The sequence below is a fragment of the Christiangramia aestuarii genome, assembly GCF_009735585.1.
GTDB lineage: Bacteria > Bacteroidota > Bacteroidia > Flavobacteriales > Flavobacteriaceae > Christiangramia > Christiangramia aestuarii.
Map to the genome: position 1 here is coordinate 345,847 of NZ_VJVW01000002.1, position 115,343 is coordinate 461,189.

Sequence of the window (115,343 nt, forward strand, 5' to 3'; positions counted from 1 at the left end):
TTCGCAGATCTCACGGTAAGCAGGATCTACTTTCAGAGCTATGTCTGAAGTCATCATCATCAGGTCGTTCATCTTTCCTTCTTCGTGAGCATCTGGAGTTTTTGGAGCATCAGGATCAACAGGAGTCCATTGAACTGCCCCGGCGGGACTTTCGGTCTTCTTCCATTCAAATTTGAAAAGATTGGTGAGGTAACTATTATCCCAGTTGGTAGGATCTGGAGTCCAGGAACCTTCGATCCCGTTGGTCATGGTATATTTTCCGAAGCCGGAACCTTCAGGGTTCTTCCAGCCCATGCCCATTGCCTGGAGGGGAGCAGCTTCTGGCGCAGGTCCAATTTTATCGGCACTTACTTTCCCGTGACTTTTTCCGAAGGCATGACCACCCGCGATCAGTGCCACGGTTTCTTCATCGTTCATCGCCATACGTTTAAAAGATTCACGTATGGCCATAGCTGAATCCTTAGGCTCTCCGTTGCCACCTGGTCCCTCGGGATTAACATAGATAAGCGCCTGGTGAGTGGCCGCAAGCGGATTTTCGAGATCGCGATCTGGATCTGAAGGTTCTCCTTTCCAACGCAGCTTCTGGGTAACCATTTCATCGGGATGCCCGTCATAATATTCCCCGACATTAGATTCCTTGAAAGGCTTACCATTCCAGAACTCAGGTCCCCAATAGGTACTGCGATCTGGTTCCCAGGCATCGCGACGCCCACCGGCAAAACCAAAAGTTGGAAAATTCATGATCTCTAGCGCACAGTTCCCGGTAAGCACAATAAGGTCTGCCCAGGAAAGGGAAGCTCCGTACTTTTGTTTTATAGGCCAGATAAGTCTGCGAGATTTATCGATATTCCCGTTATCCCACCAAGAGTTGACAGGGCCAAAGCGCTGCATCCCCTGCCCGGCACCACCACGACCATCGGCGATACGGTAGGTTCCGGCGGAATGCCAGGCCATACGAATCATTTGCGGACCGTAATTATTATAATCGGCGGGCCACCATTCCTTGGAATCGACCAGTAATTCCTTTATTTCCTTTTTTAATTGCTGGAGGTCGATCTTGTTGAAAGCCTCCTTATAATTTTCATCGCTTAGGGGATTGGCAACAGGTTGTTCCTGATGAAGCAATTCTACCTGCAAGCGATTAGGCCACCAGTCATCTAGTTGCGGAGATTTTCCTATGGCCCCACCTACCCTGGTCCCTCGAAAAGGACATTGAGCCAGGTTATCTGGATTAGGCATGTCTTTCATAATTCTAAGATATTGTTGGATTAAAAAATAAGTTTAGCGGCTGGTATTTTTCCCGGTCAAGAATTTTTTGATAAAAAGCTTCCTGACCTGCCTATTGATCCAATATCGGAGAGATAAATTTATCCTGGTTTGGATATTGAAAAAGGAAGAAAAATATAGTCTTTATTAACGTTTAATTTTGAAGAACAGAATTTAGGAAGATGCTGAATAAAAATTCAGGAACAGGCGTTAAACTTTATTTAAAGTATCATGGGTTTCATGCGGAGCTATATAAGCTTCATCCATTGGGGATGCATAAATTTTCCTCCAGAAAACTATAATGACTCCGGTCATTTAAACCTGTCCGTAAACCGGTTTGATAAAATCGCCGTTCAAAAATTTTTCGGTTTCGATCTCAGATTGCAGGATCACGCCCTTTGGCCCGGTTTCCAGCAATAGCATGGCAGACTGCAGCAAGGGAGCGGTGGTAGTGGTTTGAATAGCGCGAAGCTTGTACTTACCTATCTTTTGCGGCAGGATCCGCTTAGAAACTTCGAGTTTACGCCTGATGCCTGTATCGTCACTTCCTTCGGCAGAAGCATATAAAATGACCTGGTCCTCTTCGATATGCGGGATCGCCGCCTCCATCTTTTCCTGTAAGGCGTTGATATTATCGGGAACATCTCCAATTACTTTTAACTGGCCATCCACCCAGGCATAGTGTCCCGGAAACCTCAGCGTTTTATAATCCAGCGAACTTACTTTTCCCTTCAAACTTTGAGGCAGATCTGCTGCCCCACCAGAGGTGAGATCCTCTTCGTAGGTCTTTCCGTTAATGATAATACTGGCTCTTTCTGACAGGGAGGCCAGGGAAGTCTCCTTAAAATTCCGGATCACCACGGCATCTTTCAGGTATTCTGTCGCAACTCCCACCGGGCTCCAGGTGAACCCGTAATAATGTGGAGCGACGGCATGTTTGGTAAGCGCTCCTACTTTAAGCGCAATAGCATCTACTTTATCAACGTTGAATTTTTCACAGAATTTCTGGAATAAATGATTTCCCAGCACATCGATATAGCCCGGAGCCAACCCGGTTTGTAGCAAAAAACCTGTCTCGGCATCTGCCGCAAGTTTCTTTATGGTTTCGGTTTCTGATACATATTCGGTGAGATTGGCATAATGCATTTGAAAGTCCTTCGCCAATTGAGCCATTTCTGGCGCCAGGCTTCCCGGAAGACAATCCAGTAGAATATCTCCCTTTTTCAGGGCTTTCTTTAAGTCGGTTTCGATTTTGTTCTCCGGTAACTCAAAACACTCGATCTGAATACTTCGGGAAGATCCTTTTTTTATCCATTCTGCCATCTCCCGGGCATTGGCCAGGTTTCGGTTTAGAATAAAGATCCTGGGAATAACCTCGCTGAACTCAGCAAGCATGAGCCCAGCGGCCCGGGCGATCCCACCGGCGCCAGCAATGAATATATGATACTGCCTGTCCATACTTAAAGTTAAGTATTTTTCGGGCTGGATTGACTGGGAAAAACCAAATAAAAAGGCAATGTATTTTGTCGCCGCCACTTTGTTTATTTGGTATGAACTTCTAAATTCACAGGATGAACCTATTATTTCTCCACAGACTCAAAAGCAAACTAAAATAATTCCCTTCCGTTGCAATATTTGATAAGATCCTGATCCCGCTTTTTTTCATAAGCTCTCAAGCATAAAAGTCAAAGCAATTATCCCGATGAAGTTTTTATCCTAAATTTGGCGCTACTAAATACAGTATGAAAAGAACTTTAGTAAGATATAGAAATACTGCTTTTGGAAGGTTCGTTTTTCGCCATCAAAAGTACGCTCCCATCCTTTTTTTTATGGGGGGTTTTATATTTGATACCCTGACCTTAGGGCGAATAGATCGTGTTTATGATACGGTGGTACTTTGCTCGCATATGACCTTATTGTCCATAACGCTTTATTTATTTAATACCGTAGATGAAGGCAAGTGGGAAGGTACTTTTATCGAACGTTATTCCGAATATTTACCGCTAGCCATACAGTTCTTCTTTGGCGCACTTTCAAGTGCTTTTGTCATCTATTTCTTCAGAAGTGTGTCCATGTCAAAAACCATGTTTTTTTTCATACTGCTGGTACTGCTCTTATTCGCAAACGAGTTTCTTAAAAAGAAGATCTCCAACAAATACCTTCAGTTCAGTGTTTATTTTTTTATCAGTTTTACCTTTTTCGCCTTTATTATTCCCACGCTGATCAAGGAAATGAATACCTTTATTTTTATCATTTCGGGGCTTATAAGTTTGGGGTGTACGCTTGCACTCATCACCTTTATTTACAGCTCAAGCCCAGGCACAAGAGCTGAGATAAGTCTGAAAAAACTGATCGGTCTTATCCTTTCCATCTATTTAGCAATTAATATTTTTTACTATTTCAATCTTATTCCGCCAGTGCCGCTAGCTATGGATACCGGGTTGGTGGCTTATGAGGTGCAAAAAATAAATAACGAATACATAGTTACTTACGAGAAAAATCCATGGTATATATTCTGGCGTAAACATGACGTCACTTTACATCATCAGGCAGGTGAAAGGGTTTATGTGTTCACTTCTGTTTTTGCACCTACAGATCTAAAAAAGTCCATTTTTCACAGGTGGAAATGGTACAATCGTGAAACCAGGAAATGGGAAGTTACCGATGACATTGATTTTGAAGTTGCCGGGGGGCGCGATCGTGGTTTCCGTGGATATACCTATAAAAATAACCTTAAGGAAGGCCAATGGAAAGTTGAAGTAATTACAGAAGAGGAACTAATCCTTGGGATTGTCGATTTTGAGATTAAAAACACTGCTGAAGCTCATAAAGCAGGAATGGTAAAGAAATCATTTTAAAAACTGTCATCTCATTCCTATTTTTTATTACCCACCGTGAGTACCGGAATTATGCTTTGCAATAATTCCAACTGACACCATAAAATGAATTTCGGGGAGAAAAAAATGTAGAAAGGTCAGGACAACGACATTTTTTGTCGCCCTCCCTTGTTTTATTTGTTCTGAACTTCTAAATTCACAGAATGAACATTTTATATCTGCACGGACTCAAAAGCAAATTAAGTCCTGAAAAAAGACAGATCCTTGAACAATACGGAAAAGTCTACGCGCCAGACATCGATTATGAATCCGCACATATTCAGCCTTTGGAGATCCTTCAAAAATTTCCAGAGACCCATTTTAATGTAGTGATCGGCAGCAGTATGGGAGCTTTGAATGCCTATATTATTTCTGAAAATATTGGCAGGCCCGCACTTTTATTTAATCCTCCGCTAGTTAAATATCAACCCATAGAATTTAAAGCTAAATATGTAAAAGGCCTGGCGCCGAAACAGATCCTTCTGGGTGGCCGGGACGAGGTAGTAGACCCAAAGGAAACTTTGGAATTTCTTAAGCAGTATTTAAAACGGCTGGAGCTAAACATTAAGGTGGATTCTAAGCTGGGTCATCGAATCCCAATGGATATATTCGAAACCGAAGTAGCCGAATTCTTTTCTAACATTTGCTATTAAAAACTCAACTTAACATGTCTGTACGCCAAACCATAAAACGATATACCAAGATCATTTCATTGCTAAGACTACGCCCTATGAGCTTTAAAGAAATCCAGGCAGAAATGGAAAAGGATCCCGATGCCGTTGAGGAAAATCTTACTACCTCCATCAGGACAATGCAACGAGATATAAAGGCGATCGCCTCGATCTACGATATCGAGATCAAAAATGATCCTAAAACCAGTAAATATTATATCGTTGAAGACGTAGAAGACCTACCAAGTAAACGACTGCGGGAAAATTTCGAGATCCTGAACGCAATAAGGATGTCAAGAGGTTTTGGGGACAGCCTTGTTTTTGAAGAAAGAAGGTCCCTGGGAACCGAACATATGGCCGGATTGCTACATGCCATTCAGAATAAATTATTTGTAAGTTTCTCTTATGAAAAGTTCTGGGATGACTCCATCCGTGATAGGAAAGTAGCCCCGGTAGCCCTGAAGGAATCCAGGAACCGTTGGTATTTAATTGGCAGGGATGAGAATGACCAGAGAGCCAAGAATTTTGCCCTGGATAGAATAGGTAACCTATTCATAGAAAAATCAGGTTTTGAACCTATCCCGTATGATGTGGAAAAAGAATTCAAAGACTGTTTTGGAATTATCAATGGCACCAATGAAGAGGCTACTGAGATCATACTGTCTTTTACTCCTGAACAGGGAAGATATGTGGAGTCTCTGCCCCTGCATCCTAGTCAGTCTTTGATCAGTAAATCGGAAGAAGAATTTCAGTTCAGGTATTATATTCGGCCCACCTATGATTTTAAGATGGAGATTCTTTCTTATGGTAATAAAGTAAAGGTGATCGAACCAAAAGAATTCAAGGAAGAAATCGTGAAAAATCTCAGGGCTACTTTATCTCAGTATTAAATTCAATTCTTCTCCAGGCTACTTATAAAATTTCTCAGAAGCCTGTTAATATTTGCCTTTCCCACGGGATTGGCGCTTTGCGAACTCCAAACCGGTGGAGAAACCTTATTATCCAGACAGTAATTCACCAGCCACTTAGCACAATCATGTCCAGTGGGAGTATCTTCACCCAGATCATGATCAAAACAAATCCCATCCGGCAATCCATTTTGCATGATCCAATTTCTGAATTTATGATAATCTTTCAACCAGACAACTTCAACCTTTCTTCCAATTGGACTATAAGCCAGCCAGTCCATTCTAGAATCAGAGGGATCGCGCATATCATCTAACCAAATTAAAACCTTCATTTTACTTTTTTTGGAATCCAACAATGGTTTTCTTTTCGGCTCCAGGTCTATTTCCAGTATTTCCAAACTTCTCTTGAGCACAGAATTCCAGAATTTCTTCGAAAACAATTTGTTCAGAATTGATGATTTCATGCATAAAGATCTTACAGGTGATATTTTCAATTTCTCCTCCTGAAAAGTGAAATCTTAGAGCCAGTTCCTTGTATTGTTCCGAAGTCAAAAAGTCAATTTTATTTTTCCATATCTCTTTTCTAGCTTCCTTCCCTGGTAAATTTATCTGAACTTTGAACAGGAAACGCCTTGCAAACGCCGGATCTAGGTTATCGATAAGATTCGTTGTGGCGATAAATATCCCCTCAAAATTCTCCAGCTCCTCCAGCAGAATATTCTGAATAGTATTAAGGGTTTGAGCAATGGAAGAGTCTGAAACATCGAGTCTTTTTGAAAGAATAGCATCTGCTTCATTAAACAAAAGAATAGGAGTATTCCCGGAAGAGTCGGCCAGGCTTTCGTATTTGGTAAAAATCTTTTTAATTAACTTCTCACTATCGCCAAACCACTTCGACTTGGTTTCGCTAATATCAACTTTCATCACATCCCTGCCTGTGTTTTTAGCGATTTGCAATACACCTTCAGTCTTTCCTGTCCCCGGAGGACCATAGAAGATGCAATTAAAGCCGGGTGGCAAGGATTTTTCTTCTAATTGCTTCTGAATATTTCTAAATCGGTCATTTTCTAATGCATTCAAAAGCAACTTTAGATTCTTTTTTTCCTCCGAATTGTAAAAGAGTTGCTTTGCTCGAATTTCCTGATGAACTATAAGTTCTCGCTTGTCAATTTCAGATATCTTAATCCCTTCATCCTCCAAAAGCTTCAACCCTTTCTTACCTAACTTTAATCTTGAGTCATTGAAGAAATTAGCCTTATCCAATTCTACCAAATTAGAATTGATCAGGATATTCCTCCCAGAAATGAATTCCTGGGACTTCCGTATTTTCAAAACTGATCTATGCTCAAAAATGTTTAACAAGCGAGACATGCTAATAGTTTCCTCTCCAGAAATACTTATCCATAGCATATAAACCAGAATCGCCTGTTCCGTACTTGCCAGTTTCAAGTTTAGAATCTCCTTGATTAACTTAAAGTTCGAATATGATTCTAAAAAATACTTGGTACGGCCAACACATTCATACTCGTTAATTTCTTTATCCTCGGACTGATCTGCCAGATCAAAACATTTTTCAAGTACTTCAATAGCCGATTCTACGGTATTATTAGGTTTAGGTATGGGGAATTTCTCTTCGAGAACATACTCTTTAACAGTATCGGGAATTATATAATTCTCCCTTCGTTTACTGAATCTTCCGGTCTGCATTTTCGCCTCGATTAAAAACTGATCTTTTAGTTTCCGAATTATCTCTGAATGAGCCAGTATATCAATTACATTTTAAGTGTTTACTAATGGAGGTATAATCTACCTGCTCGTCCTCTATATACTGAGTAAATATTATCGAAAAAAGATAGGCTTCCTCTGGAGATATCCTAAGATTACCTGATAATAGAGTTAATTCTGATTCAACTTTATGGAAAATGGGCTTTTCAAACTTTTTTCCTTTAGAGGAGTTATAAATTTTAGAAATTGCATTTAAAGTATTGTTGATTATTTCTGTTTTCATCCACTACTTCTTTTCTACAAGATTAATTACAGTGAATGTCATTACGTGACGTAGGAAATCAAAAATTAATTTCGCTAAGTTGATTTGAATTTTATTCGAGAACGTTAATCAGCCAGATCCATACGTTCCCTCAACAGCTCCTTTTTCCGTTAACAAATAATATAGATTTATAACTGGTAAAACTCAATCTAAACAAAATTGGTTTTACAATTAAATTTCAGAATTTTTAAACTCTTACAAATGCCAATACTTAAAACCAAAAAACTAGAAATCACAAAAGATTTCGACTTTATGAAAGTCGTCAATTTTGTATCACCTTCTTTTGAATCTGTTCAAAAAGATGTCACTGAATTAAAAAAAGGTAAACCCAATAAAACTAATAAACAATTATCCCGAATTTATGCAAACCGCATTAGAAATAAGTATACTTCAGTCGGTGTAGTGAGCGCATTGCCCAGCACTATACCAGGAGTAGGGACTGGTGTTCAGATCGCAATTGAAGCTGGTACTATTTCAGGTGACTTAATACTAATGTTACGATGGATGGCTTCAACCTGTTATGGAATTGCATTAATTAATGGAAAGGATATAAGCTCAGACTTCAATCAGGAATTTGTACGGATTCTTGGTTTATGGTGCGGGGCCATAGAAGCCTCGAAAAAAGCCACCGGAAAGATTGCAACTAAAGTTGCCGTTACCACTTTTAACAAAAAAGTAAGCGGGAAAACATTAGCAAAAATTAACCAACGCGTGGGAACTACAATCTTCACGAAATATGGCACTAAAAGAGGAGGAATCGCCTTAGGAAAATTAATACCAATGGGAGTTGGAGTTGCTGTAGGCGGAACATTCAACTATGTTACCATGACCAGATTTAAAAATTCGGCCATAAAGTATTTTGAATCTGACGAAAGTGTAGAGTATGTAATAAAAAACTAGAGTTAACCTATGTCTAATGATTTAAATCGGTCTTACTGCCGCACTGAAATAAACTTTTTATTCACCAAGGTAAAAGCAAAAATGCATCAGCAAGCAATTGCATTTGATGGTGATGGCCGAGCACTTTATACCGATTGCTACACCGGTAATACTTTACGGGGTGGTGATCGGTATGATTATGAACATATCAGATCTTCTGAAGAAATTTTTATGATTTACCGCGATCGATTAACAAACCATGAAATCGCTGAAGTGGTAAATTGTCCGGAAAATGTTGCCGTTACTTTACGAACTATTAATCAGTCAAAAGGAAAATTGAAATTAGAGGAATGGCTGAAAATTAATGGTAATGTAAGTAAACATGGAATAAACAAAACTATGGCGATTGATGCAGCTAAACTTGCCGATAGAGGAATAAAGAATAAAGTAATTGAAATCCTTTCTAGGAAGTAGTTAATTCTCTCAAATGCTCGTAAATCATTACCATAGCCAGTGTATCCAGCTCACAGTATTTCAATAGAGAGTTTTTGATTTCCAGGCGTTCCTCCTCTGGCATATCAGTATACTGAAGTTTACCATAAGCGGTTAGGGCTGCTCCCCCGTCGGCAATGCTTCCCATTTCAGAAACGGTGGCATCCAGCTGCTCTTCATCCCAGTCTTCGAATAATGGCGGCAGGCTTTTATACGGACTCTGGATTTCACCATTCTTAATCTGAAGCCAACTATGATCTTCCTGGAAATTATTGGAACTCATGCCGATTTCAGAAATGGGTTTGGAATATTTTTCCTGCAACAATTTAGAAGTTTTTAAGGCTGCCGGTAAAACAGTCTTGATGGAGTTGGATCCACCCATATGAAGGTTATAGTAATAGTCCTTAATGACCTCGCACAGATCGATCATGTTCCGCTCCCCTATCCAGTTTTCAGCTATACTTCCTGAAGCTTTTGTAATACTTCTGATAAAAGTTTTTAATTCCTCCTTATCGGTTTCATTAGAATCACAGAGTTGTTGATAGATCTGGTTGAGTACCGAATTTTCATGATTAGAGTATCTGAAGATGCTACCCGAATTCTGAGACAGAGCTTTTTTAAGCTCTCTTACGAATTCAAAATTCGGAAACTTCCCCGGCTCAAAATTGATGTATTCCGAAGCATGTTCAATCGTGCCATCCGCACTAACGGTGTGATGTGAAAACTGGAAAGCAATCTGCTCATAAGGACGCTTGCCTTTGTTAAAAGGTAAAGCACTCATGGAAGTTTCAAAATCAATAAAATTCAGAGGAAACTTCCAGGTATCCATTTCTCTTTTTAGTTCTTCTTTGAATATTATTGCTGAATAATCTCTATTACGACTTTTTTCAATTTGCGTCCATTGCCGGTGAGAACCTGAAAATTTTTTAGGATTTTCCTTGAGACCGATATCCTCCTCATCCAGTAGGTCCATGTGAATTTTGCCTTCTTCAAATAACCTACTTCCTCTTCTGAAATTCCATATTTCAAAGGAAGTCGGTTTTTTAAAATCATCCGGTTTCCAACCTAGTTGTTTCTGAAAACATTCCTTAAATCCCGACTTCAATCCTTCCGCTTCCTGCTCTGGAGTTGTCTTAAACTCACAGCTTTTACAGGCCCAGGACACCGGCCATCCGAGATATTGATCTCGTTGATAATAATCAGAAAACAGCTTAATAGATTCTTCAAAGCACAGATCTTCATAAATACGATATTTACCGGCTTCGATTCCATTGACGATCTCGTCAATTTTAATATCTCCTAGCACCGTGCCACCGGTTTCCTCCAGGCTATCTACCTTTCTAATAATTCCTGTTCGGTTATTGGCCTGTTTGGTAATTCGGAACAGCTGGTTGAGGCCGTCTATTTTTGCAACTTTAGATTTATCTGCAAGCTTTAAATAGGATTTGATGTTCCATTCCGGATGGCATTTATGGATCACATATCGCTGGAAGGCCACATCGAACAGATAAGGTTTCCATCCGCTTACCAGACCTCCCCTTTTCCCAATCAACAAATACTCATCATCAGGATCAAAGGATTTAGCCTTGACCTCTATGAGCTTTATATTATTTCCTGTTTTTACAAGGATATCAGTTCTTATAAAAAGATTTTGATATCTAAAGGCGGCTTCAAATATCACCACATTATCCCGCTCCAGCAATACTTCGGTTTGTTCTACAAGAAGGTTGTAATCCCAGTCGTTATTTTCTATTAATTCACCCTCGGGATATTCCAGCCTGGCCAGTTCTTCCACCTGAAAACCTCCATGTGCTAAAGCCTCCAGAAATGGGTCCTCCAGTTGCTGGTTTGCATACTCACTCTTTCGAGTATAATAAAGCTTATTAGGACATTCTAATGCCAGTTTAAAGCGGGATTTGGTGAGGAGACGTTGAGACATTATACTCTCAGATATGTAATTTCACAAGCCTTACACCTTCTTTTAGTCTGATCCCTATGGGCAAGGGAAATTTTCGAATTGACTTTATGGAAAATATCCAATCCCCTACCTAAAATGATTTTCCATCCTGTATCTGTTTGGATAAATCGATCATGCTTATCTTCAAATTTATAGGTGAAATTAATGCCAGATTCATTTAGGCTATCTTTTAAACTTTTCAAGTATTCTCTACTGTTATCTTTGAATTCTTCCGAATTCCATGTTACCAGCTCGAAATGCAAATCTGCATTATCTTGTTTTACATCCTCCAAAATTTGACAGAACTCTACGAGATTTTCAAACTGGTGATGATATCTTATATATGGATCCTGGATCGTAATTCTAGTCGCGCCTTCCAGGTACTTTTCAAATAAGGATTTATATGAGATATTTGATTGATTGTGAAGCAATATTTTCTGGCCTATCTTTGGTAAATTTACGGAGGCTCTTCTTCTTATTGGCTTATTACTCTCTGTAGATTCTTCCTGTATATATTCCGCTGGAATTGCTATTCTCTCTTTTACGAACGACTTAAAATCGATTAAAAATCCACCTGAAGCTATATCCTTCATATATCGATCATTTCTGTCGGCTGAAATATGAATGTCAACTGCATTTTTAGCTTCCCATATCTTGAAATTTGATTCAATATCAGTAAAGGTATTCGCTGGTATCTGTAGCCAAAATATTTCTTCTTTGTCCACAAGAATTATATTAATAGTTTCTCTAAACCGATCAAGCTTTATATTCATCCACCACCTCAGTTTCCCACCAATCAAATTCGAAAAACTGGTATTTCGGTGATTTAATTCTGCCGATGAAAACTCGGAATTTACTAAATGAAGAGCTGTGGATTTTTTCAATTGAGTAGATTTAATATTTCCTTACCTAGATTGATATTCAAACCATTAGGACTTTGAACTTTTATAAATCCTAATTTACACAAATTTTGTTTGTCCCTGCCCTTATGAAATTTTCCGTAGTCTAAAGTGGTTGGTTTAGAAGAAGGGTATAACAGCATGCTTTTTTCTGCTTCCCAATACATGTTATAAGCATACATCTGTTTCAGGTCGTCATCTGAGGGCTCATTATTTTCAATAATTTTCCATTTGGTATCAATAATAAATTTTTCCTTCTTTTCTCCAATCACTCGTTCTACAACTAAATCGGGTTTTATTGCTTTTTCTTCCCAGAATTTATCACGATTTTGAAAACTTACTTTCAATCCAGTTTCATCCACTTTTCGAAGCATTCTATAAACATATTCTTCCCAAAGTTTATTCATATCAAATAAAAGAGCTAGCATATTATCATTCCCACCCTTAATATCTGGGGAATAATTAAGAATAATCATTTTCGCAATCTTAATTGCCTCAACATACTTCTCCGTCTTACGATTCAACGTAATTCTTTCAAAGTGATGTTTCTCAATTGGTATTTCTTTTATATCAGGAAATATTGCGATAGTTCTTTCGATTGAATCTTTTAAAGAAGAATTATTCGAAATTAGTTTTAATACATATAATCCTTTCAGAAGAATTTGATTGATCAAGTGTTCATAATCATATATCTCATGCCTAGTGTAAAATCGTTGTTTTTGAATTAAATTTTGCTGGATATTTTTATTAAAATCTATTTGCCCCTTGAGAGCTAAAACATTTCCAGATTTTTTCGAATACTTTTTAATCAAACCTTGTTTTAATAAGGTTTGAACCTCTTTTACATATAATTCAAAATATAATTCAAGTAAGGAGTGATACCTTTTATTTAAAGAAGCTTCAGTTACTGCATCAACTTTTATTCCCCTACAGTATTTAAGCATACTTAATAAAATCCTATGCCAATCCCCTCTATCTTGATCCGTACCCTGAGATTTATCCGCTTTCGGAAGAATTTCTATTATTACCGACCCAATTTGAATTACCCCTACATAACTTTTAAATTTCACTCCATTTCGAATCGCTTCAAAATAAATATTCCTGTTTTTATCATTATACTCCCAAAGTCTATCAATCACCTTTTTACCCAGAGGTTTATTCTCACTACACGTAGAAAAGGTAGTAAGTTTTTCATGCTCAAAAACTCTGATTAATCGACTCATTAAAACTAAATTTTAGTAAAATCCCAATTTGAGGATGGTGTGATTTTGTATACTGACTTCTCCTTTAGATCCTCAACCATATCCTGAGAATAATCGGAAAAATCACAAAATTGGAATCCATCATTTTCCTTTTTAATGAAACTAGATCCTATAACCAATCCTATTTTACCATAATCGCCATAAAAATATTCTTCAAGCAAGGGAATTATTTCATCCTTAAATGAGTGCTTTAATTTATCTTCGGAATTGACCTTCATAAAATAGGAATGTCCAATTTTATGATCCTTATCGATTAATTTTTCAATTCTCCTATTGATATTTTCTAAAATTTTATCAAGTGAAACTTTTCCATTTTTTGTATTGATCACTCCCCCAATTTTTCCCGAGTCACTTTCCTTCCTGATTAAATCATAGTTTGGTGGAAATTCCTCAAAAGAAAATCGTCTTCTTAAAGCTGTATCAAGTGCCTCAATACTCCTATCGGCCGTATTCATCGTACCTAGTAAATGAACGTTATCAGGTACTTTAAAATTTTCCTTTGAATAAGGTAGAGTTAAAGAAAGTTCTTCGTTTCCACCTGCTCTTTTGTCCTTTTCAATAAGGGTGATTAACTCCCCAAAAATTGAAGATATGTTACCTCTATTTATTTCGTCAATTATAAGAATGTAGGGCTTAATGGTAGGTTCTTCTGCATATATTTCAGTCCCCTCATAAACAAAAAAATCATCTTTTAATCTATCTTCATCAATTTTATAAATGACCCTATGATCAAGCGGAACTTCATATAACTCTTCCGCAGGAATATTTTCATCTTTAAAAATCCATTCCACCTTTCGGAAATGATTGTACCGAATTTGATATTCGTCATGATATTCATAGTCACCAACTACCCGACCCAGGGCTCTCACATATTGATTCCCCTTACTTATCAGAACATAACTTCCTTTTCTTAAACCATGTATGAAAGTACTGAGCTGACTACCTGCAGAAGCATTTTCATCATGATCTTTGCAATATTCTCTGATTTCAGATTCACTCATGTCGGTAAAATCTTTATCACCCCCGAATCCAATAGCTATGTAATCGTTTTTAATACAAAACTCATAAATAGCTCTATCCTCTACATTCTTAGCTTCTCCTAATGATAATTTAAAAAATTCAGCTCTTCTTTTTTCAAAATCATTCGTAGACCAAGCAACTTTACCCTCCTTCTTAACTTTGGTACTACTTTTACTACTATTAGCTAAATCACAAATTCTCTTGAATACGCCAGGCTCTATCTCATAATACACATTTTTATCTTTATTAACCTGGGGTTTTATACCTTCGACGAAATCTTCATAGCTATAAGATTGGTGGAATGTGCAAAATGCAATTTGACCTTTTGGCTCTTCCCAATCTGTGATCAATAATTCCTTAAACCGCTTATTTAATTTTTTACGATCAAATTTATTGGTTTCATAGAATTCCGGATCACATATCTCAATCGCCCTGTTTATAGAATTATAAGTTTTTCCCGTTCCAGGAGGACCAAAGAAAATTTGATTTAGGTTTAATTGCATTTTTGATTCGGTTAAATTTTTGGAGGTTTTTGGTAAAGTTTTTTTCAGTTTAATTCCGAACATCTTCTTTTGATATTTCTCATCAAAGACCAATTTTCTAAATGCGATATTATCTACTGCCTTTGGAGCATTTGGCATTTCCCTAAGAATTTCGGCACCTACAGCTTCAAAAATATCCGCACTATGTTTTACAATCATTTCTGTGTCGGCACCATAATAGATAACAGCATTTTTAGGATTAGAAAATTCTTCTTTTCTGAGATTTTCGATTTGAATATTCGTTGGTACGATGAAATCGAATTTTCCATTTTTTAAATTCAGACAATATCGATTTCCTACTTGAAAACTCAACTGTTTATTTTTTACACTGAACACTAATTTTTCCTCATCATTTATAGGTAAACTTTCCAGCATTCCTATCAATTGTCCAATATACACAGCTGCTTCATCGATTGGTTCCTTTTTTATCCTGTTTAAAAACTCTCTTTCATCCTTTTGAAAATTGAAATTGAGTGAATTATTCAAACTTTCCCACTGTGATTTTAGGTCGAACACATCCTTTTGAAAATCCTCCCACGATGAATATTTTTTCTCGGTATCTTCAATCTCATCTCCAGCTATTTTATGACCCTTATGAATTCCTCCGTTTATACCATCGGCTGATATTTTGAAAAACAATTGATACGCTCGTTGCACGGTGGGTGCATCTTCCGGAATAACAGCTCCCCAAACAAAATCCTGGCCATAATTATTAGGACCATAAAAATCTACTGGATGTACTTTGGCGTTCTCCAGATTTAATTCTTCAATCAAATCTCTTCCTAAATCTGTAACCTCCTGTTTGAAATGTTGTTTGTCTTCTAAATCATAGAAAAAAGCAAAAAGAATAATAAAAGGATCCTTCCACTGATGGAACATACCTAAATCACTTTTTTTATAATTCTGAAGTTCTTTAGTATATTCTTCCGGTAGATCTACATACTGAGAAACATCGCGATTTTCGATTGCCTCCTTAAAACTATTAATATCCTCTTCAGAAACTTTCTTTCCTTCCAGAAGTGAATTAACTATCAAATATCGGAGTAAAATTACCGGCTGAACCCCTTGATTTGGTTGAAATGTTTCCTTCAAGGTTTCAAGCTTTTCTTGCGTTAATAGATTAATAGACTCGAAAAGATAGTCTCTATCAGTTTTTAATCGATTTAATTCCTGGGCCTTTTCAATAACTGTGTATACACTCATGAAGCTTAATAGTTACGGTTAAGATTTATCTTTAGATTGTTTCTCTATTTTTATGCGTATTGCATCCTGGAGCTGGGAATAAAATTGTTCAAAAAATCCGATAAGCCGAATAAAGAATTGATTCCCGAATTCAACCTCATTATAATCTTTGGAAATACTAATTTCAGGATCCTCATGGATTAGCTTCTTTAAATACTTATTATCACAATTTTCCATTCTCCCAAAGTTGTGTACAATTTCATTCCTTAAAAGATTCAAGGTTCGGAGCTTCGACCAATTAGCTGCTAAATTCTCGTTTAAAGGAATCTGGACCTCATCATGAATATAATTTTTCATCCTTACTAGTTTACTTCCAGGACCCTTTAAGTAAATATCGACCTTATCCGCCTGAAATTCTGAATACAACCATTTACATAATTCATATAAATTCTTTTCCAGCATACTGAAAACTGTAACGAAAGTTGATCGGCGATTTAAAGCAGGAAAAATACTAGTATATACCTCGTCCAGATCAAAAGTTGTACTTTCCAAATTTCGGAAAGAAGTCCAGATATGAGCATGGAAATCATCAATAGGCTCAATATGCTCTACCCTATACAAATTTAACTCTCTATAAGCATTAATAATTGCAATTTCGCATTCTTCAGTATAAGCTTGCATAAGCTCAATCTCCTGTTTCCTGTAATGATCAAACCAGTTATTTAATCCGCCTAATTTAAAAGCCACTTTCAATAATTATTCAAAAGGTTAGAAATTTCGTTTTGAGTTACATCGGGAAAAAGTGTATCGAAAATTTTGCGATTTTGGCTGAGTCCATAATTAGATTCGAATCGATCCAAATTCTCAATCAAAAAGTCAATTGTCCACTCAAAATTTTCATTAAAGGCTAAATGAAACCAATCATCCTTCTGGATATTTTCGTCTAGGAATTCTCTATCTATTCGACCATGCCTAAAAACACAGCGATGATATTCCGAGAATGAATCCCAATTTTCTTTAATATAAGAAAGAGGAAATTGCTGCATAACCCTGTAGCCTATTATAGTTCTACAATGATCAAAATTCCAGTAATCAACCAACTCTTCTTCGGTTAGTAATTCTGGACTGATTTTTATTAGATCTCCATAAGGAATAAATGGCGCTAACTTAGAATTTCGAATTACATCTAAATTAGGATTTATAGATCTGGAATAAGATTGGACTATTTTAGTTTTTGCCCAATTTTCTTTAATCTCGTCCTGGAATCTAAAATGATTAAATTCCTTTTTAATTCTTACAACCAGAAAATCAATTAGTTTATCACTAAAAACAAGGGCAGGATTCCTAACAAATGATGACCAGTCCCAGGCGTATTCATTTGAATAAGTAAGAATAAAGGGAAGCATTGATGGATTTTCACTCAAGGCTCTCCAGTCAATATAGGCCCTGTACTTCTCTATACCATCTTTAGAAATTTTGAAGGCTGGATTTGCACATAGTTCATTCCAATTCCATCGATCAAGAAATTGCTCCAGTAAATCATCATCTAACTTTAAGTTTTTATTTCTTGAAATGCGTCTCCAATCACAACGCTCTGCATATTTCCTTATATTTCTGGCAGACCCCAGAATTGGTTTCATACTGAGTTTATCGAAATCCCACTTATCTTCAAATTCGTCCAGCAACTGATTAGACCAATCAACACTTCTATTCAGGTAAATCGATGAGAAATCAATTTGATCATGATACTTTCGAAAAAAATCTAAATCCAATTCCAGAGAATGAAGATTCCATAAATCCTTCCAGTTGTAGAAATCTTTAATATTCTCAAATAAATCAATATTCCATTTAATCCTATTATTCTTAGATAGGCGTTCGAAATTTAATACCTGTTTAAATTTACTAATTTGCCTGTCCTCCAATGGATAAAATTGACAGAGAGAAGCTACGCATATTTCTTTAAATCTTATATTTGATTGGAATGCACCTATTACTTCCTTTTCAATCATAGAAGCTTCGATTTAAAGTAAAACCTTCTTATCCCAATTCAAATCTGGATTTGAATTTATAAACTCTCTAAATTTTAGAAAACTGTTGGCAAACCATTCTTTTATTTTCTGATCGGAATCCTCGCTTTCTATAAACTGATATAACTTACAATCCATAAATATTCCAATACCATATTCATCTTCCCAAAATTGAAATCCAGATGATTTTGCTCGGACCAAAAGTTGGTTTGCCTGAGGATGATTAATATTTATCCAAATTTGTGTTTGTAATTTGACAGTTTCAAAATGAATACAAAAAAGCAATTCACAATCTTGATCCTTAATTTTCAATATTTTGTTAGCAAACCTGTCAACTCTATCTGAATTTTCAATCATCTTAAATTCAGATTGTCTACTTTTCTTCGGATTTGCGTTCGGAAAAATTTTTCTGAATTCACTTTCTGCATTGCTTACATGAAAAACCATCGCTTCATAGGTTTGTAAAAGTTTTTTCATCGACACAACGGTGTCGGTTGTAATAGAGGTATCTTTTGCCATTTGATGCTTTTCTAAAAATTGAAGGTAATCTTTTACTATACCGACATGGGAAAATTGACTGCTTAACCAGTTTGCAATTTCATACCATCGGAACTGTTGGAAATTATGATATTGATAGGATTTAATATCAACTCGTTTTGTACAATATTTTAAGTACTTATTTGGCTTATCAATAAGATCGAGAACCTTAGCATAACGTTCTATTTGACGCCAACCCTCCTTTGAATCAACCTTATTTTCAATAAAACAGATAGTAATCTCACTTTCCAAAACTAGGTCCACTATACAGTTCAAATCATTCTCTAAAGGGTATTTTACCTGTGTATATATTCGATAATTTGTCTCTGGTAGCTTTAACCAGGATATAAATGAATTTAAAATTTCAATATTCTGCTTTATGATTCCAGCAAAACCTTCGGTAGTAAAGTCTTCCAAAGGGGTTCTGCCTTGTGCAGTGCTGTTATATAAACTGAAGAGTTTTACAAACATTAATTAACGTATTCCGAGAATATTTGTTTATAATCATACTCTGTAATTTTATTTTCTATATCCTGATCAACAATCAAAACATCTTGAAAATCAAGATCATATAATTTATAAACCAGCAAATCAATTTTAAATTGAAGCTGAGTTTCGTCAAATGAAGGTTTTTTAGTTTTTTCTTCAATGATAGTTCTAACCAATGAAACTATTTTGTTTGAAATTCTATTTTCTAAATACAAAATCGGAGTTTCCTTTAAAGGTTTTGCATAAATTTCTAAAGTATCTCCTTTTCTTTTTCCTCTATGATAATACCAATTGTAATATAAATTAGAGTTAAGAAGTCCTAGTATAAATAATAGTTTTACATCCGGTTTTTTCTTTACTATGTAATATACATCCCGAGAGGCATACCATTCTTCATTAGAATAGGCGAATCGTAATTCTTTGGTTCTGTAAGGAGTCACAATCTTTTCTCCTTCAAAATCCATATCCAACCGAGGTGTATTTAAAACCCACCAATTTCCACGCTTATAGGCTCCTTTCAGATTAGCTCCTTTTCTGCCTTTTATAAGAGATTCATGTTTTTTCAAATAATTCCAAATCCCCTCGAATTGTTGTATTTTTTTTATTTTCTCATGAAGGTAAAAAATGCGCCTATTTGAATTTTTATTTACAGTGTATTTATTAATATCTGAATTTTTAAATAATGGTTTTAATAACTGCTCCTCGTTTGAATTAAAAATTATCGAGTTTACTTCAGTTTTATCTATAACAAAAACCTTATCCAGACTACTTTCTAACCCAATTAATGGCGTACATATATCCTTTAGGAGAAAGTTACTTGATGTTTTTATCCTGTTGAGTATTTTATTAATCGGAGTTGAATTGCTTGTTTCATTATAAACTCCATTAAATCGAAGATAATTTTCATCTCCCTCCCATAAGGATAATTGCTGAACAAAATTTGTTGTGCATAAGAAATCGGATTTACTCCACAATACCTTCGACAATAATTTTGAAGGTAGAAATTTCTTATAATCAATAGTTTTACTAATGCAGGCAATTTTATGGTGCCCCTTTTTAAGTTGCATTATTACATTATGTTGACCATAGGCCGAATCAAAAATTTTAGCTTCGTTAAAATTTACAATTTGTAAAATCGAAGTTCGATTTTTAATATCAAGCCTCAATTTTTTAGCCCCCATGGCTGTTGGGAAATAGTTGGTGGTAATAAATATTAGGGAACCATTTTTTTTCAATAAATCAAGGCCTAAATGATAAAAGAAATAAAAATAGTCCATTCGGCCTAAATAGTATTTCTTAAGAAATCCCTTTTGAACATCAATGAATACTTTTTTATTCTTCCGTTCTCCCATATATGGTGGATTACCAATGACTATATCAAAACCGACCTTTGAGACAACTTCTTGATTTAATATTTCTGGAAAACTAAGTCTCCAGTCAAAAAAATCAAGCATCATTTTTGGGTTACCTTTTAATATTTCGAGATCTGAAATGAGATTATCAAAAGTTTCAATTTTCTTTTTTATTCTTGCGTTGTTCGATTTTTCTGTAGCAGTCAAACCAAATCCCAAATCAAGCTTAATCGTATTACTATTAGAATACGCTTCCTTATTATATTTTAATTGGAATATTAGGATATCAATCTTTAAATGATCAATTTCTTCTTTGAGATTACTCTCGAAATCAGATTCAAAAAAAGTATTTTCCTTTACGATTAATAACCTCAAAGCATTCTGAAGCTTTTCCTTATATATACTATTAGCTCCAGAGCTCGAATTCATTCCCCAGTCAATTTCAATAACTGAATCACCCAATTTACTAACTAAGGAGTTTCCTGTAATAATTTTAAAATCCAAATGAGGAAGTGGTTTTGGTTCATCTTCATCAATAATTAGACTTAACCAAAATCGCAGTCTAGCAATATTTACTGCTCCAGGCTCAATATCAACGCCATATATCGAATTTTGAATAATATTTAATTTAACCCTATGAGCCTGCCACTCCTTACCTGGCATCCCCCAGATCGCCCCAACGCTGTCGGGACTTTCATCATGAAGATTTTTAACCAATCTGAAAATTTCGTTCAGCAACCCCATTGGAAAAGCTCCGGAACCAATGGCAGGATCGCAAATTTTCACGTCTCTCAAGGCAGTAGCTAAAGGTTTATCCCATTTAAGAATACTAGAGACCTCCTTCTTTTCTACAAAATTATTCAGCAAGCTTTGAGACTCTTCAACTCCTTCCTTGTCATCAGGCCATAAATTTTGCTTTTTCAGAAAAGTCTTTAGGTACTCCTTTAAACTCTCCTGGCACATATACCTTACAATCTCCTTTGGGGTATAGAAGGCACCCTTGTCCTTATTATCTTCAAGAAGGTTTTCAAAAATATGCCCCAGCATTTCCGGATCGACACCTACTTCCTTATCATGAACATCATTTTCATCTATGGTAAAATTATACCTATCAAAAAATTCAAACAGTTCTTCCAGATACCCCTTTGGAAAATCGATTTCTAAGGTATGAGGATCTTCATTTTCGAAAAGGCCTCCGCTAAGGTGTGGAATTTTGGTACCAGTCAACTCAAATACATCATTCTCTCGTTCTCCTGTATTTAAAGCATCAAAAAACAATGGATTTAGAAATTCATTAAGAAATTTATCCTTATTCTCATATTTATTAAATTGGTTTCTTAGAAATTTATAATCTCCATTTTTCCAACCTGTCTCTTTAGCCGGAACGCCCATCCAGCCTTTTTTCTCCACAAATTTTATAAATACCAGTCGTCCTAAAAATATCTTCACAAAATTTCTGGCAGCACTTTCTTCCTCATCAAATACCCCTTCATAGTATTCTGGTTTGGATTTGATATATTTAACAAGCTTATCAAACTGTTCAGTATATTCATTAAAGAAGAGTTTGCTGAGCTTTTCAACAGAAAAAGCTTTTTCTACGGCATTCATATCTGCCGTTTCTTTTTTGGAGCTTAATTCGTCAAATCGTTGAGCTGCCGTTCTACAGCTCTCATTTTTACCAAGAATATATGTAAATCGCTTAGTATCGGTTTCCTTTTCAACAAATTCACCTTCCTCTTCGTCGAACTCAGTAGCATGGGCAGTAAAAGTGAAGCGATAATCTTCATTTCCCTGCTCAAAAATTGAAAGCACCCCATGAGTAGTATCTTGATCTATATATTTTGAGACAATATCATTCAGACCAACGCGATTGCGTATAAGGTTTACGTTATCATGTAAGGTTAACTCGAAAAGTGCTAGAAATTTGCCGTCGTTAAGCTGAACTGTTCCATACTGCTTCAAGGACTTGACTCGTTTATCATCTATTGGAATTTCCCTGGGAGTTTCAACTAACTGTACATTTTTGAAAACATGGCTGATAAGCTGTTTCCAGTTTTCTGTTGTATAAGGCTGCTGTAGCAGCTGCTGTAGTTCTTTTTGGTTCATATTCTATTTGGTAAATTCAAATGATTCAGAAATGATAATTTCTGGTTTTAGTTGCTCAAATGATCGTATACTTATTGACGGGCGATCTTCATTAACCATAGAAGCAATAGGATATTGATCAATAATGCGGATTAGCGTATCAACAAGATCCACCGCTTTAACCTTGGTTTTTTTAGTATCACGCTTAAGCTTATTAACCTCTCGTTGGAGTTTCTGGAACTTCCCTAATTTGATAGCTGTCTTCGCCGCTTTTATCTTATCCTTTTCCACATCGGTTACAAAAGGAATACTTAAAAATCCATCAAGATATTTAAGAGCCTTTTTCTCATTAGGTCCCTGGGTCGTATCCACAACCTGGGCAGCGGTGAGATCTTCTTTTATTTTTTCATCAAAATCTGAATGTGCAATCTGTACCTGTTTATGATGAAAGTCTGGAAGGTCAATTGCCTTTTCGGTAGTTACGGTATGAAACTCCTTCGCTGTTTCCACAAAACTTAATTCTTCGATAGAGTTATCTGGCTTAACCCAATAAAAGGCATCCCGCTTAGAGTTTCTCATGAAGCATATAGTAGACTTATTCTTCAGCCTGTCCTTCCTTCCTACCCTGGCCCTTAAAGGCATATTTTTAATACGCCGGAATTCCTGTGGATTTTCTGTTTTGAACTTCCGAAGTTCCATAAGATAAGCTAAGCGTTCATCCCGTTGGTCATCCACATCTTTTTCAAAAAGCCCAAAAGATTGAGTTTCCTCGTCCGGAGAATAAATTTCACTATCCTCCCCAAGAGCAGAGTGAAAAGCCTGGAGCTTCATGATAGCTTTCTTCTCTAATTCAATATCACTATTAACCTTAGCTGTAGGGTAAAAATTGTAAATATAAATGCGGGGAGCCACCGACCCAATACGGTTAACCCTACCAATACGTTGCATTAAGCGAGTGGAGTTCCATGGAGTATCGTAGTTAACTATAACGTTGGATCTATGAAGGTTAATCCCTTCGGCCAGAACCTCTGTGGCTATAATTATATTGTAGTTATTTCGGTAATCTGTTCTTTTTATATTAGCATCGAAATTCTCCTGGATAATTTCTCTCGCTTGTCCTCTATTATCAGAACTTACTTCCAAAACATCCGTATGCCCCGCTTCCTTAAGTTTATCTTCCAGATAATATGTCGTTTCCTTTGATTCAGAGAATATTACGAGTTTTCTCTGTGGATTAATGCCTTTATCCATCAAACCATTATTTAACTGATGGAGAAATTCATCAAGCTTAGGGTCTTCCGTTACAGTTTGCCAGTGATCATTTAATGGCTCGAGTAATTCAAAATCACGTTTAAGTCCTTTTAGAAATGCTTCCTGGAAATCATCAGGTGTATAAATGTTAATAGTAGGATCCTTTTCTCGAAGATTATTTAATTTCTCCATCAGCTCCTCTTCCCGTTCCTCCATCAAATACTCATTTACATTCACATTTGGAGCTATATAAATCACCCCTTTATCAAACATTTTGAGCATCATCCTCGTAGCATCGGTAAATCTTTGGAGAGACTTTTTAAAAGCGTGGAAGCTACTATCAATTCTTTTTACCAAAAGCGTACGCATCAATTTCGCCAAAGCAAAGGATGCAACTTCTGCAGATTTGTATTTACTTCTTTCAGGTTCCTTTAAAAACTTAATAGCCTGGTACCTGAAATATTTTATTCCTTTTTCCTCATCACTTAAAAGTTGCATCGTTCGATCGTAGAGCGCTTCGAGTTCTGGATCAAGCTTATAAAATATCTTTCTGGGCTTTTCAATGTCCGGGAACTCAATCCCCTGCTCCTTTAAATCCTCTGAGTATAATTCATGAATTTTCAGATCAGTCCTTGTTCTTCTTATGGTGAGAGGCTTAATAACCTTCTCTCGAATATCTTCGTAGATATCCTGAACTCCAGCTTGTACCTCGGCTATATCCCTGGATTTTTTGAGCTTATTGTAAAGATCAATTCGCTCTCTAAAAAAATGTTGAAGATTCGATATCTCCAGAGATGAATCTTTAGAATCCTGAAATAAATAAATCTGGTTCGCAATATCAGCAGGTCTATTATTTAACGGAGTTGCTGAAATAAGCATGACTTTTTTCTTAGCAAAACCACCATTTTTTAACCTACGTTTGGTCTCAGTCTTACAAATCTTTTGAAGGTCGTTATAGGCTTCAGCAGTATCGTTTCTAAATTTATGAGCTTCATCTACTATTACAAGATCATACTTTTTTGGATCTCGAATCTTATGTAAACTACCGTTAGTAATTATTTTATAATTCTGAAGCTGAAATTTATCTAGTGTGTCAACCCAATTATGCTTTAGGGCTGGCGGAACAATTATTAGTATGTTAGATATATGACTCGGAAAATCATTTGAATAGAAAAATTTCTTGGCTATTAAAGTTCCAACCACAGTCTTTCCTAATCCCACAACGTCTGATAAGAAAAAACCATTATGTTCATTTAATAAATCATAACCTTGGTTTACTGCATCAACCTGGTATGATAAACGCTTAAAACCTTCAGGTAAATCTGTGATCGAATTCGGGTCGAATTCAACACTTTTCCCGAAATACTCGATAAGAAATTTGATATAGATCTCGAAAGGAGTGAAATCATCATTCAGATAGGTGTCCTTTTTAATTTTTTCAATTTCAGCTGGGAGAATCGAAATTCCTTCCAGCCATAATTGTTCAAACTCTTCAGAAGCAAACTTCACATCATCATAGTCACGAAGCTTAACATTGAATTCGTAATTAAATTGATCCTTATTGCTTCCCAGACCAGAATCAGTGAGGTTGGAAGATCCAGTTATAACACTTCCCGGTCTATGCTCATTCCAGTTTTCAGGTTTGAAAATATAAATCTTAGCATGAAGCTTTTTACTTGGATGAGCCTTGATCTCAATTTTCTTGGTACAGATATCTTCTACAAACTGAAGAATACCCTCCTCAACTTCCTTAGAGTATTTCGCAGTTTGTATATCTTTTTTAGTTTCCGCTAAAAATTCCTTTAAAGTCTGTGTTGCATCACCTTGAAATAACAAGCCCTTAGACTGATATCGCGCTAAGATCTGATCAACATTGATTCCAACAAGAATCCGAATGTTTGGCACGTTTTCAAGGAGAGGACGAATTTTAAAATATCCAGAGGCTCTGAAGTAACCAACCAGTGCATCAAAAAATTCTATATCTGTATTATTTTCAAAAACACCCTTGAATTTATTGAATAGGGTATTTTCGTTTTTATTCGTAAAAAATTTGGTCGACATTAAAGCAACTTAAGTATTGGTTAGTTCAGCTTTTAAAGTAGGGGTGAGAAAAGCTGTTTAATCTTCACGAGTAAATCTAAAGATTTTCTTAAAGACGAAGAAAAAGAATATTCGAAAACTTAAATTCTCTACAAAGTTATTTTTTCAACCAACCTATCTAGATATTTATAGGAAACCTGACCATTGCCCAAGAATGGAATTAAATAAATCTGGATATTCTCATTCAAATATCCCTTTTGAGTCGGTTTATCCAAATTTAGCTCCTTCCAATCTATATCGAATTCATTGAAAAACTTTTTAAACTCATCCCATTTTGATTTTCCATAACAAATTATTGTATCAGCTTGAAAATCCTCAGAATTAAATAAATCACTGAACAGCTTTTGCCTTTTAGGCAAAACTGTTTCTTGATATTCCTTCTTACTTTTATATTGTGGAATTATTCTTTCCTCTTTTGGTGTATTTTTATCATCAATCCAAGAATTCATGTTCCTGCAAGGAATTGGGTAGATTTCAGTTAAAAGAGTATCTCCTTCCTTATTTAATGTACCCAGATAATTGTTTTGATATTCTCTTAAAGCCTGGCTTTTATTCTTGAAGAGTTCATTGGGCATTTTACCATCTATTCGTAGTTTCAAATAAGACATATATCTCCACACCGGCTGGAATTTAACCTTATTCGAAGGATCGTAACTATGTAAATTATAATCTCCATTTAATCCTAAATGTTTTAAATGAAAATCACGACAATCTAACAATTCGTAATTTTTGATTCCAAGTCTTATATGGAGATTTTCAATCCCTCCTCCTGCTTCTTCTAGTCCAAAAAATATTGTCTTAGCATCTTTTCGACCATACCCTATAAAATTTTCGAGTTTTTGTAGTTGAGAATCTGTAATTTTTTTCAAGTGTTTAGATTTTAGTTGGCTTATTAAAATAGGATTATTTTTTACACCTAAAGGTTAAACCATAAATTAATATTCAGAAATTTTCCATTCAACTTCTCCCAGGTCAATGGTATTGATCATTTTCATCTCCAGGGTAGCCGGAATAACATCTGGGCTGGCTATATGTAAACACAATTCGTAACCTCCAAAGGTTTCTTCCTCCAGGTTGGTCCTGTTGCCGTAACTGCGTTCGGCTATGATGTGTTGATATTGTTCTTCGGTAAGAATAATTTCGAGTTTTCTCATAATGAATTAGATTCAATACAAGATTAAAAATTTGCAGCGACAATTTATGTCGTTTACAAGCAAATTGAGGAACGAAAATTAAAATGTCGGGAAAATGTGGGGAAATCAACCATCTAAAAACTAAAAAGCCTTGAAAATCAACAGATTAACAAGGCTTTCAGTACTCAGAGCGGGACTTGAACCCTACAATTTTTAGGGCTGGGCAGAACTCAATAAGTCAAGGCTAACCTCCAGTATTTCCAATAGATACCACTACTTTTATGTTCCAAAGGTAATTGAATAGAATTGAATTAAATAGATCTAGATAGATTTTCTGCGTACAATTTGCGTACATTTTTTACATGCTATATGTTTGTCATTCTTAAAACTTATAGTATGGCTACCATTTACTTCCTTTATCGCTCCTCCCGTGAACAAGCACCTTTAACGGTACGCTTACAAGATCACGACAGTAACAACAAAAAATTTCAGTTTCAGGCCAAAACAGAACTAGAGGTATCCAAACAATACTGGAACACAACCAGACATAAGAAGCGCAACGTAGATGCAGTGGACAAAAGTAAAATTGCTGAGGTTAATACTGAACTTTCGAAATTAGAGAACTACCTCCTAACCAATTATAAGATTCAAAAACCTGAACCTCATCAAAAAGATTGGCTTAAAATAACCTTGGAAGAGTATTACAATCCAAAGACTGAAGAAGCCGTTACAAGCGATCTGATAACAGATTGGATTCAAAACATTATAGACAATGCTAACACTCGAGAGAACGCAACAGGAAGCCTTGGAATATCTAAAAGCAGAATCAAATCATACCAGACGCTCTTGAACCTTTTTAAACAATACCAAGGGCGTAAAAAGTATAAGGTAAAAAGTTTGGACATCAAGTTTGGTAAGAATTTCCTGGACTGGATGATTAACTCTCAAAACTATTCAGAGAGCTATGCTAAAAAGAGAATTGACGACCTTAAAACAGTCTGCTCTGAAGCTGAAATTAATGGAGTTGAAGTTAGCCCTCAACTAAGAAAAGTAAAAGGAGGCAAGACTAAGAATGATTATATCATCTACCTTACTCCTGAAGAGTTGAAAAAGATTGAAAAGACTGAAGTTAAAACTGACTCCCTAGAGAATGTTAAGAAATGGCTTCTATTAGGTTGTTCAATTGGACAGAGAGGAGGCGATCTCTTAAAGCTGACAGAAAAGAACTTCATTACTCGAGATGGTTTAGAAGTAATTGAATTGAAGCAGCAGAAAACTGGCAAAAATGTTACTATCCCAGTGCTACCTAAAACCAAAGAAATTTTAAAGGAGGGACTACCATATAAAATAGCTATTCAGAACTTCAATAATGACCTTAAAACCCTTTGCGAAATTGCGGGTATAGATTCACCGACTCAAGGATCCAAAATAGCTATGTTAAACGCCAAGGGGGAAATAATCGAGAAGGACAAAAAAGGTAGATATAAAGAGAAAGGCGCTAAAAGGAAAATCATTGGCACCTTTCCTAAACATGAATTAATAACTTCTCATGTGTGTCGCAGAACCTTCGCAACAAATCAATACGGAATTATACCAACACCTATCTTGATGCAAATAACAGCCCATAGTACAGAGAAAATGTTTCTTAACTACATAGGAAAATCAGCCATGGATTATGCTCAACAATTTGCAGATCTATACAAGAAATTAGACCTTACCTCTTAAAACTGCACTAAATGAATCCTATTATTATACACCTTGCAAACCTTAGGTTTTATGCAAACTTCAAGCGAAGCAAAGCAAATAATTTCGACCAATACATCAAATGGATTGATCAAGGTGAACCTGAGAATTTTAATTGGTTTGATTCGGAAGATAATCAAGCAATTGAAAACTTTAGCTACGTAGACCCGTTAGAAGAGGCGGAAATATTGGGAGATGCAGAAGACTTTTTAGAGGAAGAAAAAGACGAAAGTTCCAGTTCCCCTAGAGAAGGCTCTGAAGAATGGTATAGGTTTATCACAACTCATATTGAATATTTATTGAGTAAAGCTGGCACCAAAATCATCCTTAAAGCAAATCTATATGACTCTCTGAAATTGTTGTTAATCGATCCAGATGAGCAATTAGCAGAGCGCTTCAATAAGCTCAGAGACTTTATAAACATTCCTGCTAAAGACTTTCTTGATTACGCTAGTTCAATGCAGCTGAAAGAACCTCATGAGTTTTTTAGAGTCTTTTCAAAGTCCCATGACAAAAAAGTTAGAAATAATCCCCTTATCGATTGCTACCCTAGGATTTTCAAGCTGTGTGAAGATTACGAATTTTATCTAAGACTCACTGAACAGTTAATTAACCCCCAAGCTGACCTCAACTATATATTCTATGAGATGAGGAAGGACAAGCTTATTTATTACTATTGTAAGCCAGAGTTTCAGGAGTTGATAAATAAAACCATTAGTGAAGATTATACGATTTACTCTGAATCAAAAGTAACGTCCAACTTCGAAAAAGTGTACAGGAATACCTTCAATAGCTTCTACTAAAATAGTATTCCAAAATTGAGGAATTACAATTCCTTTATAACAGAAACCACCATATCCACTTTTGTCGTGTTCAAAATAAAAACACAAGACAAATGGATACTATCCTATTCAATGGGGTCGACCCACAAGATTTTAAGAAAGAAATTTTAGAAGGCGTTCAAGAATATCTTCAAGACCTTCTCGCTCAACAAAAACAAAAAGAAGTTTCAGATTACTTAACTCGCCAGCAGGCCGCTAAAATGCTAAGTATTGACCTCAGCACCCTCCACCATTGGACGAAAGGAGGGAAATTAACCTCTTACGGTATTGGCAAGCGTGTCTACTACAAGAAAAGCGGAATTGAGGAAGCCATGGTTAAACTTGATTAACTGTGTTCATGATAGATAAGTACAATACCAAAGTTAGCATGTTTCAATGCTGCAAGTCTCCAGTAGTTTTAAAAGAAGTTCCAGTTATCAAGATCCTTAATGAGATAAAAACTGGCGGTGATAATCTTGATTTACTCCAGAAAGCTCGACAACAGGGAAAAGGCAGCTGCATTTATGATAAAATTAAAACTCAAAAACTGAACACCTTTTCACCGAATGCCTCTTTTAGCCGCAAAAGAAAAGCGTCTAGGATTAAAAACTTAACTGGCCTAGTGTATTTGGATATTGACGGCTGCACTGAGATAGATTACCAAAACCCCTACATTTTTGCGACTTGGCTATCATTAAGCGCCACTGGAAGAGGAGTTTTAATAAAGATAAAAGGTGTTACTGAAGATAATTTTTCTTCAGCTTATACTTCAATAGCTCGGGAGATTGGATTAGACGTAGATCCCAATTGTAAAGATATCACTCGGCAGGTAGTTATATCTTATGATCCAGAAATTTATATCAACCATGGTAGTAAAGCGTATCATTATAAAGAAGTAGAACCACAGGATGAACTAAATATCCCCCTTACGGTATCCAAGAAAAGAAAAAAAGAGAAATGCGACCTAAAGGGGGATAAATTATTCGATAACATTAGATGGGATAATATAGAAGACTACGATTTAAAAGGAGAGGACTTTGTAATATTCGACGAGAACCAGTATTTCTCCAAGGCTTACATCCCTGAAACAATTGAGGAAGGAAAAAGAAATTCAACGATAAACTCGACTATACATCAGTTAAAAGCTTTGAATCCAGAGCTCTCACCTACCGACCTATATAGGCTAATCAATATACTCAATTCTAGGTGCTCCCCTCCTCTTCCATATTCAGAAATAGAGGAAGTAAAGAGAAAATTATCCGAAAAGCTCGAAGAAAATGATCAGTTTGAACCACTGCCTAATTACCGACGCCGAGTTATATTTGCAAAGGGTATTAATAAGAGGGATAGGCAGAAGATAGGAGCACAGGTCTCAGGAGAAATCAAAGTCAACACAACCTTAAATAAGATACAGGAATGCTTAGATGATTGGGATCTTTATAAAGGAAGAGTAACCAATAACAAAATTGCTAAAGCCATAGGTAGATCTAAAAAAACGGTGGATAAATACTCGGCTAGGTTCAAACTCCAAAAAAAGATAATTAACGAGAATCTAAGATCCTAAACTTTTGTTTCGGCTCTCGACCCGCCATCAGATAGCCTTATTGAGATGTATCTATTCATATATCAATACCCTAATTTTAAATGAAGTTTTTGAATTAAGAATGACTTATAAAAGCCTTTTAGAGTTGGCAGGAGAGTAAAATCTTAATCTGTCAACTCTAACAAGCTTTACACTCTGAACAAATGCTTTAAAAAAGGCTTAATATACTTGAGCATATTCGCTCTGGAATAACACTTTAGCACTTGTAGCCTTATTCACTTCCTCTCTAACTCGCTGGTCGGTCATATCAAGATACATAAGTTTATCATCGATTTTTGTTATTGCCTCAATTCTTCGGAATAAAGACCCATTTTTCTCTGCATAAGCCGCTAAACCAATTAATTTAGCTAAGGCATCACTTAAATGATGACTATGCGGATCTATAATATCAGCTGTGATTGAACCATTTTCTTTTTTCGAGAAAAATAGAAAGTCTGGCCTCAGAATACTGTATTTTTTATCATGAAAATAACTAATTCCAAGTGAATCATGGGTAGCATATCCAGGGTTTCTATACCATCCTATATTATCATCCATAGCCAACTCTTTATTTACGACTTCGGTCTCCCAACTATTTAGGTCACTAGGAAACATTTTATCTTCCGAACACATTAAATGCTTTTTAAAGGAAGGCAATTGGGTCTCCTTGTCATTCTCTAGGGCAGTAGTTGCAACAACCCAAGAAGATGGCTTAGAAAGCTCCTTATCCATTGGTTCACGACTCCAGCTTTTTAAAACTCTATATTCTTCTTGCCTTTTATCTGAGAGGTTTTTAATTTGACTTCTATATGTGCTCAACCACTTTTTCGAGATCCTATCAGCTTCAGATTCTAAATACTCTTGAACTTCCTCAATTAACCCCAAAGAAGCTATTACAATATGAGCGGCAAATAAAGCCTCTTCCTCTGATTCATTTTCTTGATCCTTCTCTGCCAAATATTCTGCATACGTCCTGGCTAAATCGGGACTTATAATCCTACCTGCTCTTCTATATGCATCTTCAATAACAACATAATCAGCATTTTCAACAAAATCATCGAACGATTTTGTCTCTTCGGCCATATCAGTTATCAGGGTTTTACCTTTAACAACCAAGACCTGTTTACGCGCCTCTGCAATTTCCTCTGAAAACCTCACAAGGGTTGCATCCAAGGCTTTATGAAGCTCGGTATGAGCCTTTTTACCCGCATCTTCTAATATTTTATCAGTTGCTAATTCTTGCGCTAAGGCTGTCAATCGTTTTACTGGTTTAGCATTTATTGAAGGTATACCTTGTGATGGCAACTTTTCGAAATAACTCCATAATTCATTTCCAAAATCACTATTTGGCTTCACGTCGATTGGCTTTATCAATACTCGCCTACCTGGAATACCACCTGAACCATCATCTGAACCTCCCTTCATTAATGCATCAGCAACTGTCTCAACTGTCTTTTTATCAAACGAGGGGAGTAAACATTCGACAGCATTTAACCTATGATTACCAGGAATCCTTCTAGCAAGAGGCGTTCTAACCATTCTCCCAAGGAGCTGAGTAATATGTGTTTTGTCCTTTGCTGGACGAAAGGAAACCATGACTTCAGCTCTTGGACAATCCCATCCAGTACTTATTGCATCCTTTGCTATTAGTACTTTTATACGTTTTGTTTCCTGAACACGCTCTGGCGAAATATACTCTATTTCATGACCTCCAAATTTTTGTTTTGTATGCTCTCCAAAAACATGAGCTACAGAACTAGAATCGATTTCATCCCATTCTTTAAAAATTGCATCTAATGCTCTGCCTATATCACCTTTATCCGGTGTATTTGGTACCTGAAGAACCATTAGTGGAACAACCAGATTCTCTTCGCCCTGTTCTTTAGCGTAATTCTGCCACTCAACTGTTATTTCTTTGAGCTTTTGAGCACCTCTTCTAACTAGCACTGTATCAACCTGTCCAGTTTGATCGGGTACATCGAGTATTATAGTATCTTTTAGTAATCCAGAATCCTGGACTTTTGAAGAGTCTACAATTACATTAGGCAATGTTGCTCGGTTCTTTGCATCTTCAACCGCATTATTGAAACGTTCAACAGTTGCAGATATACCCCAAACAATTGGTATAGGAGGGACAGTACCCGTCCCGTTTATCAGCCGCTTTACTATCGTTGATTTTTCCTTTTTGATCGAATCCGATCTTTTTCCCATACCCCTATGGGCTTCATCCAATAATAGATAAAGAGTCAAGTCCTCATCTTCGATTGTATTCTGTATTGTATCCCAAATAGTAAAAGCTCTTAAATCTGGTTTAGAGTCTGGGAATAGGTTTTGTTGTTTATCATCAATATCTTCCTTGTACACATGCCCCCTAGTTAACAGACTGGTTTTACTAAGCTTTTGAGTATTCAAAAAGTATATTTTACCTGGCTCAAACTTTTCTTGATTGAAGGTATTTTCAACAACTACTAAATCGGAGAAATCAAGTTTATCAGAGGCTTCTAATAATCGATATCTTGACTGCTCATTTAGCGATGGATCATCACTAAACCAAATTACAGCTGCAGAAGGATCAGCTTCAAAATTAAAGCTATCATCTCCATAAAATAAAGCTTCGAAAACGGCAGCCGCCATTACAGTTTTACCTGCACCCGTTGTTGCAGTAAGGGAAAAGGCATGGATATCACCATCCTCTCGCCATCTTTTAGAAGCTTTTTCAAGTCTATTCAAACTTTCATTTACAGCTTCTTCCTGATAGTCTTTTAAAGTAAATTTCATGTAATTCTATTCAATTGTAAATTGAAAATTTTTCAGATATGATTCATATAATCTTACGGGTTCAACTGACTCTGGCAATTGCCTAACAATAGCTTGGAAACGCCTATCGTCATTAGTTACAATAAAAACCATGGTGATTGATTTACTAGCTTTCACTGGCTTGATAAACTCAGAACTTTTATCTAGATCAACTAATAGAGCATAAGAATCGGCTACTTCCCAGCCTCTTTCTGGAAGTTCTTGAATCCGCTTCCCTCGACTGCCTGCCTTCATCCATAATAGCGGTGCGATTTGCTTAAATGCCAGATTATGGTTTACTGCTAAAGGGGTATGATAAGACAAGGTAAAAAATTCAGCATTTTCATTAAAACCATCAGAAATAGGAAACTCATCATTGAATTTATACTCTCCTTCAATAGGTTTCCCCTGCGGTGTGACGCCTGTTATTGCAGCCTCAATTCTTGGCTTAGTAATGTAATCGCAAATCCCCCATTTCTCCCACTCTGGGTCACCAGCTCTGAATCCTTTTTTAATAAGAGCTTTTTGCTCATCAGCGGAGACCTCATTATTAGTAATCGATATACATTGTCTTTCTCCATTGTCTTGGCGATTTAGACGCATTACCGCATGAGCGGTAGTACCCGATCCAGAAAAAAAATCAAGAACCTTTGCTTCTTTATTTTCACCTACTACTATTCTTAATGCATCTTCAACAGCATAAAGGCTTTTAGGAAATGGAAACTTCCTTTTTCCTATCAGAGCTTTAAGTAACGAAGTGCCATAAGCTCCAGCTTCATGACTTTTTTCATTCCAATTGGTTGTTGGTCTTGATGATTTTCCAGATGGGTCAACAACGATCCAGGAACCATCTTCTCGTTGACCTTTCTTATACAGAATACCGTTGTCAATTTTCTTAATGTTAGGTGCCGTTAGATATGAAAATACGTAAGGTTGAATTTGCGAGTCCTCTTTTCGCGAAACTCTCACAAAACCTTTACTTAATGCTTTTTCCAAACTTGGTTTGGTAAGCCCCCAGTTCATATGATGCTCGTCTTTTTCCCTAATAGGAAATACAGCTACACAACCATTAATATTTTTGATTTTGGAAATATCATCTTCTGGCTTTAGTGGCTCTCCTATAACCTCAATTTTATGTGTGTTCTTATTAACATATATAGGATAAAATTGGGCAGGACCACCTTTCTTAGTGCCTCGCGCAGATTCATCATCAGTCCTTCTCAAGTATCTCCAACGTACCTCTTTCTCTTCTCCCTTACCTACCTTATCAGGGACTTTTGCAGACCCAATAAATACGTAATAAATATATTCATCAGTTCTAGAGAACAGTGCCCTCCCCGTACCCTTTGGGTTAATAACTGATGAGATCATTTGGATCTGTGCTTCTGGAAAAGATTGCTCCAATAAAAGCCCAAGTCTATTTATTTCTTTTTCATCAATAGTAACGATTAGAACACTACAGGAAGGATTAAGCAATTTTTTTGCAAATACAAGCCTTCTTTCCATGAATGCAAGCCATTTACTGTGGCGATAATGATCATCCGACTCAACATAGTCATTATTATACTTCCAATCTTTAGCTCCAGTGTTGTAAGGAGGATCAATATAAATAGCGTCAATTTTCCCCTTATGCGTAAAAGTCAATGCTTTTAGTGCATGATAATTCTCACCATTGATAACGGTATTATAAGGTTTATCTTTGCCTTTCTCTACCTTTCCTGTAGAAATAAGACCTGGATAAATGGAATCCTGAAATTCAGCAACTACAATTAGGTCTTCTACTTTTACTACCTGTGTTTCTGCTACATCGTGACCCAATAATTCAATTGTGGCCAAATGATCATTCTTTTTCTTAAAAGTATCTTTAACCTGCCAAAGCCGCTTGTCTGAATTTTTAGTGCTTCCCCGCTGAGGTAGCACTCTGATTTTATCTCCTCTTCTAACTTCTCGGTTCGCCAATTCAACATTCTCTGGTTTATGACGTTCAAAATTTAACCCAAATTGTCTTCTGGCAGAGAGGACTTTAATTTCCTTAGCTAATTCATTGCCTATTTTCGGGTCTTTTGCTTTAATCCTCGATAGTAGTTCCGTTAGTCTCGACATTTATATTTTTGGTAAGTAGGGAATTATTATTCTTATTTTTAGAATGGAGAACAAAAGAAAAACTGTAGGGCGTTTTTCGCGTATCAATTATAGTAAGATTTATCAGAAATTCCTAAAGAACTATATGTAGTTTATATCGCTTTTATAATAAGCAACACACTAATCAAATTAGAATTAGAGATTAACTTTTTACAACTCACACAGTATTATAATTTTACACTCTTTATGAGTGATAAGGGTATGTACTTCCCAGCCCCCCCTTCTAATTCAAAGAAAAACCAACCTATTTCGAGGGGGAGGGGTGTGAATTAAAAGTCAAAATTGCGATAAAAGAAGCTGAAAAAAATAGAGATGTTTTCTAACGCTTTCAACTAAGATAGATTTCGATAAATGTATAAGGCTAAAAAAATGATTAGAATAGTCCTTAAGTATAGCCCTGCGTACATTTAAGCGTACAAAACAGACCACTTAAAAATAAAAAACCCTCAAAATCAATAGATTAAGAGAGTCTTTGGTACTCGGAGCGGGACTTGAACCCGCACGACCGTTGCTGGTCATTGGATTTTAAGTCCAACGTGTCTACCAATTCCACCATCCGAGCGTAATATTATATAAACTGAGCGAAAAACGGGATTCGAACCCGCGACCTCCACCTTGGCAAGGTGGCGCTCTACCAACTGAGCTATTTTCGCGTTTTTAAGAACATTTGCAATAATGGCGACGCCTTTATTGCGGAGGCAAATTTAAGACAAATCTTATAATGGCAAAGAATTTTTTAGAGAAAAATACAGGCTTTTAGCTACAAGCATTAAGCCTTAAGCTTTTAAACCTCTTAAATATTTGAAATGCATTGCCTTGCTTTCATGAGTTAGCTGTTCCGGTATTATCACTCAACCTGAACTAAAGGATAACGAGCCACAAAATTGATACTTGAAACCATAAATAATAAACTTCGAACTTAAATGTGATTTCTCCCCCCGAAGTTTCGGGGTCGAAATGACAAATCAAAATAAAGTCTAACGTCCACAAAAGATCAATTGAAAAGATTGTTAACCGCCACTGATCACTGAAAGCTGTTTATTGCTTATTGTTTATTGCCAGCATGCGTTTGATCTCGTTCAGCTTCATCAAAGCTTCTACCGGGGTTAAGGTATCTATATCTATTCCCAGTAATTCTTGTTTCAGGTCTTCCAGCAATGGATCGTCCAGGTTAAAGAAACTTAACTGCATCTCATCTTCAACAGATTTTTTCAGGATTTCACCTGAGTCTTCCATAGAATGAGAAGCTTCCAGCTTTGCCAAGATCTTATTAGCTCTGTGCAATACCATCTGAGGCATCCCGGCCATCTTTGCCACGTGTATCCCGAAGCTGTGCTCACTGCCACCCGGAACGAGTTTACGAAGGAAGAGTACATTATCTTTTAATTCCTTTACCGAAACATTGAAATTCTTGATCCGACCAAATGTTTCGCACATTTCGTTCAGCTCGTGGTAATGCGTGGCGAACAGGGTCTTAGGTTTGGCCGGGTGTTCGTGCAGGTATTCACTAATGGCCCAGGCGATCGATATCCCATCATAAGTACTGGTTCCACGCCCAATTTCATCCAGCAACACCAGGCTACGGTCTGAAATATTATTCAGGATACTTGCGGTTTCGTTCATCTCTACCATAAAAGTAGATTCACCCATAGAAATATTATCACTGGCCCCTACCCTGGTAAAGATCTTATCTACCAGGCCGATCTCGGCTGCCCTGGCGGGAACAAAACTTCCCATCTGGGCCATAAGAACGATCAGGGCGGTCTGCCTTAAGATCGCAGACTTACCACTCATGTTGGGCCCGGTGATCATGATGATCTGTTGTTCTTCCCGGTCTAAACGAACATCATTGGTTACGTAAACCTCCCCAGTGGGAAGTTGCTTTTCGATCACGGGATGACGACCTTCTTCTATATTAAGGCTATAGGCATCAGTGATCTCCGGTTTGCTGTAATTCTCGGCCTGCGCCTGCTGGGCAAAGGAACATAAACAATCCAGTCTGGCGATAAGCCGGGCATTCTGTTGTACCGGGTCTATATATTCAGCCATCCAGGCCACCAGTTTTCCGAACAACTGCTGCTCTAGCTGCAGGATCTTTTCTTCGGCACCCAGGATCTTGGATTCATATTCCTTCAGCTCCTCGGTGATATAACGTTCGGCGTTTACCAGCGTTTGTTTACGTATCCAGTCTGCCGGCACCTTATCCTTATGCGTATTCCTTACCTCGATATAATACCCGTACACGTTATTATTACCGATCTTCAGCGAAGAAATTCCGGTAGCTTCGGTCTCCCTTTTGATCATATTATCGAGATAGTCCTTTCCGGAAAAGGCTATATTCCTCAGTTCATCCAGCTCTTCGGAAAATCCTTTAGCGATCACGTTCCCTTTCTGCAGGTTCACCGGTGCATCTTCACTGATGCTTTCTGAAATTTTCTCCCTCAGCAGGTCACAGGAATGCAGGTTGTCGCCAATGATCTTCAGGGCTTCATTTTCACATTCCAGGGCCAGTTTCTTCACCGGCAGGATCGCGTTAAGCGAATGCAGCAGCTGGTTCACCTCTCGCGGACTGATCCTTTGGGTTGCCACCTTGGAAATAAGCCGTTCCAGGTCACTGATCTCGCGGATCTGGTCCTGGATATCCCCTTGCTTTTCGGGGTGTTTGATCAGGTAATCTACCACCTGCAGCCTTTTTTCGATCATTTCCGCATTTTTAAGCGGAAGGGCAAGCCATCTCTTCAAAAGCCGGCCACCCATTGGCGAAATGGTTTTATCTATGATATCCAACAGTGTCACCGCATTGGCCGCCGTGGAATGATATAATTCCAGGTTCCTGATGGTGAAACGGTCCATCCAGACATATTCCTCCTCGGCAATACGATTTATGGAAGTGATATGCTGAAGCCGGTGGTGCCTGGTCTCTGCCAGGTAATATAATACAGCACCGGAAGCGATCACGCCCTCCTCCAGGTGGTCCACCCCAAAACCTTTCAGGGATTTGGTCTGGAAGTGAGAGTTCAGGGTCTCCTCGGCATAATCTATTTTAAAGATCCAGTCGTCCAGGTAAAAACAGTGCAGGTCTTTGCCAAAGCTCTCGCTGAATTCTTTTTTATATTTCTTCTGAACCAGGATCTCACTGGGAGAAAAGTTCTGAAGTAACTTGTCTATATACTCCTTATTCCCTTGTGCACAAAGGAATTCGCCCGTGGAAACATCCAGGAAAGACACCCCGAGATTCTTTTTTCCGAAGTGAACCGCACACAGGAAGTTATTCGATTTGCTTTGCAGGATATCGTCGTTCATGGCCACCCCTGGCGTAACCAGTTCGGTCACCCCACGTTTCACAATGGTCTTGGTCATTTTGGGATCCTCAAGCTGGTCGCAGATAGCCACCCTCTGCCCGGCCTTCACCAGCTTTGGCAAATAGGTATTAAGGGAATGATGAGGGAATCCGGCCAGTTCGGTACGTTCACTTCCATTGTTCCTGTTAGTAAGAACGATATTCAGGATCCTGGCGGCCTTTACTGCATCCTCGCCAAAGGTTTCATAAAAATCCCCTACACGGAATAGTAACATGGCATCAGGATATTTTTGCTTGATGCTGTTATACTGCTTCATTAAAGGGGTCACCTTTGGGGATTTTTTTGCTGCCAATTTTCCGGGATTTTAGGATTGCTAAAGTAAAGATTAGGCGGTTTGCTTAAAAATTATAACCCGAAATTTTAAGGCCTAGACTTCCTAAAAATAAAACAGACCATAAAAAGGTGCGCCACCAGTTCTTTTGAACCAGGCTGTTGGTGATCTCCTCGCAGGATTTATTGGGATCTATGGAATTATGCAATGGAACGAAGACCAGAAAGGTCAATATCCAGATCATTAAAATTACCAGTAAACTTCCCCAGGTATAGTAATTCTGAACTTCCCAGATTTGAAGAATGGACACAACAAGTTGAGCGATCATCAACGGACCAACGATCAAGCCAATCCGGCCGGTATAGATCTTATGCCAATTCCCCAGGTCTTCATTTTTATAATAGCATAGTCCCGGATATATCACTAATTGAACTACCCAGATTAGCACCATCAAACCAAAATCGAGTAAAAGTCTTATAATTTGAAGATCCACTTCCTATTTTTATGGCAAAGTATAAAAATCCTGATTATTGATAACCGGCAGCCTGCAGATTAAAAAGTTCGGTGTATAGCTTATCGTTGGCCATTAGCTCCTGATGGGTTCCTATTTCCAGTACCGCTCCATCCTTCAGCACCATGATCCTGTCTGCAATTCTCACCGTGCTAAAACGGTGAGAGATGATCACTGCGGTCTTTCCCTGGGTAAGCTGAATGAATCTTTGGAAGGCTTCGGTTTCCGCTCTGGCATCCAAAGCAGAGGTTGGCTCATCCAGGATCAGTACTTCAGAATCCTTCATATAGGCCCTGGCGATGGCGATCTTTTGCCATTGTCCGCCGGAAAGGTCTTTTCCATGCTTGAACCTTTTTCCCAAAGGTTGCTCGTATCCCAGGGGCAGGTCCCTCACCACCTCGCGGGCAAGGCTTTTTTCGGCAGCCCCGTCAATACGCTCCTGGTTAGAGATCTCATCGATCTCGCCCATGGCGATATTCTCCCTCAGGGTAAGTTCGAATTTCACAAAATCCTGGAAGATCACCCCGAAATACTGCTGGTAGGCGGCCTGTTCATATCTCTTTACCGGGATGCCATCTAACAATATCTCACCCTCCGTGGGCTCATAAAACTGAAGCAGGAGTTTGATCAGGGTGGTTTTCCCGGCTCCGTTCTCGCCTACAAAGGCCAGCTTCTCCCCCGCCTTTAATTCGAAACTAATATTGCGAACCACCCATTTCTCAGATTTCGGGTATTTAAAGCCTACATTCCTGAATTCAAAGCCCTGCCTGATCTCCTTCGGAAGAGGTAATTTATCCTCAGCGTCGGCTTCAGAAAACTTCAGGTCCAGGAATTCGAAATAATCCTGAAGGTAAAGTGCACTTTCAGTAATGGCCGTAAACCGGGTAAAAAATCCCTGTAATTTAGACCTTAGCCGGTTGAAAGATCCGGAAAGGAAAGTAAGGTCTCCCAGGCTGAAAATCCCGGCGACCGTCCTGAAAATGATAAAAACATAGGCACCATAATAAGCCGCTGTTCCAATAACATTAAAAATAGAACCCCAGCCAGCCCGTTGCTTTGCCAGTCGCTTGCTTTGTAAATAATATTTATCTGAAAGTCTCCTGAAGCGGTCTGCCAGGTAATTCGAAAGTCCGAATAATTTGACCTCCTTGGCGGTAACATCACTGGCCCCCGCGTACCTTAAGTAATCCAGTTCACGGCGTTCCTGGGTCCAGCTTCTCGCCAGCGAATAACTGGTTCCGCTGAATTTGATCTCGTTAATTATCGTAGGAATAATGGAAACCACTAGCAAAATGATGAGCCAGGGTTCAAAACTAACCACCCCCGCTAGCAGGGATATGATCACGATCACGTCTTCTCCCTGAGTAAGGATATTAGACATTAGCCCCACCCTTCCGGTTGTTTGCTGTCTTGCCCTTTCCAGTTTATCGTAGAATTCTGAATCTTCCAACTGGTCCAGGTTCAATTCTGAAGTTTTTTTGATGATCCTTACCGAAGTATCTATAGAATACTGGTCTCCCAGCAATGCATCGCTTAAACTGATCCCCCTGCTTAACAGGTCCGAAATTATAGCCAGGCCAAATTCTGCCGCGACCAGGATCCAGAGCCTGTCGAGATCTTTTGTTTCAGCAGCGATCTGCACCACCACTTCATCGATGATCAGTTTTCCTACCCATAGCATCACCACGGGTAGGATCGCATTCAATATTCTTCCACTGATATTAGTGTAAAAAAGAAGAGGATTCACCCCCCTTATCTCCTTGAAAAAGCGGGGTACGAATTTTAGGGAAGCGAAGCTTTCCCGGAAATTAATATTATTGGTTTCAAAAGATTTTTTAGGCCTGGGCAAATTTTTTCATTTAAAGATTAGTGCAATTTAAGGCTAAACCTAAAATTGTTCTTTGCCTGGGTCGGGAATTAAGCCATTAAATTTCAAAACTCCCGGTTATTCCAATACTTCAAAAATAGTTACCGGTTCCACCTTATTCTTCAAATTAAATTTCCCTAATTCCCGGCACTTGAAATATTCCTTAATTTTCTCGTAGCAGGATTCCCCAATGATGATCTGGTTCTCTTTGGCGATATCCTGGAACCGGGCAGCTGTATTCACCGTATCTCCAATCACCGTATAATCCAGTCGCTTTAAACTTTCAGAACCTATATTTCCAGAGGTCATCTCCCCGCTTTTGATCCCTATGGAAACCTTGGGTTTAAAATCTGAATTCTCATCTGGAGGATCCAGGGCACTAATTTTATTTCTAACTGCCAGTGCTGCATCCACAGCACGGTCTAAATGATAATCTCCTCGAAAAACCGCCATTACCGCATCGCCTATGAATTTATCTATAAACCCCTTTTGGGCTATGATCTCCTTCGCCATAATATCAAAATAGGTATTGATCATTTTCACCACGGTATTGGGAGGAGCAGTTTCGCTAATCCTGGTAAAACCAACCATGTCGATAAAAACTACACTGCCTTCTATTGTTTCATTTTCCATTAGGGATGACTCATATTCCCTGCTGTTCATGAATTTAAGTACATTTTCATCCACGTACATTTTGAGGATATCATTCTCCTTGATGGCGATAAGGGTATCTTTTAATTGTCTCGCATGCTGAATCGTTTTTTCAACGGTGATAGAAAGGTCTTCAAAATTTATAGGTTTGGTTATAAAGTCAAACGCACCACGATTCATGGCCGTACGTATATTTTCCATATCCCCATAGGCTGAAACGATCACCGCCTTGATGAGGGGATTCTTCTCATTCAGCTTAGTCAATAAAGTGAGGCCGTCCATTTCTGGCATATTGATATCGCTCAATACAATATCTGTATCGGGTTCTTCCGAAATTTTCTCGAGCGCATCACGGCCGTTCAGGGCAAAACGGAAATCATATTCTTGTTCCCGGATCTTCTTCCTGAACTTTTGCTTGATCAAAATCTCAAGATCAGCTTCGTCATCGACTACCAGTATTTTGACCATTTTCAGAGATTTATTTGTTTAGTTTAGAGCACCAAGTTTTCTTAACTCATTTCTTAGGGATTCAAAATCGATTGGTTTGGTAAAAAATTCCTTGGCTCCAGAATTTATAGCCTTGTTATAATTCTCTGAATCACCATAAGCCGAGATCATGCTTACCGGGATCTTAGGGAATTGTTTTTTTATTTTTTCAAGAAGCTCCAGGCCCGTCATTCCAGGCATATTAATATCAGAAAAAACATAAACCACTTCTGGCGGATCTTTTCTTTTAAGGATCTCCAATGCTTCCTTACCCGAAAATGCAAATTCTATTTCCAGGTCCTCATTCTTTATCTCTTTTCTGAACTTCTGCCGGAAAAGATCTTCTACATCTTTTTCATCATCTACAATTAGTATTTTCATTGTCTTCATTTCTTTAATTGAACAATAAACCTGGAATAGGTTTTATTATCTGTTTTAGATTCTACTTTTAATTCTCCCCCGTGAGCCTTAATGATGTCATTGGTAATAGACAGCCCTAGTCCGGTTCCCTCTGTTCCCTTTTTTGTGGTAAAAAAAGGCTGAAGGATCTTAGATCTATATTCGTCAGATATACCCGGGCCATTATCTTCAATTTCAAGCATTATTTTATCATTCTCGCGATAGGTTCGGATGCTAAGTTTTGGTGAATATTCACATTCAGCTTTAGTCATATTGAGCTTTTCATGCATGGCATCGAAGGCATTATTACATAGATTCAAGATGACCCTGCTAAAGTCTTCATGGATAACAGGAACCTTATCGATCTCTTCATCCAGATGATAATCTATACTCACATTTATTGGTTTTTTACCGGCTCTCATTCCATGAAAAGCCAGGTTAACATACTCCTTTATAAGCCCATTGAAATCTACTTTTTCAGCTTTACCATTGCCACCACGACTATGTTGCAGCATGGATTTTACAATACTATCTGCTCTTGAACCATGCTGCTTTATCTTCTCCAGGTTAGACTTTACATCTTCAAGGATTTCCCTGGCCTCGCTAAGGGCAGCTGAGCTCTCTAATTTATTCAGTTCTTCAAAGGTTTCATCGATAAGTTCCACATTCAGGTCTGAAAAATTATTAACGAAATTGAGCGGATTTTTGATCTCATGAGCGATTCCTGCAGTTAATTCCCCGAGGCTGGCCATTTTTTCTGAATGGATTAGTTGTTCCTGGGTAGCCTTTAAACGGTTTAAGGATTCTTCGAGCTGGGAAGTTCTTTTCTTAACTTCCTCTTTTAATTCTTCATTTTTCATTTTAAGATGCTCAATTCCAAAAGTATCTACTTCGCTATCCACAAATTCAGGTTTGGAGCCATGGAAATGGACAAGCAACCACTTCCCTCCCGAGTACTCGTAAACAGCTGTATACCTCATATACATTTCGATCTTCTCCCCATTAGCTATGGGAGAGAAAAATTTCACATCATCACAGAGAACCGCCACCGTATCCTTAGCCAGCATCCTGTATGAAAAAGGCTCTGAATTCCATTCCAAACGGTAATTCTCCAGTTGATTCCGAGTATTTTCCAGGATCCAGAGGTAATCTTTCTTCGAGAGGATCTTTTCATCCCAGGTTGTTCCAAAACCACTTATTTCCTCATCGATAAATTTAACGGCCTCCTTCTCAGATAATTTACCGGAAAAGATTATCTCGAAAATTCGTTGATGAGTTTGATGAAGTAAATCTTTCTTTGTATCCATCTTAAATTCAGAATGTTAAACAGGTAATAAGATAGTAAATATTGTTCCTTCTCCCTCTTTGGTATCTATTTTTAATTCCCCGCCATGCACCTGAATGATCTCATAACTCAGGTAAAGTCCAAGCCCTGTACCCTGCCCGCTGGGCTTGGTAGTAAAAAATGGCTGAAATACCTTATCCAGGATATTCTGGGAAATTCCAATGCCATTATCCTTTACCTGTATACAAACCTGATCGAGCTTTTTCTTAGTTAGAATTTCGACTTTAGGTACATATTCAGGATCGCTGGTTTGGCATTTTTTCTGTTGCACGGCATAAAAGGCATTAGTGAGTAAGTTCAGGATCACCCTTCCAATCTCCTGCGCCATGACATTGATCTTCCCCAACCCAGGATCAAAATCCTTTTCCAGATGAGCATTAAAAGATTTGTCCTTTGCGCGCAATCCATGATACGCTAAACGCAGATATTCATCACACAGAACATTTATATCTGTAGGTTCTTTTTCAGAATTTTCTTTTCTGCTATGCTGCAGCATCCCTTTTACAATTGCATCTGCACGCTTACCATGATGATTTATTTTATAAAGGTTGTTTCTGATATCATTTAAAATCACTCTCACCTCATCATAGTTTCCTTTATCAATTTCTTCAGCTAATTCATCTAGCAACTCATTATTTACTTCGGAAAAATTATTCACAAAATTCAACGGATTCTGGATCTCATGGGCAATTCCAGCGGTAAGCTCTCCCAGACTTGCCATCTTTTCAGACTGGATGAGTTGAGATTGGGTAGCCTTAAGCTGATCTAAAGTTTGCTCTATCTTCCTTTTTTGTCTTTTTAACTGAGCATTAGCCTTTTGCTTGTTCTTATTGTTGCGGTATAAAATTATGGCAAGGACAACCACTGAGATCAAGACAATTAATACACTTATAATAAGCCAGCGCTGAAAAATACTTTCCTTTTCTTTTTCTAATTTTTCTCTTTCTAAAAGATTTATGGTCTTTTCGCTTTCATCTAGAATAGAGCGAATCTCAGCATCGGCAATCCTGTTTATTTCTTCAGATTTTTCTTTCTCTGACCTTAATAACTGATAGTCTTTTAAATACTGATAAGCCATTGCGGGATTACCAAGCTCCTCGTGGATCTGGGATAAAAGAAGAGTAGCCTTTTCAGTAGCCTGGGCGTTACTATCCAGATTCAGGGATTGGGTGGCATATTGTAAAGCCTGGTCATAATTTTCGATTTGAAAATTACATTCTGCCAGGTATAAATTCATAAATGCAAGAGCCCACTCAACTCCCTCTATTTTACTGAAACCCTGTTCAGCTTTCTGAAAGTAGGGTATAGCTTCCTTGTATTTCCCCTGGCTTTTTAATATCTGGCCCTGGGCGTCGTTATATCTTGCAACGGCCCAGTCTTTACTTCTTACGGTATCTTTGAGAGAAAGCTGCATATATTTTTTAGCCTCCTCATATTTTTCTATCGCAATAAGGGGAAATACAATGGTCCCATAGGCTATACGTAATCGTAAGGAATCCTTTTCCTTTTCTAATTCTTCAATTGCAATGCGATAGTTATCTGAAGCCCTGCTGTCCATACCATAATTTTCATAAGCTATAGCCAGGTTATATTGATCTATTATCCTTAATTCCCGATCTTCGACGGGATCTAATAACTCCAGGGTTTTAAGATAATATTCAATCGCAAGTGACCACCTGCCCTGCATCCTGTAACCATTTGCCATAGCGCTATGAATAAGTGCCAGATTATTTTTATCCTGTTCTGCAGACATTAAATTGATCAATTCCAGCTCTATTTTTTTGGCCTCTTCTTCCTTTTCTAAATAGACCAGGGTTCCCATTTTAATGGTCGATAAATGAAATGCAGGATAGATCTCACCTATTTCTGAGAATAAGTTTATAGCTTCTGTTAGCTTCGTTAATGCTGTTTCCGGGCTCTCGAGGCGATAATAGGTTCCGGCGATAGCGTATAAAAGATTCGCCTGTATCTCTTTGTTATTTGATAATTCATCCCTTGCGAGTGTCTTATTAAATTGATCCTGAAACAGTTCTACATCTAAATTTGAATCAGCCCTCAGTACATCTGTAAAATTGCTATTATCATCACGCTCTTCCTCTAAGTAATTGGAAATCTGCTGAGCCTTTTTTCTATAATAAATACTAATGGGATTGTCACGATCATAATAGAAAGAGGATAAGGTTAAATAGTACATGGCTTCCCCTTCAGCATAATCCAATTTATCAGAAAGTATTTTTGCTTCCTGTAGAGCCAGGAAACCATCTTCAAATTCAGGTATTAAAAAACACAAACGCGCAAATTCATTCTTTAATCTTATAGTTCTTGTTCCGTCTTCTGAAGATTTATCTATAAGTTGTTTTATGCTATCTTTCTTAAATTTGTAATCCTCTATATCGCTGCTGGTCTGGCCTAAACTATTTAGACATACCGCTAAGAAAAGGAGACATAATAAGTGATTGATTTTCATCGGTTTGTTTTTATTATGATTGTGAAGGTCGTTCCTTTACCTTTTTGAGTTTCTACTTCCAAAACACCTCCATGGGCCTTTACAATATCGTAGCTTAGACTAAGTCCCAACCCGGTTCCCTGCCCGGTTGGCTTGGTGGTGAAAAATGGCTGAAAGATCTTATCCAGGTTCTTTTTAGGGATCCCACAACCGTTATCTTTAACACGAATAAGCACCTGGTTAGCTTCCTTATGAGTTGAAATGCTGACTTTTGGTTCATATAAGGCATCACTGGAATTGTTTCTTTTCTGCAATACGGCATAGAAGGCGTTGGTAAGCAAATTGAGGATCACCCTGCCGATCTCCTGAGCCATCACAGGTATATTCCCCAGGCCTGGATCAAAATCTGTTTCCAGACTAGCATTAAATGATTTATCCTTGGCGCGTAAGCCGTGATAGGCTAAACGCAGATATTCATCACACAAAATATTAAGATCTGTAGGTTCTATTTCTGAATTACCTTTCCTGCTATGCTGTAGCATCCCTTTTACAATAGCATCTGCGCGCTTTCCATGATGGTTTATTTTATTAAGGTTATTCCTGATGTCTTTCAAAATTTCTTTTACCTCTTCCAGATCGCCTTTTTCTATTTCTTCGGCTATTTCATCGAGCAGTTCGTTACTTACTTCAGAAAAATTATTCACGAAATTCAACGGATTCTGGATCTCGTGGGCTATTCCCGCAGTAAGTTCTCCCAGGCTGGCCATTTTCTCAGATTGAATTAATTGTTTCTGGGTTTGCTGAAGTTCTGTAAGGGCTTTTTCCGCATTTTCCCTGGCCGCTTTGATTTCCTTAAGATCCTGCCTGGCTTTGATGGCATTGGCTTCAGCAACTTTCAGATCTTTAAAACGGATATAGGTAAGGTTAAATACTGCCGCAAAACGCTCCAGCAATTCAAGGGCATCTTCATCCTGTTCTTCTCCGGAAGCCAAACCAATAAGACCTCCAGAAAAATAGGCCATGTACTGTATCCTCCTTTTTTGTTCAACGCCACCCTGAAATGGAATTTTCAATTCCTCATTTAGATACTTGAAATAATCCTGCAATTCCCTGCCTTCCATATCTATTATCTGGGAAGTCTTTCCCTGCTTCCAGCCGTCTAACATCCGGGCGATAGATCTATTTTTTGAAGCTTCTAACTTGAAGTGATTGGCAAGCCTGCTGCCGTCTTCATTGGTTGCCCAGGCGTCTATGGTGTCCAGGTCACTATCGATAAGGCCTATAAATAACCTATTTGGAGAAATACCCAGTTCCAGTAACTGCTCAAAAACGACCATGGAGGTTTCGGTAAATTCCTTGCTCCTCTCCATCGCCAGGGTACGGCTTCTCACCTTTTCCAGGGCTGTTTCTACCCTGGCTTCCCTAGCCCGCTCTTCAGCCTTTTGTAAATCGAGGAAACGGGTATAAGACTGTTCAAAGACCCGGGCAAATCTTTTAAAGATCTCGTAAGATTCCGGGACAGGTTCATAGGTGATAAAAATGAGATATCCATATTTAAAAAAAGCAACGTGATCTATCTGGGAGGTAGGGAAAGAAATTCCCTCTGCTTTCATTTGCAATAATTGATCACCAACCCCCGGCAGGGAGCATAAATATTCGTAATGGGCCGGACACTCGTCCTCACCTATTTCGTTGACCAGCAAGCTTTGGCCTTGCTGTCCAGCTTCATAATATTTAAGAAAAACCCCTTCCCTTGGTGTTCTGTATTTAGGGAATACACCCTGGCCATTGCTCCCCCATTCCACAGAACCTCTCTCATCGTCATCATAAATATTGAAGGCGCAAAACCAGGTGGACACCCCCAGTTCCTGAACCTGTTTTACCAGTTCCAGAGATAGATCTGCCAGATCTTCGCTCTTTTGCATGCCTATAGATCTGCTACGTATTCTTTCCAGTGCAGCTTCGACCTGTGCTTCCCTGGCCTGAAGTTCTGCTTTTTTGAGATCCAGGTACCTGATATAAGCCTGTTCAAAGACCTTTGCAAAACGAGGAAGAATATGGGCTTCTTCAAAAACCTGCAAAGCAGAAACCAGTATATATCCATTCTTAAAGGATGCCCCATAGTCAATTTCCCAGGGAGGAGCCCCGGGCATGGGAGTATCGTTTTCCTCAAGATCTTTAAGTACTTTTTGAGCAGAAGGCAGATTGAAGATATCCTGGAAATGTTTTTCAATAAAATCTTCCGGTATCTCTATAGAGAATAGTTCTTCTCCCTTTTTCCACTGGTTATACCTGTATTCGTGAATATAGTCCAGGTCTTTTGGAACAATAAAAGGACTCATCATACCGGCCCCTGGAATACTATGCCATTGCTCTACATGATCTTTATGCTTATCACAGAAAACGATTCCGGTGGCAAATAAATCGCCCCCAAAGTTTCGCAGCTGATTAAACATTTCGGTGGTGACAGAGCTAAAGTCCTTGCTGTTTTGCATTCCCATAGACCTGCTACGCACTCTCTCCAGTGCCGCTTCAATTTGGGCCTGTTTGGTTTGAGCTTCGGCATTTTCCAGGTCACGAAATCGGGTATAAGTTTGCTGAAATACCTTACCGAACCTTAGAAGGGTTTTATTTTCTTCTTCAGAAAAGAGCTCACCTTCAAAGTTCTCTATGTAAAGCCCTACGTCGTCCATTAAAACCGTAGATATGGCAAGCCCTTTACAATTTTGATAATGGCTTTTTGTTTCCTCATCTACCCCTGGAATAATTTCGAACAACTCCCGATAGAATTTATTTTTTTCTTCAAATGTGTAAAGGTTGCTAAAAAAATTATCCCCGTTCTTTTTAGCCTTTAAGAAACTGTTCCAGTGCGGAGTATCTATATAGGGAACAGTGACCTCAGCAGGGACTTTGTTTTTATCGGTAAGCCAGATATGCATATCATCGTTCTCCTTGTAGTCAATGATAAACCCGGCGTGTTCAATATTAAAATTCAGATGTACCAGCTGATCAAATACGACCTTAATAACCTCTTCCAGTTCAGAACTTTTTTGCATTCCCATCGTTCGGCTACGCACCCTTTCCAGGGCCGCCTCGATATGAGCCTCCCTGGCCTGATTTTCGGCTTTTTGAAGATCCAGAAAACGGGTGTAAGTAAGGCTGAAACTTCGGGCAAAGCGTTTACAGATCTCCTCATATTCTGAGGTTAATGGTTCATCGAGGAATACGAACAGGACCCCATCCTTAAAGGGAAAACTGAAGTGATAGACAATTTCAGATAAAGTCTCCAGATCGATATTCACCGGGTATTCCCTGACTTTGTTTAATCTATCGAAATATTTGAATTTATCCACTCCTTTTAATTCATAAGAAAAGGCTGCCTCACCTTTTTCCCAGGCCCTCTTCACCCCTACCAGCAAAGGGTGAAGGCTCATATCTAAATTCACTGTGGTAAGCTTGGCATGATGTCCTTTCTTAGTAGAAGCGGTATATAATTGCATATGTTCAGACTGACTGAGAATACCAATACCACATCTTGTAGATTCAGGAAGTCCCAATCCGCGTAATTCCTGAAAGAAAGTGATTACGGTATTTCCTATCTCCTCGGTATTATGCATTGCCATCGTCGCGGCTCTTATTCGCTCCAAAGCCAGGTTAATTTCGGCTTCCCTGGCCTGTTTTTCAGCTTTCTGGAGATCGAGAAAACGGGTATAGGTTTGCTCAAATACTTTTCCGAAGCGTTTAAAAATGTCATGAGCTTCAGGGACTTCCTCATAGGTGATAAAAAGCAAAAATCCTTTATTGAATCTCACCAGGTGATTGAACTGTCGTTTGGGCAGATCTAATCCCGCCTCCTGAAATTGCTCAAAGGTCTTTTTAAGTTCGGGCAGAGATGTCATATAATCATAATGCTCTACCAGATCTTCACCCTCCTGTCCGTAAACAAAAAAATCCACATTTCTAACTATCGCCTCATGCCAGGGAAGCAGACTTTCATGCTCCGTTAAAGGCAGTACGAAAGGTTCCTGCAATTCTCCTTCACTGCTCATAATGCAGGTACTGGATCGCCTGTCTTCTGAAAGAATATTATATCCCGCACTCCAGGCCGGAATTCCAAGTTTTTCAATTTCCAGAAAAAGAATATTGGCAGCTTCAGGTAACTCCTTGGAATGCTGCATAAACATCGTTCGACTTCTAACCCGTTCTAAAGCTGTTTCGATCTGGGCTTCTCTGGTTTGAGCTTCCGCTTTTTTAAGATCCAGAAAGCGCGTATAGGCCTGTTCAAACACACTGCCGAAACGTTTTAAAACATTGTTCTCATGCTCGGTAAATATCCTGCCATGATGATTAATTATAAATATCGAGGTGTTCTTAAAAACGGCACATGAACGGGTATATCCACCTTGGCGTGAAAACACTTCTTTTTTATGCGCCTCATCGGCATTTAAGTATGGAGGGAATTTAAAAAGGTGTTCAAAAAATTCAATTTTCTCCGCCTGGCTGAATTCTTCTGTGAAAAATCCAGCCCCCTTCTTTATTCCCTTAATAAGATTTTGGTAGATAGGTTTATCTATAGGGGGCACATGAACTTTCTGGACATAATCTGCCGTACCTCCTGCCCCCCAGCACCAAAGTTCATCCTGTATATCTGAATTTATGATGATAAAGGCTCCTCCCGTAATTGGTAGCTCCAGTTTAAGCAGCTCCCGGTGAACCCTTTTAATTACATCTTGAAGCTCTGAGGTATGCTGCATTTCCAAGGATTTCGCCCTGACTTTTTCCAATGCCATTTCTACCTGAAGTTCCCGAGACTTTTCTTCAAGCTCTTTTGTACGTCTTTGAATGGCCTCTCTCAATTGCAGGTTTTCAGAACTAATCTGATCGAAGCCTATGGTCTCTCCTTCTTCTGTCTTTGCATCTGGAAGTGAAAAATGCTGGTAAATAAATTTCCAGCCCTTATTGGTTTCGTGAAGTGCGTTAGAAAACCTAAATCTGCCGTAATAGGTCCAGTTTCCTTCAGCCATGAACCAGGCATCAAAGAGGTGGGTTAAAAAAATAATATCCCCGAATTTTTCTATTGTGGTAATATTATTTCTCAGGTCAGTTTTCCCGGCAAATTGATCGGTGGTTTTTCTAAAAAATTCCGTGGTATCCTTTCGGTTTAGGAACTCTTCATTGTTGGTAGAACCAATGAAATGGTAATCATCATCAAAATAGGAATCGTAGGTATATATATCACCATTCAAATAACTATCAAGCCACTTTTGATAAATACTCAGAACCTCATCTTTCTGTTTTTGAGTAATGCTCATATTAAATAAGTTTCTGGATTGAATGGATGATAATTAGTTTCAGTTATTAATTCCTTTAGCCGAGAGGAAATAGAACTTTAATAAAACTAGCTGTTATTCAGGGGGGATATCTCACATGTAAGCCTTTATTTCAAATGATTAAAGAGAAAAAATGACAGCCATAGGCTGCCATTTTCCTTCAAATAATTAAACTAAACTATTGAGACTGATTGCTAAGATCTTCGTTCAATTTATACACATAAGCCCAGGAATCATCTAAAGCCTCCCTGAACTTATCCCTCATTTCGGTCATTTTTGCCTTGCCGTGCTTTTGCTCATAGACATCCCATGGACCATCCCATTCGGCGTCCAGACCGGCAAAATTCTGATAGGGCAGGCTCACCATATAATCGGGATCCTCCTGCCCACCCCCGGCAAAATCATACCAGTAGCCCAAAGGTTCTCCCTTGGCCTCTCTGTAAGTGGAGGAGACCTCGCGTATCACCTCGTTAAAAACAGAGGAATTGTTAGTCCTAAAAAAGGTAACCCACACGACCTTATTCCCGGAGGTAGGATTTTTGCTGAATTCTGGCATGGTTGAAGCAATACTGCGCGTCATGCTTTCTACATAGGGAAATACATCCTGCCTGAAGACAGATGCACAGGCTTCATCGGCAGCCTCGGGACCTTCGTCCATTTCAGCCCACTTATCTGTAAAATAAGTGACAGCAACCGTACCCGAAGGGCCCTGTACCCGGTTCCATACGTTCCAGACATCACTGCCATTATTCTCGAGGTAGCAATCTTTCCATTTCTTCATTCCTTCATTGAATTTTTCGCCCTGGTTCATTTTGATTTTCAGTTCGAACATGTGCAAGAGCCTGCTTTCCTGATCCTGTGATATTCCCATGATAGGGATAAGCAGGAATAAAATGATCAATTTTCTCATAATTAATAGAATTTAGTTGTTCCTACGTAATTTACTGAATTACAATAAAATACGTGTATTAAAAATAAAAAAAGCTATTAATTGTTTATAACCTGTCCCGGGATTAGACCAAAAGCCGTAAACTTAAGTTGGATGCTACTTTGCTATGGATCCTTCGGCAATAACCGGTGCTTCCCCTAGCCTTTTCCTGAATGCATGCTTTTTCTTATAGCTCAAATTCCGCCAGACCCATTCCAGCGGACCAAAATAGAAATACCTGAGCCAGATAGGGCTTAAGATCAACTGGAAGACCCAGATCCCAAAGACCACGTATAAGAGCTCATATCTTTGGAGTTTTCCGAAGAGTCCCAGACCTACTCCCGTAAAAATGAACATACAGATCACCGAATGCATTACATAATTGGTAAGTGCCATTTTACCAACTGCCGCCAGGGAATTTTGCAACCAGTTTAGAATGGGCATTTTACAAAAGATCATGATTAGGCTTACATGGCCCATAGCCACGAAAACACGCCCCAGTTCATAGGTAATACCCGCCCTGGAATAGGCAAGAAAAGAGAAGTTATCTGCCATAATGATCCTTAACTCATAATAATTCACCCCCAGGCCTATGGCGTAACAAATGATGCCTATCAAACCGTAGAATTTATAGCTTCTCCGGGCACTTAACAGGTTCCATTTAAAAAGAGCGATTCCCAGCAACATCATGCTCAGGATATCCCATACGTCGTAACGATAGAACCAGAGAGTATCGGTTTCCATATTTTCTGGGGCAAGAAAGGAAACTACGCTAAAGTAATCCTTGCGCATGTTCCGCGTGGTATTTGCAACGGTTTCGGCAGAACGTTCTTTTTCGATCTCCTGCCAGCGGGCCGTGGCTGCCTCCATTTCGGTACTTAATTCCCTGCCCGAGCTTTTATATTCCTGCGCCAGCTGGACATTCTGCAGCATTTTTTCATCATTTCGGTATTCAAAATAATTCCAGGCCGTACCTATTCCAAACAGTAATATAGCCGATAGCAATAGCGTTCGGGCTTTTAAGTTCCGGAAAGAAAATACCAGGAACCCCATCAGGGCATAATCATACAGTATCTCCCCGGTCCATAAAAGCAGATATCCATGAATGAGACCAAAAACCAGCAACCACAGTAAACGCCTGAAATAGATATTGGCCGCCTGTATGCCCGCACCTTTCTGTTCCAGCCGGCTAAGCAGGATATACATTCCCACACCAAAAAGAAGTGAGAACAATGCCCGCATGGTACCCTCGAAGAACATAGTAGTCCCAATCCAGGTATAAAGGTTCAATCCGGAAGCACCGCCGGAAACCGTAGGATTGGCATAGGCGCCGGCAAGACCGAAGCCATTAATGTTCATAAGCAGGATCCCGCAGAGAACGATTCCCCGCATGATATCGAGGGAATGTATACGTTGAGATGCTTTGATGGGGGTCAATGAGGTTGGATTGATCTGCATTTTTTAAATGATTTTGGTGAAAAAGAATAGCTCTTAAAGGGTAATTGCAGCAGGACCCTAAAGGCCATTAACTACATACCGACTTTGAAGATCACCAAAAGCAGATGACTCCATAAGGGAGGGTGAAATAAAGCGGCTAATTTACTTATAATTAACCACTTACAGAAACAAAAACTAATCAAAGCCAGAACAACCCCTTATCTACAAGTAACTTAGCCACCATTTATGCCGGTTTCGCATCTTGTATTCCATGTATCTTTTTGATGGAAAGTAAAGGAAGGCGACGACCAGGATCCAGATGAGATATACCACAAAAAGTGAGTATCCATAATCCTGCGCATCCTTGCCAGGGGAAAAAGGGTTCAATGGCAGCATGATCTTATAGTTGCCTCCACTTATCAAAAGTCCCAGGATGGCCGCGAGGTGGATCACGAATACATGCAGCACATAATAGAAAAAAGGCACCCGGCCAAAAACGAGGAAGAATTTCGTGATGCTGTTACTTATATTTTCAGTGAGGTAAAGGAACAGGAATGCGGGTCCAAGAGTGATCAATAAATATGATAAGGATGGCGGATACTTGGTAAGGTTTAGCACAGATAATAACGTAAAAACCCCATTATCCTGTTCTATCCACGGCACGGGGTCGCCATATAAATTTGGTATCCTTATAATCAGAAAAAGCAGGATGCTGCTGATGCAGAGCCATAGGAGCATCCTGGTACGCTTCTCAACCGGATATCCGGTCTTATACAAGCAGCCAAAAACATAGCCCAGGATTATCACTCCAATCCAGGGCAAAATAGGATACATGATAAGGATAAAGTGATCCTGAGTTTGCACAAATCCGCCCTGGTGCAGGACATACCACAAAATGGCTTTGAGATCTTGTCCCTGGTATGTTATTACATCAAGTAAATTATGACCTAAGACCAGCAACAGCCCTATGGCCAGCAGTGCCCGCAACGGCAAGAAAACCAGGGAAGACAATGAGACCATACACAATCCTATGGCCCAGATCACCTGCAGGTTGATAAACGCATAATTAGGGTCGAACCACCAGACGAAGTTCATGATCACGATCTCTACAAAGATAAGCCAGAGCCCGCGGGTGCTCAGGAATTTGAAAAGATCTTTTTTGGTTCTTTTAGATCCGTATAGAAAAGCAGAGCTTCCAGCCAGGAATACGAACACGGGTGCACAATAGTGAGTGATAAAACGGGTGAAAAAAAGTTCGGGTGTGGTAGTATCAAGATTAGTAGGATCATTGCCCGTGAGCGCGTTGATATGGAAATAATCCCGAACATGGTCCAGGGCCATGATCACCATGACCACCCCCCGAAGCAGGTCTATGGATTCAATTCGTTTAGCAGGGAGTTTTTCCATAAGATCGCAGGTTACTATACAACAGTTGATTTAATTGATTTCAGTTTAGTTTTAAAATTATCTTGAGTGAAAGCCACCAGAATTTTTAAATGAATGGTTTTACACATCTGGTCGATTATTGAGGTAATCCTGAAATTTTTCAAAAAGCTCGATGACTTTCATGATTAACTCTTTTTGTATAGAAACTGTCTCAAGTTTAAAGGTTAGTAAATTCCAAAGGTAGAGGTCATCGTTTAAGACCGAATAATTAGTTTCAGGACCGCCAGAAACCAAGAAACCTCTATGTTCCGGTAAGGCAACATCTGCGTAATTAATATGTTGGTGAAAATAGGGTTCTATTGAATTTGCATATTGATCATGGGTATATTTGTTCGATTCTTCGATAGCATTTAAAAAATACCTGGTTCCTATAAGATAAAAAGCCAGGGTATCATGACTTTTATTAATCAACTCTCCCCTTTCTAGAAGCCTTATAGTATTTGGTAATTGCACCTGGATATTGTAATCTGTTCCCAAAGCCCCGATCGTTGATTCCAATTTAACCAGGCTATCTTTTTCATTATTATTTAATATATACAGGCTTTCTTTTAACTGCCTAATTAGTGAATCGGTCATTTTGGCCTGGAAATCAAGTGAACTTATATTCATCTTCAGCTCCTTCTGAACTTTCAATAGATAGGTATTTAACTGATCTTCTATCTTTCTTTCCTCATTCCAATTGTTGATGCGCAGGGCAATTAAAATACCTATTACTACCAGGAAAATTTCCCCGATGGCATAAAGTAAATACCTGGTAAATCGACTTTCTCTAATTAAGCGCCGACGAAAACTTCTAAAAACTTTAATCATACGGTTGGTTAGATCAAATATTTACTTCTATAAAAATGCAAATTCAAATCTTACTCAGATAACCATAGCTCACAAAAACTATACGTTATAACCTGAAAATCACTAATTTAGCATTATTAACTATTATACCAACCAAATATTTATAATTATGTTATACATCAAGAAACTACCTGTTTTCGTCTTAATGTTCGCAATGTTATTTGCGACCTCCTGCAAGGATGCGGAAAAGAAGAACGAAGAAGTAGAAACTAAGACCGATTATTCGGCAAACGAATTACCTGTAAATACAGATTCTGAAGAAGCCATGGAGGCTTTTAACGAAGGAATGGAGTATTTCGACAACGGAAACAATAGGAAGGCCCGTGCCAAATTTGACGAGGCCCTGCAGCACGATCCAGATTTCGTATCGGCCCAGATGTACAGGACCTATACCGCGAACTCTGCTAAAGACTGGTCTACCAATCGCGAAAAGTTCATGGCCATGCGTGACAAGGCCAATGAAAGCGAAAAAATGATGATGGATATTACCGAAGCCGGGGTAAAGAGCGATGTAGACAGGGAGCTGGAAGTAAGCAAAAAAATGGTCGAAAAATATCCAAAATCGGCTCGGGCGATGGATAACCTGGCCATTTTTTACGATAATAACGACCAGGAAGAAAAGGCTCGTGAACACTGGAAAAAAGCCCTGGAATTGAACCCTGAGTTCGTTCCAGCCATGGCCAGCCTTGGTTCCTCTTACCTTTTCGATTCTCCCAGGGATAAACAACAGGCTAAGAAATATTTTGATATGCTGGTTAAAACCGCTCCTAACAGCCCGCGATCACATATTTTAATGGGAGACTATCACCGCGATCAGGACCAGTTGGACCAGGCTCTTGCGAGCTACGAAAAAGCCGCTTCGCTTGACCCTGAAGATGAGATAGCCCTAGCAAAATCTGGTCATGCCAACTCTATTCTAGGAAATTATCAGGAGGCGCGGAAAAATTTCAAGGATGCCCGGGAAGTAAGTGAGTTTGGCACCAATCTTTCTGCTGAAGCAAATACTTTTGTATACGAAGGCAATTCCAAGCAAGCGCTGAAATTCCTGGAAGAAGGAGCAAATTCTCTCGACAGTCTGGATATCCCTGAAAGTAACCGCAACATTGGTAAATATCAGGCCGCATATACTGCGGCGCATATCGCCATGCATGATGGCGATGCCAAACGCCTGGCGCAGATCGTGGAAAGGATGAAGCCTATTTCGCAGCAACTGGTGAGCGACGCGAACAGCCCTGCGGTTACCGCGAACCAAAAAGCGCTAATGAATTACTGGGATACCATGGTTCTGGTAAGCAATAAAAAATACAAAGAAGCTATGGATAAGGCTGAGACGATAAAGCAGGCTGTAGATTCTATAAATAGCCCCGATAAATTAGAACCTTATCACAGGGCCCTGGCGGTAATCAACTATCATATGGGGAATACAGATAAGGCACTGGAACACATCAAGCAAACCAACGAAGATTATATCCACGATGAATACTGGATGGCCAAGATCTATGAAAAAGCAGGCGAAAAAGAGAAAGCCATGGAATTATACGAAGAGATCGCCGAAGAAAGATTTAATTCCATAGAATTTGCCTTAATAAGGGATGAAGTGAATAAAAAAGTGAGTGAAAGCAGTCAAAGTTAAAAAATAAAATAAGCCTAATTTTGCTAATGAACCCTTCAACATCTGTTGGAGGGTTTATTATTCTATAATGTTGAATAAAATTTCTGACCAGGGTAATCTTAGAAAATATAAATCAGTTGCATTAAGAATTGATAAGATCTCAGTGATTACAAGATCGATCTCGCCAATGTCGAAAAGCATGTATTTCGAAAAACTTTTTTCAGCAAAATTTAATCATTGGCCAGTCTTTTCCTTTCGTTACTTAATTGAACAATAAGGTCATCTATTTGATCCCTTAAATCTTTATGAACCATCTCGTATCCAAAATCCCTGTTAATATGTATATCACTAATTAAACCTTCCAGTCCCTCAATTTTTTTCATCTTTTCCAGGTAGGGATCAATCGCGGGTAATTCAAGATTGTTATTACCAACAACAGTGTCTCCGGTATACTGCAGTACTTTTGTCCTCATTTCATGCTCCAATACTCCATTCACCTTTTTCCTGAACTGAAAATTGAAAGTACCCCACTCTTCTTCTAAATCTTCTCTATTCTTTAAATCGCTGTAAAAAGCCGCCAGATTCTGAACTATCGCCTTATTCGAAATTATCCCGATAGAACCTGTATTTTGTAGCTCATTCCAGGTATTTCTGCTATAATTTCTATGTGGCAGAAACCAGGTATGACTTAAGGCAAAATACCATTGCTTTTCTTCATTTTTAGTTAGAGGCACCTTGTATGCCTTTAAAAGAAGACCTGTATTTTTCAGTTGTATACCATTATAAGCAATGTACCATTCTGCAATTGAATGGTTAAATTGGAAATCCCGTAATAACTGATCTATATAATAGGCTTCTCTAATTCTTGTTTTCCTATTCTCATTCCAGTTATTAATCTGCAAAGCAATAAGTATCCCAATAACCACGAGTATCACCTCTCCTACCGCATACAGAAGATAGCGGGTAAACCGATTCTCGGCAAGAAGCCGTTTCCTTATTTTCCTTAAAAAAGAGATCATTTAGATAAAAGTTACCAGCACGTAATAAAGTACGATCACCAATAGCAATACAAACTGAATGGCCAGGAACTTCAGGGCCTTCTGTACATTCCTGAATTTAAGGTCTGCAATCTTGGCATTGATGAATATTTGCTGACCTAACTGGTCGAACAACTGGTCTTCGTCAATGCTAATGGAGAAGAATGTCCGCGAAAATTCCTTGATATCACCAAACTTGGTGATTACGTCCCCAAAAAAGAAAATATTGCGGTCATATTTAGACTCTATCCGGGGCATAAAACAACGAATACTGTAATAAATAGAAACCACGGCACAGGAAAACCAAATGGTAAGAAGAATATAAATGATGGTATTACTATCAAAATGATCGAGCACCAGGCCAATATTCTGGTAAACAAAATTCAAGAGGATCCCGTAAAACGAAAGTATTAAACCCGCCTTGATCTCTGATGCTTTTATAAGGCTGGAAACATAGCTTATACTCCCCCAGTAATGGTCAATAAGATCATCTGTATGCTTATTCTTTAAATGTGCTGAAGGTTTGGTATCAGTTTTTTCCATAATAAAACTTACGGGCTCCCGGCAGTTCTGGAAACTTTAGGCAGCCTTTTATTAGGTTAGTTAGAATTCTGGCCCAGACTAGTAAAGAATATTGTCCAGGATCTTATCCAGGGTATTCTCCATCATGCTGAATTTCTTATCGGAGAAGAAGACCTCAAACATCTCGCGTCTAAGCTCTGCGATCTCTTTATGGGAATATTCGTGCATTACCAGATTATCCTGAATCTTTTCCAGGCTTTCCTCCTCGGTATCGCCAGAATACTCCTGGTACATTTTTTCAAAAGTTTCCTTGCTGGTCTTGGACTTTATCAGTGCGATCTCCTCTTCAGTCTCATTAGAATCTGCATTTGCACAAAGCAGTAGAATATATATCTGCAGTTCATCCTTGGTCCAGTGTTGCTGTTCGCTACTCATAATTTCATTTTTTTGGTGGGTTCAGAATTTATTATAAGCTTCAAATCGGTTAATCTTTCCAGTTCAAAAAGGATTGGGGAACTTTTCACAGCATCATTCAAGATCACTTCTAATCTACTAAATAATTAGTAAACAAACACTTAACACTTATATCTATTTTTCTAAACACTGAATAATTTGAATTTAGGATCAGCCTAAAATTTTATTTCACCTCCTGGATTCGGCCGGTTTCCAAATAAGCAATGTGATCTAAAATAAGGCCTCTAAATTTTTTAGTTTCAACCGTTATTATTTTATATATTACTATACCCTTCACATCTAACGACTTACAATTTTACCGGCAAAAAATCAATTATTCATTTAATAAGTCACAGCATGCGCAAATTTCTTCTACTCGTAGCCCTCCCTTTTATTTTTTCATGTTCCTCAGATAGTCCGGAGGTGCCGGATACGACATCTTCTGAAGGCAGTCTTATAAAATCTGAAAAGGAATATTTCTTTGGTGCACTTGAAAAGGAAACCACCTATTATTATAATCCGGATAATACCATCTCGAAAATCGAATTCAATTCTGTTCATGAAGGTGTTGGTAATTTTGAGTATTTCTATGATGAAAACGGTAGGATGGAATATTTCACCCTTTCACTGGTAGATCCATTTGGAGATGAAAGAGAAGAGGTTTCCACCCTTTTCTATGAAGGTGAAAGGATCGCCCGGGTGTGTACCGATATTTCTATGACTAGTCAAAATGACAGCTTTCCAGTTAAACCAATGGTAGATAAGACAGAATTTGAATATAACTCCCAGGGCCTGGTGACCAAGATCATCAGATATTCTTATGGCGATCAGGAAAGCAGCACCTGCGAAGAACTTCCTTATATTGATAGCACAGTAGACATGGAATTTGATACAAAAGGAAATTTATCGCGTATGGAAGATTCTGGCAATTTCTTTGGTTCTAATTACCTTACATATACCCATGACGACACTTTTCATCCTTACCGTAATTTAAAACCCGTATACTACAGGAACATATATAATTACTCTTCAGAAAACAATGTGATTGCTGCTGAAGAATTCGATGCTGACACCAATGAGAAAATTGGATATGTGAAATACGAATATGAATTTAATGAGAATAATTACCCAATTAGACTGGATAAAATATGGAGCACTTCAGATAATAGTATCTATCAGAGCTCAGCATTTGAATATACCTACTATTAATCGGTTAATTAATATTAAAGCCGAATAGAATAAAACTTCAAAGCAAAAAAGATAGGATGTGCTCCCATCTTTTTTGCTTTAAACCAGTCTTTAGGATATTACTCTTTTCTCGCCAAAGTATTATCCCAGGTTTCCACATAAGACATGAATTCCTCAAGCTTGGCCATGGCCTTATCCTGCCCTCCCGCAATTTTGCCCATGGACTTCATCCATTTAACATCATCTGGGGTGGTTTTCCAGTTCAAAGTTTCTATGCCGTCTTTCATATCCCAGATCACCATCATATCATAATCACCATAGGCTAAATGATATGCGGTTGGCGCGTCTATGCCGGCATCCTGGTCTGCCTTGGCAAAATAGTTTTCAATAATGTTCATCGCCGGATCCTTTTTCATGGGCTTGAACTTGATATAAGCGATACTTACCCACTCCGGGTTCTCATACTTTTCGGCTTTCATTTCCTGGGCATAACTGAAGTTTGCCGCAAAAACAAATGCTAGCATCATTAAGATTGTTTTGAATGATCTCATCTTTTGTTGGTTTTAGTTAATAAATGAACCAGAACAAAAGTGGCTGCATGGAAAGATGGGGGGACGAAATAAGTTCTTTCAATTTACTAAAAATTTATAATACCTTGATATCCTATTCTTTATAAATCCCTGAAAAAACCTCTCGAATTTCTATTTTTGCAGCATGGAAAAGAGAAAACTCCGCAACAGCGAACTGGATAGGAAGAGCATCAACGAATTTAAGGAAGCTGAAAAGACGCCTATTATCGTTATCCTGGATAATGTACGGAGCCTGAATAATATAGGTTCTGTTTTTCGCACTGCCGATGCTTTCCTCATTCAGAAGATCTATCTCTGCGGAATTACCGCCCAACCACCCCATAAGGATATTCAAAAGACCGCGCTGGGTGCTACGGAAACCGTGGAATGGGAATACGTGGAAGACAGCCTGCAATTGGTAGAAAAATTAAGGGCACAAGGCGTAAGGGTGTATTCTATTGAACAGGCGGAAGGCGCAAGCATGCTGAATGATTTCCAACCCGAACAGGCTAAAACCCTGGCCGTGGTATTCGGAAATGAGGTCAAAGGCGTGCAGCAAAAAGTTGTATCGGCCAGTGACGGAGTTATTGAGATACCCCAACTGGGCAGCAAGCATTCCCTGAACATCTCGGTAAGCACCGGAGTGGTGCTTTGGGACCTTTTCTCGAAATTAAAACTGGTGAATCCTTAACTAACCGCTTTGTCGATTTCAGAAAGCAACCACAGATAATCTTTCCTGTTCGATACAAAATCGAGCCCTGAAATATCTATCACCTGCACCTTCATATTGCTTTGTGATTTTATGAAATTCAGGTAACTCTTATTGATGTCTACCAGGTAATCTGGCTGAATGTTCTGCTCGTAATCTCGGCCGCGCTTCTTGATATTTTCCAGCAAACGCTCGGTATTCTGGTATAAATAGATATAAAGCTCTGGCTTTACCAGCTCTTTATACATCAAATGAAAAAGCTTGTGGTAAAGGGAATATTCATCCTCATGCAGCGTGATCTTGGCGAAAATAAGGGATTTGAAAACGTCGTAATCTGAAATGACGAAATCCTTAAAAAGGTCATACTGCGCCAGGTCGTCTGAAAGCTGCTGGTACCTGTCGGCCAGAAAGGACATCTCCAGCGGGAAGGCATAGCGTTCCTTATTCTCGTAGAACTTTGGCAGAAAGGGATTATCCTTAAAACGTTCCAGGATGAGTTTGGCATTGAAGTCTTCTGAAACCATGGTCGAAAAACTGGTTTTACCGGCACCTATATTCCCTTCTACTGCAATATAATTACAACCCGGAAAATTGAAATTGAGCTCAGGTTTCTGGAGCCTGTCTGAAGTTATCGAGATCTCTGAAGTGTCGCCGGTCTCCTTCAGCAACTCACTGAATTTTTTACCCGATACCGGATGTTTTTCTGAAGCAGAAATATCGTTCAAAGGCCTTAGTACAAAGCTGCGAATCGGAATTCCGGGATGTGGTACCTGCAGGTTCTCGGCGTCTATCACCTCGTCTTCCATCAAAAGAATATCCAGGTCTATGGTCCTGTTCTGATAATTTCCTGAATCTGAGCGCTCTCTTCCCAGTTCGGTTTCTATTCTTAAGATCTCTTCCAGCACCTGCTGTGCATCCATCCTGGTAGAAACCGAGATGCAGGCATTCAGGAACGAATTTCCTTCAAATCCCCAGGCAGGTGTTTCATATATTTTGGAAAGATCGAGGATCCAACCAATATTTTCATGTATCTTTTCAATGGCTTGTTGCATGAAACCTAGGCGGTCACCAAGGTTGCTTCCCATTGCTAATATTACTGTTTTAGGGGATTTCAAAGCGAATTAAGAAAATTTTAATAGGTAGCGCCAAATAATTTCACAGCAAATTAAGCAAAACAAAAGCACATACTCTTAATTTTGATAAAAGACTTAATAACAAAATTTGGCAAAACTCTACCCGAAAGATAAGCTTAAGGCACATCAAATTTACATGGTTTTAAGCGCTCTTTTTATCGCTTCCCTGGTCGTATCCAACCTCATCTTTCAAAAGTTTTTTCACTGGGATTTTTTCGGCATCTATACTTTTGAAATATCGGTGGGAATATTGCCATACCCGGTGACCTTTCTGATCACAGATATCATTAGTGAGGTTTACGGAAAAAAGAAAGCGAACCTGGTGGTGACCACAGGGATTTTCGCCTCGTTCTTTTCATTACTGATAGTGTACCTGGCAGATGCAGTGCCGGCGACCAGCTGGTCTCCCATAGACAATTCCCTTTTCGAGAAGGTATTCGGGGCCACGGCCATCGCGGTCTTTGCTTCTATGGTGGCGTATTTACTGGCCCAGTATATAGACATTCAGCTTTTTCATTTCTGGAAAAGGCTTACCAAAGGCAAGCATTTGTGGCTGCGGAATAATTTTTCCACATTTCTGTCCCAGTTCGTAGACACTTTTTCGGTGCTGTTTTTGCTCTGCAGCTTTGGAAAGATCGAATGGAACCTGTTCGGCGGACTACTTTTAAGCGGTTTTCTGTTCAAGGTACTGGTGGCAGCCCTGGACACACCATTCCTGTATGCGGCAGTTTACGGACTTCGAAGGCTTTTCAATTTAAAACCTGCCGAGGAGCTTAGGTTCGAAACGGTTTAGAAAAAACGATTAAAGACAAATTTTATAATAAAATGAAAAAGGCTTTAAAAATATTCGGATTTGTTCTGTTAACTATCCTTATCCTATTGTTCATTGCACCTTTTGTATTTGAATCACAGCTCAAAGACCTGGTGAAGAAAACCATGAACGACAACCTGAACGCGCAGGTGGATTTTCAGGATATAGATCTTAGCATGTTCCGAAGTTTTCCAAAAGCGACCCTGGTCATAGAAGACCTCAGCATCATTAACAATGCTCCTTTTAAGGGGGATACCCTCGCCCTTGGTGAGGAAGTGACCTTGGAAATGTCGGTCAGGGAACTTTTTAAAAGCAGCGAGGAGCCCAAACAGATCGACGAATTAAAATTCAACAATACCTATCTCAATATAAAGGTAGATTCCCTGGGCCGGGCCAATTATGATATTGCGATAGAAGACAGCAGCAGCACTAAAGGCGAAAGCAAACCCTTCCTGTTAGACCTTAAACATTACGAGATCAATAATTCCCGGGTTAAATATGATGATAAAAGCACGAAAGTAGCCCTGGATATCGAAGACCTGAACCATGAAGGTACCGGAGATTTTTCTCTGAATAAATCTGAGCTCAAAACCTATTCTGAAGCATTGGTTTCCCTTGATTATGATGGCACGAATTACCTTAACCAAAACCTGGTAAGTTTGGATGCCGTATTCCAGATGGACCTGGAAAATCTTAAGTACACCTTCCTTGAAAATGAAGCCAGGATCAATCAGTTGCCGCTAACTTTTGATGGTTATGTGCAGGTAAATGAAGATAATACCGAGATGGACCTTAGCTTTAAGACCCCATCTTCAGACTTTAAAAATTTCCTGGCGGTAATTCCTGAAACCTATGCCAAAAACATTGAAAATGTAGATACTAAGGGAGGTTTTATTGTGAACGGGAGGATCTTTGGAAAATCTGATGATACCTATATCCCGAAAATGGATATAAAAGTAAGCTCCAACAACGCCTCATTTAAATACCCAGACCTGCCAAAAAGTGTACAGGACATCAATCTGGACCTGGTGGTATTGAACGATACGGGACTGGTAGAAGACACTTATGTGAATATCAACAACGCGACTTTCAGAATAGACCAGGACAGGTTTACGGCTAAGGGTAAGCTGAGCAATATTACCGAGAACATGCTCGTAGATCTTGCGGTTAAGGGAAGCATTAACCTGGCCAATATCAGCAAGGCATATCCGCTGGAGCTTGAACAGGACCTCAACGGGCTGCTAACAGCCGATGTGAAGACCAGTTTCGATATGAACTCCATCGAGAAGGAACAGTATCAGAACGTGAAAAGCAGCGGTGCGGCCTCCATAAAAGATTTCAGGTATTCTTCTCCGGAGATCCCTAACGAGGTGAAAATTGCCAATGCCGATATGAGCTTTAACCAAGGTGATGTTAGAGTTCCTAGTTTGAAGCTAACCTCCGGACAAACCGATATTTCAGCTTTCGGATCATTACAGAACTTCATGGGATTCCTGTTTACAGACCAGGCACTAAAGGGGAATTTCCAGGTTCAGTCAAATACTTTTTCTGTAAACGATTTTATGGTAGCCGAAACCGAGGAGATCACGACTAAAGATGAAAACGGGCAGGACAAAACCGTGGCAAAATCTACCGGGAAAGAAGCGGTAAAAGTTCCTTCCTTCCTGGACATGGAACTTAGGTTTACTGCCAACACGGTACTTTACGATAACCTGGAGCTAAAGAATGCGAAAGGCCTTTTGATCATACGCGATGAGACTGCCAGGCTGCAGGATATTTCAACCAATATCTTTAACGGGACCATTGGAGCGAATGGACTGGTTTCTACCAAAAACCCTACCCCGGTATTCGAAATGGACCTGGACCTGAATTCACTGGATATAGCTTCTTCATTCAATAGTCTGGAGCTTATGCAGAGCCTTGCTCCCCTGGCCAAAGCAATTGAAGGTAAGCTTCAATCCACCATCAATATCAAAGGAAACCTGAATGAGGATCTTACCCCACAGCTTTCAAGCGTAGCCGGCAATGCCCTGGCCGAACTTCTCACGGCAGAGATCAACCCTGAAAAAGCAGCCCTTCTGTCTAAACTTGATAGCGAACTGAAATTCATCGACTTTAATGATATAGACCTGAGTAAGCTTAAAACCAGGTTAAGTTTCGATAATGGGATGGTAAAGATCGCGCCCTTCGATTTTGATATTAAGGGAATAAATATTCAGGTGGCCGGGAGCCATGGCTTTGATATGAGCATGAACTACAACCTTAAACTGGATGTTCCAGCTAAATATCTTGGCTCTGAAGTTGGCAGCACCCTTGGCAAATTAAGCGGGGAAAGTATCGCCAATACCATGGTGGAACTGCCTATAGGCATTACCGGTACCTTTAACCAGCCACAGGTAAAACTGAACATGGAGCAGGCGGTGAACAGCCTTACCCAAAAGGTCGTGGAGCAGCAGAAAAGGAACCTCGAAGATAAGGCGGTAGATGCTATCAATGATATCCTGCAGGGAAAAAGGGATCCAAATAAACCATTCAACAAGAACGACAGCACGGCGGTTAAAAACTCAAAAACCGATACCACCAAAAATGAGGTGCAAACCAAAAAGGATTCCATGAACCAGGCGCAACAGAAACAGGTCAAGGATGTAGCCAGGGACATTCTGGGCGGTATTTTGAATAGCAGCAAAAAGAAAACCGACACCACGAAAAAGAACTAGATTCGGGCTATGTTACACTAAATTTGGTTCAAGCAAGCAATAGATGCTAAAATAAAAAATGTCATCTCGACCATAGGGAGAGATCTCATTCAAGCTCAAATCATTCTATAGATTTCTCCGTCGCTTTGCTCCGTCGAAATGACAAACAAGACTGAAGACAGCGTCACCCTGAACTTGTATATTAAAAATGTCATCTCGACCAAAGGGAGAGATCCCAGTCAAGCTCGAATCATTCTATAGATTTCTCCATCGCTTTGCTCCGTCGAAATGACAAACAAGACTGAAGACAGCGTCACCCTGAACTTGTTTCAAGATCTAAATAGATGCTGAAATAAAAATTTCATCTCGACCAAAGAAAGAGATCTCAGTCAAGCTCAAATCATTCTATGGATTTCTCCTTCGCTGTGCTCCTTAGAAATGACAAACAAACTACTGAGGATAAGAGTCGTCCTGAACTTGTTTTTGTACCGTGAAAGATGCTGAACCGAGTTCAGCATGACGTAATTGGAAATAATTTCTAAACAGAAAAATTCAATATCGTTTAATTTCAGTTCCTCGTCACCCTGAACTTGTTTCAGGGTCTCAAAGGATGATTAAATAATCGATGTCATCTCGACCAAAGGGAGAGATCTCAGTCAAGCTCGAATCATTCTAAAGATTTCTCCATCGCTTTGCTCCGTCGAAATAACAAACAAGACTGAAGACAGCGTCACCCTGAACTTGTTTAAGGGTCTCAAAAGATATCCACACTCCTGAACCTCAGGAATGGCCAAATAAATAATCCACTTTAGGCAAGCATCTAAACCAGGACCTTTAGTTCTACCACTAGACCTTCGTTACTTCTTACATTAAAAACGGTACCATCATCGAATATAAGGTACTGGCCTTTGATCCCCTTTAGAATACCCTCATAATAAGGGTTTTTGATAAGGTTAAGCGATTTGACCTTTTCAGGAAATTTCCTCACCGGGAACTTGATCTCGGTTTCCTTGTTGCTGGCCAGGTAATATTCCCTGGCTTCCTCCGGAATGTATTGCTTCAGTTTTTCGCGTTCCTCCTCCAGGTTCAGGTCCAGAATATCATTGGTAAGCATCTTACGCCAGTTGGTCTTGTCTGATACATGATCTTTAAGAGCTACTTCGGTGATGCCGGCAAGGTAACGATTAGGCACTTCTACGATCTCGATGGCTTCATGAGCACCCTGGTCTATCCACCTAGTAGGGATCTGGCTTCTCCTGGTCACTCCTACCTTAACATCACTGGAATTGGCCAGGTAAACCACGTGAGGCTGTAACTGTGCTTTCTTTTCATATTCCAGGTCTCGATCTTCTTCATCCAGGTGAGCTCTGCTTAACTCGGGTTTTATCACCCAGTCTCCGGCCTGTGGAATAGAGGTAAAACAATCGAAGCAGAAACCCTGGCGATAGATCTTCTTTTCCAGCCCGCAATTAAGGCACTGGTAACGAAGAAAGTTCAGACTTATCTTTTTATCGATCAACTGGTTAAAATTGATAAAATCCTTTTCCCAGATTAGGTAGTATTGTACCTCATCGACAATTTCGGTTCTCATTTTGGTTAGAACTCCCTCGTATCTCATTTAAATTTTTATTTTAAGTCTGAATGAAATTTTTGCAGGCTTCAAAGTTTCGATTATTTTTAACCAAATAACCGATGGCCCTTATTTAATAAGGCTTAAAGATAAGAAGAATAATGCCAATTCCATTAGTCAATTCAATAGCTTCATGGTTTCTGAAAAAGAGAATCCACCAAATGGAATTGTTCATAAAATATCCGAACGAGGTTCAGAATGAATTGCTTAAAAACCTCCTATCCAAAGCTAAGAACACCGAATTTGGTAAGAAATATCATTTTTCTGAGATCACCTCTTATGAGACCTTCAGGGAAAGAGTGCCCATTCAGAAATATGAGGATTACCAGGATGTTATAGAGCGTAGCCGTAAGGGAGAATCGAATATCTTCTGGCCCACCCCTATCAGATGGTTCGCAAAATCAAGCGGGACCACCAGTGCGAAAAGCAAATTTATCCCGGTAAGCCAGGATTCCCTGGAAGACTGCCACTATGCTGCCGGAAAGGACCTTTTATGCATCTACCTTAATAACAACCCGCAATCGCAGTTGTTCACAGGAAAGAGCTTAAGGCTTGGTGGAAGCAAGGAATTATACCAGGAAAACGGTACTTCTTATGGAGACCTTTCCGCCATCCTGATAGACAATATGCCTTTCTGGGCCGAGTTCAGCAGTACCCCAAGCAATGAGGTCTCCCTGATGCACGACTGGGAATATAAGATGCAGGCCATCGTAGATGAAACCATTAAGGAGAAGGTGACCAGCCTGGCCGGTGTACCCAGCTGGATGTTAGTCCTGCTGAACAATGTGCTGGAAACAACCGGGAAAGAAAATCTTTTCGAGGTCTGGCCGCAACTGGAAGTCTATTTTCATGGCGGAGTCAGTTTCGAACCTTATGCTTCACAGTACCAGAAGATCCTTCCGAAAGAAGATTTCAGATTTTACGAGATCTACAATGCTTCCGAAGGTTTCTTTGCCTGCCAGGATCACAACGACACCAAAGACCTGCTGCTCATGCTGGACTACGGAATCTTCTACGAGTTCATTCCCATGGACCGGTACGGAACCGAAGAGGAAAAGGCGATTCCCCTAAGCGAAGTGGAGGTAGGTAAAAACTACGCGGTGGTGATCACGACCAACGCCGGGCTTTGGAGATACAAGATAGGCGATACGGTTAGGTTCACCGATACCAATCCTTACCGCATCAAGGTTTCGGGAAGGACCAAACATCATATCAACGTTTTTGGTGAGGAGCTGATCATAGAGAACGCTGAATCTGCCCTTAAAAAGGTATGCCTGGTCACCAATTGCGAGATCATCGATTATACGGTAGCGCCCATTTTTATGGAAGGAAAAGAAAAAGGAGCTCACGAGTGGATCGTGGAATTCAAGACCCCGCCCAGGGATTTCGACAATTTCGTAAAACAACTGGACCTGGCCCTGCAGGAAGTGAACAGCGACTACGAGGCCAAACGTTATAATAATATGACGCTTAACATGCCTAAGATACACCAGGCCAGGAAAGACCTCTTCTACGACTGGCTGAAAAAACATAATAAGGTTGGAGGCCAGCATAAGGTACCAAGACTTTCAAATTCCCGCACCTACCTGGAAGAACTGCTGGAAATGGCATAAAACTTAATTCTTAAATATGGCTACAGAAAAAGAAAAGATGCTTGCTCAAAAGCCATATATAGCTTCAGACCCTGAACTGGCTGCCGAACGTATCCTTGCCCAGAAAACCTGTTTCCAAATAAATTCAACTTCTCCAGAACTAACTGAAGAAAGGAACCAACTGCTTAGCTCCCTTTTTGGCTCTACCAAAAACACTTTTTATATAGAACCTCCTTTTCACTGTGATTACGGTTATAATATTTCCATAGGAGAAAACTTTTACGCCAATTATAATTGTGTTATCCTCGATTGTGCCGAAGTGATAATTGGCGATAATGTGATGCTGGCCCCAAACGTGAGCATCTTCACAGCGGGACACCCCATAGATGCCGAAAAACGCAATCAAGGCTGGGAATATGCCATCCCTGTAAGTATTGGGAATAATGTATGGATAGGGGGAAATACGGTCATTAACCCGGGGATCAGTATTGGGGACAATACGATAATCGGCTCCGGCAGTGTGCTTACTAAAGATATTCCCGCCGGGGTGATCGCCGCAGGAAATCCATGTAAAGTGATCAGGCAGGTCTCCGATGAGGACAAGCTATACTATTTTAAGCAACGAAAATTTTAAAAATGATGTACCGAGGTAAGTATTCTCTCCTTCAAACTAAAATTTAATAAAGCAAAAATGTCCCGGACACCGGGACATTTTTGTTTCAAATAGTTTAGAAAATAGTTCTATAATACACTTGCAGTTGCAGACTTACCCACATTTTCTGTTTTGGCCTTTGAACCTAGATCGATACTCAGTGAAAATTTCAGAAGGTTATCCTGCTTAAAACTAACATCTGTCTTTACCGGTGCCTGGTATCCAAAATCGAACACAAACCTGTCATACGCAAAACCTGCACCGAGGGTTACATGATTCCGATAACCTTTTTCCTTGCTCTGAGTTATATAACCTGTACGGAATTTCAGATTTTCATTAAAACTAAATTCAGTACCCAAAGAAAAAATCACCTCTTTTAATTCTTCTGAAAATCCATCAGGGGCATCCCCAAAACTGGAGAACCAACCTCCAACTACAGTGTTATCGGGCAGGTTTCTCTGGTCGTCGGTGGCAGGCACTAAGAATTTCAAGGCCTCGGCATAAAATGAAAGAACATCGTTAGAACCGCTAGCTATGTGATAACCTCCTCCTAATTTTAAGGAAGTTGGCAATGGATAGGAATATCCTTCTTCTTCGGCATATTGCAGTTTCGAACCCAGGTTCTTTAGGTTAAATCCAAGAGTCCATATGTTCTCTCTAGCTGAAATTGGAGCTGAAACATAATACCCTGAAATATCCGCGCTTACAGCATTTGCCGTTTTAAATTGAATATTGGAACTACCTAAATTATCAGCCAGATTTGACCGGATATAACGCCCCGTAATGGCCATTCCGAACTTTTCATTTAGCATTAAGCTATAAGAAAGATCAAGGGCCATTTCGGTAGGTTTATAACTTCCCTGGTTTATAATAGTATTCCCCATTTCTTCCTCTACTTCCATTTCTCCAAAGCTGAAATAAGTAAGAGAACCGCTTAAAGCTGACCTTTCGTTCAATTTTTGGTGATAGGCGGCATTTGCATGAAATACATCATTTGCATATCCTATAAATTGAGGGATATAGGACAACCCAATTCCCCTAGATTCCATTCCTGAAAAAAGAAATTTAGCGGGATTATGAAACTGGGCAAAATCATCCGGTAAGCTTGCTACCCCGGTTTCACCCATACCACCAGCTCTTGCGTCTGGAACTACCTGCAGGAAGGGAGCCCCTGTAATCACGGGGCGTACCAATTCCTGGCTCTTTGCTGAATTCACTGCTAATACACTTAACAGTGCTATTATTATATATTTAATTTTCATAATTCTCATTAATTAAAATGCAACTAATTTTTTGAGGTACACATTGGCATCAGTATCTACAATTCTAACCAATAAAGTCCCTTTAAATGGTGCAACATCGATCTCCATTTTATTCTTCTTGTTTCCTTCAAAGCTTTTGAATTTGTTAGTTTCAGTTTCTATTACTTCTACACTTGCAATTCTTGATCTAAAAGGAAGAATAACATTGGCCTTAGAATCCCGCTTTAAAAGCGTAGGGACTACATGTGCATCTTTAGTATCTACGGCATCAATTTCTACAGTGACTTCCGCGGTAGCTGAAGAAGTATTCCCTGCCATATCGGTTGCACTTAAAGTCACCTCATAAATTCCCTGCCTTTCAAAATAGGTTTGATCCAAAGAAAGATTTACTTCGCTACAATTATCGGAAGTTCCATCGTCAATATCCTCTGTAGTGATGTATACATTATCTCGTGGATCCAGGTAAATGGTAATGTCACGAGTGATCACTTCCGGAGCGGTCACATCACGCACAATAACATTTTGCTGCTGGGTAGTAATATTTCCGTTTTCATCATCATAGGTCCAGGTAATGGTATATTCGCCCTGCTCCATATAATTGAGTGGATCCTGAGTAGTAGCTGATATGGTTCCCCTGCAATTATCGGTTGCTGTTGGAACAGGAATATCTGAAATCCCGCATTCTACCATAATATCTTCCAGTTCGGCCACATCTGCAACAGGAGCCGTCGTATCTTCAATAATGATTTCCTGCTGCTGGTAGGTCACATTTCCGTGATCATCTTCATACTTCCATGTAATGAAAGTAGAACCTTTCCTGGTCACCGGGAAATAAAGATCTGGAGTAGCACTAACTTCTACATCACAATTATCTGTGGCCAGCGGAGTGGGAACATCAGACCTTTCCACAGCACATTCTGCATAGATAGGATCTAGATTATCCATAACCGGAGCCGGGGCTATTTTGTCTTCCACATTAACAATCGCAGTCGCCGAAGATTCGTTTCCGTTCACGTCCTTAACAGTTAATAGTACAGTGTTTTCTCCAATATCTTCACAAGTGAAGTCAGTGAGATCAAGACTTAAACCTTCAATACCGCAGGCGTCTGCAGAACCATTATCTACATCCAGGGCGATAATAGAAGCCATTCCCATTTCATCTAATTCAATACTGATATTCTTGGTAATAACGATTGGGGCAATATTGTCTTCCACCGTAACCGTTGCGGTTGCTGAAGATACATTTCCGTTTACGTCAGTTACGCTTAGTGTAACCGTATTGGCTCCAACATTGGCACAAGTGAATTCAGTAACGTCCAGTTCCATGCTCTCAATACCACAAGCATCATTAGAACCATTATCGATATCTTCAACAGCAATCGAAGCCATTCCGTTTGCATCGAGTTCTACGGTGATATCCTGGGTTACTACTTCCGCAGCGATGTTATCTTCTACGGTAACCATTGCGGTTGCTGAAGATATATTTCCGTTTACGTCAGTAGCAGTCAGGGTAACTGTATTGGCTCCAACATTTTTACAGCTGAATTCATTAACGTCCAGTTCCAGACTTTCAATTTCACAGTTATCAGATGAGCTATTATCGATATCTTCAACACTGATCACTGCCATGCCGTTTACATCGAGTTCTACGGTGATATCTTGGGTAAGCACTTCCGCAGCGATGTTATCTTCTACGGTAACCGTTGCGGTTGCTGAAGATATATTTCCGTTTACGTCAGTAGCTGTAAGAGTAACCGTATTGGCTCCTACATTAGCACAATTGAATTCAGTAACGTCCAGTTCCATGCTCTCAATACCACAAGCATCATTAGAACCATTATCGATATCTTCAACAGCAATCGAAGCCATTCCGTTTGCATCAAGCTCTACGGTGATATCTTGGGTTAGTACTTCCGCAGCGATGTTATCTTCTACGGTAACCGTTGCGGTTGCTGAAGATACATTTCCGTTTACATCAGTAGCTGTAAGGGTAACCGTATTTGCTCCAACATTTACACAAGTGAATTCAGTAACGTCCAGTTCCAGACTTTCAATTTCACAGTTATCAGATGAGCCATTATCGATGTCTTCAACAGCAATTGAAACCATTCCGTTTACATCAAGCTCTATGGTGATATCCTGGGTAAGCACTTCCGCAGCGATGTTATCTTCTACGGTAACCGTTGCGGTTGCTGAAGATATATTTCCATTTACGTCAGTAGCTGTCAGGGTAACCGTATTGGCTCCAACATTTACACAAGTGAATTCAGTAACGTCCAGTTCCAGACTTTCAATTTCACAGTTATCAGATGAGCCATTATCGATATCTTCAACAGCAATCGAAGCCATTCCGTTTACATCAAGTTCTACGGTGATATCCTGGATGAGTACTTCCGCAGCGATATTATCTTCCACAGTAACCGTTGCGGTTGCTGTAGACTTGTTACCATTAACATCTGTAACAGTAAGGATTGTAGACACCGGACCTAGACTTCTACTTGATCCTGTCCAGACCTCGCTTTGGGAGAATTCCTGAAGATCTCCATTGAAGCCATTTGCTGTTTGATCATTAAGAACATTTCCAGCGGCCTCCTCCATATTATAGTAGGTGAGTAAGCCGGGAGTAACAGGATCTAAGGTTCTGGCATAGTTATTTAGGATCTCCTCATCTGTCCTGGCGATATTCCAAAGCCTAACCTCATCGATCTGACCAATATGGTGATCATGGAAACCGGCATAACCTATGGTTAATGGGTCATTGCTCGTAACGGGATTGGTCCCGGCGGTATTGCTTGCTACTACTTCTCCATTAATATAGAGTTTAGCAAGGTTTCCAGTCTTAACAGCAGCGAAATGATACCATTCGCCGATATTGATGGGTCTATTAAAGGCTAATTCAACCCCATCCCCGTATTGCTGGAATAACCAGGTTCCATTAGGTAGATACCATAATCCATAATTTCTAGGGCCTACCGGACCAGCAGGACCTGCCCCTTTACCTACCACTCGCACCCAGTCTCCTGTAAATTCATCAACCTTGAACCAGGCCTCTAAGGTCATATTTCCTTTTAGTTGTAATTCTGGTGAGTCTGGTATAGATACATAATCATTCCCATCAAAATTAAGTGCAGATAAATTTGGGGTAACACCTTTGTCTACAACATCTTCACAACTAAATATCGATTTATCCAGGCTTAATTGTAAGTCTTCAGTAGCGGTACAATTATCTGACGAGCCATTATTTACCATTTCTGGTGTAATACTAGCCGTACCGTTCTCATCCAATGCTACCGTGATATTTTTCGCAATAGCCTGTGGAGCCGTATTATCTTCTACAGTTACAGTTGCTGTAGCTTCAGAAGTATTCCCGCTTTTATCGGCCACGGTTAGGGTAACGGTATTTTCACCAATATCTGCACAAGAGAATTCGTTAACATCCAGGCTAAGATTCTCGATGCCACAGGCATCGCTGGAATTATTATCGACCATATCTGGAGTGATACTTGCAACTCCATTCTCATCAAGTTGAACAGTGATATCCTGTGTTTTTACTGTTGGAGCAATCTTATCCTCTAAAGTTACATAAGCGCTTACCGAGGATTCATTGCCATTGGCATCCTTTACGGTAAATAGGATCTCATTAGCACCAAGAACAGTGGTTGGTGAATCCTCCACCCAGGCTGTACTTGCATCAATATTTTTAAATACTCCGTCAGGACTATTCCCAGACAGATCTGAAACCACAGAATTGGAAGGTCCTTCCTCTAAAGTATAATTCATAACAAGCCCGGGCTCTGCCGAAACAATACTGGTGGTAAGGTTTGCTTCAATTTCAGCCTGGCTGCGTGCTACATCCCAAAGCCTAACATCTTCTATCTTCCCGTTATGTTTGAAGAATCCAGCACCAGAAGGCGCGGCTCCTATATAAAAGTCTTCCGTGGAACTCATTTTAAATTTTCCACTTGCCGGAGTACTTCCTATTAATGCACCGTCCTCGTAAAGTTTAATCGCAGCACCATCGTAAGTAAAGGCTAAATGATGCCATTCATTAACCGGCAGGATTCCCGCATTTATATTAAATACATTTCCGGCTTCATTCCGGAACCTCGCTTCTATGGTATTATTGGGAAGTTTCAATAAGTAAAGGTCGGCATCGGCATCATTCCTGAATCCCATAATTCCCTTATAGTTACCAAAAACTTCAGAATTCACCCAGCCTTCAAGTGTAAAAGAGCTTTTCCCGGCAATCATGCCTGAAGCATCTGCTGCAAGAATATAATCGTTTGAATCACCCAATTGGATGGAATACTTAGAGGGGTAAACACTAACATCTGCGCATGAAAAAGCACTTTGACTAAGGCTCATTTCATTCACACCACAATTATCTGAAGAACCATTATCGATCATATCTGGAGTGATACTAGCAACTCCGTTCTCATCCAGTTCCAGGCTGATATTCTTAGCAATGGCGGTTGGAGCCATCTTGTCCTCTACGGTCACAGTCGCCGTGGCTTCTGAACTATTCCCGTTCTTATCGGTTACTTTTAAGGAAACAATATTTTCTCCAATATTCTCGCAGGTAAAGTTCTGGTAAGACCCATATTTCACCGCTACGTATAAACGCTTCCTAGTTCCTCCACACGGATCACCGAATACTGAGTTATTAGAAGGAATGCTAAAGGAATTCTTTCCTAAAGCATAGCTTTCTACAATAGACTTTGAATTGGAAGCATGACAAGTCCCAATGCTATAAGATCCGTTGGATCCGGTAGGCGTTCCATAACTTGCAAATTCTACCGATTCCACAACTTGCCCGGCCGGCAAGGCAATGCTTAGCATTTGCCCCTCAATAATCTCGGCATAAGCAGTTCCAGAAGAAAATTCAACCAGATCAATTCCACAGTTGTCAGTGGAATTATTATTGATTTGATCTGGAGTAATTTCGGCCTGACCGTTTTCATCTAAACTTACAGTGACATTCTGAGTTACTACGGCAGGTGCTGTGCTATCTTCTATGGTTACGGTTGCAGTGCATGAGTCGGTAAGACCTGCACTATCGGTCACAGTAAGTGTAATTGAATTGTCACCAATATTACTACAGTTAAATGCATTTTCACTAAGGCTGAGAGTAATATCTCCTTCAGCATCACTGGAGCCATTATCTACATCTGCTGGATTAATAGAAACCGTGCCATCTTGGCCAAGCTGAGCTGTAAAGTTTTTACAAATTGCTACAGGAGCCTCATTAATCGTTCCTATTAACTGAGTTTCGGCTATTTGTATACTATTATCTGCTCCACATTGATTAGTAAATATTATCCTATAATATTTATACGGAATAGTATTAGAGAAAGAAAAGGTTCTCTTGGAAAATCTCGATGAAACACAAGGAATACTTCCAGAGGTAACTGAATTAAAACTGCTACCATCGTTAGATCCCAGTAATTCATAATTCCGGGGATCTCGATTTGGGGAATCATTAGCGGTCGTAATTTCTATACTAGTTGCTAAATAAGCAGATCCACCCATATAAACGGTAAACCCCATACCATCTGAAAAATTAAAATCCAGAAACTTCGTACTGATATTACCATCAATTATTTTGCTAACATCCTCCCCACCCGGCGAACTTACGCTACCAAAGGCGGAAATATTCATCCCAGGAGAAAAAATAGGTTCCTGCCCCCTTGCTTTGCCAAAAGCAAAACCTAGAAAAATAAAAATTAGAAATTTCAAAAAGTAATTTTGTTTCATTTAAAAAGATTTGGTTAGTAAAAGATTCATGGTATCAAGAATATGGGGAAGAATTAGATTACAAATCCAAACTAATTCACAGTCGAATGAACTTACAGAAGCCATAGCTTCAAAAATTCACATAGATTTAAACTAATTACCTCAAAATTCTTAATTTTTTATTAAAACGACTCAAATATAGATATTAAAAGAGGATGTAAATCACTATAAATTAGGGGATTTAACCCCTTTTAATTATGAATAAAAACGCAATAGACTCTTTAACAATTATTTAGGATATTTTTTTTGCGAAATGGCAAATTAATTTTTCGACGAAGGGTATTAATTGCCGATAAAATACACTGTCTAGTGTATTATCCTGAAGATCAATTGAAGTATAAATTTGATCTGCCTGTAGAGAAAAGAGCAAATTGATCTTTAAATGATAGCTAAGTTATAAACCTAAGCGTAGAAGATTTTTTAGGAAACTGGAGAGAAATAATCTTCGTTGCTTCATAATTGACTTAGCTAGTCATTTATATAGGATCGGAGGTTCAGATAAGACAAAAAAAAATCCGGAAAACTGAAGTTTTCCGGATCTTTATATTTATTTTTAAGCAATTCTACTTAGAATTCTTTGGTCACCTTATCTACCACTTCTATCGTTCTATCCAGATCTTCATAAGATAGTGCATCACTCAGGAACCAGGTTTCGAAAGCACTCGGCGCAATGTAAATTCCGTTCTCCAGCATTCCGTGGAAAAACTTGTTGAACACCCCAAGATTAGCAGATTTAGCCGCAGAATCGAAATCGGTCACCGGTTCTTTTCCGAAATGAACAGAGATCATGGAACCAAACCGGTTGATGGTGAAGTCAACGTTATTCTGGGTTAGCACCTTGTCCATTCCTTTATGCAGATATTCGGTCTTTTTCTCGATACTTTCAAAGATCTCCCTTTTGCTATCCAGTTCGGTAAGCATGGCCAGGCCTGCCGCCATGGCTAGTGGATTCCCGCTTAGGGTTCCTGCCTGGTATACCGGGCCAACCGGTGCCAGGTAATCCATGATCTCATTACGCGCGGCAAAGGCTCCCACAGGCAATCCACCGCCGATCACTTTTCCGAAACAAACAATATCTGCATTCACTCCAGTTCTTTCCTGCACTCCTCCCGGAGCAAGTCTGAAACCGGTCATTACCTCATCAAAAACCAGAAGAATTCCGGTCTCATCACAGATCTTTCTTAATCCTTCCAGGAAACCCTCTGCAGGTGGAATGCATCCCATATTTCCCGCTACAGGCTCCAGGATAATACAGGCGATCTCGTCTTTATTTGCTTCTACAAGATCCTTTACATTTTCAAGATCGTTGAATTTGGCCAGCAAAGTATCTTTCGCGGTTCCCTGGGTTACTCCCGGGCTATTTGGAGTTCCAAAAGTTACTGCTCCACTACCCGCTTGTATAAGGAAAGAGTCACTATGCCCGTGATAACAACCGGCAAATTTGATGATCTTTTCCTTTCCGGTAAATCCGCGAGCCAGACGAACTGCACTCATACAGGCTTCGGTCCCGGAATTCACCATTCTTATCTTATCGATATTGGGAACCATTTTTACCGCAAGCTCGGCGATCTTTGTTTCGATCTCGGTAGGCGTTCCAAATGAGGTTCCTTTTCTGGCCTTCTCGATCACCGCATCGATAACCGGTTTATGAGCATGCCCTAAAATTAGCGGGCCCCACGAATTGATATAGTCTATTAATTTATTTCCGTCTTCATCATACAGATAGGCACCTTCGGCCTTTTCTACGAAGATGGGTTCCCCACCCACTGCTTTAAAAGCCCGTACCGGGGAATTCACTCCACCCGGGATCACTTTTTGTGCGTCTGCAAACAATTCGCTACTTCTCTTATAAATCATAAATCTCTTTTTCACTTTTTTTGTTTCCTGCTCCTAACTTTCTAAGGTTTCAGGATCTTAATATTTCCGGATTCTGAAATAAATTCAGAACATGATCATTTTACACTTAAAATCTGGCCTATGGAAATAGTATTACCATTTAACCCATTCATTCTTTTAATTTCTTCCACCGAAGTATTATACTTTTTTGAAATAGAATAAAGGGTATCGCCCTTTTGCACCAGGTGGGTTTCTGAACTATTGTCCGGTCTGGCAGTATAAACCGGTGCCGCCTTCCCGCTGATCTCTGAATCGTATTTATACAACTCGTACCTTTCAATCAGGTCTATTAGTTTATCTGGATACCTACGATCTGTAGCGTAACCTGCTTTTCTCAGACCTTTCGCCCAGCCTTTATAATCATCTGCATCTAATTCAAAAAGCTCTGCATATCTTCCTCTTCCGCTAAGGAACAGCGAGTGATCACGATAGGAATATTTTGCATGCTTGTATTTCCGGAAGCACTCTCCCCGCCTATCATCATCATGATAAACCCGTTCTCCTTCCCAGTCATGACACTTAATCCCAAAGTGGTTATTCGCCCTCCTGGTGAGGTCACCATTGCCAGCTCCCGATTCTAGGATACCCTGTGCCAGGGTGATACTGGCAGGAATCTTATACAACCTCATCTCCTCCTGGGCGATGGGAGCATAATCCCTAATATAATCTTCTATCCGGTAATGGTAAGAATTGCGGGGCATCTCTTCCTTCACGTCGTCTACAACCTCTGCCGGAGTTTCACGGTTCTCCTCACCCCTGTTATACACCGAAGAATCCTCTTTTTTCCTGGTCACTACCTTTTTCTTACTACCACAAGAGGCAGCGAAAACAATGACTAAAAGAAGGCTACAAAGACGAACGATTTTCATATTAATTTACAATTTGGGGCAGGTCCTTTTTCTTTAAATTCCGGTTCATTCCATTTATTCCCTGCAAGCCACCGGTATGAATTGCCAGAATTTTAGAATTCGCGGGATAAAATCCCTGTTTTACGAGTTCAAAAATACCAAAAACTAATTTTCCAGTATAAACGGGATCCAGAATGATTTTATGTTTTTTGCTAAAATCGTTCATAAAATTGATAAGCGCGGCATTCACTTTCGCGTAACCTCCAAAATGATGGTCCACAAGCAACTCCCAATTAGAACTCTTCACCATTTTTGAAATTTCATTCCGCAGGTAATCTGCCTTTAAGGCGCTAAAGCCAAGAACCTTTTGGTTTACCTGTGAAGAATTGATCAAACCGGCGAGGGTACCTCCTGTGCCTACCGAAGCACAGATAAAATCAAATTTCTTATCCTCCCTGCTCAGGATCTCCTCGCAGCCTTGAATGGCCAACTGGTTGGTCCCACCCTCTGGGATAATGTAGGTATCGGGATACTTCAGGTTTAGACGCTCCATGAAAGCTGCCGTATCTTTCTCCCTGTAATCTTCCCGGCTAAGGAATTCAAATTTCATTCCGCAATCACGGGCATACTTTAAAGTAGGGCTCCACTTATCTTCTGCGCCTTCTAGTTCCTCACCCCTTATGATCCCGGTCATTCCCAGGTCAAGGATCTTACCGGCTGCTGCAGTGGCCGCAATATGATTAGAATGTGCCCCTCCAAAAGTGAGGATCTTTGATTTCCCTTCCTCGCTGGCACGGAGCAGATTGTACTTTAACTTCCGAAATTTATTGCCGGATACTTCCGGGTGCAGCAGGTCTTCCCTTTTTATCCAAAGTTCGATTCCACCAGGGAATTCTTTGATGAACTCGTTGGGAAGGTTAGTGGAAATATTCGAATCAAAAAGATGCTGCATGATTGCAAAACTAATCGATATCAATTAGAATAAGTAATGAAATTATCGTCAAGCTGAACTGGCTTCAGCTTCTCAAAAATGGGAAGATCATCATATTAGATCCTTAAGCTTCGGGCAGGATGACTGAAATATTAGAAATATTTTCCTAAAGAAACTTTCGGAAAGCCCAGAAAGACCGTCTCTTCAAATAACTAAGATCGTTCTCCCGGCGATAGGCTTCTCTTTCAAAACTGATATTCCGGTAGGCCAGCATTCCGTCGCGGCAGTCCAGATAACGTACGAAAAACTCGATAAGGTACCAGAGGTAGAAAAAAACGATGAGCAATTCCAGCTGTTGTCTTAAATGTATCTTTTCATGATTCAGAAAGAACTTATCCTGCTTGAGCTGTTCATTTTCCAGCACCACGAAAGGCCAGAGACTTATACCCTTGAACCTGCCATATAACAGCCATTTGTTGACGATCAAAATCATGTTTTCAAGATAAGAAATTGTATTTTAGCCCCATGAATTTTCAGAAAAAAAGAATTCCGTTAGAAGATGGGGATTATTACCTGACTCCTGAAGGTTACCGCTGTTTTACTGAACAATATCACCTGAAAAGAGGTTATTGCTGCGAAAGCGGCTGCAGGCACTGCCCCTACGGTTATAACAAAAAAACGAACTCCCAAGAACGATAGAGAATGAATTTTAAGGATTTGATACTTCAAGGAATCCCGGATGAACTTCCACCTGCGAAAGCTTACGACGAATCTTTGAACCATGCTCCCAGGCGAAAGGAGATCCTGGATGCAGAGGAAAAGAAACTTGCCTTAGAGAATGCCCTGAGGTATTTTGATAAAAAGCACCATAAGACCCTGATTCCAGAATTTAGAGAAGAGCTGGAAAAATATGGCCGTATCTATATGTACAGGTTCAAGCCAGACTACGATTTCTATGCCCGCCCTATCGAGGAATATCCTGGAAAAAGCGTCCAGGCAAAAGGTATCATGCTCATGATTCAGAACAACCTGGACCCTGAAGTTGCACAGCATCCTGAAGAACTTATCACCTATGGCGGGAACGGAGCCGTATTTCAGAACTGGGCCCAGTATCTGCTTACCATGCAGTACCTCGCCAATATGGACGATAACCAGACCCTGGTAATGTACTCTGGCCACCCTATGGGACTTTTCCCATCACATCCCAATGCTCCTAGAGTGGTAGTGACCAACGGGATGATGATCCCTAACTATTCCAAACCCGATGACTGGGAGAAATTCAATGCCCTTGGAGTGACCCAGTACGGGCAGATGACCGCGGGCAGCTATATGTATATTGGTCCGCAGGGAATTGTACACGGAACTACTATCACCGTTCTGAATGCCGGTAGAAAGATCAGCAAGGCCGGGGAAGACCTGGCCGGGAAATTATTCGTAACCTCCGGGCTTGGCGGAATGAGTGGGGCACAACCTAAGGCAGGGAATATAGCAGGCTGTATCACGGTTTGTGCCGAGGTGAACCCAAAGGCTACCCAAACCAGGCATAAACAGGGTTGGGTAGATGAAGTAATTGAAAATATCGAAGAACTGGCAGAAAGGGTGAAGCAAGCCAAAACCAATAAGGAAGTGGTTTCTATCGCATACCAGGGCAATGTCGTGGAAGTCTGGGAATATTTTGCTGAACAGGATATTTATATAGACCTGGGAAGTGACCAGACCTCGCTGCATAACCCATGGGCCGGTGGTTATTACCCGGTAGCGCTGAGTTTTGAAGAGGCTAATGAAATGATGGCTTCAAATCCCGACGAATTCAGGGAAAAGGTACAGGAAAGCTTAAGGCGTCAGGCCGCTGCCATTAATATACATACCGAAAGAGGTACTTACTTCTTCGATTACGGAAATGCCTTCCTACTGGAAGCCTCCCGGGCCGGAGCAGATATTATGAGTGAAAACGGGAAAGGCTTCAAATACCCTAGTTATGTACAGGATATCATGGGGCCCATGTGCTTCGATTATGGCTTTGGTCCCTTCAGATGGGTATGTGCCTCTGGCAAGGAGGAAGACCTTCAGAAGACCGATGAGATCGCTACCCAGGTCCTTAATGAATTAAGAAAAAATTCCCCTGCTGAAATCCAGCAACAAATGCAGGATAATATTCAGTGGATAAAGGGAGCCCGGGAAAATAAACTTGTTGTGGGCTCCAAAGCAAGGATACTTTATGCCGATGCCGAAGGAAGGATAGCCATTGCCAAGGAATTTAACGATGCGATTGGTCGCGGAGAGATAGGGCCGGTAGTTCTGGGTCGTGATCACCACGATGTTTCCGGAACCGATTCACCCTACCGTGAAACTTCCAATATCTACGATGGTTCCCGGTTTACGGCAGATATGGCTATACAAAATGTGATTGGAGATAGTTTCCGCGGAGCTACCTGGGTGAGCATACATAACGGTGGCGGAGTAGGCTGGGGAGAGGTGATTAACGGTGGCTTCGGCATGATTCTTGAAGGTGATAAAGCATCAGAAGACCGTTTAAAATCTATGTTATTCTGGGATGTTAACAACGGAATTGCCCGTAGATCCTGGGCCAGGAATGAGGAAGCGATCTTCGCTGCTAAACGTGCCATGGACATGAATCCGCAGCTGAAAGTGACCATTCCTAATCTCGTAGACCCGAGTCTTTTGGATTAAAAATTTATATAAATTTAAAATCTAACCTATGAAATTTCTAAAAATTACCCCCGTTTTACTGCTATTCGCAGTAGTTTTGACTTCCTGTAGCAGTGTAAGGGTCGCTTCAGATTACGACCGGGAGGCCGATTTTAGCAGCTACGGCACCTATGCCTTCTTTAAACCCGGCATAGACAAAGCAGAAATTTCAGACCTGGACAAGAAAAGGATCTTGCGAGCTATCGAAGCTGAAATGCAGAAAAAGGGATTCACCAAGTCTGAAGATCCCGACCTGCTGGTAAGTATTTTTACCAAAACAAATGAGAACATAAATATCTACAATAATGCTTTCCCTTACTGGGGTTACGGCTGGGGATGGAACCCATGGTACTGGGGTACCGGATTCAATACCGTTAGCAGCACCAGTGAAGGTACTTTATACATAGACCTTATAGATTCTGCAGACAAGGAACTCGTTTGGCAGGGAATGGGCACAGCCGCCCTGGCCAGTGAAGTAAATAAAAAGCAGGAACGCATCAACGAGATCGTGGCCAAGATCATGGAAAAATATCCTCCAGGCATGGAGAAATAAGTAAAAAATTTAAGCCCCTTCTAAAGGGGCTTTTTTATGCCAGGTCGTTAAGCAGAAGCTTTCCCTTTCTCTATCAAATTTTGTACTTTTAACGCAAACGTTTTAGTTAAACCTCATCATGTTAGATAATATACAATCCAACGAAATACTGGAAAGGCTTCCGGCCCATCTGCAGCAATATATCAAGCCTCAGAATTACGACGAATACACCCCTATTAACCAGGCTGTATGGCGGTATGTAATGAGGAAGAATGTGGATTACCTGAGCAAGGTTGCTCACGAATCCTACCTGGAAGGCTTGAAGAAAACCGGAATTTCAATAGACAGCATTCCGAATATGTATGGCATGAACCGAATCCTTGAGGAAATAGGGTGGGCTGCTGTGGCCGTAGACGGTTTTATCCCGCCGGCGGCATTTATGGAATTCCAGGCCTATAACGTACTGGTAATAGCCAGTGACATCAGGCAGCTGGAACATATTGAATATACCCCTGCCCCGGATATTATCCACGAAGGTGCGGGACATGCCCCTATAATCGCGAATCCGGAATATGCCGAATACCTCCGCCGTTTTGGTGAAATCGGCTGTAAGGCCATTTCTAGTTCTCACGATTACGAGGTATACGAAGCGATTCGGGAACTTTCCATTCTTAAGGAGGCTGAAGATACTCCCCAGGAAAAGATCAAAGAAGTAGAAAAGCGGGTAGATGAGCTTCAGAATGCCGAGGTCAAGCCAAGTGAAATGGCCCAGATAAGGAATCTACACTGGTGGACTGTAGAATACGGACTTATAGGCAGCCTCGAAGAACCCAAGATCTATGGCGCAGGCCTTCTTTCTTCTATTGGAGAAAGTAAATCTTGCATGACAGATGCGGTTAAAAAATATCCTTATACCATTGAAGCCGCCAAAAAAGAGTTCGATATCACCAAGCCTCAACCCCAACTTTTTGTAACTCCAGATTTTGCTCATTTGAGCCTGGTCCTGGAGGAATTCGCCAATAAGATGGCCCTGCGCCGTGGAGGCCTGGAAGGCATACAAAAACTAATAGACTCAAGGAATCTTGGTACCGTGGAATTTAGTACCGGGATACAGGTTTCAGGAAATTTCTCCCGGGTGATAGAACATGAAGGCAAGCCTGTCTATATACAAACAAAGGGGGAAACCGCCCTAAGCAACCGTGAGAAAGAACTGGTAGGACACGGAGTTTCTACCCATCCCGAGGGTTTTGGCTCGCCAATAGGCAGTCTGAAAGGTATCAACCTGGCCATTGAAGACATGAGTCCCAGGGACCTGAGGGCTTATGATATTTATGAAGGCGAAAAGGTTAGCCTGGAATTTGAAGGAGGAGTTAAAGTAGAAGGTGAGATCATTACCGGAACGAGAAACCTTCAGGGTAAGGTGATCCTCATCAGCTTCAGCGATTGTACGGTTACTTATAATGATGAAGTGCTGTTCAAACCAGAATGGGGCCGCTATGATATGGCCGTTGGTAAAGAGATCATCTCTGCCTTTGCAGGACCGGCAGATCATGAATCTTTCGATCTTATTACCCATACCCCATCTACTACCACTATAAAAAGCAAGAAAACCCTGGAGCGGGAGGAACTGGAATCACTGTATGAGTCGGTGAGGAATATCAGGAACGGTGAGAATACCAAATTCTCACTGAATGCCGCTTTCGATATCGTTAGAAAGCACCATCCAAAAGACTGGCTGCTATCTGTTGAGATCTACGAGCTCGCAGTAGAGAACGATCCAAAACTTGCTTCAGAAGTAAAAGCATGGCTTGAGGAAATTAAAAAGCAAAGGCCAGAAGTTTCGCACCTGATAGATGACGGAATAGAAATGACCGAAACGAAGATGGTGACTCCTTAAAGTTTAAGGTTTTCCAGGCTTTCTGAACTATTGATGGGCTGGTTCTGGTATTCCAGGGTCCAGCCCATTGTACTTGTAAGTATATAGATCTTCTGGAGTTCGCTTACCAGTCTGTTCTTCGCATTTGTTTTCAAAGTAGAGCTTTCGATCTTTTTCCGTAGCCCCTGCTCTATTCTCGACTTTATCTTGTTATAGTCTTCTGCCTCGAACTGGTTAAGATAATCCTGGGAAACATCGTAATACTTGATATTGGGATTGATGCTGATCTCTTCTTCCGGAATATTCTTTATGATAACCCTTTTTTTTTCTTCATCAATCTCCACGTCCAGCTTGCTCAGGTCATAGGCCACGCTTACTTCGGCATTCACCACGATAAGAGCCTTTTTTCGAGCCGAAAGAACATCAAAATAGAAGCTTTTGGAATTCTTATAGGTATAGACCTGGGAAAATGTACCCTCGGTTACTACGAGTTTCCCTACGTTCCTTATTTGCTCCTGTATTAAAGCTGTATTTTCCTGAAGTCTTTCCTTCTCATCATTCTCCTGTTCCCAGTACATGAACCCAAGGATCACCACCGAAAGCATTAGAATTGCCAGCAGAATATTTTTCATATGATCTTATTAGAAAATGGAAAGTAGGAAAAATTGCGAAGAGAGATATTAAACAAGATGCCAATCATAGTTAAAATATCCTTACAAAAATTAAGGGACGGCCCCACCCGTCCCTTAATATGTTCTAAAATCTACCCCAACAAATTTTAGAAAACAAACTCTCATTAAGTGACTGGTTTTAGAAGAAAAATTCTTCAGATCCATACATACTTAAATCAAGCCTGCATTGTAAAAATACGAATATTTTAATATAAACTATAAATATTTGGTTTCCATTACATTAAAAATTTAGGAATACTAATAATGATAAGGTCTAAGAAAAGGTTATTTCAGGGTATTTTTTTTGAATTTCCTCGATTTTCCCTTTTAATTTTGTAAGAAATTTCCTATGTGTATCAGAATTTTCTGCGCGCGGAGAGTGCGAAAGAGCCTTCTGGATTTTATCGATTTCAGCATTCATAGAGATCGATCTGTCTGACAACCAGCTTCCTGAAAATAATTCCCAGATATAATTTATGGCAATTTCATTTGGATGAAGCATATCTTCAGCATAAAATCTATAGTCCCTAAGCTCATCCATCATAATTTCGTAGGAAGGAAAGTAAGAAGAGGAAGGATTTTCACTTAAAAACTGCTGCAGGGCAGAGATCAACTGCGCCTTGCTATGCTGATTTTCTATAAAACCATCCTTTAAATGCCTCACTGGCGAAACCGTGAAAATGATTTTTGCCTTTTTATTGAGTTGAGAAACCGAATGACCTATTACCTCCAGGTCGTTCACGATCTCTGCTACTGAAGATAGTTCCTTGGAGAAGTTCTTCTGCGGGATCTTATGGCAATTCGCCGCTACCTTATCAGAGCCATTATAAACATATCCCCAGGCCGTCCCCAGGCTAATGATCACGTGCGAAGCACCGGCAATGAATTCCCGGCTTTTATCTAAAGCCTGGTTCAAAGCATCCAGACATTGTTCTTTGGTTTCGCGGCGCATACCTGAATGAGCCTCCAGCGACTGCCAGCCTTCGTTGAATTCCAGCACATCTTTCTCCTGAAAATATTCCTTATTGGAGATCCTTTGAAAGAACTGCCGCATTGGCGAGGGATGAAATATAATTCCGGTAGGGTTCTGAAGGTTTCGGAATTTGAACCAATCCAGTTTTCTGCCAATATTTTCGACAAAACAGGAGCCTATAAGGAATACTCCCGAAGCGTGTTCAATTTTCGGGCTGCCGTCTTCGATGGGAACTTTGGTTCTGAAATCCATAGCCTTAAATTAAAAAATCCCGGCCAGAAACCGGGATTTTTTAAACTATTTTATAAAGCTTTCTGCTTTTTGAAGGGCTTCATTCAATCCGTCCGGGTTTTTACCCCCGGCAGTCGCGAAGAATGGCTGGCCACCGCCGCCACCCTGGATGTATTTACCCAGCTCTCTTACAATGGTACCGGCATTAAGATCCTTTTCCCTGACCAGTTCCTTAGAAATATAGCAGGAAAGCAGCGCCTTTCCGTTCTGCTCGGTACCAAATAAAAGAAAAAGATCTTCCATCTCTTCACCTAACTGGAAGGCCAGATCTTTAATACCTCCAGCGTCCAGATCTACTTTTTTAGCGAGGAAGTTCACCCCGTTAAGGCTTTTTACCTCCTGTTTGATCTCAGATTTCAGGTTCTTGGCTTTATCCCTTAGAAGACTCTCAACCTGCTTTTTCAGGCTCGCATTCTCTTCCTGCAGGTTATTGATGGCTTTTACCGGGTCGTTCGCATTCTTCAATCCACTTTTGATCTCTTCAAGGATATCCGTCTGTTTTTCAAAATATTTCATGGCTGCTTCTCCCGTAATCGCCTCGATCCTTCTTATTCCTGAAGCTACCGCAGATTCACCAGTGATCTTAAAATACCAGATATCTGAAGTATTTTGCACGTGGGTTCCTCCACATAGTTCCATGGATTCCCCAAACCTGATCGCTCTTACCGAATCTCCATATTTTTCCCCGAACAGGGCAATAGCCCCCTGATCCAAGGCTTCCTGGTAACTTATATTTCTTTTTTCGTCCAGCTGTATCTGCTCGCGAATACGTGCATTCACAAAATCCTCAACCTTCTCCAGCTCTTCAGAAGTGACTTTACTGAAATGAGAAAAATCGAATCTCAGGTAGCCGCTTTGTACCATCGAGCCTTTTTGCTCCACATGTTTTCCCAGAATGCTTCTTAGTGCCTGGTGCAACAAATGGGTCGCGGTATGGTTAGACGCCGTGTTATACCTGTCGGTCTTATTTACAATCGCCTTAAAATCAGCTTCGGTATTCTTCGGCAGTTTTTTAGTAAAATGAACGATCAGGTTATTCTCTTTTTTGGTATCGACCACTTCCACGGTCTCACCTTCAGAAGACATAATGATTCCCTTGTCACCAACCTGACCTCCGCCTTCTGGATAGAAAGGAGTTCTATCAAGTACGACCTGGTACATCTCTCCTTTCTTTTTGGATTCAACCTTGCGATATCTGGCGATTTTCACATCTGCCTCCAGCTGATCGTAACCAATAAAAGCTGCTTCTTCCACCGGGTTGAGCTCTACCCAATCTCCTGCGCTTACCTGGGTAGCGGCACGAGACCTGTCCTTTTGTTTTTTGAGTTCTGCTTCGAAACCTTTCTCGTCAAGGGAGAAACCATTTTCTCTCAGGATCAATGCAGTAAGATCTATAGGGAAACCAAAGGTATCATAAAGCTCAAAGGCCTTTTCTCCTGAAATGGTTTTATCCTTTGCTTCCTTCATCAGGTTCTCAAGTAATATAAGCCCCTGGTCTAAAGTCCTCAGGAAAGAAATCTCTTCTTCTCGAATCACGTTCTCCATCAGGCTTTTCTGGGACTTAAGCTCAGGAAAAGATGCGCCCATCTGTTCGGTAAGAACAGGAACAAGTTTGTAGATAAAAGCCTCTTTAGTATTCAGGAAGGTGAAACCATACCTGATGGCCCTCCTTAATATTCTTCTTATTACATATCCCGCTCCGGTATTGCTCGGCAACTGGCCATCTGCTATAGAAAATGCCACGGCACGAACATGGTCTGCGATCACTCGCATGGCAATATTTGTTTCTTCAGACTTCCCGTACTTTATTCCGGTGATCTTTTCGATCTCATTCAATAAAGGAGTGAAGACATCTGTATCGTAGTTGGATTTCTTATCCTGAAGCACCATACAAAGACGCTCAAAGCCCATCCCGGTATCTATATGTTTAGCTGGAAGTTCTTCAAGCTCTCCATTCGCCTTACGGTTATACTGCATAAAAACCAGGTTCCAGATCTCCACTACCTGCGGGTGGTCCATATTCACCAGCTCACGTCCAGGCACTTTCGCTTTCTCCTCTTCAGATCTTATATCTATATGGATCTCTGAACAGGGACCGCATGGCCCCTGGTCTCCCATTTCCCAGAAATTATCCTTTTTATTACCGTAAATGATCCTTTCTTCAGGAACTATCTTCTTCCATAGCTCCAAAGCTTCCGTATCAAGCCCCAGCTTATCGTTATCCTCGCTTCCTTCAAAAACCGATACATACAGGTTCTCAGGATTTATCCCGTAAACTTCGGTAAGTAGTTCCCAGGCCCAGTTGATCGCTTCCTCTTTAAAATAGTCCCCAAAACTCCAGTTACCCAGCATTTCGAACATGGTATGGTGATAGGTATCGTGCCCTACTTCTTCCAGGTCGTTATGCTTTCCGCTTACGCGAAGACATTTCTGGGTATCGGTCACCCGGTTGCTTTTAGGCACCGAATTACCAAGGAAAAATTCCTTGAACTGGTTCATCCCGGCATTGGTGAACATCAGCGTTGGATCATCTTTTATGACCATGGGAGCCGATGGCACAATGCTATGTGACTTGGATTTAAAAAACTCTAGAAACTGTTTGCGGATATCCTGTGACTTCATTCAGTTATTTTCTTGCAAAATTCATTAAATTATGAAGACGGCAAAACAATTCATATATTTGTTCGTTTACCGTATCAAACTGCGCGGTAAACAAGCCGTTTCGAGACGCAAAAATAGCATAAATTTAACTCATGTCGAAGGTTAAATATTATTACGATAGCGAGACCCTTTCTTACCAGAAAATCGAGCATAAAAAAGGAAGGCGCCTGGGCATTATTCTGCTCAGTATCACCGGTTCATTTCTGGCCGGTTTTATCCTGCTTATTATTTACCTTAATATTCCGCAAATTGAAACTCCCAAGGAAAAAGCCCTTAAGAGGGAACTTCAGAATATGAAGCTCCAATATGGCTTACTGAACAGGAAAATGGACCAGATCCAGGAGGTGATGGCCAATATCGAGGACCGGGACAACAACATATACAGGCTTTACTTTGAGGCGAACCCTATCCCCGAAGAACAGCGAACCGCCGGTTTTGGGGGGATCAACAGGTACAAGGACCTGGAAGGTTTCGACAATAGTAAGCTTATCAAGGAAACCACCAAAAGAATGGATGTGCTAACCAAACGCCTGGTGGTACAATCTAAATCCCTGGACGAGGTCGCGAAACTGGCCAAGGAAAAAGGAGAATTGCTTTCAGCCATTCCAGCCATTCAGCCGGTGAACAACGAAGATCTGAGCAGGATAGCCTCGGGTTATGGCTGGAGAACCGACCCCTTTACCAAGGTGCGAAAGTTCCATTACGGGATGGATTTTACCGCCCCCAGAGGAACCCCGGTTTATGCCACCGGAGATGGAAAAGTGGTGCGAGCAGACAGTCGCTCTACCGGCTACGGGAACCATATCAGGATAGACCATGGATATGGCTATACCAGCCTTTATGCCCATCTTTACAAATATAATGTTCGCAGGGGGCAGCGGGTAAAAAGAGGAGACGTGATAGGTTTTGTAGGCAGTACCGGAAGAAGTGAAGCTCCGCATCTGCATTACGAGATCTTCAAGGATGAAAAAAGGATCAATCCTATTAACTTCTACTACGGAAACCTTTCTCCGGAAGAGTTTGGAGAAATACTTGAAAAAGCCCAACGTGAAAATCAATCGCTTGATTAATGCACATAGACCTTCCTGAAAAACGCTACTATGGTATTGGCGAAGTCGCCGAAGCCTTTAAAGTGAACACCTCGCTCATCAGGTTCTGGGAGAAGGAATTTGATGTGATAAAACCGAAGAAAAACGCCAAGGGCAATCGAAAGTTCACTCCTGAAGACATCAAGAACCTGGAGCTGATCTTTCACCTGGTAAAGGAGCGAGGCTTTACCCTGGAAGGTGCAAAAACTCATCTGAAAGAAGAAAAGAACAAAACCCTGAGCAATTTTGAGATCATCAGAAAACTCGAAAGTGTAAAGGCAGAATTAATCAACCTTAAAAATAATTTGTAACATGAAAAAGTGGCTCATCCCATTAATAATAATCGTAATAGGCCTGGTAGTGATCTGGAGATTTACTGCAGGATTCAACAACACGGCCGTAGCCAAGGAAGAAAATGCCAAGCTGGCCTGGTCTAATGTTGAAAGTTCTTACCAGCGAAGAAACGACCTTATCGGCAACCTGGTAAAGACCGTTGAAGGAGCCGCCGATTTTGAGCGTGGTACTCTTAAAGAGGTCATAGAGGCCCGGGCAAAGGCTACCTCTGTGAACGTAGATGCAGACAACCTGAGCGCAGCCCAGATACAGCAGTTCCAGGAAGCCCAGCAGGGAGTAACCTCTGCCTTATCCAGATTATTGGTGACCGTAGAAAGGTATCCCGACCTGAAAGCCAACCAGAACTTTCTTCAGTTGCAATCTCAGCTGGAAGGCACCGAAAACAGGATCAATGTAGCCCGCGACCGATACAACGAAGCGGTAACAGATTACAATACTTACATCAGGGTATTCCCGAACAACCTGTTCGCCGGTCTTTTCGGTTTTGAAAGAATGGAGAGGTTCCAGGCAGATGCAGGCGCAGAAAACGCACCAGAAGTAGAATTCGACTTTTAAGATTATGAACAAGCATACCGAAGCTTTTCTAAGCAAACGTGAAGAAGAGGAAGTAGTTGAAGCCATCAGGCAGGCAGAAAGGACCACCAGCGGTGAGATTCGTGTGCACCTGGAACCAAGTACCGGCGAGCATGATATTTTCGACCGGGCCATGGAAGTCTTCCACGCCCTGAAAATGGATAACACCAAGGATGCCAATGGTGTCCTTATCTATGTGGCCGTAGAGGACCATAATTTCGTGATCTATGGAGACAAGGGAATTAATGATGTGGTTGCTGACGATTTCTGGGAAAGCACTAAGGACCTTATAGTAAAGCACTTCAAGAAAGGTGATTTTAAGACCGGACTTGTAGAAGGAATACTGAAAGCGGGAGAACAGCTTCAAAAACATTTCCCCTGGGACGAGAACAATACCAACGAATTATCAGATCAAATCTCTAAAGCCTAAGCATATCAAACGATTTATACTTTTACTGATACTACTAACGGGATTCACCGTATTTGCACAACGTGATATCCCACCAAAACCATCAGAACAAACAAGTGTATACGACGAAGCAGATATGCTGGCGGCTCCAGATGAGAACAGGCTGGAGCGAAAACTTATCAATTATGCCGACACTACCTCTACCCAGATCGTAGTGGTCACCATTCCTTCTCTGGAGGGCGAATACGAAGGCACCTATGCCGCGCACTGGGCCCACGAATGGGGAATAGGCCAAAGCGATAAGGACAACGGCTTACTGGTACTTGTGGCTCAGAAGGAACGAAAGATCTGGATCACTACCGGGTATGGACTGGAGGAATATCTTACCGACGCCAAAACCAAGGAGATCATAGAACTGATCATTCTTCCAGAGTTTAGGAACGGGGATATCTACGCAGGCCTGAACAAAGGCACCACAGCCATATTCCAGGTTCTCAACGGTACTTTTAAGGGTGCTCCGGGCAGGAAACAGGCTAACGGAGAAGGAATCCCACTTAGGGCGATCGTTATCTTCTTTATTTTCGTGATGATCCTTATCTCTATGTTCAATAAAAGAGGCGGCGGGCGAAACGGTGGACGAAGAACCGGAAGAAGTGTTCTTTGGGATGCCATTATCCTGAGCTCACTTGGACGAGGCAGCTTTGGAGACGGCGGAAGTTCGGGCGGCGGTTTCGGTGGCGGCGGAGGCTTTGGAGGAGGCTTCGGCGGCGGAGGCTTCGGCGGTGGTGGTGCCGGCGGAAGCTGGTAGACCGAAATTTCTCCATTTTAAATAGTACAACCATGAACGATCAGTTTTTCACTGACGAGGAATTCAATAACATAAATTTTAGCGAGGGAAATTTTAAAACCGCAGATTATGAGAACTGCGTTTTCCTGAATTGCAACTTTTCCGGAGCGAACCTGAGCGACTCTAAATTCATTGAATGTGAATTTGAAGAATGCGACCTGAGCAACTGCGGACTTTCCAAAACAGCCTTGCAGAACTGTAATTTTAGCAGGAGTAAATTAATAGGGTTGAATTTTGACCATTGCGAAAGCTTTGCCTTCTCGATATCTGCCGAGGAATCCGTTTTTGATCACTCCGTTTTTTACAATGTGAACCTGGCTAAAACAAGATTGGTGAACTGCAAATTGAGAAATACAGACCTTAGCGGCTGTGATCTAAATACATCAAATCTTACTGGCTGTGATTTTAAGGATGCTATTTTTGAAAACACCAACCTGGAAAAGCCCATTTAAAGGAGGCTGTAAACTATCTGATAGACCCCGAAATCAACACTATTACAGAAGCCCATTTTTCGCTTCCGGAAATAACCGGACTGCTTAATAAATACCGGCTGAAAATAGATTAAAACCTTCCTACAAAAACAAAAAACGCCATCGTATCGATGGCGTTTTTTATAGTGTATATATAGAGCCTGTTTAAGAAACAGCCTTTAATTTACTCATGGTAGACTTGTTCAGTTTATCATCTGCATACTCGCGGGTCACGGTAAACTCACCTTCTTCGCTTTCTGGCAATTCGAACATCGCATCGGTAAGTATAGCTTCACAAAGGGAACGCAAACCACGTGCCCCAAGTTTATATTCGACTGCTTTATCTACGATATAATCAAGAGCCTCGTCGGTAATATCGAATTGGATATCATCCATTTCGAACAGCTTCTTGTATTGCTTGATAATCGCATTCTTAGGCTCGGTAAGGATCGCCCTCAGGGTTTTCCTGTCCAGAGGGTTCATAAACGTAAGCGCAGGCAAACGTCCAATGATTTCCGGAATCAATCCGAATTCCTTAAGGTCTTTCGGGATGATATACTTTAAAAGATTGGTTCGCTCGATGGAATCCTCGCTTTTAGAAGCGCTAAAGCCAACCGCCTGCATGTTCAATCGCTTACTGATGATTCTTTCGATACCATCAAAAGCACCACCGGCAATGAACAGGATATTTTCGGTATTCACCTCGATGAATTTCTGATCTGGGTGCTTACGACCACCTTTTGGCGGTACGTTGACAGTGGTTCCTTCCAACAGTTTCAAAAGTGCCTGCTGAACTCCCTCTCCAGATACATCCCGGGTAATCGAAGGATTATCGCTCTTACGAGCGATCTTATCTATCTCATCAATAAAAACGATCCCTCTCTGCGCCTTTTCAGTATTATAATCGGCTGCCTGAAGCAATCTGGTCAGTATACCTTCCACATCTTCACCAACATAACCAGCTTCGGTCAACACAGTTGCATCAACGATAGCCAGCGGCACATTGAGCATTTTCGCGATCGTTCTGGCCATAAGGGTTTTTCCGGTTCCGGTCTCCCCTACCATTACGATATTACTTTTCTGTATCTCTACATCATCATCGCTTTCTGGCTGCAACAATCTCTTATAGTGATTATATACAGCCACAGACATTACCTTCTTCGTCTCCTCCTGCCCGATAATATATTCATCTAAAAAGGATTTGATCGATTTTGGTTTGCTAAGCATTAGATCTGAAGAAAGCTCCCTGGCTTCTCCCTGCTTCGATTCCTCCACTACGATCCCATGTGCCTGCTCAATGCAACGGTCACAGATATGAGCATCTAAACCGGCAATAAGCAAATTGGTTTCAGGCTTTTTCCTGCCACAAAAGGAACATTCTAAATCTTCTTTCGCCATTCTTTAAATTTTCGGTAATTACTATAGGTTAGGTAATTACAATTTAATCTTCTCTTTTTAATACCTCATCGATCATGCCATATTCCTTGGCCTTTTCAGCCTTCATCCAGTAATCACGGTCACTGTCCTCATGTACCTTCTCGTAAGTCTGGCCTGTATGCTTAGCAATGATCTTGTATAATTCTTCTTTCAGGGTAATGATCTCCCTCGCGGTGATTTCGATATCACTGGCCTGGCCCTGGGCACCACCCATTGGCTGGTGGATCATCACTCTACAATGCGGAAGACCACTTCTTTTCCCGGCCTGTCCTGCACACAATAGCACTGCTCCCATAGAAGCCGCCATCCCGGTACAAATAGTTGCCACATCTGGCTTTATGAACTGCATGGTATCATAGATCCCCAATCCTGCATATACACTTCCTCCAGGAGAGTTGATATAGATCTGGATATCCTTAGAGGCATCTGTGCTTTCTAAAAACAGCAATTGAGCCTGGACGATATTCGCCACCTGCTCATTGATCCCTGTTCCCAGGAAGATGATCCTGTCCATCATTAGCCTGGAAAATACATCCATGGCCACAGCATTCATCTGGCGCTCTTCAATGATATTTGGGGTCATGCCTACCGGCATCATGCTACTGATAATCTTATTATAATAGTTGCTGTTTATGTTATGATCTGAAACAGCATACTTTTGAAATTCTTTTCCGTAATCCATCAATTTTTTTCGTTGTTTTCTAATCTTAATTAAAATTCCGGTCAAAACCAAAAAAGGCGTTACTCGAATGAGTTAACGCCTTAAAGATAGGTAATATATCGTAAAAAAGGCTTACTTATATATCGCTTTCACAAATTCTTCGTAAGTCACTTCCTTTTCATCGAACTTCATATTCTCTTTATAGAATTTAAGAAGTTTTTCGTTCATCAACTGCTCAGAAAGTCTCTTTACTTCATCCTGGTTAGAAAGGATCCTGGCGGCGATATCGTCAAGTTCTTTTTCAGATGGATCCATCTGCCCGAACTGCGCCATTTGCTGCTTGATCTTCTCTGTAGTGAAGGCCTTTAGATCATTAAAATCTACGTTAAGGTTATTATCGTTAACCACTTTACCTTCGATTAGCTGATAACGCAGTCCTTTTTCGCTCTTTTCGTATTCTTCAGCAGCTTCTTCCTCGGTCAATGGTTTTTCACCAACGGTCTGGATCCACTTTTGAAGAAATTCCTTAGGAAGTTCGAAATTGGTAGCTTCGATAAGAGCTTCAGTAATATCGTTCATCAATTGCTGGTCGCTCTGCTGCTCAAATTGCTTGGCTGCGTCTTCCTTAATCTTCTCCTTAAGCTCGGTTACCGACTTTACCTGGTCCTTTCCGAATAGCTTATCGAACAATTCCTGGTCAAGATCTGCAAGCTCTCTTTCGTTGATCTCAGAAATAGTGAATGCTACTTCGATATCAAGATCATGAGCCTTGTCGTGCTCTATCCCTAAATGATTGATCAAAGCGTGATCATCTTCAAAAAGACCTTTGGTCTTTAAAGTTATCGTATCTCCAACCTTAGCTCCTACGAATTTGTTGAGGTTACGCTTTCCTTTAATATTCTCCAGTTCGATGGTAGTCTCTTTCTCGATTCCTTCATCTTCGTTTTTGAAAGTACCGGCAACAGTATCTCCTTCTTCAACTACATCTTTGGTCTTAAGCTTCCCGTACTGCTTTTGGATGCTCTCGATTTGATCGTTCACCATTTTCTCATCGGCAACGATATTGTATTTAGTAACCGGCTTCTTAAGGTCAAGATCTACCTCAAATTCTGGAGCCAGTCCTAATTCGAATTCAAAACTGTAGTTATCGCTTTCCCAGTCAAAATTTTCCTGTTCCTTCGGAAGTGGATTTCCAAGAACGTCCAGTTTTTCTTCAGTAAGATATTTGTTAAGGCTTTCCTGAAGCAATTTGTTCACCTCATCTACCAATACAGCCTGCCCGTATTGCTTCTTAACCATCCCCATAGGTACATGACCTTTTCTAAAACCGGGAATATTGGCATTCTTACGGTAATCCTTTAAAATCTTATCTACTTTACCGGCATAATCTTCTTTAGCGATATCAACTTTAACTACCGCGTTTAATTCATCAATATTCTCTCTGGTAATATTCATTTTGATCTGTTATAAAAATTGGAGTGCAAAATTACGTTTTTTCTGAAAGTCTGCAAAGTTTCAATTTGTTGAAATTCAGTTAAATCTAATCTGTTTTCAGAATTGAGAAGAGCAAAGATTGCACCAGCGAGAGTAAAAGGCTAAAAATTATAGCAATAAACCAGCCATCAACCTCGAAGCCTCCCACGAAACCATCGGCCATAAAAATGATAATAGCATTAATAACGAGTAAGAATAATCCTAGGGTAAGAATGGTCACCGGCAAGGTTAGCAGCACCAGAATTGGTTTTACTATAAAATTAAGCAGAGCCAGCACCAGCGCGACTATGATCGCCGTCCAGTAACTATCTACCTCCACTCCGGGTAAAACCTTAGCCAATATCACCACGGCCAGGGCCGTAAGCAATAATCTTAGTATAAAATTCATAATTATTTATTGGTTGATTATTTAGTAAAGTTGCAAAAAAAAGGCCGGGAAAATCCCGGCCTTTTCAAATTTTATATGAAATTTAATATTACTGAACGTTATTGTTCAAAGTAATAGTACTGTAAGTTCCAACGTCTACTGCCGGCACATTGGCCTCGTAAGTTTCGTTGATCTCTTTCACGATCTCGTTAGCGATTACAGCATAACCTCTAGGAGTTAAATGGACTCCATCCAGTGAGAATGCTCCTCCAGATACAAATCTTGAAGAGATCTGAACTCCCTGGTAAGTAAGACCACCATCCCCGGCGATCTGGCTTAACAACTGGTTAGCATCAACCAAACCAAGAGAATAGTTCTGGGCGATCGTAGCAATAGCTCCGTTATACTGAGCAGTAACCTGAGCAACTAACTCCTGCTCTTTAGCAGTTAATACATGCTCATCTCCCAGTGGAACAGAAACCCCGTTGATCAACATTGGGTTATCCCCAACCTGAGATCCTATAAACGAAGAAGAGGTTAATGGAATAAGATCTGCATTGGTCGCCTGTCTTAATTGACCTAAAAGACCTGCCGTTTGAGGATCAAGGTTAAATGGCTCTCCCTGAAGAATGCCTGAAATATCGGTAAGATTTTCATCCCTGATAGTCACAAAGTTCTGAGGACCTTCAGCAAAAGTGATCTTTCTGCTATTGGCTTCAGCTTCGGTGATCACACCCATCTGAGCCAAACCTGGCAATATCTGGGTATTATAGGCTCCGAACTGAGCATTAAGAGCAGCGGCCGTGTTAGCATCCAGTGGAATAGGATTCACAGGCACAACCTTAAAGAAAGGAATATCGGTCACATTTGGGATATTGATCAAAACACCTTCAGCACCAAGACCATCTTCACCAGCTAACTGACTTACCAAAGAGTTATATACGAAAGCAAAAGCATTTGCATCGGTAATATCGTTAGGACCGTACTGGGTAAAATCGGTAATATTTTCCTGGTAAACACCAGCTCCTCCAGAAGTCGCAAAACTAAGAACATCATTGTTTCCTATCCAAAGAGTGAAAAATGTTGGCTGCTGAGCTAAAGCATCCCCAAGCACAGTTGCATTATCTGCACTGGCAAATCTCGCGAAATAAGGATTAGCCATACCTGTAGCCACTCCTGCAATATTTCCGTATCCAGGAGCTAGTAGGTGGTAAGATTTTGCACCAGGAACTCCCATATTGTTAAAAGACCCGCTAAGTTTAGCACCAACCTCGGTAGTTGGAGTTCCGTTATATCTTGCCGGACGTGCGGTTTCAAGAGATTCTCCTCCAAGCACGAATCTTGGCTGCTGGATCTGCGTTCCACCAAGAAGCAATCCACCAATATTGTCGTTCATTAGAGGCTGAGTAAATTCATCTGTATCCTGTACCAGGGCAAATTTACTTGCCAGGATGTTAGGATAGGAATTCTGCTGACCACTAATGTAAAGGGCTCCATCTGCAAAACCAGCAGTTAAAGAGTTACCTAAAGCAACGTAGTTAGAGAAGTCGGCAGACCCGTTTGAATACTGCCCGCCATCTTCGATCGAGTTTTCTAGTTCAGGCTCACAGGAAACGATCCCTAAAGCCAATACCGCTATATATTTAAAATAATTCTTCATTGTTCTCATTAAATTTTAATAGTTACACCAAGACCTGGAACAAATGCACTGGACTTATAAGTCCCCTCGAAAGGAACCTGTTCTGGCTGTCCTGTTGTTGGATTAGGCTCTGTATAGTAATCGTAAGATTCGTCGATCTCTTCGAAACGGCTGTAAAGGAATGACGCATCAATTGCGATCATATCTGTTACATTCACGGTTAGACCCGCAGTGAAGTTATTCGAATCGTTCCTTGGAGTTTCAGGAGCAAAATATCCTGACTGTACCGGCGACTCGTCGAAATAATAACCTGCTCTAAGCGTAAAGGTTTCGTTAGCTCCATACTGAAGACCGAATCTATAAATAGAAGAATCTTCGTATTGTCTTGGATTAGATGAATCTGGAATTCCAGGATCAGCAAAATCTACATCAAGAGATTCATAAGCATCCCAGAACGTACGGTTATAATCGAATGCGAATAACCATTTATCATTTAACTGGTAAGATGCTCCAATGCTAAGCTCAGCCGGAAGTGGTAAAGTCGCATCGAACTTAGTATCGTTGAAAGGAGTTAATGGAGAATTAGGAACATTCTGGAAGTCTGCGTCTCCATTTTCAGCCTCAACAAGGATCTCAGAACGATAGTTCACCCCGATAGTAAGACTATCGATTGGCTTCCACATGGCACCAGCAGACCATCCCCAGGCACTAACGCCTGAAGCATCGATGGTCACATTAGAACGATCTCCTTCAAGATCTGAAAGAGTTCTGTTAAGGTTTCTGTTGAAATTCACAGAACCACTCACATAGATTGGTCCACCACCAACGGCAAGGTTATCTGTAATCTTATAAGAAGCTAACGCCTGCACATAAATAGCCGCCAGTTCGATATCATTTACCAGGTGAGAACCTGCCCAGTCTTTCTCCCATGCTACAGAACTTCCATAAGGTGTGTAAGCCGCAAGACCAAGAGTGAATTTCTCTGATAATTTATACGAGAAATAAGCGTAGAACGGAGTACCCGTAGGGCTGTCTGTTCTGGCGGTCTGCCCGAACTCCTGGTTCTGCCATACCACATCTGAGAATACAGCACTTGCACCAACCGCTGCATTGATTTTGTTTTCAAGGAATACTAAACCGCCCGGGTTAAAGAAGGCCAATTCTGCATTATTCACCACTGCTACTCCAGTGTGTCCCATCGCAAGCCCACGTTGTCCCTGTAGACTTACCCTGTAACCACCGGCATAAGTAAGGACCGTGGCCATTAAAAACAGGCCAAGTAAAAATTGTCTTTTCATAGTTTAATTAGGATTATATTTAAAATGTCTTAAAAAGCTGACGCCAAAAATAGCATAAATTAAATATTACGCAACAATTCAGTCAATTTTATTATGCATACATAATAAATTTAGAAACATTTTAAACAAATCGAATTACAGCCTTATAGAAAGCTTCCATATTCTCGGCATGCACCCAATGTCCGGCATCGGGAATACTAATAATTTCAGCAAAAGGGAACTGTCTTTTGATGGCCTCCTCGTCCTCAGCCGTTATGTAGCCTGAATTCCCACCTTTGATAAAGAATGCGGGACCATCGTAGGACCTGTCTATTGGAAGAGCCTCCCCAACGTTCTCAATATTCGCTTTTAAGGCATCGAGATTTAACTTTAATGAGAGCTGTTCCTTGGTTTTCCAGTATAGATTTTTAAGAAGAAATAATCTTACACCGGTTTCAGGTATAAATTCCTTTAGAAAATCTTCAGCATCACCACGAGAGGATAACTTAGCCTCGTCAAGAGCGGTTAGGCCTTTCAGGATCTGCTGATGGTGGGGAGCATAATACTTGGGTGCTATATCTACCACGATAAGCTTGGCTACCAGTCCCTGGTTTTCACAGGCGGTAAGCATCGCGGTCTTCCCTCCCATGGAATGCCCAAGCAGGATGATCTCTTCAAGCTCGTGCTTCTCGCAATATTCCCTGATATCATCTGCCAGCAACTTATATGAAAAATCATCACTGTGCGGACTTTTTCCATGGTTTCGCTGATCTATCAAATGAACCTGAAAACCATCTTTTGCAAATTGCTTCCCCAGAGTTTTCCAGTTATCACTCATTCCCAGGAACCCGTGAAGGATGAGAAAAGGCTTACCTTCTCCAAGAATCGTAGAATGTAATTTCATCTATTTCAATAGTTTTAAATATTCCTGAATGGTTTTTTCCAGTCCCATATACAAGGCCTCTGAAATAAGCGCGTGACCTATGGAAACTTCAGCTAGATGCGGTACGTTATCCTTGAAGAATTTGAGGTTATCCAGTGAAAGATCGTGACCTGCATTTACCCCCAGACCAAGTTGATGAGCCAGTTCGGCGCATTCAGCATAAGCTTTAGCGGCATTAGGATCGCCCTTGGCATAATCTACAGCAAAGGCTTCGGTATAAAGCTCGATCCTGTCTGTTCCCGTTTTGGCAGCGCCTTCGATCATTTCTTTTACGGGATCTACGAATATTGAGGTTCTTATGCCCTGCTCCTTGAAGCCGGCGATCACCTCCTTGAGATAATCTTCGTGCTTAACAGTATCCCACCCGGCATTCGAGGTGATAGCATCCTCGGCATCGGGCACCAGGGTCACCTGCGCTGGTTTTATTTCCAGAACCAGGTTGGTAAACTGCGAAATAGGCTTACCCTCTATATTGAATTCGGTATTCAGAACAGGTTTCAGGTCGCGTACATCGGCATAACGAATATGCCTTTCATCTGGCCTGGGGTGCACCGTGATGCCTTCAGCTCCAAAAGATTCTATCATTTTGGCCGCCTCTACAACATTGGGAACATCTCCTCCCCGGGCATTTCTTAAAGTGGCTATTTTATTGATATTTACACTTAACTTGGTCATTTTTACTCGATTTTATTAACAAAAATACAAAGTGCAGTCTGCTTCAATGAATTTTATTTTGATTAATTTGCAGAAAAGGATTTTGAAAAAATGAGTTTGAAAGAACACATATTGAATGACGTTGGAATTTTAAATCTTTCCGAAAAGATCGGGGATGTCCAGAAGGTTTTTAACCAGTTAACCCTTACCCATTTACCGGTTGAGGAAAACGGGACCTATATTGGCTGTATATCTGAAAATGACATTAGATGCTTTGAGAATGACAAAAGCCTGGATGACTATAAATATGCGCTGGAAGGTTTTTATCTGAGGGAAAGCAATTACTGGCTGGACAGCCTGGAGGCTTTTGCTCAGAATGACTCTAACATCATGCCTGTTCTTAACGACGAGAACTCTTACCTGGGATATGTAGAGCTTAACGAAATGATCTCGCTTTTCAAGGAGACTCCATTCCTGCACGAACCGGGAAATATCCTGATTGTTGAAAAAGCCTTTAAAGATTATACTTTTGGGGAGGTAAGCCAGATCGTGGAATCTCATAACGCCCATCTTCTGGGAGCCTTTGTTTCCAAAATAGAAGATGAAATGGCCGAGATCACCCTGAAGATCACCCCTTCGGGAATGAACGAGATCATCCAAACCTTCAGAAGGTACGGGTATATTATCATTTCTGAACACCAGGAAGACACCTTCAACAAAAATCTGAAGGAGCGCTCCAAATACCTGGACAAATACCTGAATATATAATTTATGAAAATAGGCATCTACGGTCAGTTCTATCATGCCAATGCTGCACAATACATAGCACAGCTCCTCGAGCTGCTGGATCAAAGAAATATCGAAGTCCTGATTGAGGAAGATTTCCTGAAACTTATTCACAGCAATAATAGTATCGAAAAAGATTACGAACAATTCAGCGCTTTCGAGGAGCTGGACAATTCTTTCGATCTTTTCTTCTGTATCGGCGGGGATGGCACTATCCTAAAGTCTATAAATTACATCAGGAACCTTGACATTCCCATTGTTGGAATAAACACAGGAAGGCTCGGTTTCCTGGCCACTATTCAAAAAGAACAAATTGAAAGTACCCTGGATGAGATCCTGGATAAGAAATTCAGCCTCTCTCCAAGATCGGTACTCACCATACAAACGAATCCTAAAAGTTATGACCCGGTATTTTCCCATATCGCGCTGAATGAGATCGCGGTAAGCAGGAAAAATACCACCTCGATGATCACCGTAGATACCTGGCTGGACGACCAGTACCTTACTTCCTACTGGGCAGACGGGCTCATAATTTCAACCCCTACCGGATCTACCGGCTATTCGCTTAGCTGCGGAGGCCCGGTGATCACACCAGACGCTGATTCCCTGGTGATCACACCCATCGCGCCACATAATTTAAATGCGCGACCACTGGTGATCAAAGACCATACTACCATAAAATTAAAAGTTTCAGGAAGGGAAGAAACCCATCTTGTTTCCATGGACTCCCGTATCGCTACCCTGCAGAACGATACCGAGATCATTATTTCCAAAGCACCCTACATGATAAATTTTGTAGAATTACGAGAAGATAGTTTTTTAAATACTCTTCGAAAAAAACTTCTCTGGGGTGAAGACAAACGAAACTAAGCAATAAAAGCTTTCAAAAACTGTTTATACTTATGCACAAATCTGCTCAAATTATTGCAGGGCAATCAGAATTGTTATATTTGCAAACTTTTGAAAACCTATGAGGTACCTTATTGTATTTGTACTAATGGCATTTTTTTCGACAAGCACATACTCACAACAGGTTGAGATTGGCGCTTTTGCCGGCGGCGCAAACTTTATTGGAGATGTTGGGAGAACCAATTACATTTTACCGAACACTCCGGTAGGAGGTCTTATCGCAAAATGGAACCGAAGCCCCAGACACGCCCTAAGGTTAACACTTTTGTATGCTGAACTTTCTGCAGATGATGCTAAATCTTCAGATACCAGGAGACAACAAAGAGGATACTCCTTTACCAATCCGGTGGCGGAAGCCTCCCTGGGAATAGAGTTCAACTTCTGGGATTTCGACCTTACCGATCCCCTACCACAAAGCACACCGTACCTATATACCGGAATCACCTATTTTAAGGCAGACCATGTTATACTTAGTCCAGATAGAGACGGTAATTTAGTAAACGAAGGTTCTAATTGGGATTTCGCCATCCCTATGGTAATGGGCTACAAGGAAGCGGTGACAGAGCACATCATAGGTGCATTCGAAATTGGAGCAAGATATACCCTAACCGACAACCTGGATGGGAGCTGGCCTGAAGAATATTTAGACAGAAGAGCCCCTGACTTGGAATTTGGGAACAGGAATACTAATGACTGGTACGTATTTACCGGTATCACATTTACATTTACATTTGGCCGAAAGCCATGTTATTGCTTTTAAATGAATTATAAAGACAATTTAAACCTTGACAAATTACCCAAACACATTGCCATCATCATGGACGGCAATGGGCGCTGGGCTAAACAAAAAGGTTTCCTCAGGGCTTCCGGTCATAAGGAAGGCACCAAGGCCGTGAGGGATGTTGTTGAAGGCTGCGCAGAGATTGGGGTAGAAAACCTAACCCTGTATGCATTTTCCACAGAGAACTGGAACCGCCCTAAACTGGAGGTCGACACGTTAATGAAACTTCTTGTATCCTCCCTTAAAAAGGAGATCAAGACCCTGGAAGACAACGACATTAGATTAAATTCTATTGGAAATATTTCCAATCTACCTAAGAAGGCCAGGACCGAATTACTGGATGTTATCAACAAAACATCTGGCAATAAACGAATGACCTTGACCCTTGCTTTAAGCTACGGAAGTCGTGAAGAGATCAACAGTTGCATCACCCAGATTGCTACCAAAGTAAAAAGTGGAGAATTATCCCCCGATGCAGTTGATGAATCCGTTATAAATGAGCATCTTTACACCCGAAATTTGCCAGATGTAGATCTTTTGATCCGCACCAGTGGTGAACAACGCATAAGCAATTTCCTATTATGGCAAATTGCCTATGCCGAATTGTATTTTACGAAAATCTTATGGCCAGACTACAGAAAGGAAGATCTTTTTGAAGCCATATACAACTATCAAAACAGAGAAAGAAGATTTGGAAAAACAAGTGAGCAACTCAGTTAGTGCATTCATGACGAAAAAGATATTTACACTCTTTGCAATTTGTTTCATTTTCAGTATAGCTGCCAAAGCACAGGACCTACCCCTTGGAGATTCAAAAAAATATACCATTGGAGATATTAAAGTCACCGGCACCACAACCTACAATGAAAAGACCGTAATTGCCTACACAGGCCTTAAGGAAGGTGAAGAAATTTATATTCCCGGAGAGAAATTAAGGAATGTGATCAATAAATTATGGAAACTTGATCTCTTTAGCGATATCAATTTCTATATCACCAATGTTGACGGCAATGTGGCAGACCTAGAACTGGAGATCAAAGAAGTTCCTGTTTTGAACCAGGTTAAATTTGCTGGTGTAAAGAAAAAGAGCGAGAAAGAAGACCTTATAGACGAGAACGATCTTAAACCCGGGGTAAAGGTTACCGAAAACCTAATCACTACTACCAAAAACTACATCGAGAACAAGTACAGAAAAGAAGGATACTTTAACGCTGATGTAGACATCAGGACTTCTGAAGTTGTAGACACCGTGGCCTCTAACAAGGTGAACATGGTCGTGGATGTGAACCAGGGTGACCGCGTAAAGATCTCAGATATCGAATTTGTTGGCAACGAAAAACTTTCTGAAGCCAAGCTGAAAAGGAACATGAAGAACACCAAGCAAAGGAATATCTTCAGGTTCTGGAAGCGTTCAAAATTTGTAAGAAGCGATTATCAGGATGACAAGGAATCAGTAATAAACAAATACAAGGAAGAAGGATTCAGAGATGCTAGGATCACTTCAGATACATTGATCAAAACAGACGAAGATAGAATAGCTCTTAGACTGAATGTTGAAGAAGGTAACAGATATTATATTGGTGACATAGATTTTCTTGGGAACAGTGCTTATACAGACGCTCAATTGAACAGGTTCCTGGGAATTAAAAAAGGAGATGTATACAACGGCGTTTTACTTGACGAAAGAGTACAGGGGCGCGAGCCGAATAAAACTTCGATCGCTAACGAGTACCAGAACAACGGTTACCTTTTCTCTAATATAGACCTTGTTGAAACCAATGTGTACAATGACACTATAGATTTCGAGGTTAGGATCGTTGAAGGTAAGGAAGCTTATTTCGACGAGATCAGGGTTACCGGTAACACTAAGACCAAAGACCACGTGATCTATCGTGAGCTTAGAACCAAACCGGGCCAGAAATACAGCCAGGAAGCCGTTGTAGCTACGGTTCGTGAACTTGGTGCCCTGGGATTCTTTGATGCTGAGCAGTTAAATCCAGAATTCGTAGATCCAGATCCAAGAGAAGGAACCCTAAGCCTGGAATACCAGGTGGTAGAGGCTGGCGCCAGCCAAATAGAACTTCAGGGAGGTTATGGCGGTGGTGGTTTCATAGGAACCCTTGGTCTTTCTTTCAATAACTTCTCTATCCAGGGATTATTCGACAAGGATGCCTACAAGCCGTTACCAATGGGAGATGGACAAACGCTTTCATTGAGGGCCCAGGCCAGTACTTTTTACCAGACTTACAGTCTTTCTTTCAGGGAACCATGGTTAGGTGGAAAAAGGCCGGTTAGTCTTTCAACTTCTTTCAGCTATACCCGCCAGTTCCTTTTTGATCCTGTAGCTAGGGAAGCTGATAGAGATAGAAGTTTCGATATTCTAGGAGTAAGCGTTGGCCTTGCCAAGAGACTTCAGGAGCCAGACCAGTATGCAACTATCTCAAATGTGATTGGATTCCAGAGATACGATCTAAATAATTATAATACCGGACTATTTACCTTTGGTGATGGACACTCAAACAACCTATATTACCAGTTAGGGATCACCAGGGATAATACAAGGGTAAACCCTATCTTCCCTACAGGAGGATCAAAATTCGCCTTTACCGCTAAGCTAACTCCACCCTACTCACTTTGGAATGGGGTAGATTATGGAGACCTTGAAAACCAGGACGAATACCAGTTAAGAGATGACAATGGTAACTTAGTAGATGAATTTGGTAACCGCGTTACGCCTGAAAATTCTGTACCAGACCAGGAGAAGGTAGACCAAAAGAAATATAACTGGCTTGAATTTTACAAGATCAAGTTTGCAGGTACCTGGTATACCAACCTTTTCAGCTTTGGACCAAGTAGCAACCTGGTTCTAAGAACACATGCTGAATACGGTTTCCTTGGAGCCTATAATAACGAAAGAGGTGTACCTCCTTTTGAACGTTATTTCCTTGGAGGTGATGGTCTGGGTGCTTTTAGTCTTGACGGAAGAGAGACCATACAGTTAAGAGGTTATCCAAACCAGTCTGTAATACCAATTGACAGGCCAGTGAACCAAAGAGATGACGGGGCGACAATCTATAACAAATACTCTTTAGAGCTGCGTTTCCCGATCACCTTAAAGCCTGCTGCATCTATCTATGCTCTGTCATTTTTAGAAGCTGGTGCTACTTATGACAATTTTAGAGACTATAATCCGTTTCAATTAAATAGATCTGCTGGAGTTGGACTAAGAATCTTTATGCCAACCTTCGGGTTATTAGGTATTGACTTTGGATACGGATTTGACGAAATTGTAGGTCAGCCCGGTCCAAATGGATGGGAAACACATTTTATCATTGGCCAGCAATTTTAATTTGGCATGATATTTTCTATATTCGATTCAGATGAAAAAAAGAGTATTTACCATTTTCGCGATTGCAGCCTTGAGCCTCTATACGGCATCGGCGCAAAAATCCATTAGACTGGGTTACATAGACATGGAATATATTCTTGAAAACGTCCCGGAATATCAGGAAGCATCAAGACAATTAGAAAACAGAGTTCAGSAATGGAAAGTCGAAGCCGAAGCCAAACTGCGCGAGGTGGAAGACATGAAAACAAGGCTGGATAATGAAAGAGCACTTTTAACCAAGGAGCTCATTGAAGAAAGAGAAGGAGAAATTGCCTACATGGAACAACAGGCAAGAGAATATCAGCAAAAAAGATTTGGCCCGAATGGTGATTATATGATCCAGAAGAAACAACTGGTAAGACCCATTCAGGATCAGGTTTTCACCGCGGTGCAGCAAATAGCTGAAAACAGGAATTTAGACTTTGTTTTTGACCGCACTGCAGATATTGGAATGATATATGCAGATAAACAGTACGATGTTAGCGAAACAGTTCTAAGAACCATCAAAAGAACTGCGAATCGTGAGCAGTTAGAAACAAAAGATGAGATCGAGGAACTGGAAAGAGCTGAAGATCGCACCGTAGAACAGGATGCAGAGATCACGAAAAGAGAAGAACTTGTTGAGCAAAGACAGTCTGAACGTGAAGCCTACATCGAAGAGAAAAAAAGAGAACGGGATTCCTTAAGAGCTGCAAGGCAAAAGGAATTTGAAGAAAGAAGAGCCCGGATCCTGGCCGAAAGAGAAAGAAAAAAGGATTCAATTTTAAAAGCGAGAGAGAAAAAGAACGATACAATAAACTAAATTTTTAACCTTAATTAAACTTAACGACGATTACAATGAAACAATTCAGAACACTTTTTATAGCTTTAGCTTTGATGATTGGCGCTACTGCTTTTACAAATGCACAGTCTAAGGTTGCCCATATCGCTACTCAGGAACTAGTACAGGACCTTCCTGAATACAAAAGCGCGATGGACCAGCTACAAAAACTGGAAAAGACTTATGACGCTGAGATAAAGGATATGCTATCTGAAGCTCAGAGTACCATGCAGCGTTACGAGGCAGAAGCTAATACGAAGTCTGAAGAAGAGAACCAGAAAAGAGCCATGGAATTACAGGCTGCTCAAAAGAGAATTCAGGATCACAGTGCAAAAGCAAGACAGGACCTACAGAAGAAAGAAAGCGATCTTCTGAAGCCAATTCTTGAAAAAGTACGTACTGCCATCCAGAAAGTTGCCAGAGATAAAGGATACGATTACGTATTAGACTCTACAACTGGAACTGGAGTTCTTCTAGCAGATGGTTACAACTTAATGCCAGACGTAAAGAAAGAATTAGGAATGTAATTGATTCCTTTTACTAATAAATTGATAAAACTGCGTGCAAATTGCACGCAGTTTTTATTTTTATACCAATATGAAAGACTCCAGACCTATTGGAATTTTCGATTCGGGCGTGGGCGGCACTTCCATATGGAAAGAGATCCACCAGCTTTTACCAAACGAAAAGACCATCTACTTATCAGATAGTAAAAATGCCCCCTACGGAATAAAAACACAGGAGGAGATCATCAGGCTATCCATTAAGAACACTGAAAAGCTCCTGGAGATGGATTGCAAGCTCATTGTGGTTGCCTGCAACACTGCCACCACAAATGCCATTAAAGTGCTTAGAAACTCTTATAAAGTACCTTTTATAGGGATTGAACCTGCAATCAAACCCGCAGCTCTAAAAAGCCATAATAAAGCAATAGGCATACTCGCTACAAGAGGAACTTTAACCAGTGAGCTGTTCACCCAAACCTCTGAGATCTATACCAAGGACATTAATGTAATTGAGGTGGAAGGAAATGGACTGGTAGAATTAATCGAGAGCGGAAAAAAGGATTCAGAAGAAGCCATTAACCTCCTTCAAAAATTACTTGAGCCCATGCTCAGGGCGGGAATAGATTACCTGGTTTTGGGCTGCAGCCACTATCCTTACCTAATTCCCAGTTTAAAAAAGATCCTGCCAGAAAATGTTCAGATCATAGATTCTGGAGAAGCCGTGGCCAGGCAAACCAGGGCCGTGCTAAAGGAAAAGGAATTATTGCAGACGGAAATTCCCGAGAAACCTCAACCTGAATTTTATTCTAATATCGATCCCAGTGTGCTCGCAGATATCCTGGAAGCTAGTGGGAAAAATTATATGATTAAGGAAAAGGATTTTTAATTGATCGCCGGGCATTTACAATCGTAGCGCTCCCTGCTTTCTCCAAAATTATACCCAAGGGTGATCTGGTGGAAACCTCCATTGCTTAGCACAAGGGAATTAAGCTGGTAACTGAAGGTATATCCAAAGACGAATTTTTTATAATCTACCCCTACAAAAGGAGTGATATAACGTAGTTGCTGGCGCCTCACCTCTTCTCCTTCTGAAGTATATTCGGTACTTTCAAAACTATTACGGTAAGAGATCCCACCCCAGACATCACCAAAATCCACCTCATAATAAGCCTTAAGGTTAGCATCTACCGCCATTTCGTTGGTTGCTTCCCTGGCCTGTAGTAAAATGGAAGGTTCAAAATCCCAGGGATCATTAGGGTTTAGTGTAAATACATAACCCGCAGAGAAAAGGTATTTCCTCATATTACTGGGTACCGCATCTGAATAAAAAAGATCCCTTTGAACAGTGAGAATGTTCTTGGCCGCAAAATGAAAATAAAGGTCTCTTACGTAATAAGAAATGCCCAGGTCCATATTTGCAAAAATATCGTTGGTGCTCTGCCCAAGTATGGGATCGAAACGGGAAAAACCACTCGTATCCAGCCTGTGCTGAATAATCCCACCGCTAATCCCGAAGGATAACTGGTTAAGATCGGCGGTACTCCTGGAGAACATAAGGTGATAAGCGAAGGTTGCGTAAGCCCCTACTTTAGAAAAATTCCCGTTCTCATCGCGAAAAGCGATCCCTCCTAACCCGATCTTCTCTCCTACTCTGGAGTTAAAAGCAAGGGTTTGTAAGTTAGGGGCATCCTGCACGTCGAACCACTGGGTTCTTCCGGTCAGCCTTATCTGGTCGTAATTGGAAGCTCCCGCCATCGAAGGATGGATCAAATAAAGGTTATCGGTTAAATAATCTGAATAGGTAGGAATTACTTCCTGAGCCTTTATTGCCGAAAAATTAAATAATAACAATAAAAAAACTGAAAACGTAATCCTTGAAATACGCTTAATCCTGCACCGATCCAAATATTTGAAGCCTGTCATAAAGGCTGTAAATATATGGATTAGCTTGATTTTCTTTAGTATTTTTGCGAAAATTTCTGACATGAAAGATTTTAATATAAATATTGTCCCTACTACAACGGCCTCGATTGTAAAATTTGAAGCCGATAAATTTCTTACCCGCCACGAAAATTTTGAATTCAAGAATATAGATGAGGCGGCAAAATCACCCCTGGCGCAGCAATTATTCTACCTGCCTTTTGTTAAAACGGTTTATATCGCCCAGAATTTTATCGCTATAGAAAAATATGACATAGTGGAATGGGCAGATGTACAGGAAGAAGTAGCTGAACAGATCGAAACTTACCTAAACAAGGGCGGCGAAGTGATCAAACAAACTAAAACGAGTTCAGGCAAAGTTCCTGTTACTGTATATGCTGAAAGCACTCCAAACCCGGCGGTAATGAAATTCGTTGCCAATAAAAAGCTGGTGTTGCAGGCTTCAGAATTCAAGAACATCGATGATGCCAAGCACGCGCCCCTGGTACAGAAGCTTTTTCATTTCCCCTTTGTAAAGGAAGTATTTATCGACGAGAATTACGTTTCTATCCAGAAATATGAAATGGCCGGTTGGGAAGAGATCACGATGGAGCTTCGTGAATTCATCAGGAATTATATCGAAGAAGGTAACGAGGTTCTTACCAAGGAGAGTGTAGAAACCGCAAAGGCTTCTAAAGAGGCTTCAGAGGACAGCAAACAGGCTGCTTTCGAGAACCTGGACGACACTTCTCAACAGATCGTAGCTATCCTGGATGAATATATTAAACCAGCCGTAGCAAGTGATGGAGGGAATATTCTTTTCGACAGCTACAACGAAGAAAATAAGACCGTGAAGGTGATCCTACAGGGAGCCTGCAGCGGATGCCCATCCTCGACCATGACCCTAAAAAGCGGAATCGAGACCATGCTTCGTGATATGTTGCGCGGTAAGGTAGAATACGTGGAAGCCGTAAACGGATAAAGTTTACAAGCATACTAAATAGAAAAATCCCTTCTCACGAAGGGATTTTTTAGTTTTAATAGGTAGTAGTTCTTGCTTCGTTATAGAATTCCTGGAACAATTGCAGCAGGTTCATGGTAGAACCGATTAGATCCTTGGTCTCAAGCAAAATCCCGAAATACAATTTGGTATTCTTAGGGCTGGATTCTGAAGTCCTGATACGTTGTATCTGCTTTTGAATAAGGTCACTTACATAATCCATAAGATCCTGCTTTTCGCTTAACAGGTTATCTATATTGCCGAATTCATGATTATCAAAGGTATGGGTGATCTCATCAAACAGGATCTGCATCTTATCGTCCACCTTTTTAAGATCTCGAATCTGGTTGAACTTTAAGTTCTTGTGGTTGTTATGAACGTGATTGTAACTGTTCCTGGTAATGAAACCAATAGACTGCACCATATCCTGAAGGTAATCCAGGGTGAGGATGTAGAACTTACTGGCCTCTACCGAATCCTCATCCAGCGATTTTATAAAATAGAAGATATTATCCTTTAGCTCATCTACCTCAGACTCCAGCTTTTCTATCCTTTTATAGTTCTTTTTCAACTTGCTAAGGTCATA

At 40.2% G+C, this 115,343-nt stretch carries 89 protein-coding genes and 2 tRNA genes (2 of these 91 only partly in view); 35 read left to right on the forward strand and 56 right to left on the reverse strand.

The annotated features are described in order from the left end of the window. On the reverse strand, positions 1-1,248 hold the 5' portion of the coding sequence (katG, locus tag FLP08_RS05620; protein WP_156274893.1) for a catalase/peroxidase HPI. 1,050 nt of this gene lie to the left of the window's left edge; the window shows 1,248 of its 2,298 coding nt (coding positions 1-1,248); the start codon lies at positions 1,246-1,248; its stop codon lies off the left edge, out of view. 333 nt (positions 1,249-1,581) lie between these two features. Beyond that, a complete protein-coding gene (locus FLP08_RS05625) occupies positions 1,582-2,724 on the reverse strand; it encodes a saccharopine dehydrogenase family protein (protein ID WP_156274895.1) in 1,143 nt (380 codons plus the stop codon). Between the two features lie 284 nt (positions 2,725-3,008). Here FLP08_RS05625 and FLP08_RS05630 point away from each other — a divergent pair, with 284 nt between their 5' ends. The 3 genes from FLP08_RS05630 (at position 3,009) to FLP08_RS05640 (ending at position 5,703) form a co-directional block, all read left to right on the forward strand. After that, positions 3,009-4,124 carry a DUF2914 domain-containing protein gene (locus FLP08_RS05630; RefSeq protein ID WP_156274897.1) on the forward strand — a complete coding sequence of 372 codons (1,116 nt, stop codon included), beginning with the start codon at positions 3,009-3,011 and terminating at the stop codon, positions 4,122-4,124. A 182-nt stretch (positions 4,125-4,306) separates the two neighbouring features. Next, complete coding sequence (locus FLP08_RS05635; protein WP_156274899.1) at positions 4,307-4,795, forward strand: YqiA/YcfP family alpha/beta fold hydrolase; 489 nt, start codon at positions 4,307-4,309, stop codon at positions 4,793-4,795. Between the two features lie 14 nt (positions 4,796-4,809). Continuing rightward, positions 4,810-5,703, forward strand: a complete 894-nt coding sequence (locus tag FLP08_RS05640) for a helix-turn-helix transcriptional regulator (protein WP_156274901.1) — start codon at positions 4,810-4,812, stop codon at positions 5,701-5,703. A 2-nt stretch (positions 5,704-5,705) separates the two neighbouring features. Here the strand turns inward: FLP08_RS05640 and FLP08_RS05645 are convergent, their stop codons facing one another. Next, on the reverse strand, positions 5,706-6,053 hold the full coding sequence (locus FLP08_RS05645; RefSeq protein WP_238388447.1) for a cyclic-phosphate processing receiver domain-containing protein: 348 nt from the start codon (positions 6,051-6,053) through the stop codon (positions 5,706-5,708). 1 nt (position 6,054) lies between these two features. Further along, on the reverse strand, positions 6,055-7,428 hold the full coding sequence (locus FLP08_RS05650) for an ATP-binding protein (RefSeq protein WP_156274903.1): 1,374 nt from the start codon (positions 7,426-7,428) through the stop codon (positions 6,055-6,057). A 541-nt stretch (positions 7,429-7,969) separates the two neighbouring features. Between FLP08_RS05650 and FLP08_RS05655 the strand changes: the two genes are divergently transcribed. Together FLP08_RS05655 and FLP08_RS05660 are read left to right on the forward strand one after the other, a co-directional pair. After that, a complete protein-coding gene (locus FLP08_RS05655; protein ID WP_156274905.1) occupies positions 7,970-8,668 on the forward strand; it encodes a hypothetical protein in 699 nt (232 codons plus the stop codon). Positions 8,669-8,677: 9 nt separating this feature from the next. Further along, a complete protein-coding gene (locus FLP08_RS05660; protein WP_156274907.1) occupies positions 8,678-9,121 on the forward strand; it encodes a hypothetical protein in 444 nt (147 codons plus the stop codon). Here the strand turns inward: FLP08_RS05660 and FLP08_RS05665 are convergent. The 11 genes from FLP08_RS05665 to FLP08_RS05715 all read right to left on the reverse strand — a co-directional run bounded on the left by FLP08_RS05665 (position 9,111) and on the right by FLP08_RS05715 (position 26,996). Next, positions 9,111-11,078 carry a DUF2779 domain-containing protein gene (locus tag FLP08_RS05665; RefSeq protein WP_156274909.1) on the reverse strand — a complete coding sequence of 656 codons (1,968 nt, stop codon included), beginning with the start codon at positions 11,076-11,078 and terminating at the stop codon, positions 9,111-9,113. The two genes, FLP08_RS05660 and FLP08_RS05665, sit on opposite strands and share 11 nt — an antisense overlap. Next, complete coding sequence (locus FLP08_RS05670; protein ID WP_156274910.1) at positions 11,078-11,980, reverse strand: MIT C-terminal domain-containing protein; 903 nt, start codon at positions 11,978-11,980, stop codon at positions 11,078-11,080. Before FLP08_RS05670 ends, FLP08_RS05665 begins: the two co-directional genes overlap by 1 nt. Then, on the reverse strand, positions 11,977-13,218 hold the full coding sequence (locus FLP08_RS05675) for an McrC family protein (RefSeq protein WP_156274912.1): 1,242 nt from the start codon (positions 13,216-13,218) through the stop codon (positions 11,977-11,979). Before FLP08_RS05675 ends, FLP08_RS05670 begins: the two co-directional genes overlap by 4 nt. Before the next feature lie 5 nt (positions 13,219-13,223). Continuing rightward, positions 13,224-16,022, reverse strand: a complete 2,799-nt coding sequence (locus tag FLP08_RS05680) for a DUF8426 domain-containing protein (RefSeq protein ID WP_156274915.1) — start codon at positions 16,020-16,022, stop codon at positions 13,224-13,226. A gap of 18 nt (positions 16,023-16,040) precedes the next feature. Continuing rightward, a complete protein-coding gene (locus FLP08_RS05685; protein WP_162430940.1) occupies positions 16,041-16,748 on the reverse strand; it encodes a hypothetical protein in 708 nt (235 codons plus the stop codon). A gap of 2 nt (positions 16,749-16,750) precedes the next feature. Next, positions 16,751-18,010, reverse strand: a complete 1,260-nt coding sequence (locus FLP08_RS05690) for a hypothetical protein (protein ID WP_156274919.1) — start codon at positions 18,008-18,010, stop codon at positions 16,751-16,753. A gap of 12 nt (positions 18,011-18,022) precedes the next feature. After that, complete coding sequence (locus FLP08_RS05695) at positions 18,023-19,036, reverse strand: PD-(D/E)XK nuclease family protein (protein WP_156274921.1); 1,014 nt, start codon at positions 19,034-19,036, stop codon at positions 18,023-18,025. Beyond that, positions 19,036-22,512, reverse strand: coding sequence for an Eco57I restriction-modification methylase domain-containing protein (locus tag FLP08_RS05700; protein ID WP_156274923.1), 3,477 nt, complete (start codon positions 22,510-22,512; stop codon positions 19,036-19,038). Before FLP08_RS05700 ends, FLP08_RS05695 begins: the two co-directional genes overlap by 1 nt. A 3-nt stretch (positions 22,513-22,515) precedes the next feature. Beyond that, entirely contained in the window at positions 22,516-25,803 is a 3,288-nt protein-coding gene (locus tag FLP08_RS05705; protein ID WP_156274925.1) for a helicase-related protein, read from the reverse strand. A gap of 128 nt (positions 25,804-25,931) precedes the next feature. Beyond that, the gene (locus tag FLP08_RS05710) at positions 25,932-26,711 is read right to left on the reverse strand and encodes a hypothetical protein (protein ID WP_156274926.1); all 780 of its coding nucleotides are present in this window, start codon (positions 26,709-26,711) and stop codon (positions 25,932-25,934) included. Positions 26,712-26,777: 66 nt separating this feature from the next. Continuing rightward, positions 26,778-26,996: a hypothetical protein gene (locus tag FLP08_RS05715; protein WP_156274927.1), complete on the reverse strand. Its 219-nt coding sequence runs from the start codon at positions 26,994-26,996 to the stop codon at positions 26,778-26,780. Between the two features lie 375 nt (positions 26,997-27,371). Between FLP08_RS05715 and FLP08_RS05720 the strand changes: the two genes are divergently transcribed. From FLP08_RS05720 to FLP08_RS05735, 4 genes are all read left to right on the forward strand, one after another. After that, complete coding sequence (locus FLP08_RS05720; RefSeq protein ID WP_162430942.1) at positions 27,372-28,700, forward strand: phage integrase SAM-like domain-containing protein; 1,329 nt, start codon at positions 27,372-27,374, stop codon at positions 28,698-28,700. A gap of 11 nt (positions 28,701-28,711) precedes the next feature. Next, positions 28,712-29,521, forward strand: coding sequence for a hypothetical protein (locus tag FLP08_RS05725; RefSeq protein WP_156274930.1), 810 nt, complete (start codon positions 28,712-28,714; stop codon positions 29,519-29,521). Between the two features lie 92 nt (positions 29,522-29,613). Then, on the forward strand, positions 29,614-29,889 hold the full coding sequence (locus FLP08_RS05730; protein ID WP_156274931.1) for a helix-turn-helix domain-containing protein: 276 nt from the start codon (positions 29,614-29,616) through the stop codon (positions 29,887-29,889). Positions 29,890-29,897: 8 nt separating this feature from the next. After that, positions 29,898-31,103 carry a BT4734/BF3469 family protein gene (locus FLP08_RS05735; RefSeq protein WP_156274933.1) on the forward strand — a complete coding sequence of 402 codons (1,206 nt, stop codon included), beginning with the start codon at positions 29,898-29,900 and terminating at the stop codon, positions 31,101-31,103. 198 nt (positions 31,104-31,301) lie between these two features. Here FLP08_RS05735 and FLP08_RS05740 read toward each other — a convergent pair whose 3' ends face one another. The 16 genes from FLP08_RS05740 to FLP08_RS05815 form a co-directional block, all read right to left on the reverse strand. Further along, positions 31,302-33,899 (reverse strand): DEAD/DEAH box helicase, encoded by a 2,598-nt coding sequence (locus tag FLP08_RS05740; protein ID WP_156274935.1) that lies wholly within the window; start codon positions 33,897-33,899, stop codon positions 31,302-31,304. A 6-nt stretch (positions 33,900-33,905) separates the two neighbouring features. Continuing rightward, positions 33,906-36,020 carry a site-specific DNA-methyltransferase gene (locus FLP08_RS05745; protein WP_156274937.1) on the reverse strand — a complete coding sequence of 705 codons (2,115 nt, stop codon included), beginning with the start codon at positions 36,018-36,020 and terminating at the stop codon, positions 33,906-33,908. Between the two features lie 512 nt (positions 36,021-36,532). Continuing rightward, positions 36,533-36,621 (reverse strand) — tRNA-Leu (locus FLP08_RS05750). Positions 36,622-36,639: 18 nt separating this feature from the next. Beyond that, positions 36,640-36,712, reverse strand: a tRNA-Gly gene (locus FLP08_RS05755). A 385-nt stretch (positions 36,713-37,097) separates the two neighbouring features. Beyond that, complete coding sequence (gene mutS / locus FLP08_RS05760; protein ID WP_156275672.1) at positions 37,098-39,677, reverse strand: DNA mismatch repair protein MutS; 2,580 nt, start codon at positions 39,675-39,677, stop codon at positions 37,098-37,100. 82 nt (positions 39,678-39,759) lie between these two features. Next, positions 39,760-40,185: a hypothetical protein gene (locus FLP08_RS05765; protein ID WP_162430944.1), complete on the reverse strand. Its 426-nt coding sequence runs from the start codon at positions 40,183-40,185 to the stop codon at positions 39,760-39,762. 34 nt (positions 40,186-40,219) lie between these two features. After that, positions 40,220-42,052 carry an ABC transporter ATP-binding protein gene (locus FLP08_RS05770; RefSeq protein WP_156274939.1) on the reverse strand — a complete coding sequence of 611 codons (1,833 nt, stop codon included), beginning with the start codon at positions 42,050-42,052 and terminating at the stop codon, positions 40,220-40,222. Between the two features lie 96 nt (positions 42,053-42,148). After that, complete coding sequence (locus tag FLP08_RS05775) at positions 42,149-43,189, reverse strand: adenylate/guanylate cyclase domain-containing protein (RefSeq protein ID WP_156274941.1); 1,041 nt, start codon at positions 43,187-43,189, stop codon at positions 42,149-42,151. Positions 43,190-43,207: 18 nt separating this feature from the next. Then, positions 43,208-43,588, reverse strand: a complete 381-nt coding sequence (locus FLP08_RS05780; RefSeq protein WP_156274943.1) for a response regulator — start codon at positions 43,586-43,588, stop codon at positions 43,208-43,210. 5 nt (positions 43,589-43,593) lie between these two features. Further along, on the reverse strand, positions 43,594-44,913 hold the full coding sequence (locus FLP08_RS05785) for a sensor histidine kinase (RefSeq protein ID WP_156274945.1): 1,320 nt from the start codon (positions 44,911-44,913) through the stop codon (positions 43,594-43,596). A gap of 15 nt (positions 44,914-44,928) precedes the next feature. Continuing rightward, positions 44,929-47,418, reverse strand: coding sequence for an ATP-binding protein (locus tag FLP08_RS16460; protein ID WP_238388449.1), 2,490 nt, complete (start codon positions 47,416-47,418; stop codon positions 44,929-44,931). Then, positions 47,415-52,709: an ATP-binding protein gene (locus tag FLP08_RS05795; RefSeq protein WP_156274947.1), complete on the reverse strand. Its 5,295-nt coding sequence runs from the start codon at positions 52,707-52,709 to the stop codon at positions 47,415-47,417. Before FLP08_RS05795 ends, FLP08_RS16460 begins: the two co-directional genes overlap by 4 nt. Before the next feature lie 196 nt (positions 52,710-52,905). Beyond that, positions 52,906-53,637, reverse strand: coding sequence for a hypothetical protein (locus FLP08_RS05800; protein ID WP_156274949.1), 732 nt, complete (start codon positions 53,635-53,637; stop codon positions 52,906-52,908). 135 nt (positions 53,638-53,772) lie between these two features. Continuing rightward, entirely contained in the window at positions 53,773-55,113 is a 1,341-nt protein-coding gene (locus tag FLP08_RS05805; RefSeq protein WP_156274951.1) for a DUF418 domain-containing protein, read from the reverse strand. A 201-nt stretch (positions 55,114-55,314) separates the two neighbouring features. After that, the gene (locus tag FLP08_RS05810; protein WP_156274953.1) at positions 55,315-56,499 is read right to left on the reverse strand and encodes an acetyltransferase domain-containing protein; all 1,185 of its coding nucleotides are present in this window, start codon (positions 56,497-56,499) and stop codon (positions 55,315-55,317) included. Between the two features lie 99 nt (positions 56,500-56,598). Next, positions 56,599-57,348, reverse strand: coding sequence for a DUF6090 family protein (locus FLP08_RS05815; protein ID WP_156274955.1), 750 nt, complete (start codon positions 57,346-57,348; stop codon positions 56,599-56,601). Positions 57,349-57,496: 148 nt separating this feature from the next. Here FLP08_RS05815 and FLP08_RS05820 point away from each other — a divergent pair, with 148 nt between their 5' ends. After that, positions 57,497-59,020 carry a tetratricopeptide repeat protein gene (locus tag FLP08_RS05820; protein WP_156274957.1) on the forward strand — a complete coding sequence of 508 codons (1,524 nt, stop codon included), beginning with the start codon at positions 57,497-57,499 and terminating at the stop codon, positions 59,018-59,020. Between the two features lie 209 nt (positions 59,021-59,229). Here the strand turns inward: FLP08_RS05820 and FLP08_RS05825 are convergent, their stop codons facing one another. The 3 genes from FLP08_RS05825 to FLP08_RS05835 all read right to left on the reverse strand — a co-directional run bounded on the left by FLP08_RS05825 (position 59,230) and on the right by FLP08_RS05835 (position 60,993). Next, complete coding sequence (locus FLP08_RS05825; protein WP_156274959.1) at positions 59,230-60,018, reverse strand: DUF6090 family protein; 789 nt, start codon at positions 60,016-60,018, stop codon at positions 59,230-59,232. Beyond that, on the reverse strand, positions 60,019-60,579 hold the full coding sequence (locus tag FLP08_RS05830) for a Pycsar system effector family protein (RefSeq protein WP_156274961.1): 561 nt from the start codon (positions 60,577-60,579) through the stop codon (positions 60,019-60,021). It abuts the gene before it with no gap. A 78-nt stretch (positions 60,580-60,657) separates the two neighbouring features. Then, a complete protein-coding gene (locus FLP08_RS05835) occupies positions 60,658-60,993 on the reverse strand; it encodes a hypothetical protein (protein ID WP_156274963.1) in 336 nt (111 codons plus the stop codon). Between the two features lie 375 nt (positions 60,994-61,368). On the opposite strand from FLP08_RS05835, the gene FLP08_RS05840 reads away from it, so the two are divergent. Next, positions 61,369-62,220 (forward strand): hypothetical protein, encoded by an 852-nt coding sequence (locus FLP08_RS05840; RefSeq protein ID WP_156274965.1) that lies wholly within the window; start codon positions 61,369-61,371, stop codon positions 62,218-62,220. Between the two features lie 98 nt (positions 62,221-62,318). Here FLP08_RS05840 and FLP08_RS05845 read toward each other — a convergent pair whose 3' ends face one another. Further along, positions 62,319-62,726: a hypothetical protein gene (locus tag FLP08_RS05845; protein WP_156274967.1), complete on the reverse strand. Its 408-nt coding sequence runs from the start codon at positions 62,724-62,726 to the stop codon at positions 62,319-62,321. A gap of 187 nt (positions 62,727-62,913) precedes the next feature. On the opposite strand from FLP08_RS05845, the gene FLP08_RS05850 reads away from it, so the two are divergent. Next, positions 62,914-63,459 (forward strand): RNA methyltransferase, encoded by a 546-nt coding sequence (locus FLP08_RS05850; RefSeq protein ID WP_156274968.1) that lies wholly within the window; start codon positions 62,914-62,916, stop codon positions 63,457-63,459. Here the strand turns inward: FLP08_RS05850 and folK are convergent. Continuing rightward, positions 63,456-64,592, reverse strand: a complete 1,137-nt coding sequence (gene folK / locus FLP08_RS05855; protein ID WP_156274969.1) for a 2-amino-4-hydroxy-6-hydroxymethyldihydropteridine diphosphokinase — start codon at positions 64,590-64,592, stop codon at positions 63,456-63,458. The genes FLP08_RS05850 and folK overlap by 4 nt on opposite strands. 154 nt (positions 64,593-64,746) lie before the next feature. Between folK and FLP08_RS05860 the strand changes: the two genes are divergently transcribed. Together FLP08_RS05860 and FLP08_RS05865 are read left to right on the forward strand one after the other, a co-directional pair. Continuing rightward, positions 64,747-65,403 (forward strand): queuosine precursor transporter, encoded by a 657-nt coding sequence (locus FLP08_RS05860; protein WP_156275678.1) that lies wholly within the window; start codon positions 64,747-64,749, stop codon positions 65,401-65,403. 32 nt (positions 65,404-65,435) lie between these two features. Then, positions 65,436-68,138 carry an AsmA-like C-terminal region-containing protein gene (locus tag FLP08_RS05865; RefSeq protein WP_156274970.1) on the forward strand — a complete coding sequence of 901 codons (2,703 nt, stop codon included), beginning with the start codon at positions 65,436-65,438 and terminating at the stop codon, positions 68,136-68,138. 799 nt (positions 68,139-68,937) lie between these two features. Here the strand turns inward: FLP08_RS05865 and FLP08_RS05870 are convergent. After that, positions 68,938-69,735: a DUF2797 domain-containing protein gene (locus tag FLP08_RS05870; RefSeq protein WP_156274972.1), complete on the reverse strand. Its 798-nt coding sequence runs from the start codon at positions 69,733-69,735 to the stop codon at positions 68,938-68,940. 113 nt (positions 69,736-69,848) lie between these two features. Between FLP08_RS05870 and FLP08_RS05875 the strand changes: the two genes are divergently transcribed. Beyond that, positions 69,849-71,360 (forward strand): GH3 auxin-responsive promoter family protein, encoded by a 1,512-nt coding sequence (locus FLP08_RS05875; RefSeq protein WP_156274974.1) that lies wholly within the window; start codon positions 69,849-69,851, stop codon positions 71,358-71,360. Positions 71,361-71,376: 16 nt separating this feature from the next. Further along, entirely contained in the window at positions 71,377-71,973 is a 597-nt protein-coding gene (locus FLP08_RS05880) for a sugar O-acetyltransferase (RefSeq protein ID WP_156274976.1), read from the forward strand. 107 nt (positions 71,974-72,080) lie between these two features. Here the strand turns inward: FLP08_RS05880 and porV are convergent, their stop codons facing one another. The 6 genes from porV to FLP08_RS05910 all read right to left on the reverse strand — a co-directional run bounded on the left by porV (position 72,081) and on the right by FLP08_RS05910 (position 83,214). Continuing rightward, the gene (porV, locus tag FLP08_RS05885) at positions 72,081-73,262 is read right to left on the reverse strand and encodes a type IX secretion system outer membrane channel protein PorV (protein WP_156274978.1); all 1,182 of its coding nucleotides are present in this window, start codon (positions 73,260-73,262) and stop codon (positions 72,081-72,083) included. A 3-nt stretch (positions 73,263-73,265) separates the two neighbouring features. After that, a complete protein-coding gene (locus FLP08_RS05890) occupies positions 73,266-79,007 on the reverse strand; it encodes a LamG-like jellyroll fold domain-containing protein (RefSeq protein ID WP_156274980.1) in 5,742 nt (1,913 codons plus the stop codon). A gap of 606 nt (positions 79,008-79,613) precedes the next feature. Beyond that, a complete protein-coding gene (hemL, locus tag FLP08_RS05895; protein WP_156274981.1) occupies positions 79,614-80,903 on the reverse strand; it encodes a glutamate-1-semialdehyde 2,1-aminomutase in 1,290 nt (429 codons plus the stop codon). Positions 80,904-80,998: 95 nt separating this feature from the next. Then, the gene (locus tag FLP08_RS05900) at positions 80,999-81,811 is read right to left on the reverse strand and encodes a glucosaminidase domain-containing protein (RefSeq protein ID WP_156274983.1); all 813 of its coding nucleotides are present in this window, start codon (positions 81,809-81,811) and stop codon (positions 80,999-81,001) included. Between the two features lies 1 nt (position 81,812). Continuing rightward, positions 81,813-82,742 (reverse strand): 1-aminocyclopropane-1-carboxylate deaminase/D-cysteine desulfhydrase, encoded by a 930-nt coding sequence (locus tag FLP08_RS05905; protein WP_156274985.1) that lies wholly within the window; start codon positions 82,740-82,742, stop codon positions 81,813-81,815. A gap of 145 nt (positions 82,743-82,887) precedes the next feature. Continuing rightward, positions 82,888-83,214, reverse strand: a complete 327-nt coding sequence (locus tag FLP08_RS05910; protein WP_156274986.1) for a hypothetical protein — start codon at positions 83,212-83,214, stop codon at positions 82,888-82,890. A 32-nt stretch (positions 83,215-83,246) separates the two neighbouring features. Here FLP08_RS05910 and FLP08_RS16330 point away from each other — a divergent pair, with 32 nt between their 5' ends. The 4 genes from FLP08_RS16330 (at position 83,247) to FLP08_RS05925 (ending at position 87,859) form a co-directional block, all read left to right on the forward strand. After that, the gene (locus FLP08_RS16330) at positions 83,247-83,420 is read left to right on the forward strand and encodes a C1orf53 family protein (protein ID WP_162430948.1); all 174 of its coding nucleotides are present in this window, start codon (positions 83,247-83,249) and stop codon (positions 83,418-83,420) included. 3 nt (positions 83,421-83,423) lie between these two features. Then, on the forward strand, positions 83,424-85,412 hold the full coding sequence (hutU, locus tag FLP08_RS05915) for a urocanate hydratase (RefSeq protein WP_156274988.1): 1,989 nt from the start codon (positions 83,424-83,426) through the stop codon (positions 85,410-85,412). Positions 85,413-85,440: 28 nt separating this feature from the next. Next, positions 85,441-85,983, forward strand: coding sequence for a DUF4136 domain-containing protein (locus tag FLP08_RS05920; RefSeq protein WP_156274990.1), 543 nt, complete (start codon positions 85,441-85,443; stop codon positions 85,981-85,983). Between the two features lie 118 nt (positions 85,984-86,101). Continuing rightward, positions 86,102-87,859 (forward strand): aromatic amino acid hydroxylase, encoded by a 1,758-nt coding sequence (locus FLP08_RS05925; protein ID WP_156274992.1) that lies wholly within the window; start codon positions 86,102-86,104, stop codon positions 87,857-87,859. Here FLP08_RS05925 and FLP08_RS05930 read toward each other — a convergent pair. The 3 genes from FLP08_RS05930 to alaS all read right to left on the reverse strand — a co-directional run bounded on the left by FLP08_RS05930 (position 87,856) and on the right by alaS (position 92,395). Beyond that, a complete protein-coding gene (locus tag FLP08_RS05930; RefSeq protein WP_156274994.1) occupies positions 87,856-88,470 on the reverse strand; it encodes a DUF4230 domain-containing protein in 615 nt (204 codons plus the stop codon). The genes FLP08_RS05925 and FLP08_RS05930 overlap by 4 nt on opposite strands. Before the next feature lie 313 nt (positions 88,471-88,783). Next, entirely contained in the window at positions 88,784-89,734 is a 951-nt protein-coding gene (locus tag FLP08_RS05935; protein ID WP_156274996.1) for a GSCFA domain-containing protein, read from the reverse strand. 45 nt (positions 89,735-89,779) lie between these two features. Continuing rightward, positions 89,780-92,395, reverse strand: a complete 2,616-nt coding sequence (alaS, locus tag FLP08_RS05940) for an alanine--tRNA ligase (RefSeq protein ID WP_156274998.1) — start codon at positions 92,393-92,395, stop codon at positions 89,780-89,782. 131 nt (positions 92,396-92,526) lie between these two features. Between alaS and FLP08_RS05945 the strand changes: the two genes are divergently transcribed. The 6 genes from FLP08_RS05945 (at position 92,527) to FLP08_RS05970 (ending at position 96,157) form a co-directional block, all read left to right on the forward strand. Beyond that, positions 92,527-93,504: a M23 family metallopeptidase gene (locus FLP08_RS05945; RefSeq protein WP_156275000.1), complete on the forward strand. Its 978-nt coding sequence runs from the start codon at positions 92,527-92,529 to the stop codon at positions 93,502-93,504. Next, complete coding sequence (locus FLP08_RS05950; protein WP_156275002.1) at positions 93,504-93,833, forward strand: MerR family transcriptional regulator; 330 nt, start codon at positions 93,504-93,506, stop codon at positions 93,831-93,833. Before FLP08_RS05945 ends, FLP08_RS05950 begins: the two co-directional genes overlap by 1 nt. Before the next feature lies 1 nt (position 93,834). Continuing rightward, a complete protein-coding gene (locus tag FLP08_RS05955; RefSeq protein ID WP_156275004.1) occupies positions 93,835-94,431 on the forward strand; it encodes a LemA family protein in 597 nt (198 codons plus the stop codon). A 4-nt stretch (positions 94,432-94,435) separates the two neighbouring features. After that, positions 94,436-94,879: a TPM domain-containing protein gene (locus tag FLP08_RS05960; RefSeq protein WP_156275006.1), complete on the forward strand. Its 444-nt coding sequence runs from the start codon at positions 94,436-94,438 to the stop codon at positions 94,877-94,879. Positions 94,880-94,994: 115 nt separating this feature from the next. Further along, positions 94,995-95,666 carry a TPM domain-containing protein gene (locus tag FLP08_RS05965; RefSeq protein WP_238388452.1) on the forward strand — a complete coding sequence of 224 codons (672 nt, stop codon included), beginning with the start codon at positions 94,995-94,997 and terminating at the stop codon, positions 95,664-95,666. Between the two features lie 32 nt (positions 95,667-95,698). Continuing rightward, entirely contained in the window at positions 95,699-96,157 is a 459-nt protein-coding gene (locus FLP08_RS05970; protein WP_156275010.1) for a pentapeptide repeat-containing protein, read from the forward strand. 183 nt (positions 96,158-96,340) lie between these two features. On the opposite strand, the gene clpX is transcribed toward FLP08_RS05970, so the two are convergent. From clpX to FLP08_RS06010, 8 genes are all read right to left on the reverse strand, one after another. Further along, entirely contained in the window at positions 96,341-97,573 is a 1,233-nt protein-coding gene (gene clpX, locus FLP08_RS05975) for an ATP-dependent Clp protease ATP-binding subunit ClpX (protein ID WP_156275012.1), read from the reverse strand. A 43-nt stretch (positions 97,574-97,616) separates the two neighbouring features. Further along, on the reverse strand, positions 97,617-98,294 hold the full coding sequence (locus FLP08_RS05980) for a ClpP family protease (RefSeq protein WP_156275014.1): 678 nt from the start codon (positions 98,292-98,294) through the stop codon (positions 97,617-97,619). 111 nt (positions 98,295-98,405) lie between these two features. Continuing rightward, positions 98,406-99,728: a trigger factor gene (gene tig / locus FLP08_RS05985; RefSeq protein WP_156275016.1), complete on the reverse strand. Its 1,323-nt coding sequence runs from the start codon at positions 99,726-99,728 to the stop codon at positions 98,406-98,408. 85 nt (positions 99,729-99,813) lie between these two features. Then, positions 99,814-100,155: a phage holin family protein gene (locus FLP08_RS05990; protein WP_156275018.1), complete on the reverse strand. Its 342-nt coding sequence runs from the start codon at positions 100,153-100,155 to the stop codon at positions 99,814-99,816. Between the two features lie 88 nt (positions 100,156-100,243). Next, positions 100,244-101,794, reverse strand: a complete 1,551-nt coding sequence (locus FLP08_RS05995) for an SGNH/GDSL hydrolase family protein (RefSeq protein ID WP_156275019.1) — start codon at positions 101,792-101,794, stop codon at positions 100,244-100,246. Between the two features lie 8 nt (positions 101,795-101,802). Then, the gene (locus FLP08_RS06000) at positions 101,803-103,071 is read right to left on the reverse strand and encodes an OmpP1/FadL family transporter (protein ID WP_156275020.1); all 1,269 of its coding nucleotides are present in this window, start codon (positions 103,069-103,071) and stop codon (positions 101,803-101,805) included. Positions 103,072-103,192: 121 nt separating this feature from the next. Continuing rightward, positions 103,193-103,954, reverse strand: coding sequence for an alpha/beta fold hydrolase (locus FLP08_RS06005; RefSeq protein WP_156275022.1), 762 nt, complete (start codon positions 103,952-103,954; stop codon positions 103,193-103,195). After that, complete coding sequence (locus FLP08_RS06010) at positions 103,955-104,668, reverse strand: pyridoxine 5'-phosphate synthase (protein WP_156275024.1); 714 nt, start codon at positions 104,666-104,668, stop codon at positions 103,955-103,957. Positions 104,669-104,758: 90 nt separating this feature from the next. On the opposite strand from FLP08_RS06010, the gene FLP08_RS06015 reads away from it, so the two are divergent. From FLP08_RS06015 to murI, 8 genes are all read left to right on the forward strand, one after another. After that, entirely contained in the window at positions 104,759-105,415 is a 657-nt protein-coding gene (locus FLP08_RS06015; protein ID WP_156275026.1) for a CBS domain-containing protein, read from the forward strand. Between the two features lie 3 nt (positions 105,416-105,418). Next, positions 105,419-106,303, forward strand: coding sequence for an NAD kinase (locus FLP08_RS06020; protein WP_156275028.1), 885 nt, complete (start codon positions 105,419-105,421; stop codon positions 106,301-106,303). 100 nt (positions 106,304-106,403) lie between these two features. Then, on the forward strand, positions 106,404-107,102 hold the full coding sequence (gene porG / locus FLP08_RS06025) for a type IX secretion system protein PorG (RefSeq protein ID WP_156275030.1): 699 nt from the start codon (positions 106,404-106,406) through the stop codon (positions 107,100-107,102). Next, on the forward strand, positions 107,103-107,843 hold the full coding sequence (gene uppS, locus FLP08_RS06030; RefSeq protein ID WP_156275032.1) for an undecaprenyl pyrophosphate synthase: 741 nt from the start codon (positions 107,103-107,105) through the stop codon (positions 107,841-107,843). 7 nt (positions 107,844-107,850) lie between these two features. After that, entirely contained in the window at positions 107,851-110,472 is a 2,622-nt protein-coding gene (gene bamA, locus FLP08_RS06035; protein WP_202912750.1) for an outer membrane protein assembly factor BamA, read from the forward strand. 31 nt (positions 110,473-110,503) lie between these two features. Next, positions 110,504-111,313 carry an OmpH/Skp family outer membrane protein gene (locus FLP08_RS06040; RefSeq protein ID WP_156275036.1) on the forward strand — a complete coding sequence of 270 codons (810 nt, stop codon included), beginning with the start codon at positions 110,504-110,506 and terminating at the stop codon, positions 111,311-111,313. Positions 111,314-111,348: 35 nt separating this feature from the next. Then, entirely contained in the window at positions 111,349-111,858 is a 510-nt protein-coding gene (locus FLP08_RS06045; RefSeq protein ID WP_156275038.1) for an OmpH/Skp family outer membrane protein, read from the forward strand. Positions 111,859-111,928: 70 nt separating this feature from the next. Next, the gene (gene murI / locus FLP08_RS06050) at positions 111,929-112,723 is read left to right on the forward strand and encodes a glutamate racemase (protein WP_156275040.1); all 795 of its coding nucleotides are present in this window, start codon (positions 111,929-111,931) and stop codon (positions 112,721-112,723) included. Here the strand turns inward: murI and FLP08_RS06055 are convergent. Beyond that, positions 112,720-113,760, reverse strand: a complete 1,041-nt coding sequence (locus tag FLP08_RS06055) for a PorP/SprF family type IX secretion system membrane protein (RefSeq protein ID WP_156275042.1) — start codon at positions 113,758-113,760, stop codon at positions 112,720-112,722. The genes murI and FLP08_RS06055 overlap by 4 nt on opposite strands. Positions 113,761-113,821: 61 nt before the next feature. Here FLP08_RS06055 and FLP08_RS06060 point away from each other — a divergent pair, with 61 nt between their 5' ends. Further along, positions 113,822-114,739 (forward strand): NifU family protein, encoded by a 918-nt coding sequence (locus FLP08_RS06060; protein WP_156275043.1) that lies wholly within the window; start codon positions 113,822-113,824, stop codon positions 114,737-114,739. A gap of 55 nt (positions 114,740-114,794) precedes the next feature. On the opposite strand, the gene FLP08_RS06065 is transcribed toward FLP08_RS06060, so the two are convergent. Then, a protein-coding gene (locus FLP08_RS06065) for an inorganic phosphate transporter (protein WP_156275044.1) crosses the window boundary here: on the reverse strand, positions 114,795-115,343 show its end. Its footprint extends 1,722 nt past the window's final position; only the last 549 of its 2,271 coding nucleotides appear in the window; the start codon falls outside the window, past its right edge — the gene reads right to left on this strand; the stop codon is at positions 114,795-114,797.

Bases quoted from the DNA above. Each gene is read 5' to 3' on its own strand.
- FLP08_RS05630 (WP_156274897.1), top strand. From the start codon at position 3,009: ATGAAAAGAACTTTAGTAAGATATAGAAATACTGCTTTTGGAAGGTTC.
- FLP08_RS05700 (WP_156274923.1), bottom strand. From the start codon at position 22,512: ATGAACCAAAAAGAACTACAGCAGCTGCTACAGCAGCCTTATACAACA.
- FLP08_RS05910 (WP_156274986.1), bottom strand. From the start codon at position 83,214: ATGATTTTGATCGTCAACAAATGGCTGTTATATGGCAGGTTCAAGGGT.
- FLP08_RS05845 (WP_156274967.1), bottom strand. From the start codon at position 62,726: ATGATGCTAGCATTTGTTTTTGCGGCAAACTTCAGTTATGCCCAGGAA.
- FLP08_RS05740 (WP_156274935.1), bottom strand. From the start codon at position 33,899: ATGAAATTTACTTTAAAAGACTATCAGGAAGAAGCTGTAAATGAAAGT.
- FLP08_RS05780 (WP_156274943.1), bottom strand. From the start codon at position 43,588: ATGAAAATACTAATTGTAGATGATGAAAAAGATGTAGAAGATCTTTTC.
- FLP08_RS05890 (WP_156274980.1), bottom strand. From the start codon at position 79,007: ATGAAACAAAATTACTTTTTGAAATTTCTAATTTTTATTTTTCTAGGT.
- FLP08_RS05695 (WP_156274921.1), bottom strand. From the start codon at position 19,036: ATGTTTGTAAAACTCTTCAGTTTATATAACAGCACTGCACAAGGCAGA.
- bamA (WP_202912750.1), top strand. From the start codon at position 107,851: ATGACGAAAAAGATATTTACACTCTTTGCAATTTGTTTCATTTTCAGT.
- FLP08_RS05825 (WP_156274959.1), bottom strand. From the start codon at position 60,018: ATGATCTCTTTTTTAAGGAAAATAAGGAAACGGCTTCTTGCCGAGAAT.
- FLP08_RS05865 (WP_156274970.1), top strand. From the start codon at position 65,436: ATGAAAAAGGCTTTAAAAATATTCGGATTTGTTCTGTTAACTATCCTT.
- FLP08_RS05870 (WP_156274972.1), bottom strand. From the start codon at position 69,735: ATGAGATACGAGGGAGTTCTAACCAAAATGAGAACCGAAATTGTCGAT.
- FLP08_RS05715 (WP_156274927.1), bottom strand. From the start codon at position 26,996: ATGAGAAAACTCGAAATTATTCTTACCGAAGAACAATATCAACACATC.
- FLP08_RS05955 (WP_156275004.1), top strand. From the start codon at position 93,835: ATGAAAAAGTGGCTCATCCCATTAATAATAATCGTAATAGGCCTGGTA.
- FLP08_RS06020 (WP_156275028.1), top strand. From the start codon at position 105,419: ATGAAAATAGGCATCTACGGTCAGTTCTATCATGCCAATGCTGCACAA.
- FLP08_RS05705 (WP_156274925.1), bottom strand. From the start codon at position 25,803: ATGTCGACCAAATTTTTTACGAATAAAAACGAAAATACCCTATTCAAT.
- alaS (WP_156274998.1), bottom strand. From the start codon at position 92,395: ATGAAGTCACAGGATATCCGCAAACAGTTTCTAGAGTTTTTTAAATCC.
- murI (WP_156275040.1), top strand. From the start codon at position 111,929: ATGAAAGACTCCAGACCTATTGGAATTTTCGATTCGGGCGTGGGCGGC.
- FLP08_RS05945 (WP_156275000.1), top strand. From the start codon at position 92,527: ATGTCGAAGGTTAAATATTATTACGATAGCGAGACCCTTTCTTACCAG.
- hemL (WP_156274981.1), bottom strand. From the start codon at position 80,903: ATGATTTATAAGAGAAGTAGCGAATTGTTTGCAGACGCACAAAAAGTG.
- FLP08_RS05645 (WP_238388447.1), bottom strand. From the start codon at position 6,053: ATGAAGGTTTTAATTTGGTTAGATGATATGCGCGATCCCTCTGATTCT.
- FLP08_RS05840 (WP_156274965.1), top strand. From the start codon at position 61,369: ATGCGCAAATTTCTTCTACTCGTAGCCCTCCCTTTTATTTTTTCATGT.
- FLP08_RS05810 (WP_156274953.1), bottom strand. From the start codon at position 56,499: ATGGAAAAACTCCCTGCTAAACGAATTGAATCCATAGACCTGCTTCGG.
- FLP08_RS05655 (WP_156274905.1), top strand. From the start codon at position 7,970: ATGCCAATACTTAAAACCAAAAAACTAGAAATCACAAAAGATTTCGAC.
- porV (WP_156274978.1), bottom strand. From the start codon at position 73,262: ATGAGAATTATGAAAATTAAATATATAATAATAGCACTGTTAAGTGTA.
- FLP08_RS06045 (WP_156275038.1), top strand. From the start codon at position 111,349: ATGAAACAATTCAGAACACTTTTTATAGCTTTAGCTTTGATGATTGGC.
- clpX (WP_156275012.1), bottom strand. From the start codon at position 97,573: ATGGCGAAAGAAGATTTAGAATGTTCCTTTTGTGGCAGGAAAAAGCCT.
- FLP08_RS05795 (WP_156274947.1), bottom strand. From the start codon at position 52,709: ATGAGCATTACTCAAAAACAGAAAGATGAGGTTCTGAGTATTTATCAA.
- FLP08_RS05675 (WP_156274912.1), bottom strand. From the start codon at position 13,218: ATGAGTCGATTAATCAGAGTTTTTGAGCATGAAAAACTTACTACCTTT.
- FLP08_RS05930 (WP_156274994.1), bottom strand. From the start codon at position 88,470: ATGAAAAATATTCTGCTGGCAATTCTAATGCTTTCGGTGGTGATCCTT.
- FLP08_RS05725 (WP_156274930.1), top strand. From the start codon at position 28,712: ATGAATCCTATTATTATACACCTTGCAAACCTTAGGTTTTATGCAAAC.
- FLP08_RS05690 (WP_156274919.1), bottom strand. From the start codon at position 18,010: ATGATTGAAAAGGAAGTAATAGGTGCATTCCAATCAAATATAAGATTT.
- FLP08_RS05745 (WP_156274937.1), bottom strand. From the start codon at position 36,020: ATGTCGAGACTAACGGAACTACTATCGAGGATTAAAGCAAAAGACCCG.
- FLP08_RS06005 (WP_156275022.1), bottom strand. From the start codon at position 103,954: ATGAAATTACATTCTACGATTCTTGGAGAAGGTAAGCCTTTTCTCATC.
- FLP08_RS05650 (WP_156274903.1), bottom strand. From the start codon at position 7,428: ATGCAGACCGGAAGATTCAGTAAACGAAGGGAGAATTATATAATTCCC.
- FLP08_RS05970 (WP_156275010.1), top strand. From the start codon at position 95,699: ATGAACGATCAGTTTTTCACTGACGAGGAATTCAATAACATAAATTTT.
- FLP08_RS05680 (WP_156274915.1), bottom strand. From the start codon at position 16,022: ATGAGTGTATACACAGTTATTGAAAAGGCCCAGGAATTAAATCGATTA.
- FLP08_RS05800 (WP_156274949.1), bottom strand. From the start codon at position 53,637: ATGAGAAAATTGATCATTTTATTCCTGCTTATCCCTATCATGGGAATA.
- FLP08_RS05860 (WP_156275678.1), top strand. From the start codon at position 64,747: ATGGTTTTAAGCGCTCTTTTTATCGCTTCCCTGGTCGTATCCAACCTC.
- FLP08_RS05730 (WP_156274931.1), top strand. From the start codon at position 29,614: ATGGATACTATCCTATTCAATGGGGTCGACCCACAAGATTTTAAGAAA.
- FLP08_RS05875 (WP_156274974.1), top strand. From the start codon at position 69,849: ATGCCAATTCCATTAGTCAATTCAATAGCTTCATGGTTTCTGAAAAAG.
- FLP08_RS05720 (WP_162430942.1), top strand. From the start codon at position 27,372: ATGGCTACCATTTACTTCCTTTATCGCTCCTCCCGTGAACAAGCACCT.
- uppS (WP_156275032.1), top strand. From the start codon at position 107,103: ATGAATTATAAAGACAATTTAAACCTTGACAAATTACCCAAACACATT.
- FLP08_RS05995 (WP_156275019.1), bottom strand. From the start codon at position 101,794: ATGAAGAATTATTTTAAATATATAGCGGTATTGGCTTTAGGGATCGTT.
- FLP08_RS05935 (WP_156274996.1), bottom strand. From the start codon at position 89,734: ATGGATTTCAGAACCAAAGTTCCCATCGAAGACGGCAGCCCGAAAATT.
- FLP08_RS05830 (WP_156274961.1), bottom strand. From the start codon at position 60,579: ATGGAAAAAACTGATACCAAACCTTCAGCACATTTAAAGAATAAGCAT.
- FLP08_RS05960 (WP_156275006.1), top strand. From the start codon at position 94,436: ATGAACAAGCATACCGAAGCTTTTCTAAGCAAACGTGAAGAAGAGGAA.
- FLP08_RS05665 (WP_156274909.1), bottom strand. From the start codon at position 11,078: ATGTCTCAACGTCTCCTCACCAAATCCCGCTTTAAACTGGCATTAGAA.
- FLP08_RS06000 (WP_156275020.1), bottom strand. From the start codon at position 103,071: ATGAAAAGACAATTTTTACTTGGCCTGTTTTTAATGGCCACGGTCCTT.
- FLP08_RS05640 (WP_156274901.1), top strand. From the start codon at position 4,810: ATGTCTGTACGCCAAACCATAAAACGATATACCAAGATCATTTCATTG.
- FLP08_RS05990 (WP_156275018.1), bottom strand. From the start codon at position 100,155: ATGAATTTTATACTAAGATTATTGCTTACGGCCCTGGCCGTGGTGATA.
- FLP08_RS05965 (WP_238388452.1), top strand. From the start codon at position 94,995: ATGCTGGCGGCTCCAGATGAGAACAGGCTGGAGCGAAAACTTATCAAT.
- FLP08_RS05880 (WP_156274976.1), top strand. From the start codon at position 71,377: ATGGCTACAGAAAAAGAAAAGATGCTTGCTCAAAAGCCATATATAGCT.
- FLP08_RS05835 (WP_156274963.1), bottom strand. From the start codon at position 60,993: ATGAGTAGCGAACAGCAACACTGGACCAAGGATGAACTGCAGATATAT.
- FLP08_RS05850 (WP_156274968.1), top strand. From the start codon at position 62,914: ATGGAAAAGAGAAAACTCCGCAACAGCGAACTGGATAGGAAGAGCATC.
- hutU (WP_156274988.1), top strand. From the start codon at position 83,424: ATGAATTTTAAGGATTTGATACTTCAAGGAATCCCGGATGAACTTCCA.
- mutS (WP_156275672.1), bottom strand. From the start codon at position 39,677: ATGAAGCAGTATAACAGCATCAAGCAAAAATATCCTGATGCCATGTTA.
- FLP08_RS05660 (WP_156274907.1), top strand. From the start codon at position 8,678: ATGTCTAATGATTTAAATCGGTCTTACTGCCGCACTGAAATAAACTTT.
- FLP08_RS05820 (WP_156274957.1), top strand. From the start codon at position 57,497: ATGTTATACATCAAGAAACTACCTGTTTTCGTCTTAATGTTCGCAATG.
- FLP08_RS05625 (WP_156274895.1), bottom strand. From the start codon at position 2,724: ATGGACAGGCAGTATCATATATTCATTGCTGGCGCCGGTGGGATCGCC.
- FLP08_RS05735 (WP_156274933.1), top strand. From the start codon at position 29,898: ATGATAGATAAGTACAATACCAAAGTTAGCATGTTTCAATGCTGCAAG.
- FLP08_RS05635 (WP_156274899.1), top strand. From the start codon at position 4,307: ATGAACATTTTATATCTGCACGGACTCAAAAGCAAATTAAGTCCTGAA.
- FLP08_RS05980 (WP_156275014.1), bottom strand. From the start codon at position 98,294: ATGGATTACGGAAAAGAATTTCAAAAGTATGCTGTTTCAGATCATAAC.
- FLP08_RS05950 (WP_156275002.1), top strand. From the start codon at position 93,504: ATGCACATAGACCTTCCTGAAAAACGCTACTATGGTATTGGCGAAGTC.
- FLP08_RS05815 (WP_156274955.1), bottom strand. From the start codon at position 57,348: ATGATTAAAGTTTTTAGAAGTTTTCGTCGGCGCTTAATTAGAGAAAGT.
- FLP08_RS05900 (WP_156274983.1), bottom strand. From the start codon at position 81,811: ATGAAAATCGTTCGTCTTTGTAGCCTTCTTTTAGTCATTGTTTTCGCT.
- FLP08_RS06055 (WP_156275042.1), bottom strand. From the start codon at position 113,760: ATGACAGGCTTCAAATATTTGGATCGGTGCAGGATTAAGCGTATTTCA.
- porG (WP_156275030.1), top strand. From the start codon at position 106,404: ATGAGGTACCTTATTGTATTTGTACTAATGGCATTTTTTTCGACAAGC.
- tig (WP_156275016.1), bottom strand. From the start codon at position 99,728: ATGAATATTACCAGAGAGAATATTGATGAATTAAACGCGGTAGTTAAA.
- FLP08_RS05805 (WP_156274951.1), bottom strand. From the start codon at position 55,113: ATGCAGATCAATCCAACCTCATTGACCCCCATCAAAGCATCTCAACGT.
- FLP08_RS16330 (WP_162430948.1), top strand. From the start codon at position 83,247: ATGAATTTTCAGAAAAAAAGAATTCCGTTAGAAGATGGGGATTATTAC.
- FLP08_RS05905 (WP_156274985.1), bottom strand. From the start codon at position 82,742: ATGCAGCATCTTTTTGATTCGAATATTTCCACTAACCTTCCCAACGAG.
- FLP08_RS06010 (WP_156275024.1), bottom strand. From the start codon at position 104,668: ATGACCAAGTTAAGTGTAAATATCAATAAAATAGCCACTTTAAGAAAT.
- FLP08_RS05925 (WP_156274992.1), top strand. From the start codon at position 86,102: ATGTTAGATAATATACAATCCAACGAAATACTGGAAAGGCTTCCGGCC.
- FLP08_RS16460 (WP_238388449.1), bottom strand. From the start codon at position 47,418: ATGAAAATCAATCACTTATTATGTCTCCTTTTCTTAGCGGTATGTCTA.
- FLP08_RS05920 (WP_156274990.1), top strand. From the start codon at position 85,441: ATGAAATTTCTAAAAATTACCCCCGTTTTACTGCTATTCGCAGTAGTT.
- FLP08_RS06015 (WP_156275026.1), top strand. From the start codon at position 104,759: ATGAGTTTGAAAGAACACATATTGAATGACGTTGGAATTTTAAATCTT.
- FLP08_RS05785 (WP_156274945.1), bottom strand. From the start codon at position 44,913: ATGGATACAAAGAAAGATTTACTTCATCAAACTCATCAACGAATTTTC.
- FLP08_RS05775 (WP_156274941.1), bottom strand. From the start codon at position 43,189: ATGGTCAAAATACTGGTAGTCGATGACGAAGCTGATCTTGAGATTTTG.
- FLP08_RS06060 (WP_156275043.1), top strand. From the start codon at position 113,822: ATGAAAGATTTTAATATAAATATTGTCCCTACTACAACGGCCTCGATT.